This is a genomic window from Mangrovibacter sp. MFB070 (assembly GCF_000705335.1).
In the GTDB taxonomy this organism is placed as follows: Bacteria; Pseudomonadota; Gammaproteobacteria; order Enterobacterales; family Enterobacteriaceae; genus Mangrovibacter; species Mangrovibacter plantisponsor.
In genome coordinates this window covers 1-115,343 of record NZ_JJMI01000018.1, presented here as the reverse complement: position 1 = coordinate 115,343, position 115,343 = coordinate 1, and the positions used below count along the sequence as shown (strand labels likewise).

Annotated in this window: 99 protein-coding genes, 1 tRNA gene, 3 pseudogenes and 1 riboswitch; of the genes and pseudogenes, 41 read left to right on the top strand and 62 right to left on the bottom strand. The window is 51.1% G+C overall.

Annotated features, from left to right (window positions below):
* Positions 1-2: 2 nt before the first annotated feature.
* The 6 genes from DT73_RS06600 to DT73_RS06575 are packed head-to-tail and all read right to left on the bottom strand — an operon-like array spanning position 3 to position 5,641.
* Positions 3-401, bottom strand: coding sequence for a hypothetical protein (locus DT73_RS06600; RefSeq protein ID WP_036105867.1), 399 nt, complete (start codon positions 399-401; stop codon positions 3-5).
* Positions 383-1,723 (bottom strand): phosphatase PAP2/dual specificity phosphatase family protein, encoded by a 1,341-nt coding sequence (locus DT73_RS06595; RefSeq protein WP_036105861.1) that lies wholly within the window; start codon positions 1,721-1,723, stop codon positions 383-385. The genes DT73_RS06600 and DT73_RS06595 overlap by 19 nt, the downstream gene beginning before the upstream one ends.
* Complete coding sequence (locus DT73_RS06590) at positions 1,716-3,479, bottom strand: bifunctional alpha/beta hydrolase/class I SAM-dependent methyltransferase (RefSeq protein ID WP_036105858.1); 1,764 nt, start codon at positions 3,477-3,479, stop codon at positions 1,716-1,718. Before DT73_RS06590 ends, DT73_RS06595 begins: the two co-directional genes overlap by 8 nt.
* Positions 3,472-4,107 carry a lysophospholipid acyltransferase family protein gene (locus DT73_RS06585; protein ID WP_036105854.1) on the bottom strand — a complete coding sequence of 212 codons (636 nt, stop codon included), beginning with the start codon at positions 4,105-4,107 and terminating at the stop codon, positions 3,472-3,474. Before DT73_RS06585 ends, DT73_RS06590 begins: the two co-directional genes overlap by 8 nt.
* Before the next feature lie 9 nt (positions 4,108-4,116).
* Positions 4,117-5,046 (bottom strand): phosphatidate cytidylyltransferase, encoded by a 930-nt coding sequence (locus DT73_RS06580; protein ID WP_036105849.1) that lies wholly within the window; start codon positions 5,044-5,046, stop codon positions 4,117-4,119.
* On the bottom strand, positions 5,039-5,641 hold the full coding sequence (locus tag DT73_RS06575; RefSeq protein WP_036105847.1) for a CDP-alcohol phosphatidyltransferase family protein: 603 nt from the start codon (positions 5,639-5,641) through the stop codon (positions 5,039-5,041). Before DT73_RS06575 ends, DT73_RS06580 begins: the two co-directional genes overlap by 8 nt.
* 293 nt (positions 5,642-5,934) lie before the next feature.
* Between DT73_RS06575 and DT73_RS06570 the strand changes: the two genes are divergently transcribed.
* A complete protein-coding gene (locus DT73_RS06570) occupies positions 5,935-7,074 on the top strand; it encodes a GGDEF domain-containing protein (RefSeq protein ID WP_051691289.1) in 1,140 nt (379 codons plus the stop codon).
* Between the two features lie 54 nt (positions 7,075-7,128).
* Here DT73_RS06570 and DT73_RS06565 read toward each other — a convergent pair whose 3' ends face one another.
* The 9 genes from DT73_RS06565 to DT73_RS06525 all read right to left on the bottom strand — a co-directional run bounded on the left by DT73_RS06565 (position 7,129) and on the right by DT73_RS06525 (position 16,593).
* The gene (locus DT73_RS06565; RefSeq protein WP_036105842.1) at positions 7,129-8,406 is read right to left on the bottom strand and encodes an OprD family outer membrane porin; all 1,278 of its coding nucleotides are present in this window, start codon (positions 8,404-8,406) and stop codon (positions 7,129-7,131) included.
* 211 nt (positions 8,407-8,617) lie between these two features.
* Entirely contained in the window at positions 8,618-9,823 is a 1,206-nt protein-coding gene (locus tag DT73_RS06560; protein ID WP_036105840.1) for a glycosyltransferase, read from the bottom strand.
* Positions 9,824-9,826: 3 nt separating this feature from the next.
* Positions 9,827-10,393 (bottom strand): hypothetical protein, encoded by a 567-nt coding sequence (locus tag DT73_RS06555; protein WP_036105838.1) that lies wholly within the window; start codon positions 10,391-10,393, stop codon positions 9,827-9,829.
* On the bottom strand, positions 10,390-11,520 hold the full coding sequence (locus tag DT73_RS06550) for a glycosyltransferase family 2 protein (protein ID WP_036105835.1): 1,131 nt from the start codon (positions 11,518-11,520) through the stop codon (positions 10,390-10,392). The genes DT73_RS06555 and DT73_RS06550 overlap by 4 nt, the downstream gene beginning before the upstream one ends.
* The gene (locus tag DT73_RS06545) at positions 11,514-12,482 is read right to left on the bottom strand and encodes an NAD(P)-dependent oxidoreductase (RefSeq protein ID WP_036105833.1); all 969 of its coding nucleotides are present in this window, start codon (positions 12,480-12,482) and stop codon (positions 11,514-11,516) included. Before DT73_RS06545 ends, DT73_RS06550 begins: the two co-directional genes overlap by 7 nt.
* A complete protein-coding gene (locus DT73_RS06540) occupies positions 12,479-13,792 on the bottom strand; it encodes a F390 synthetase-related protein (protein ID WP_036105831.1) in 1,314 nt (437 codons plus the stop codon). The genes DT73_RS06545 and DT73_RS06540 overlap by 4 nt, the downstream gene beginning before the upstream one ends.
* A complete protein-coding gene (locus DT73_RS06535) occupies positions 13,789-14,595 on the bottom strand; it encodes an MBL fold metallo-hydrolase (protein WP_036105829.1) in 807 nt (268 codons plus the stop codon). The genes DT73_RS06540 and DT73_RS06535 overlap by 4 nt, the downstream gene beginning before the upstream one ends.
* The gene (locus DT73_RS06530) at positions 14,573-15,589 is read right to left on the bottom strand and encodes an NAD(P)-dependent oxidoreductase (RefSeq protein ID WP_036105826.1); all 1,017 of its coding nucleotides are present in this window, start codon (positions 15,587-15,589) and stop codon (positions 14,573-14,575) included. Before DT73_RS06530 ends, DT73_RS06535 begins: the two co-directional genes overlap by 23 nt.
* The gene (locus tag DT73_RS06525) at positions 15,586-16,593 is read right to left on the bottom strand and encodes a 3-oxoacyl-[acyl-carrier-protein] synthase III C-terminal domain-containing protein (RefSeq protein WP_036105924.1); all 1,008 of its coding nucleotides are present in this window, start codon (positions 16,591-16,593) and stop codon (positions 15,586-15,588) included. Before DT73_RS06525 ends, DT73_RS06530 begins: the two co-directional genes overlap by 4 nt.
* Before the next feature lie 419 nt (positions 16,594-17,012).
* On the opposite strand from DT73_RS06525, the gene DT73_RS25410 reads away from it, so the two are divergent.
* A complete protein-coding gene (locus tag DT73_RS25410) occupies positions 17,013-17,180 on the top strand; it encodes a DUF4223 family protein (protein ID WP_036105823.1) in 168 nt (55 codons plus the stop codon).
* A gap of 105 nt (positions 17,181-17,285) precedes the next feature.
* Here the strand turns inward: DT73_RS25410 and ggt are convergent, their stop codons facing one another.
* The 5 genes from ggt to DT73_RS06495 form a co-directional block, all read right to left on the bottom strand.
* Positions 17,286-19,049, bottom strand: coding sequence for a gamma-glutamyltransferase (gene ggt, locus DT73_RS06515; RefSeq protein WP_036105812.1), 1,764 nt, complete (start codon positions 19,047-19,049; stop codon positions 17,286-17,288).
* 223 nt (positions 19,050-19,272) lie between these two features.
* Positions 19,273-20,121: an ABC transporter permease subunit gene (locus DT73_RS06510; RefSeq protein WP_084172250.1), complete on the bottom strand. Its 849-nt coding sequence runs from the start codon at positions 20,119-20,121 to the stop codon at positions 19,273-19,275.
* An 11-nt stretch (positions 20,122-20,132) separates the two neighbouring features.
* A complete protein-coding gene (locus tag DT73_RS06505; RefSeq protein WP_036105807.1) occupies positions 20,133-20,966 on the bottom strand; it encodes an ABC transporter permease in 834 nt (277 codons plus the stop codon).
* 66 nt (positions 20,967-21,032) lie between these two features.
* A complete protein-coding gene (locus tag DT73_RS06500) occupies positions 21,033-22,175 on the bottom strand; it encodes an extracellular solute-binding protein (RefSeq protein WP_369792577.1) in 1,143 nt (380 codons plus the stop codon).
* Positions 22,176-22,218: 43 nt separating this feature from the next.
* Positions 22,219-23,241 (bottom strand): ABC transporter ATP-binding protein, encoded by a 1,023-nt coding sequence (locus tag DT73_RS06495; RefSeq protein WP_036105799.1) that lies wholly within the window; start codon positions 23,239-23,241, stop codon positions 22,219-22,221.
* Between the two features lie 156 nt (positions 23,242-23,397).
* Between DT73_RS06495 and DT73_RS06490 the strand changes: the two genes are divergently transcribed.
* Genes DT73_RS06490 through DT73_RS06480 form a run of 3 tightly spaced genes read left to right on the top strand, consistent with a single transcriptional unit; the run spans position 23,398 to position 25,981 of the window.
* Positions 23,398-24,162, top strand: a complete 765-nt coding sequence (locus DT73_RS06490) for an MBL fold metallo-hydrolase (protein ID WP_036105798.1) — start codon at positions 23,398-23,400, stop codon at positions 24,160-24,162.
* The gene (locus DT73_RS06485) at positions 24,156-25,223 is read left to right on the top strand and encodes a LacI family DNA-binding transcriptional regulator (protein ID WP_036105795.1); all 1,068 of its coding nucleotides are present in this window, start codon (positions 24,156-24,158) and stop codon (positions 25,221-25,223) included. Before DT73_RS06490 ends, DT73_RS06485 begins: the two co-directional genes overlap by 7 nt.
* On the top strand, positions 25,220-25,981 hold the full coding sequence (locus tag DT73_RS06480; protein ID WP_036105792.1) for an inositol monophosphatase: 762 nt from the start codon (positions 25,220-25,222) through the stop codon (positions 25,979-25,981). Before DT73_RS06485 ends, DT73_RS06480 begins: the two co-directional genes overlap by 4 nt.
* Here the strand turns inward: DT73_RS06480 and mrdA are convergent.
* Positions 25,978-27,900, bottom strand: a complete 1,923-nt coding sequence (gene mrdA, locus DT73_RS06475) for a penicillin-binding protein 2 (RefSeq protein ID WP_051691288.1) — start codon at positions 27,898-27,900, stop codon at positions 25,978-25,980. The two genes, DT73_RS06480 and mrdA, sit on opposite strands and share 4 nt — an antisense overlap.
* Before the next feature lie 365 nt (positions 27,901-28,265).
* On the bottom strand, positions 28,266-28,946 hold the full coding sequence (locus DT73_RS25095) for a hypothetical protein (RefSeq protein ID WP_051691287.1): 681 nt from the start codon (positions 28,944-28,946) through the stop codon (positions 28,266-28,268).
* A gap of 540 nt (positions 28,947-29,486) precedes the next feature.
* Here DT73_RS25095 and DT73_RS06465 point away from each other — a divergent pair.
* Together DT73_RS06465 and DT73_RS06460 are read left to right on the top strand one after the other, a co-directional pair.
* Positions 29,487-31,148 carry a methyl-accepting chemotaxis protein gene (locus DT73_RS06465; RefSeq protein WP_036105791.1) on the top strand — a complete coding sequence of 554 codons (1,662 nt, stop codon included), beginning with the start codon at positions 29,487-29,489 and terminating at the stop codon, positions 31,146-31,148.
* Between the two features lie 375 nt (positions 31,149-31,523).
* Positions 31,524-32,273 (top strand): hypothetical protein, encoded by a 750-nt coding sequence (locus DT73_RS06460; protein WP_036105788.1) that lies wholly within the window; start codon positions 31,524-31,526, stop codon positions 32,271-32,273.
* Positions 32,274-32,281: 8 nt separating this feature from the next.
* On the opposite strand, the gene DT73_RS06455 is transcribed toward DT73_RS06460, so the two are convergent.
* From DT73_RS06455 to DT73_RS06440, 4 genes and pseudogenes are all read right to left on the bottom strand, one after another.
* Positions 32,282-32,881, bottom strand: a complete 600-nt coding sequence (locus DT73_RS06455; protein ID WP_036105785.1) for an alpha/beta hydrolase — start codon at positions 32,879-32,881, stop codon at positions 32,282-32,284.
* 10 nt (positions 32,882-32,891) lie between these two features.
* Positions 32,892-33,851, bottom strand: a complete 960-nt coding sequence (locus DT73_RS06450; protein ID WP_036105782.1) for a glutathione S-transferase family protein — start codon at positions 33,849-33,851, stop codon at positions 32,892-32,894.
* Positions 33,852-33,879: 28 nt separating this feature from the next.
* Positions 33,880-34,290: a DoxX family protein gene (locus DT73_RS06445; RefSeq protein WP_036105779.1), complete on the bottom strand. Its 411-nt coding sequence runs from the start codon at positions 34,288-34,290 to the stop codon at positions 33,880-33,882.
* A gap of 108 nt (positions 34,291-34,398) precedes the next feature.
* A pseudogene (locus DT73_RS06440) lies at positions 34,399-35,297 on the bottom strand (LysR family transcriptional regulator).
* Positions 35,298-35,482: 185 nt separating this feature from the next.
* Between DT73_RS06440 and DT73_RS06435 the strand changes: the two are divergent.
* Positions 35,483-36,463 carry a sensor domain-containing diguanylate cyclase gene (locus DT73_RS06435; protein ID WP_051691286.1) on the top strand — a complete coding sequence of 327 codons (981 nt, stop codon included), beginning with the start codon at positions 35,483-35,485 and terminating at the stop codon, positions 36,461-36,463.
* Here the strand turns inward: DT73_RS06435 and DT73_RS06430 are convergent.
* The 3 genes from DT73_RS06430 to DT73_RS06420 all read right to left on the bottom strand — a co-directional run bounded on the left by DT73_RS06430 (position 36,437) and on the right by DT73_RS06420 (position 39,208).
* A complete protein-coding gene (locus DT73_RS06430) occupies positions 36,437-37,192 on the bottom strand; it encodes a substrate-binding domain-containing protein (RefSeq protein ID WP_051691285.1) in 756 nt (251 codons plus the stop codon). The genes DT73_RS06435 and DT73_RS06430 overlap by 27 nt on opposite strands.
* Before the next feature lies 1 nt (position 37,193).
* The gene (locus DT73_RS06425) at positions 37,194-38,252 is read right to left on the bottom strand and encodes an ABC transporter substrate-binding protein (protein WP_036105775.1); all 1,059 of its coding nucleotides are present in this window, start codon (positions 38,250-38,252) and stop codon (positions 37,194-37,196) included.
* 74 nt (positions 38,253-38,326) lie between these two features.
* Positions 38,327-39,208 carry a LysR family transcriptional regulator gene (locus DT73_RS06420; RefSeq protein WP_036105771.1) on the bottom strand — a complete coding sequence of 294 codons (882 nt, stop codon included), beginning with the start codon at positions 39,206-39,208 and terminating at the stop codon, positions 38,327-38,329.
* Between the two features lie 98 nt (positions 39,209-39,306).
* Here DT73_RS06420 and DT73_RS06415 point away from each other — a divergent pair, with 98 nt between their 5' ends.
* Positions 39,307-39,813, top strand: a complete 507-nt coding sequence (locus DT73_RS06415) for a phenolic acid decarboxylase (protein WP_036105768.1) — start codon at positions 39,307-39,309, stop codon at positions 39,811-39,813.
* Positions 39,814-40,035: 222 nt separating this feature from the next.
* On the top strand, positions 40,036-41,028 hold the full coding sequence (locus DT73_RS06410) for an alpha/beta hydrolase (protein ID WP_200874778.1): 993 nt from the start codon (positions 40,036-40,038) through the stop codon (positions 41,026-41,028).
* Between the two features lie 50 nt (positions 41,029-41,078).
* Here the strand turns inward: DT73_RS06410 and DT73_RS06405 are convergent, their stop codons facing one another.
* The gene (locus DT73_RS06405) at positions 41,079-41,507 is read right to left on the bottom strand and encodes a molybdopterin-binding protein (protein WP_036105765.1); all 429 of its coding nucleotides are present in this window, start codon (positions 41,505-41,507) and stop codon (positions 41,079-41,081) included.
* A gap of 295 nt (positions 41,508-41,802) precedes the next feature.
* Between DT73_RS06405 and DT73_RS06400 the strand changes: the two genes are divergently transcribed.
* A complete protein-coding gene (locus tag DT73_RS06400) occupies positions 41,803-42,045 on the top strand; it encodes a hypothetical protein (RefSeq protein WP_036105752.1) in 243 nt (80 codons plus the stop codon).
* Positions 42,046-42,111: 66 nt separating this feature from the next.
* On the opposite strand, the gene DT73_RS06395 is transcribed toward DT73_RS06400, so the two are convergent.
* Entirely contained in the window at positions 42,112-43,482 is a 1,371-nt protein-coding gene (locus tag DT73_RS06395) for a uracil-xanthine permease family protein (RefSeq protein ID WP_036105748.1), read from the bottom strand.
* Positions 43,483-43,783: 301 nt separating this feature from the next.
* On the opposite strand from DT73_RS06395, the gene DT73_RS06385 reads away from it, so the two are divergent.
* Complete coding sequence (locus DT73_RS06385) at positions 43,784-44,209, top strand: universal stress protein (protein ID WP_036105742.1); 426 nt, start codon at positions 43,784-43,786, stop codon at positions 44,207-44,209.
* Here DT73_RS06385 and DT73_RS06380 read toward each other — a convergent pair.
* The 3 genes from DT73_RS06380 to DT73_RS06370 all read right to left on the bottom strand — a co-directional run bounded on the left by DT73_RS06380 (position 44,206) and on the right by DT73_RS06370 (position 49,797).
* On the bottom strand, positions 44,206-45,291 hold the full coding sequence (locus DT73_RS06380) for a mechanosensitive ion channel family protein (protein ID WP_036105739.1): 1,086 nt from the start codon (positions 45,289-45,291) through the stop codon (positions 44,206-44,208). The genes DT73_RS06385 and DT73_RS06380 overlap by 4 nt on opposite strands.
* 160 nt (positions 45,292-45,451) lie before the next feature.
* On the bottom strand, positions 45,452-47,227 hold the full coding sequence (locus DT73_RS06375) for a sodium:solute symporter family protein (protein WP_036105736.1): 1,776 nt from the start codon (positions 47,225-47,227) through the stop codon (positions 45,452-45,454).
* A gap of 557 nt (positions 47,228-47,784) precedes the next feature.
* The gene (locus tag DT73_RS06370) at positions 47,785-49,797 is read right to left on the bottom strand and encodes a heparinase II/III family protein (RefSeq protein WP_036105733.1); all 2,013 of its coding nucleotides are present in this window, start codon (positions 49,795-49,797) and stop codon (positions 47,785-47,787) included.
* Between the two features lie 459 nt (positions 49,798-50,256).
* Here DT73_RS06370 and DT73_RS06365 point away from each other — a divergent pair, with 459 nt between their 5' ends.
* The 3 genes from DT73_RS06365 to DT73_RS06355 are packed head-to-tail and all read left to right on the top strand — an operon-like array spanning position 50,257 to position 53,101.
* Complete coding sequence (locus tag DT73_RS06365) at positions 50,257-51,246, top strand: TRAP transporter substrate-binding protein (RefSeq protein ID WP_036105729.1); 990 nt, start codon at positions 50,257-50,259, stop codon at positions 51,244-51,246.
* A gap of 50 nt (positions 51,247-51,296) precedes the next feature.
* Positions 51,297-51,800 (top strand): TRAP transporter small permease, encoded by a 504-nt coding sequence (locus tag DT73_RS06360; RefSeq protein ID WP_036105726.1) that lies wholly within the window; start codon positions 51,297-51,299, stop codon positions 51,798-51,800.
* Positions 51,800-53,101, top strand: coding sequence for a TRAP transporter large permease (locus DT73_RS06355; RefSeq protein ID WP_036105724.1), 1,302 nt, complete (start codon positions 51,800-51,802; stop codon positions 53,099-53,101). The genes DT73_RS06360 and DT73_RS06355 overlap by 1 nt, the downstream gene beginning before the upstream one ends.
* Before the next feature lie 59 nt (positions 53,102-53,160).
* Here DT73_RS06355 and DT73_RS06350 read toward each other — a convergent pair whose 3' ends face one another.
* Positions 53,161-53,664 (bottom strand): ESA_00282 family adhesion-associated protein, encoded by a 504-nt coding sequence (locus DT73_RS06350; RefSeq protein ID WP_036105721.1) that lies wholly within the window; start codon positions 53,662-53,664, stop codon positions 53,161-53,163.
* 103 nt (positions 53,665-53,767) lie between these two features.
* On the opposite strand from DT73_RS06350, the gene DT73_RS06345 reads away from it, so the two are divergent.
* Together DT73_RS06345 and DT73_RS06340 are read left to right on the top strand one after the other, a co-directional pair.
* Entirely contained in the window at positions 53,768-54,178 is a 411-nt protein-coding gene (locus DT73_RS06345) for a hypothetical protein (RefSeq protein WP_036105719.1), read from the top strand.
* A gap of 4 nt (positions 54,179-54,182) precedes the next feature.
* The gene (locus DT73_RS06340; RefSeq protein WP_036105716.1) at positions 54,183-54,575 is read left to right on the top strand and encodes a hypothetical protein; all 393 of its coding nucleotides are present in this window, start codon (positions 54,183-54,185) and stop codon (positions 54,573-54,575) included.
* Between the two features lie 292 nt (positions 54,576-54,867).
* On the opposite strand, the pseudogene exbD reads toward DT73_RS06340, so the two are convergent.
* Positions 54,868-55,287, bottom strand: a pseudogene (gene exbD / locus DT73_RS06335) (TonB system transport protein ExbD); the annotation flags it as partial.
* 6 nt (positions 55,288-55,293) lie between these two features.
* Positions 55,294-56,028 (bottom strand): tol-pal system-associated acyl-CoA thioesterase, encoded by a 735-nt coding sequence (gene exbB / locus DT73_RS06330; RefSeq protein ID WP_152552493.1) that lies wholly within the window; start codon positions 56,026-56,028, stop codon positions 55,294-55,296.
* Positions 56,029-56,274: 246 nt separating this feature from the next.
* Between exbB and metC the strand changes: the two genes are divergently transcribed.
* Entirely contained in the window at positions 56,275-57,462 is a 1,188-nt protein-coding gene (metC, locus tag DT73_RS06325) for a cystathionine beta-lyase (RefSeq protein ID WP_036105713.1), read from the top strand.
* 135 nt (positions 57,463-57,597) lie between these two features.
* Positions 57,598-58,260, top strand: coding sequence for a DedA family protein (locus DT73_RS06320; protein WP_036105712.1), 663 nt, complete (start codon positions 57,598-57,600; stop codon positions 58,258-58,260).
* 30 nt (positions 58,261-58,290) lie between these two features.
* On the opposite strand, the gene DT73_RS06315 is transcribed toward DT73_RS06320, so the two are convergent.
* Entirely contained in the window at positions 58,291-59,223 is a 933-nt protein-coding gene (locus DT73_RS06315) for an AraC family transcriptional regulator (RefSeq protein ID WP_051691284.1), read from the bottom strand.
* 184 nt (positions 59,224-59,407) lie between these two features.
* On the opposite strand from DT73_RS06315, the gene yqhD reads away from it, so the two are divergent.
* Together yqhD and dkgA are read left to right on the top strand one after the other, a co-directional pair.
* Positions 59,408-60,571, top strand: coding sequence for an alcohol dehydrogenase (gene yqhD / locus DT73_RS06310; RefSeq protein ID WP_036105711.1), 1,164 nt, complete (start codon positions 59,408-59,410; stop codon positions 60,569-60,571).
* Positions 60,572-60,645: 74 nt separating this feature from the next.
* Positions 60,646-61,473 carry a 2,5-didehydrogluconate reductase DkgA gene (gene dkgA / locus DT73_RS06305; RefSeq protein WP_036105708.1) on the top strand — a complete coding sequence of 276 codons (828 nt, stop codon included), beginning with the start codon at positions 60,646-60,648 and terminating at the stop codon, positions 61,471-61,473.
* Positions 61,474-61,680: 207 nt separating this feature from the next.
* Here the strand turns inward: dkgA and DT73_RS06300 are convergent.
* The 4 genes and pseudogenes from DT73_RS06300 to parC all read right to left on the bottom strand — a co-directional run.
* Positions 61,681-63,894, bottom strand: a pseudogene (locus DT73_RS06300) (YgiQ family radical SAM protein); the annotation flags it as partial.
* Between the two features lie 147 nt (positions 63,895-64,041).
* Complete coding sequence (gene ftsP, locus DT73_RS06295) at positions 64,042-65,451, bottom strand: cell division protein FtsP (protein WP_036105705.1); 1,410 nt, start codon at positions 65,449-65,451, stop codon at positions 64,042-64,044.
* Between the two features lie 69 nt (positions 65,452-65,520).
* Positions 65,521-66,279: a 1-acylglycerol-3-phosphate O-acyltransferase gene (locus DT73_RS06290; protein WP_036105702.1), complete on the bottom strand. Its 759-nt coding sequence runs from the start codon at positions 66,277-66,279 to the stop codon at positions 65,521-65,523.
* A 236-nt stretch (positions 66,280-66,515) separates the two neighbouring features.
* Positions 66,516-68,783, bottom strand: a complete 2,268-nt coding sequence (parC, locus tag DT73_RS06285) for a DNA topoisomerase IV subunit A (protein ID WP_036105699.1) — start codon at positions 68,781-68,783, stop codon at positions 66,516-66,518.
* Positions 68,784-68,981: 198 nt separating this feature from the next.
* Here parC and DT73_RS06280 point away from each other — a divergent pair, with 198 nt between their 5' ends.
* Both DT73_RS06280 and DT73_RS06275 read left to right on the top strand, forming a co-directional pair.
* The gene (locus tag DT73_RS06280) at positions 68,982-69,563 is read left to right on the top strand and encodes an NAD(P)H-dependent oxidoreductase (protein ID WP_036105697.1); all 582 of its coding nucleotides are present in this window, start codon (positions 68,982-68,984) and stop codon (positions 69,561-69,563) included.
* Positions 69,564-69,593: 30 nt separating this feature from the next.
* Positions 69,594-69,911, top strand: a complete 318-nt coding sequence (locus tag DT73_RS06275) for a putative quinol monooxygenase (RefSeq protein ID WP_036105695.1) — start codon at positions 69,594-69,596, stop codon at positions 69,909-69,911.
* Between the two features lie 120 nt (positions 69,912-70,031).
* On the opposite strand, the gene DT73_RS06270 is transcribed toward DT73_RS06275, so the two are convergent.
* The 7 genes from DT73_RS06270 to argH are packed head-to-tail and all read right to left on the bottom strand — an operon-like array spanning position 70,032 to position 77,117.
* Positions 70,032-71,429 (bottom strand): MmgE/PrpD family protein, encoded by a 1,398-nt coding sequence (locus DT73_RS06270; protein ID WP_036105692.1) that lies wholly within the window; start codon positions 71,427-71,429, stop codon positions 70,032-70,034.
* Positions 71,422-72,327 carry a polysaccharide deacetylase gene (locus DT73_RS06265; RefSeq protein ID WP_235234430.1) on the bottom strand — a complete coding sequence of 302 codons (906 nt, stop codon included), beginning with the start codon at positions 72,325-72,327 and terminating at the stop codon, positions 71,422-71,424. The genes DT73_RS06270 and DT73_RS06265 overlap by 8 nt, the downstream gene beginning before the upstream one ends.
* Positions 72,317-73,165: a polysaccharide deacetylase gene (locus tag DT73_RS06260; RefSeq protein WP_036105689.1), complete on the bottom strand. Its 849-nt coding sequence runs from the start codon at positions 73,163-73,165 to the stop codon at positions 72,317-72,319. Before DT73_RS06260 ends, DT73_RS06265 begins: the two co-directional genes overlap by 11 nt.
* A gap of 14 nt (positions 73,166-73,179) precedes the next feature.
* Positions 73,180-74,007, bottom strand: a complete 828-nt coding sequence (locus tag DT73_RS06255) for an ABC transporter substrate-binding protein (RefSeq protein ID WP_036105686.1) — start codon at positions 74,005-74,007, stop codon at positions 73,180-73,182.
* Positions 74,008-74,023: 16 nt separating this feature from the next.
* Complete coding sequence (locus tag DT73_RS06250) at positions 74,024-74,788, bottom strand: amino acid ABC transporter ATP-binding protein (protein WP_036105682.1); 765 nt, start codon at positions 74,786-74,788, stop codon at positions 74,024-74,026.
* A gap of 12 nt (positions 74,789-74,800) precedes the next feature.
* Positions 74,801-75,679 carry an amino acid ABC transporter permease gene (locus tag DT73_RS06245; protein ID WP_036105678.1) on the bottom strand — a complete coding sequence of 293 codons (879 nt, stop codon included), beginning with the start codon at positions 75,677-75,679 and terminating at the stop codon, positions 74,801-74,803.
* 10 nt (positions 75,680-75,689) lie between these two features.
* On the bottom strand, positions 75,690-77,117 hold the full coding sequence (argH, locus tag DT73_RS06240; protein ID WP_036105675.1) for an argininosuccinate lyase: 1,428 nt from the start codon (positions 77,115-77,117) through the stop codon (positions 75,690-75,692).
* 140 nt (positions 77,118-77,257) lie between these two features.
* Here argH and DT73_RS06235 point away from each other — a divergent pair, with 140 nt between their 5' ends.
* The gene (locus DT73_RS06235) at positions 77,258-78,256 is read left to right on the top strand and encodes a LysR family transcriptional regulator (RefSeq protein ID WP_036105672.1); all 999 of its coding nucleotides are present in this window, start codon (positions 77,258-77,260) and stop codon (positions 78,254-78,256) included.
* A gap of 106 nt (positions 78,257-78,362) precedes the next feature.
* Here DT73_RS06235 and parE read toward each other — a convergent pair whose 3' ends face one another.
* From parE to nudF, 5 genes are read right to left on the bottom strand one after another with little or no spacing between them, the layout of a single operon-like run.
* Positions 78,363-80,255, bottom strand: coding sequence for a DNA topoisomerase IV subunit B (gene parE / locus DT73_RS06230; RefSeq protein ID WP_036105669.1), 1,893 nt, complete (start codon positions 80,253-80,255; stop codon positions 78,363-78,365).
* Positions 80,256-80,294: 39 nt separating this feature from the next.
* Complete coding sequence (gene yqiA, locus DT73_RS06225) at positions 80,295-80,870, bottom strand: esterase YqiA (RefSeq protein WP_036105667.1); 576 nt, start codon at positions 80,868-80,870, stop codon at positions 80,295-80,297.
* Positions 80,870-81,697 carry a 3',5'-cyclic-AMP phosphodiesterase gene (gene cpdA, locus DT73_RS06220; RefSeq protein ID WP_036105664.1) on the bottom strand — a complete coding sequence of 276 codons (828 nt, stop codon included), beginning with the start codon at positions 81,695-81,697 and terminating at the stop codon, positions 80,870-80,872. Before cpdA ends, yqiA begins: the two co-directional genes overlap by 1 nt.
* A gap of 24 nt (positions 81,698-81,721) precedes the next feature.
* On the bottom strand, positions 81,722-82,144 hold the full coding sequence (locus DT73_RS06215) for a DUF1249 family protein (protein WP_036105661.1): 423 nt from the start codon (positions 82,142-82,144) through the stop codon (positions 81,722-81,724).
* Positions 82,145-82,146: 2 nt separating this feature from the next.
* Positions 82,147-82,779 carry an ADP-ribose diphosphatase gene (gene nudF / locus DT73_RS06210; RefSeq protein WP_036105658.1) on the bottom strand — a complete coding sequence of 211 codons (633 nt, stop codon included), beginning with the start codon at positions 82,777-82,779 and terminating at the stop codon, positions 82,147-82,149.
* Between the two features lie 211 nt (positions 82,780-82,990).
* Here nudF and tolC point away from each other — a divergent pair, with 211 nt between their 5' ends.
* The 3 genes from tolC (at position 82,991) to DT73_RS06195 (ending at position 86,449) form a co-directional block, all read left to right on the top strand.
* Complete coding sequence (gene tolC, locus DT73_RS06205; RefSeq protein ID WP_036105656.1) at positions 82,991-84,448, top strand: outer membrane channel protein TolC; 1,458 nt, start codon at positions 82,991-82,993, stop codon at positions 84,446-84,448.
* Positions 84,449-84,616: 168 nt separating this feature from the next.
* Positions 84,617-85,282, top strand: coding sequence for a DUF1190 family protein (locus DT73_RS06200; RefSeq protein WP_036105652.1), 666 nt, complete (start codon positions 84,617-84,619; stop codon positions 85,280-85,282).
* A 3-nt stretch (positions 85,283-85,285) separates the two neighbouring features.
* A complete protein-coding gene (locus DT73_RS06195; RefSeq protein WP_036105649.1) occupies positions 85,286-86,449 on the top strand; it encodes a glutathionylspermidine synthase family protein in 1,164 nt (387 codons plus the stop codon).
* An 80-nt stretch (positions 86,450-86,529) separates the two neighbouring features.
* Here DT73_RS06195 and ygiD read toward each other — a convergent pair whose 3' ends face one another.
* Positions 86,530-87,321, bottom strand: a complete 792-nt coding sequence (gene ygiD, locus DT73_RS06190; RefSeq protein WP_036105645.1) for a 4,5-DOPA dioxygenase extradiol — start codon at positions 87,319-87,321, stop codon at positions 86,530-86,532.
* A gap of 192 nt (positions 87,322-87,513) precedes the next feature.
* Between ygiD and zupT the strand changes: the two genes are divergently transcribed.
* From zupT to DT73_RS06175, 3 genes are all read left to right on the top strand, one after another.
* The gene (zupT, locus tag DT73_RS06185; protein ID WP_036105642.1) at positions 87,514-88,281 is read left to right on the top strand and encodes a zinc transporter ZupT; all 768 of its coding nucleotides are present in this window, start codon (positions 87,514-87,516) and stop codon (positions 88,279-88,281) included.
* A gap of 448 nt (positions 88,282-88,729) precedes the next feature.
* The gene (locus DT73_RS06180) at positions 88,730-90,415 is read left to right on the top strand and encodes an NAD-dependent malic enzyme (RefSeq protein ID WP_036105640.1); all 1,686 of its coding nucleotides are present in this window, start codon (positions 88,730-88,732) and stop codon (positions 90,413-90,415) included.
* A 360-nt stretch (positions 90,416-90,775) separates the two neighbouring features.
* Positions 90,776-91,717: an AEC family transporter gene (locus DT73_RS06175; protein WP_036105635.1), complete on the top strand. Its 942-nt coding sequence runs from the start codon at positions 90,776-90,778 to the stop codon at positions 91,715-91,717.
* Between the two features lie 69 nt (positions 91,718-91,786).
* Here DT73_RS06175 and ribB read toward each other — a convergent pair whose 3' ends face one another.
* Positions 91,787-92,440 (bottom strand): 3,4-dihydroxy-2-butanone-4-phosphate synthase, encoded by a 654-nt coding sequence (ribB, locus tag DT73_RS06170; protein WP_036105631.1) that lies wholly within the window; start codon positions 92,438-92,440, stop codon positions 91,787-91,789.
* A 102-nt stretch (positions 92,441-92,542) separates the two neighbouring features.
* Positions 92,543-92,692: riboswitch (FMN riboswitch) on the bottom strand.
* A 120-nt stretch (positions 92,693-92,812) separates the two neighbouring features.
* Here ribB and DT73_RS06160 point away from each other — a divergent pair.
* Positions 92,813-93,079 (top strand): accessory factor UbiK family protein, encoded by a 267-nt coding sequence (locus DT73_RS06160; RefSeq protein WP_036105626.1) that lies wholly within the window; start codon positions 92,813-92,815, stop codon positions 93,077-93,079.
* Between the two features lie 72 nt (positions 93,080-93,151).
* Here the strand turns inward: DT73_RS06160 and hldE are convergent, their stop codons facing one another.
* The 3 genes from hldE to DT73_RS06145 all read right to left on the bottom strand — a co-directional run bounded on the left by hldE (position 93,152) and on the right by DT73_RS06145 (position 98,812).
* Positions 93,152-94,576, bottom strand: coding sequence for a bifunctional D-glycero-beta-D-manno-heptose-7-phosphate kinase/D-glycero-beta-D-manno-heptose 1-phosphate adenylyltransferase HldE (hldE, locus tag DT73_RS06155; RefSeq protein WP_036105624.1), 1,425 nt, complete (start codon positions 94,574-94,576; stop codon positions 93,152-93,154).
* 68 nt (positions 94,577-94,644) lie between these two features.
* Positions 94,645-97,485: a bifunctional [glutamate--ammonia ligase]-adenylyl-L-tyrosine phosphorylase/[glutamate--ammonia-ligase] adenylyltransferase gene (gene glnE, locus DT73_RS06150; RefSeq protein ID WP_036105877.1), complete on the bottom strand. Its 2,841-nt coding sequence runs from the start codon at positions 97,483-97,485 to the stop codon at positions 94,645-94,647.
* 16 nt (positions 97,486-97,501) lie between these two features.
* Entirely contained in the window at positions 97,502-98,812 is a 1,311-nt protein-coding gene (locus DT73_RS06145; RefSeq protein WP_036105622.1) for an inorganic triphosphatase, read from the bottom strand.
* A 318-nt stretch (positions 98,813-99,130) separates the two neighbouring features.
* On the opposite strand from DT73_RS06145, the gene DT73_RS06140 reads away from it, so the two are divergent.
* Both DT73_RS06140 and DT73_RS06135 read left to right on the top strand, forming a co-directional pair.
* A complete protein-coding gene (locus DT73_RS06140) occupies positions 99,131-99,751 on the top strand; it encodes a TIGR04211 family SH3 domain-containing protein (RefSeq protein WP_036105619.1) in 621 nt (206 codons plus the stop codon).
* Between the two features lie 126 nt (positions 99,752-99,877).
* On the top strand, positions 99,878-101,119 hold the full coding sequence (locus DT73_RS06135) for a multifunctional CCA addition/repair protein (RefSeq protein ID WP_036105615.1): 1,242 nt from the start codon (positions 99,878-99,880) through the stop codon (positions 101,117-101,119).
* 12 nt (positions 101,120-101,131) lie between these two features.
* Here DT73_RS06135 and bacA read toward each other — a convergent pair whose 3' ends face one another.
* Entirely contained in the window at positions 101,132-101,953 is an 822-nt protein-coding gene (gene bacA, locus DT73_RS06130; RefSeq protein ID WP_036105613.1) for an undecaprenyl-diphosphate phosphatase, read from the bottom strand.
* A 109-nt stretch (positions 101,954-102,062) separates the two neighbouring features.
* Positions 102,063-102,428, bottom strand: a complete 366-nt coding sequence (gene folB / locus DT73_RS06125) for a bifunctional dihydroneopterin aldolase/7,8-dihydroneopterin epimerase (RefSeq protein ID WP_036105609.1) — start codon at positions 102,426-102,428, stop codon at positions 102,063-102,065.
* A 106-nt stretch (positions 102,429-102,534) separates the two neighbouring features.
* Between folB and plsY the strand changes: the two genes are divergently transcribed.
* Positions 102,535-103,155, top strand: coding sequence for a glycerol-3-phosphate 1-O-acyltransferase PlsY (gene plsY / locus DT73_RS06120; RefSeq protein ID WP_036105606.1), 621 nt, complete (start codon positions 102,535-102,537; stop codon positions 103,153-103,155).
* 48 nt (positions 103,156-103,203) lie between these two features.
* On the opposite strand, the gene tsaD is transcribed toward plsY, so the two are convergent.
* Positions 103,204-104,220 carry a tRNA (adenosine(37)-N6)-threonylcarbamoyltransferase complex transferase subunit TsaD gene (gene tsaD / locus DT73_RS06115; RefSeq protein ID WP_036105604.1) on the bottom strand — a complete coding sequence of 339 codons (1,017 nt, stop codon included), beginning with the start codon at positions 104,218-104,220 and terminating at the stop codon, positions 103,204-103,206.
* Positions 104,221-104,462: 242 nt separating this feature from the next.
* Between tsaD and rpsU the strand changes: the two genes are divergently transcribed.
* From rpsU to DT73_RS06080, 7 genes are all read left to right on the top strand, one after another.
* The gene (rpsU, locus tag DT73_RS06110) at positions 104,463-104,678 is read left to right on the top strand and encodes a 30S ribosomal protein S21 (protein ID WP_001144069.1); all 216 of its coding nucleotides are present in this window, start codon (positions 104,463-104,465) and stop codon (positions 104,676-104,678) included.
* A gap of 121 nt (positions 104,679-104,799) precedes the next feature.
* On the top strand, positions 104,800-106,551 hold the full coding sequence (dnaG, locus tag DT73_RS06105) for a DNA primase (protein WP_036105594.1): 1,752 nt from the start codon (positions 104,800-104,802) through the stop codon (positions 106,549-106,551).
* A gap of 353 nt (positions 106,552-106,904) precedes the next feature.
* Positions 106,905-108,746 carry an RNA polymerase sigma factor RpoD gene (rpoD, locus tag DT73_RS06100; RefSeq protein WP_036105593.1) on the top strand — a complete coding sequence of 614 codons (1,842 nt, stop codon included), beginning with the start codon at positions 106,905-106,907 and terminating at the stop codon, positions 108,744-108,746.
* Between the two features lie 469 nt (positions 108,747-109,215).
* Positions 109,216-110,514 carry an NCS2 family permease gene (locus DT73_RS06095; RefSeq protein WP_235234437.1) on the top strand — a complete coding sequence of 433 codons (1,299 nt, stop codon included), beginning with the start codon at positions 109,216-109,218 and terminating at the stop codon, positions 110,512-110,514.
* Positions 110,515-110,821: 307 nt separating this feature from the next.
* Positions 110,822-110,897 (top strand) — tRNA-Ile (locus DT73_RS06090).
* A 497-nt stretch (positions 110,898-111,394) separates the two neighbouring features.
* Positions 111,395-111,847: a DcrB-related protein gene (locus DT73_RS06085; protein ID WP_036105587.1), complete on the top strand. Its 453-nt coding sequence runs from the start codon at positions 111,395-111,397 to the stop codon at positions 111,845-111,847.
* A gap of 13 nt (positions 111,848-111,860) precedes the next feature.
* The coding region (locus tag DT73_RS06080) for a DUF6531 domain-containing protein (RefSeq protein WP_036105585.1) at positions 111,861-115,343 on the top strand (3,483 nt) is incomplete at its 3' end.

The following is a 115,343-nucleotide window of genomic DNA, read 5'->3' as shown; positions in this document are numbered from 1 at the left end:
AGTTATTGGTTGGTGCTAGCCCAGTAAACCACATTCACCAATGCTGCCAGCCACAATAAAATCAGTGAGACGATTGCCCGGTAAAATAGCCTTACAGCCCCCCGCCAGCGTTGAGCTATATCCCGCACTTCACCGGAACGCTCACCCCAGATACACGCCATACCAGCGTCAAATTCCAGTAAATTTTCATTGTTTTCAAGTAACTGAAACAGCCGTTCATCAAGCCACAACCGCCAACAGTAATAATGCGTGGAGATAAACAACACCAACGAAACCAGGCTTCCCCACGACGCTAAATGCAGAAACCCGACGAACAATGGCGGCAGGGTCAGTGCGGCAAAATAACGCCATGAAGACAAATGAATGCGCATAATCCGGTGAGTTAGCATGATGTCTGGCATTGGGTCTCTCTGAGTTGTGTTGCCCGGTAATGTTCCAGTAACGCGATATGTGCCGGGGTAAAAACCACTTGCGGTCGCTGGCACTTAATCAAATTAACAGCCTGCTCCACTGAAGACACATGAGCCCTGGTGAGCAACCAGGCAGCAACAACCGTTGCGCTGCGCGATAGCCCTAATGCACAGCACACCAATACATTGCCATGTGCCTGATGCAACTGTTCAAGGCAGCTCACTGCATGGCGCAGAGTGGGTTCATCTGGTGCGACCAGGTCCATCAATGGGTGAGACAGCCAGTCTTGTGGCTGACTGCGGCACATGTGAAATTCAGCAGTAAGATCCAACACAGCAGCCTGCGAAACCTTCCTGCCTTTGGCAGGAAAACCACCCAGTGCCACCCCATCACACACCACATTGCTGTGGGCGAGATGGCGGGAAAACCAGGCTCTGGAAAGTGCAGCCCCCGCTAAGTAAGGCCATAATACGAGACGCGCAGACAGCGACAGCGTACCTGCACTGCTCTTCTGGAATATCGCCGTACCCAGCCCGGCATACCCAAGCGCGACCACCAACACAGACAGTGCCGGCCAAAACAAGAAATACCCGTAGGGGATAACGGCTCCCGCCAGAGCAAACAATATGCTGGCTGCACAATATTTCACGGCCAGGCGCAACGCCTGCTTACTCGGGCGCTGCCAGTACCAACGGCCTGAAACCGGCACCAGGTAGCTAACCAGAACCCCCACTATCAGCCCACTAATAACATCAATAAAATGATGCTGCCAGGTTGTAAGAACGGATACGCCAATCAACAGAAACCACCCGGCACAGACCTGGCGCATTAAGCCGTGCAGGTGTTCCCGGAAGCGCAGCCATAAGATCCAGGCAAGGATGATATGCAGCGAAGGTGCCTGGTTATAAGGCAAGTCGAACTGCTCCAGTTGGTGAAACAACCAACCAAAAGCACCCGGAACATCCGGGCGCATAAAGGTAAATTTCAGCGGGAATAGCAGGAAACCGGTACAGGCAACCAAAGAGGCGGCTACTAAGCGCCAGGCATGCCGAGTCTGTTCTTGCCGCACAGTGCAGATAAACAGAGAAAGCCCGTACAGCAGGTCTATGCTCCAGTAAGGCACAATGGTCCAGGGCAGGAAAGGAATAGAATGCTCCCAGTTAAACACCATGCTCCCCACACCAGCACGGCTCGCGGTGAACTGATTCACCTGGCCGTAAGTCAGGAAAAAGAGCGGAGCCAGCAGCAACAGCCAGCAAACGCCACGCCGGTACAGCATAGCGCGGTTCACCGCCAGGTCAGGTTCAGCCATCGTGTTTTCTCACCGCCATGGATACCGTGAAAATGCCAAACTCATCAATCAGTTGATGGCACTTTTCAAACCCTGCCTGCGCGACCAGTGAATCCATTTCCCCCTGGCTGCGCACCCGCATCATCCATGGAATACCATTACGGTGGCTGGTTAAGGTATACGCGATAGTTTTTAGTTGTGGGTGCCAGGGCTGGCCGGTATAAATCAATATGCCGCCGGGAGGAATGGCGGCTGCCAGGCCAGCTAAAGATGTGCTGACAGCGCTGTTGTCCTGGAATAATTCATAAAGCCCGGAAACAATACCCAGGGTTGGAGAGGGAGCCAACTCCGCCAGTGAACCGTAGTCAAATGCATCGCCGGTTGTGAACTGTGCCAGTTGGCCCAAGCCACGCGCTTCAATCATGGCCCGGCCTTTTTCCACATTCAGCTCACTGTAATCGCGCAATAATATGCTGTCGATACCCGCCTGTTTTTCCAGAGCATCCAGCACATAGCGGCCATGACCGGCGGCAATATCTACCACGCGGACTGGTTGGCCATTACTGTGCAGCCTGGCAACGGCCTGTGCAATCATCTGTTGAAGATGCTCCTTGCGCACACGAATGCCCCGCCAGCCAATACTGCTGAGGTACTGGCGGTCAATCATCCGCCCCAGTATCCCCTTCCCTTCAGGTTCATTACGGTAGACATAATCCAGAGTACTGCCAGAATCAAATCCGGTTTCATAGCCAAGACTCATTCCACGAGACTGGCGGCCAAGTGTTTTCATGCCCAGGCTCAGCGCCGCATACCCGGCTCCTTCCAGTGAAAAGCGCCCAGGCGGCGCCTGCAATTCCCGGTATGCATCCGCACTGGGGCTCCAGCAATCTTCGCGGCTGTAATCAAACTGGCAGGGTTGTTGAGCATAAAGTTCACCAATGAAGCGGCGCATATGCCCGAAAGCCCGCGCGCGTTCTTTTTCCCCCAGCGTATCGTGATAAAAGCCCGGTAAGATATGCTGCTCTTTTACCGGGCTGCGCAGGCCAGCATAAAACTGCTGTTGTGGCTTTTGATGCACCACATAGTCATTGCCTGAAATCAGCAATTGGGTGGGAATGGTAATAGCAGCAGAGTCAGCAACAATACGTTCCGCCGTTTGGTAGAGATCCAGCAAAATGTTAACGGCAATTTGGCGGGTTATGAGTTTATCCTGCTCAAAGCTGGTAATACGCTCTTCATCGTGGCTGAGGAACTTCCCTTTGACATACGAGTTCACATAGAACAGGCCGCGAATACGCTGTAGCAGCCCCAGGCCAGCCCGTGCAAAAGGCACATACAATTTAACTTTAAACGCAGGTGAAGCCAGCACCATACCGCGAATTTTTGGGGCATAGTCATGCACCCAGGTTGCGACCAGAACAGCCCCTACACTCTGGGCAACCACCACAATTTGCTCAATGCTTACCTGAGCGTCTTGTGCCACAAAGCGCACGAATTCATCTACATCTCGCACTGAACGGGCAAGGCTGGGGCTGTACCCGCGTTCCCCGGGAGATTTTCCGTGCCCGCGCGCATCCCAGGCATAAAAGTGGGTATCCGGCATCATTAGCTCATCAACAATATGCTGTAAGCGGCCGGAGTGCTCATGCCCGCGATGAAACATCACTACCACTTTATGGCTGCTTGCCTCGGGTGCAGGCCAGTGGCGAAAGAACAGTTCAGTACCATCACTGGTTAAAAACTCACGCTCATTAAAGTGGCGGGTATCCTTACTCATGCTGTTTCCTTGTGGCGAGTTGTTGTAATGCGATAAAGCGGTTTAATAAATCCTGCTTAAAGCGATTTTTATCCGCGTCAGAGTGAAGTGGGTTATCTACGTAGATATCAATAAAAAAGGGGACCGGGATTTTCTGGCCTTTCCCCATGGAGCGGTCAAGCCCATGCAAATACACCGGCGTAATAAGTACATCCGGGCACTGCTGGCTTAAATGCCAAATTCCCGACTTAATGGATGAAAATTTACCCGGTTCACCGCGTGTGCCTTCCGGGAAAATAATCACAATTTTGTTGTTTGCCAGCGCATCAGCACAGGCCTGTAAAGGGTTCGCCTGGTGAGCCCCCCGGTGTACCGGAATAATGCCAATCACTTTCAGGGCGAACCAACTTATCAGCTTATTTTTGAGAAAGTAATCTGCGGCGGCAACCGGTTGAACATTAACCAGAGTTGAAAGAGGAAACAGGGTAAATAAGGTTAAAATATCCAGGTGGCTATTATGGTTGGCAACAATAATAGCCGGGCCGTTAACCGGGAGCTTTTTGCGCCCCGCGACAGACACCCCCAGCCATACCCAGACAACCGGGTAAGCGATACACAACGTAAAAATCCAGCGTAACAGGCGATTCATACGCGCCCTCTACACATAGAAATAGTAATAAAAATGGAAAAACAACGGCGCGGTATAAATCAGGGAATCAAGCCGGTCGAGAATACCTCCGTGGCCTGGTAATAATTTCCCTGAATCTTTAACACCAAAATCACGTTTAATCGCCGACATCACCACATCACCACAAAAACCACTCAGCCCAATCACCAGGCCTGCAGCAAGGGAGTAATACCCGTTCATTGGTGTTAAAACTGGCCCCAAAATAACGGCGAGCAGCATCGTGGTAAACACCCCTCCCAGCAGCCCGGCAAGCGTTTTATTTGGGCTGACCTTCGGGGTGACTTTTATTTTGCCCAGCGATTTGCCCCACAAATATTGAGCAATATCGTTCAGCTCAGTCAGAGCAACGAGGAAAACCACCAACAACGCTCCCGCTTTGGTTTCTGAACCCGGCAGCGTCAGTAAATAAGCAATATGACTTAACGCAAATACAGTAGTCATCATGCCCCAGTGCATGACACTGGCTGAATGCAGAAAACCTTTGGTATCGCCGACAACCACCATCCTGGCAGGCAGAAATAAAAAAACATAAACCGGGATAAAGATAATAAACATGCCGTACCACGACATCCCCGTCCACAGATACTGCACCGGAATTGCGGCATACATCCACAATAACGGAATGCTGTCGGAACGCCGGGTTGGGGAAAGGGTCAGGAACTCTTTCAGTGCCAGAAAACTAATAAAACCGAAGAAAGTCAGTGCCAGCCATTTTGGTGACAGCATCGCCAGAGAGAATAAAACGATAATCACCCACCAGCTGGTCACCCGCTGCTGTAGCTCCAGCCAGTTTTTCTGCGGCCGCAATAGTTTTAGCCCAAGGGTAATCAGCGTTGCCAGAATTAAAATGCCGAATATGCTCCCAAGGCAAACATAAAGAAGGTGAGTTGAATCAGACATGCGGCACCTCCATTGCACTACGGCAACGGTTGATACAGGTCCAGACCAGAAGCAGTGCGGCCAAAATAAATACGTGATTCACCCAGGGGATATACTCAGGCCAGATGGCGATAACCAGCCCAACCGCGCCAAAGAGAAATGCGCGGTCACTCTTCCCCAAAGGCCCACGATAATTACGAGTGCCCGTTAAAACCTGTGCCAGTACCCCGCAAAACTCCGTCAGCCATGACAGCAACACCACCAGCACAACGACAACTGGCGATACACCGGCAAGAAAAGCGAATGCCAGATACAGGCTGGCATCTGACACAATATCCCCCACCTCATTCAGCACTGCCCCCATTACCGATTGCTGGTTAAATTCCCGGGCTAACATGCCATCTATGGCATTTAATGCCATGCGGAAAAACAAAAACAGCGGGAGTAAGGCAAATAATGCTGTATGCGGGACACAAATCAAAATGCCCCCCACCAGCAGTGATAACACCATAGCCAGCAAAGTGACCTGATTGGCGGTAACACCACGGGAATAAAGCCGGGCAACAAGGGGTCTTAACAAATTTTGGAACTGCGGTTTTATGTCATACAGCGTCACGTTGTGGCTCCTGCCGTTTATTCTCAAAATGTATTAACTGGCTACAGAAAAAGAATGCCAATGGGATATCACAGACTGCGGTAATAACGCGGAAATACAGAGCAAATAGAAAGCGAGGCCAGGCACTGTTCTGGCTGAGTACGTTTATTGTTATAAAGGCAAGGGCCAATGATAAACATATTTGCTGTACTTACATACCGTTATTACCGAAATAGCGACCAAAAGTGGGAAGCAGGCAGCAAACCTGTATGCAGCGATTACACTTATCAGGATAAAAAGAACGGGAGCTTTTTGTGAAGATATCGCCGCCACACGATAATCGGGTATCTGAAACCGCACCTCAATGGTTGAACAGACATGATATGGTCAACCATGCGCTGGCCCGGGCTTTACCTTTCCTTGCCTGTGTCCACGCCACCTTTTCGCTGATGGTGCTGCTTCGTTTTAGATTAATGGGCTACGACGACGCAACCATTCTGACTGCGCGCGAATTAATTCCGGTTATTGATATGCTCATGTGTGTAGTGCTGGCGGGAGTGGTAATGCTGGTTGTGCTGTCGCACCGCAAAATGATCTGTTCACCCCATTTCAGAATACGCTGCCAGGTTGTCTTACTTCTGCTGAGTGCCGCCTGGTCATTCAGCGCTTTTGTTTTCACCGCCTTCTGGCATTTGCCTTTTGCTTTCCCACTCAGTGTTACGCTGCTTCTGAGCACTGTGGTTGCGCTCTATTTTCACCTGAGTTTATTGCTCTGTTTTGTGTTGCCATTATGGTTTATCTCCTTCAGTGCCAGTTTGTATATCAATCAGGGTATTAATGCGCGGATTTTGTTGATTTGGGGAGGTTGTACCCTGATTTTTATCTACAGCCGATGGCTACTGGTTCGCTGGTTTAATGAAGCCTGGCAACGCTATAACGAAAACCAGCTTCTGGTATCACGGCTGGACACAATGGCACACCAGGATGCACTCACCCAAACGGCCAACCGGCGGGCTCTGGAAGACCACCTGCAACACGCTGTTGCCCAACAAATTCCATTCAGCATCATCATTCTTGATGTCGATTACTTCAAACGTTACAACGATAATTATGGCCACCAGGCTGGCGATAAATGCCTGGCGAATGTTGCTGATGCCTTAAAAAGTGCGGTACGTACCCCAGAGGACCTGGTCGCCCGATATGGTGGCGAAGAGTTTGTCATTGTACTGCCTCATGCCAGCCAGCAAGACACTGAACGTGTTGCGCAACGTATTCAGCAATGCCTGGCAGAAAAAGCATTGCCTCACGAAAAGTCAGAAGTGAGTGGCTGGGTAACAGTGAGTATGGGGCTGGCAAATTCAGAGAACGGGAAAAATGCCAATGAGATTATTGCTACGGCTGATGCCGCACTTTACCGTGCAAAACAGTCAGGGCGTAACCGCTGGGCGTACTGAATCCGGGGGGATAATGCTGGGTGGCAGCATATTTTTGCTGCCACCCAAACAGGTTTACATAATAGAGAACGGGTACTCAACAAACACGCGGATTTCATTACCGCCAATGTTGTAATCCGCCGCATCGGAAGAGACGCGCAGTACGGAATAGCGCAGTTTCAGTTTCAGGTCTTTGGCGATGCCATTCGGCACTTTGTACTGCACCTGGTTAAAGAACTCATGTTCATGGCCGTTGCTGCTGGCAGAGGTTTTAATGTTGTCGCCACGCACATAAGCCACATCGTAGCTCAGACCGGGCACGCCCAACCCGCCAAGGTCAACGGAGTAAGCCACTTGCCAGGAGCGCTCGTCCTCGCCATTGAAATCAGACCAGTAAGAGTTAGCCAGCCAAATCGTATTGCCGCCGTCGCCGATACCGCCATTTTTACGGTAACCGCCATAGTGGTAACCCGTGCTGCCACTGCTCTGTTGCCAGGCGATTTTAAAGGTATGGATATCCCACAACACATAACTGGCTGCCAGGCTCCAAATCGTATTGCTGCGCCCGGTGTTCAGGCTGTCGGCATAAGACTGGTCAAGGCGAGAGTTATAGCCGTTGAAGTCCAGAATCAGTTTCTGGTCATTCGTCAGTGGCTGAGTGAACGTCATGCCAAGATATTGTTTATTCTGCACATCCTGCACAGATGACGCATAAAAAGCAGCATTAAACTGGTCATTAAAGGCATAGCGTGCCCCGGCAAAAGCCAGGCTGTTTAACCCACTGTCATGGCTGTCGTCACTTTTTTGCTGTTCTGCAGTGAAATAGCCTGCGCTGACATCCAGCCCTTGTAGTTCCTGCGAATCCAGCATGAAGCCAGTAAAAGATTCATACAGCAAGCGGGATTCGTCGGCGGTAACAATTGGCAATGCCGGGCGCTGAGTACCATAACTCAAAACAGTATTGGAAAAACGCATTTTGGCACGCGCGCCAAATTTGGCTAAATCAGACTTCGCTTTGCCATCCTGGTCCTGAGCAAAGAAGTCGATTCCGCCCGCACCGCTACGCCCGCGCCCACCGTCAAGGCGTACTGCATACTGAGCAATACCGTCCACACCAAAGCCAACCGGCCCTTGAGTAAACCCGGAATTATATGTCGCAATAATGGCCTGGCCCCATTCATCGCGGTCGCGAACACCAACGTCTTTATAATCACGCTTGATATAGGCATTTTTCAGCAATACATCCAGGTGGCTATCTTCCAGAAAGCCGTTACTGGTCTGTTGCCCGGAGTCGGCCGCAGCCGCATTTGCCGACAAGACCAGCAAGGCGGCGAAAGGCAGTGATTTTTTCACGTTGTGTTTACCTGTGTTGTCTGTTTGTATAATTGTTTATTTGAATGAAAAACGCACACCTTCATGTAACTACAGGTTACACAGGCATACAATTTGTCATTTTTACCAGGCAAACTAACGAAAAGTATTATCAATTGGTGCGATGGTTAGCAGACTGTGTGCTCAATGGTAAGAAAAGCAGCGGTTTTGTACAAAAAGCAGGCCAAAGTGACTATTTTTCATTTTTCACTGTGGATTGGACCAGGCGCAACAGCAGCGGCCTTGCCTGTTCCAGAGCGTGAATTCCCCCTTTCAGCCAAATGCCTTTACCGTGCCAGGCAAGGCATGCAGCATGGTCAAACTGGTCGTAATCAACCGGGTAAACCAGTGCCGGACGCTCTGCTTTCAGGCAGTGCCACATAATGCCTGCGCCGCCATGGTGAATCACGGCATCGTACTCAGAAACCCAGCGGTCATAATCAACCCAGGGCAGGCAATACAGGTTGCTTTGGTGCGCCACACTGGCAGTATCCGGGTTACCCAGGGTAAAGTGGAAAACCCAGTCCGGCAGAGTTTGCGCCAGTTTTGCCACCGCCCGGGTCACTTCAGCTTTATGCCAGTCCAGGTGTGTGCCCAGTGTCACCAGAACATGGCGCTTACCGGTCTCGAATGGTGGCTGCGGCACTATTATTGGCGGTGTGTATAACGCCGGGCCGATAAAATGAACAGCGGCAGGCCAGGTTCGGGGAAATTCAAAGCGCTCTTCACTTAAGGCAAGAATACAGTGAGCTGAATAAGCGCTTTCGGAACCATCTTCACGGTATAACCGGTGAATACCGGTTGGGCGAATGGTTTTGCGAAATAACCAGAATATACACCTTTTGAACCCACGCACTTTTTTGCGATGAAGGAATTGAATCACCCGCTCAAACTTATTGCGCGGAGGCAGCAACCCACCACAATACCCCGGCACACCATCAGCGGTTTCGAGTGCACAAGGTGATGGCAGGCTGGTCCACCAGGGAACCGAAAACTGGCGGCAAACCTCACCTACCACGGGTAATGTGAAATCACTGATAACTAAATCAGGCGTGCCTTCATCGCGCCAGTATTGCGCCAACGCATGGGAAAAGTTAACCAGTAACCCCACAACTTCCCGAAACTGGCGGTATAACCGAACCGGGTGGGTTTTCACCGCATACTGTGGGTTTGCCACGGCGCATAACACATCATCATATTCACCTTCAATTGCAACGCCAGTCAGCCCGGCAGCATGAATACGCGGCAGCGCTTTTTGGGTGCTGAGAATACGCACCTGGTAGTGTTCAGCCAGAGCCCTGCCCATAGCCAGCACCGGGTTCAGGTGCCCGGCAAACGGCGGTGCCAGTAAATCGATGCGGGATGTCCCTGGGGGAATCAAGGCCAGTAAACGTTGCATGTACTACTCCTGGCAAATCAGTGGAGCGATAAAATTACGGCATAATGGCACCAGTTCCGGGTGCGATAAATACCCCATATGCCCCGAGCGAATACAGGCATCAACATCACGCAACCACAGGCGGGAAATGAGATCCTGGCTCCCCTGAACCAGCAAATGGCGGCAGCCCGGCCGTTGGTGCGCAACAGGGCCCCAGGCAAAAACGCTCACTCGATCAAGAAATGGTGGGGGCAACGCCAGCTGGTTGAACAATGCCAGCCCACAGCTGCCAGCCAGCAATACCGTATGCTCAGCAGATTCCAGCAGCGCCTGTGCAACGGGCTGGTAACGGCGGGTAAACTCTGGTTTTCTGGCATTTAAATATTCACGGGCATTATTCAGGCTGGCACGCAGCAGTCCGGTAGGTTGCCAGCCTGCCTGGCCGCTTTCCCAGGGGAAATTGGCATAAACAGGCAATGCACCCGGTGGCGTGACCCGCTCCAAAAAGGCCTGTTGCTCCGGGCTGAGAGCCAGGTTGCCAGGCATGCTGCGCCCGGTAATAAAAGCGACCTGCAACGAAAGTATGCTCATTGTGCAACAAACCGTTCATTGCTGTAGATGCGGTAACGCCGTGAGCGCCAGGTAATGGTGCGGTTAACCAGAGCATGCAGCACATGTACCGGTTGCAATAGTTCCGAAAGCAGCGAATACAACGGGCGTGAGGGAATACCCGGTTGCACAGCCAGTTGAATATTACGTAACACCAAATGGCGAACAACCAGCGCAGCAACCAGAGTGCCCGCGTTCATCACGCTGCCAAATGCCAGCACCAGCATCGCCCAAAGCAAGAATGGGTGTAAGCCCTGAAGCAGGCCTATCGCCAGCCGGGTCACCCCATTTTTCTCACGCATCAGTAAAATAGCGAACACAAACCACCGGTGCATTTGCCGCCAGTAGTGATGTGCGTTGCTCAGGCTGGTCTGCACCTGGACTGTGGCAGTGGATTGTACCAGGGTCACTTGCTGTGCTGCCAGGTGGCTGGCCAGTGCCAGGTCATCCGTCAGTTGGTGTTGTATGGGTTGAAAGCCCCCCGCCCGCGCCAATGTTGTACGCGCCAGTACATAACACATGCCATTGATGGATAAAGGACGGGCGACCGGGAGAAGCGGTAAATAAGTCAGTGCGGAATTATCATGCACAAACTGCGCTAACAGGCGCGATGGTATATCTGCACCCGCCTGGTACCAGGGCAGCGCAGTAACCAGTGTGTTATCCCCCATTTCGCTAAGCATTCTGGCAAGCGAAGGCGCACTGAGTATGGCATCATCATCCAGCACCAATAAAACTTCAGCCTGAACCACTTCATAACCCAGTGCCAGTTTATACGCTTTGGGGTTAACGCCTTCAGGTGCTGGCGGGCAGTAGTGAATATGAATGGCAGCATGGGGATAACGCTGTTGCAGCCGCCGGGCCACATACCCAGCTTCCTGGTCGTCGTTATCAATCAGCCACAGAAATCGGGCGCCGCTAAGTTGGCCCAGGTTGGCAGCCAGCACACTTTCCAGAGCAGGGTCACCACTCAGCACCGGCTGCATAACCACCACATTGCTGAAACAAGCAGGCACATCACATGGCGTGGCATGCACTGCCAGCACTATCCGGGCGGGAAGATACTTCACCAGCAAAATAAACAGCCATAACATTGCCAGTATTAGCATGGAATATACCCTTTCGCATGGTGTAAAAAACTGTCGAAACTGTGAGTAAAAGGAATGGAAGGTTCGCCAAAATCTGCCCGCATTGCATCCACATTCAGGGTTGCACTGTAGCCAAACACCGCCACACCAAAACGGGTGACAGGCGGAATTCCTGGCAGGCGCGCAATACGCCACATGCATTCAAGAGCACGGGCAAACCACATTGCCCGGCGTAATGGGACCGTTGCATCTGGTACAGGAAGGTTTAGTTGCATCAACAAATGATGCAGTGCATCACGAGTAAGTACCGGGTGCCCGGCAGATAAGTTGTAGCAGGGGCGAAGTTTTGGAGCCATTGCCGCCCGCAGCAGGTAATCACACAGCACATCCACATGCACTAATTCCGCCTGCGCAGGTTCTCCTTCATCCTCTAACCAACACAACCGTTTGTTACGCGCTGCGGTCAACAGTGGCGGGAACAGTAGCTGATCTCCCTCACCAAATACCGCACAGGGGCGCAGTACCGTTTTCTCGCCCGGATAACCGGCAACACACATTTCCGCCTGATATTTTGTACGCCCGTATTCACTGGTGAATTCGGGGCCAACTGGCTGGCTTTCCAGTAAATTGTGCTGATGAGCAAAGCGGTAATACACCGCAGCAGTAGAGAGAAAAATCAGGCGCGGTAAACCCTGTTGCTGGCAAAACGAAACCACCTGTTGTGTGGACTGGACATTATCGCGCCAGTACTCTTTTCTGGTTCCCCATGGCGATGCCCGGCCAGCCGCATGAATCACCACATCAGGTGTAAAGTCCAGTTGGCCCAACCTGTCCAGAGGCACAGCTGCATATTGTGCTCCTGCAGGTACATTCTGCCCTGGACGACGGCCAACGCCATACAACACACAGCCGCTGTTTGTGGCGAAGCGCTGCAAAAAACGCCCGCCAATAAACCCGGAAGCACCAGTAACAAGAATATTCACCCATTCACTCCCTGTATTACGGATTGCAAAGCCCGCCACTGGCGCACAATACGCCGCCGTTTTGTTCCCGCAGTAAGCACCGGCTCACCACAAACCAGAGACCAGAGCAAATTCTGGCTTACAACCCCCTGGCGCTGAAAAAAGCAGTTAAGTGCGTCCTGGCACAGCTGCAATTCAGCTAAAGAACCCCCTGCGACCAGAGTCAGAGCGTTATGGTCGGTCTGCCGTAACTGGTAATCAGCAGTCAGCGGCAAAGACTGAGCTATCACCCGGCTGCAGGCATCAGCAAACACTGTTACCGGAAGTTCTCCCAGGCCCGGCAGCAGCAATTGATCATCATGGCGGCCTTCAATACGGGCAATGGCTCGGGTTGCGCTGCCACAAGGGCAGGCTTCCTCCCGTGCCACCAGAACGTCATCCAGCCGGTAACGCACAATCGGCTGCGTCGAACGGGTAAAATCAGTAATTACCGGAACAAAGCGGTGCGCATCCAGCCACTGTGGTTCCACATGCAAAAATTCTTCATTCAGGTGTAATGTGCCATGTGAGCAAGTGGCAGCCAGAAAACCTTCCGTTGCCTGGTAAATTTCCCCCACATCACCAAATACCCGAACCAACAGCGCCTTATCACGTGCATCCAGCACTTCAGCTACTGAAATCACTTTTTTAACCTTTAATGACAATGCACCACTCAGCACCCTTTCTGCCAGTGCGCACAAGACCTGGGCCGGTGCCACAATAATGGTTGGCGAGAAATCAGTAAGGCCAGGTAACTGCTCCTGAAACGGCATCAACAAATCAAAATATGCCAGTGTAAGCCAGCGGTTATTAACGCTCTGGTATAAATGATTGTCAGCCCGCAGGAACAGTGCCACCCGTTCGCCAGCAAACAAGCCATCTGGCAACATTTTTGCCAACACGGCTCCTGCCCAGATGCATTGTTCTTGCGGGCTGACCACAAACACGCCACGCCGGCCGGAAGTACCTGAAGATAACCCTACACTGAAACACCCTATTTTTGGTGTGAAGTCACGGTTTTGTTCGCTTTGTAAAGCACATGCCAGCAGTTCATCCCGGTTGAGCCCGGCCGTATTCATTTGGTCGAAATGGGCCATCATTTGTGCTTTATCCATTAGCGGCCACTTTTTGAAGGGCTGGTGAAGATATGGCCTGAACCATGGGCTGTGGCGCAAAGTATGGCGGCTAAAATGAGCCAGCCGCTTTGTCTGCCAGGTTTCCAGCGCTTCGCGGTGAGTAAAGCGTAGCCGCCTGGTACGCGCGTAGTGCCACAGTAATGCCACCAGATTCATAAGTCTCCCTCATGGCACAGGCGAATAGTAACCTGCCCGCATTGCGACAGAGTATGTAGACTTTGTAGTGTCTGGTAGAACTGTTGCGGGTTGCCCATGACCAGATGCGCCAGGCGCGCGGGGCCACGAAGCTCACGGTAACTGGTGGCAGACCAGGCGGCATCACTGGCTAACAACACCCAGCTATCGTCGGTCTGCACAAACGCCCCAATGTGTCCGGGAGCATGGCCTGGCAGTGGTACCAGAAAGATCTGCCCTTCACTGCCTGGCAATACGTACCCCCGGGTAAACGGACTCAGTTCACCGGGTAATTCAACCAGTGGAAATGCTTCAATAAATTGCAGGGAGGATTCAAATTCAGGCGGGATCAGTGCCGGAATAAAAGCCTGGCGTAATGCCCGAAAACCACGTAACGCACGGACCTGCTGCCACCCATCACCACTACAAATAGAGGTTACTCCCGGGAAATCACGCAGGCCGGCAACATGGTCTGCATGAAAATGCGACAAAATGATGCCGGTAAGATCCCGTGCATGCAGGCCACAAGCTTGTAGCTGGTTAACCAGTGCCTGGTGTGAAGAAAAGTGTACCGGGGTCATATGGCGGTAAATACGGAATACTCCCCGGCGGGTGGCACTGCCAAACCAGTCCGAATAACCGGTGTCCCAGAGCCAGCGCTTATCTCCCACTTCCAGCAACCAGGCGCGAGCCGGAAATTTACACACCCTCACCCCTGCGCCTTTCAGCGCCATACAACCAATGTGGGTGCAATACCCCACTTCAAATTCCGTGATTGTTGCCATGAGCCAGCCACCACTCTCCTGTACGGGCAATACCTGCATCCATTGAGAACCGGGGTTGGTAACCCAGAATACGTTGAGCTTTTTCGCTACTGAGTGTCATATCAAAGCTGACAGTACCAGCACTGTAACGGGTCAGTGCCGGTTCCTGATTTCTCCATGCGCCAACCCTTTCCATGCCACTGACGACGAGAGACACCACGGGCCAGGGCAGTGATTTTATGAGGTAATGCAAACCCAACTGCTGGTTCAGCAAGGCATACAGCATATCGGCAAGGGTTGAAGGTTGCTGGTTAGTGATATTAAAACATTCACCAGACTGGGCCAGAGAAGCGCCGGTTGCCAGCCACATGGCATGAACCACATTTTCAACATACGTGAGATCCAGCAAAGCACGGCCACCGCGTGGCAAATGTAATACGCCCCTTCGCTGGTGCAACTGGCGTAACACCCTGGGCACAATGACATTATCGTGTGGGCCAAATAGTCCCCGCGGGCGCAGAATAACAAACGTCGTTGCCGGATTTTGAGGTACTGCCTGGGCTACCACCTGCTCAGCCAGATATTTCGTCCTGGCGTAGTGGCAGGCAAAACGCCGGGCGAGGTATGTTTCTGGTAATGCATGATGGTGTTGAAAATCAAAATAAATTGCTGGTGTTGAGATATGCACAAACCGCGGAATACTCAGGTGGGTGGCAGTATTTACCAGCTTTTGCGTGACCGTAACATTGGCCTGAAAGAAGTCTTCGGCCTTGCCCCACGGGGATGATTTTGCCGCACAATGCCAGACAGCATCGCAACCGGTCATCAAGGCCTTAATCGCAGATTCATCGGCCAGCGTAAGGTCCATAGCGACAAAACGCGCCCCAGTCTGTGCAAGTTGCTGGCCGACAACCGGGTTACGGCCTGTCGCCACCACATCTATGCCTGCCGCCAGCAGAAAATCGACAGCATTGCGCCCCAGCCCACTGGTTGCGCCTGTGACCAGTACTTTCATGGCAGCAACACCATGCCTGCAAAGGTCAGACCGGCGGCGGTCCCCATCAACATCAGTGGTTTTCCGGGAATGCAACGCCCGGAAATCATCGCTTCATGCAATGCTGTGGGGATGGATGCAGACACCTGATTACCATAATCGCGGTAAATATCCACCAGCACAGTTTCCGGAACGTTCAGGCGCTTACGCATATGTTCCAGCGCCAGATGGCTTGCCTGATGGGGTACCAGCGTAGCGATATCAGCCAGCGTCATTCCACTTCTGGCAAGCAGACGGGCAAAATACCCTTCAATCAATGAAGCAGCCTGGCGAAACAGTGCCTTGCCTTGCATATGAAATAAGAAATCGGCGTCTTCCATGCCTGTGCGCGGGTTACAGCGGGTTCCCCCGGCCCGGATTTCACATAACGCACTGCCTGCCGGGTAGGTTTCAGCCAGGCTGGCGATAATACCGCTGCGCCCGTCGCCTTTCTCCACAATGGCGCAAGCCGCGCCATCGCCAAAAATCAACGAAGCTTCTTCGTGGGACCAGTCGATACCACGCGAGGCAAGGTCAGATGAAACAATAGCAATACACCGGTAAGCGCCGGTATTCAGTAAGCCTGCGGCTACATCCAGTGCAGCAATAAAGCTGACACAACTACTGTTGACATCGAACCCGGCCACACCGGCAGGCAGGCGGGCGGCTTTCATAATATGGACGGCGGTACAGGGTAGTGCCTGCACCGCAATAGCAGAAGCACATATCACCAGGTCTACTGACTCAGCGGGCAAACCAGCATGTGCCAGCGCATCATGCAGTGCCCTGGCACCCAATTCTGCCTGGCTTTCCTGTGCTCCAGCGTGATAACGCCGGGCGATGCCTGCACGCTTCTCCACATAGCCAGGCCTTTTCCCCAGGCGGTTATCCAGTTCGCGTGAGGTCACACAGGTTTCAGGTAATGCCACCCCGGTGGCAATAATTTTGAGCGCCGCTCTGGGTGCAGTAAAAGATACATTTTCCATTAAACCAACCATTATTCGCCAGCCAGTGGCTGGTGTCAGACAGTTACTGACAATAAACCTGGCAAACAGTGCCTTCGTTCGCCGTGTGATAACTGACAAAATCCACTTTGCCATGCGGTTACACTATAAATAATTCCGGCAAAGATATGCAAAGCAAGAACCAGGGGGAACTTCCCCGGCAACAGCACAAAGAACACCACAACCAGGCCGGCTATTACTATTTATATTTACAATGAATCGTTAGTCATTCTCATAAGAAGTATAAATAACTTAAAGAAAATTTCCGAAATACTCACTTCCGTCGCCAAATACCTTCACAGTCAATTGACAAAAAAACCATGCATATCTATTTTTGTCGCCGTTGAGAAAATTAATTTCAACAATGGATGAACATTTATCAACTAATATGGATTTATAAAATGAAAAAAGCAGCAAAAGTATTTGCTTTACTGGCCGTTATTTCTACCTTAACTGCATGCAGCGGCACTATTCAGAACAAAGAGAAAGACTGCAGCTATGATTACCTGCTGCACCCGGCGGTTTCCATCTCTAAAATTATTGGTGGTTGCGGCGACACTGCCAAATAATCCCCTGCTGGAAATAATTATTCCGGCCAATATAACCATATGGCCGGAATAATCAGAACAAACAGAAAAATTTTCTTATTGTAGCTGGTTAATCAGCAAGAACAATTAATAGCCCCTTGCCGAGCCTGCCGGGCGGCGTACATCATTTGCCCCATATAAATACCCTTCACGCACTTTTCCTGATACCGCACCATCGTTCCCGGAACTGGCAGTACTGACACCCGCGGCACCGGGTAACCCAACCATAATTAACTCAGCCGCCCCCCAGGGAGTTTGTTCCACCATGTTGTATCCCATACCTGCCAGGATTTTTAGCGTATCTGCCGAGACGCCACGCTGCTCATAATAGACTTCATCTGGCAACCACTGGTGATGGATACGTGGGGCGTTCACTGCTTCCTGCGGCGCCATACCAAAATCAATAATGTTCAGAGCCGTTTCCAGGGTAATGGTAATAATACGTGAACCACCAGGCGAGCCGAGCACCAGAAAAATTTTCCCGTCTTTAGTTACCAGGGTTGGGCTCATTGAAGAGAGCGGCCGTTTGCCCGGAGCAATACTGTTTGCTGTCCCCTGAACCAGCCCGTACATGTTTTTTGCTCCCACCTTAGTGGTGAAATCATCCATTTCATCATTCATAAAAAAGCCGGTGCCCGGTGCCATCACCACCGCCCCAAAACGCCCATTAATGGTATAGGTTGTGGAGACGGCATTGCCTGCACTGTCCACAATAGAATAATGGGTAGTTTCCGGTTTTTCATGAGGCGCCACCCCTGGCTTTAAGGATGACGAAGGCGTGGCTTTATCTGCCGGAATGGTTGCCCGGATTTTTGCTGCGTAATCCTTACTGAGCAGCCTGTCCAGAGGGTTTTTAACAAATGCCGGGTCGCCAAGATAGGTGTTACGATCGAGGTAAGCGTGGCGCATCGCTTCTGTCAGGGTATGAATAGCCGCTGCGGAGTTGAACCCCATAGATTTCAAATCATACCCTTCGAGGATATTCAGCGTTTCACACAGCGTAACGCCCCCTGAACTGGGCGGTGGTGCCGAAACGAAGCGGTAACCCCGGTATGTGCAGGTAACTGGTGCGGTTTCCGTCACCCGGTAATTGGCAAAATCGGCAGCCGAGATAACCCCTCCGCCTTTTTTTGCGGCAGCAGCCACAGCTTGCGGTATACGGCCTTTATAAAAAGCATCCGTACCCTGTTTTGCTATTGCTTCCAAAGTCTTCGCCAGATCGCGCTGCACCAGCCTGTCCCCAGGTTGTAATGGCGAGCCATCCGGGCGCAGGAAAATACTGGCGACGTATGGGTCCTGTTTGAACCTCTCCACCGTTGTGTCGAGGACATCCGTATCAGCCCGGGTGAGAATGTACCCGTCACGAGCCAGCTTAATGGCCGGAGCCATAACCTGCTCACGCGTCAACTTACCGTACTTCTGGCGCGCCGTTTCCATGCCCAGTACAGTACCCGGTACACCGGATGCCAGCCAGCCATAAAGGCTCGCCCCTTTGACCAGGTTACCGTTGGCATCCTGGTACATGTTGGCGCTGGCTGCAGCCGGAGCCATCTCACGAAAGTTGATGAAGGTATCTTTGCCGTCGGCGAGGTGGATTGTCATAAATCCACCACCGCCAATATTCCCGCAGCAAGGGTTTACTACGGCTTCGGCATAACCTACCGCTACCGCTGCATCAATGGCATTCCCTCCCTGCTTTAAAATTGCCAACCCGACTTTGGTCGCCAGGTCCTGAGATGTTACGACCATCCCATGTTGTGCTTCTGTTGCTGGTGCCGAAGCCGCATAAATCTGGCTACTGACCAATAACGCTGCGATGGAAAGCGCCCCTTGCCATTTTCTTATTAGCATTGTTACTCCTTGCCTGTTATGTAAAAAAAGCCTGCAACCCTGCAGGAATGGTTGTCAATTCCGTGCAAGAGGCAGGCCAGGTTAACTATAGGCAAATTCAGGCGGGGTGTTTATTTAATTATTTACAAAACAGCAAGATATATTCTCCACAGCAAACACTTTACCCACATACTCTTTATGCCTTTACATAAAGTAAAAATACTCTGCACAGCGCAGGTGCAAACTATTTCCCCAACCGGGATAGCATTTCCGGGCGCATAAATTTATGGATGACCAGCATAAACAGCACCGAAGGCAGTAACAGAATTAATGCGGTTATCGACGATACCTGGTAATTACCAGACATGCTGGCGGTATAAAGCATAATCGGCAATGTCGAAACATCCGGAGCACCAACAAAAAAAGTGCCGGTGAATTCATCCATTGATTCCAGGAACACAAAGATACTTGCGGCGATAATCCCGGGTGCCGCCTGGGGCAAAATAATGGTGAAGAAAGTGTATACCGGCCCGGCCCCCAGGTTACGGGCAGCTCTGGCCTGCAATGGGTCTGTGGCTGAAAACGCGGCAACGCTTATCCAGACGGAATACATTAACCCATGCACACTGTGCACCAGCACCACCCCCAGTACCGTGCCATTCAGCCCCCACTGGTAAAACAGGCGGGCGACATTCATGTACACAGTAAGGTTTGGGAATGCCTGCGGGATAAGAAACAACAACATGAAAACCAGGCGTAACGGCATGGTACGTTGTGCCAGAGCGTAACCTGCAGGCACAGAGACAACCAGGCAAACCAGCACACTCAGTAACGCAACCCCCAGGCTGGTAAACAATGAACCAGACACATCACTGTAAGGACTGAATACCTGAAACCAGTATTTTAGCCCCCACTGGCTGGGCAGTGCATGAGGGAAAAACCAGCTTTCCGCCACACTCCAGATGAGTAAATTAACAACCGGCCCTAACAGGACTAACACAAGAAAAATAACCAGCAGCGTTTGCCAAAACCGCCCATTATAAATCGGCAAAATACGCCGTGGTAATTTGACCGATACCGGAACAGGTAACATTGCCGATGCCATTACTGGCCCCCTTTTTCTTTCAGGCTGTAGCGTAAATAAAACCAGGACAACACTGCACAAATTCCCCAGGAAACAATGCCCAATGCACTGGCAACCGGGTAATCACCATAAGAGTTAACACGAAAAGCCATATCGACTGTCAGCATGCCGGGGGAGCCGGTGCCAATCATTAAAGGGACAGAAAGCACAGACAACATCATCACCGTGGATAACACCAGTGCCACACCCAGAGTGGGCATAACCTGCGGCAGAATAATAGTGAATAAAATACGTATTCTGGACGCGCCCAGATTCCGTGCAGCCTGAATTTGTGCCGGGTCTACCGCCGCCATTGCCCCGGCAACTAATAACGTCACAAAAGCGAATTGCTTCCAGACAAAAGTAATAATAATGCCTTTCCACCCTAAAAATGACACGGTTTCCAGCGGGGTAACCAGGCCAGTTGCCACCAGCGCATTATTCATTAACCCATTTTTTGCCAGGAACGTTCGCATCATTTGCGCCGTGACAATAAAGGGAATAAACAGCGGCAACCGGTACAATAATCCCAGCAACCGGACTGCTTTTTGCCAGGGAGATAACACCACTACCGCGGAAACTGTTACTGAAATCACTGCCAGCAACGCCAGAGAAACCAGTACAATAACCACCGAAAAGACAATATCCTGCGAATAGAGCGAAAATACTTTGCGCATTGGCTCAAGGCTGAATTCCGCCTGCTTACCGGTGAATGCGGCAACCAGAGAAGCACCCATCGGCCAGATAAACAGCAGGCTTATCATTAATGCCGCAGGTGCGACTAACAGATATAAATGAATATTTTTATTTCTCATCCCAGGCTGTCCGGCTACAGAATTAATGACCAAAATACGCCCGGGCGAATCCCCCGGGCTGAATAATTAATTTGAGACCTGGCTTTCATAACCTTCTTTGATGTCATCAAAATAAGGTGCTATCGGGAAACTTTTGCCGTATTCAGCCAGTGCCTGAGGTGTTATTTCAGCAAACAGTTTTTCCCAGGTGGCGGTATCCAGCTCTGGTTTTACATATTTCGCGTCAATCCCCGGGTACCAGTTAAATTGCTTCACGATTCCCTGAGCCTGAACAGCCGGGCTGGTTGCCAGGCTAATAAAATCTCGCGCCAGTTCAGGGTGCGCAGCTTTGGCAGGCAGAACGTAATACATTGGTTGCCCGGGCATCCCTGGCGCTAACAGCGAAAGTTTAATCGACGGAGGCAATTTGCCCTGGTCTTTCCAGCTATAAAACATATCCACCCATACCGGGCCCATCGCTATCTCACCACGGCTCAGCATGTCGAGAGTACCCGCATTACCCGGTGTAAATGTCACATTCTGATTAAAGGCTTTAAGTTTCTGGAATGCTGGCTCCCAGCTTTGTTCAATGGATTTATCATACTTCCCGGCAGACAGGCGGCTGGCATCCGTCCCACCCCAGGCATAGATCCACCCCACCACAAAACTGACGCCCGACATGCCGTTTTTGATGCCGTTATACCCGAAAGCTTTGGGATGTTTTTCCGCCCACTGCACTAATTCGCTATAACTTTGTGGTGGTTTTTTTACCAGGTCACTATTCCAGGCGATGGCTGTCTGGCTTAAAAACATTGGCATAACATAGCCATCGACATTCACGCCCAGCGCATTTTTCGCATTCTGCGCACTGACCATTTTGCCTTCAGGAATAGAATCCCGGTAACGTGCCAGTAAGCCTTTATCCACCAACTCGCCACCAGCTTTTTGGTGCACCACGGCAACATCCATATCCCACTGTTTTACGCCACTCGCCTGTTGTGCCGATAACTTCTCCATAATTTTGTTCGAACCGGCATCTCCCGGCCCTGTCCCGATAACGTTCACTTTAACGCCAGGATGCGCCGCTTCGAATTTCGGTGCTAAAAACGTTTTCACGTAATCCACCATGTTCTGGTCACCGGCTGTTGCCACATTAAGCACCGTATCTGCCCAGGCTAAGGGTGTAAGCAACCCGCAGGAAAGTGACGCCATTACTGCCAATTTTTTCATGGAAAACATAACTATCCCCAAAATATTAACGAACAATAAGCCGTTACATTGCACGTGCAAAAATGTGCAAGGCTGGCGCTGGAATATGGAGTGTTACCGGAGTTTGCTGCGCCCAACAGTTGGGGGCATCAGCAAACAGCATTTGATTATTGACCCGCACACCGTGGCGGTAGTTGTGGCCGAGAAAAGCCGACTGTTCGACAACCCCGTGCAGACGCAGCCCGGGGCTGGCGTGTTCTGTGTGTTCACTGGTAATGGCGACATCCGTGCTGCGAAAATAAATTTCGCTTTCCCAGCTTTCAGGCTGTGGTCTGATACCGTCAGGCAATTGGGCAGACAACCAGACCAGCCGGTTATCTGCTCCCATAAAGTCGGCAACGAATGCCGTTGCCGGGTGTTGATACACGTTTTCCGGGGTATCGAGTTGCTCAATGGTTCCCTGGTTCATGACCGCAATCCGGTCTGCCATCACCAGAGCTTCTTCCTGGTCGTGGGTAACAATTAACGAGGTGAAACCCAGTTTTTCCTGCAATGTTTTTATTTCATGGCGCACGCTCAGGCGCACTTTTGCGTCCAGATTTGAAAGTGGTTCATCCAGCACTAATACGTCGGGTTCAATAGCCAGGGCTCGGGCCAGAGCTACGCGCTGCCGTTGGCCGCCAGATAACGCCGCCACATTTTTATCGGCCATTCCCTCCAGATTGACCATAGCGAGTAAATCCATTATTCGGCGCTGGCTTTCTACCTTGCCAACTTTGCGCACTTTCAACCCAAAACCAATATCTTGCGCCACAGTTAAATGGGGCCACAGCGCATAACTTTGAAAAACCATGGTGATATTACGCTGTTCGGCAGGCAGTAATGTAATATTGCGCCCGGCAACAGAAACCTCACCAGACAGAGTAGGAATAAACCCACACAAGGTATTTAGCAGGGTGGTTTTCCCGCACCCTGAAGGCCCCAGTAATGCAAGCATTTCGCCTTTATTCACCGACAAATCAATGTCACGCAAAATAACCTGCTTTCCGTACCCGGAAGTTAACTGGCTGATTTGTAAATAGCTCATAGTCTTTTAACCTGATTGCGGCTGATTTTTCTGTTAATGAACACGTGTTCATTTCTCTGTAAAAAAAATGCAACCTTGAATCGACATGATGTGAGCCTACTTTGTCGTGCATTTGTGACACTTTAATTAATGCGGGAAGAAATTTAGCGAGGCAGAATGAAAATTGATGTTCTGGGTTGTGGCAGCGCATTTTCGTTAAACCACACTACATCGGCTATTCGTATTATTGATGACCAGCAGTCACAGTGGCTGATTGATTGCGGCCCCACAGTTCCTCGCGCGTTATGGAATCGGAAAGTGGATATCAATGCGATTGATGTGATTTTTTTCACGCATATTCACCCGGATCACTGTGCGGGCCTTGCGGTATTACTTAACCACTGGAAAAGTTTCGGGCGGGTAAAACCACTGCAAATTTATTGCCAGCCTGAACAACAAACCGTGCTGGTTAACCAAATCGCGCTGGCAAACTGGCCATACACCGGGCTGACCTTTCCCATTGAAATTCTTGCCAGCCAGCCCACATGGCGGTGGCGTGGCTGGCAGATTCAAACAGCCTTCGCGCAACATGAAATTCCAAGCCAGGCCATTCGTATCGAGGCCGATAACCATGCACTGTTTTACAGTGGTGATGGCAGGCCAACAGACGCAACCCAGGCACTGATGGCTGGCAGTACTCTGGCTTTTCAGGAATGTGCGTCCTGGCTCCCTCTGGCTGCTGATGCTTCTCACGGCGATTACCCTGCCTGCCTGGCATTATGTGAAAAGCTGGCATTAAACCTGATGGTGTTGTACCACTGCCAGGATGCTGACCGGCCAGCTATTGCACAGGCCTGCGCGCTTCACCCTCATTTACGGCTCAGCGACGACGGCGCCATGTTCGACCTGGCCCGCCCAAACCGGCTGCAAACGGCATGGTGAAAGTCCCCAGTCCCAATAAATCTACAGTAACAGCGCAGGATGTTGCCCGCCTGGCGGGGGTTTCCCGTGCTGTGGTTTCCAGAGCACTCAGCAACAATGGCAGCGTTTCCCCGCAATCCCGCGCCAGAGTGGAAGCCGCGGCACGCCAGTTGGGTTATCAGGTTAACTTTCTTGCTCAGGGGCTTAACCGGCAGCGTAGCCAGTTAATTGGCGTGGTGGTTGCCCGGTTGACTGATCCGTTTCGCAGTACCCTGGTCAATGCTTTGTTATCTGCAATTCAGGCCAGGGGGTACCAGGCACTGGTCACTGAAATTACTGATGAGCAAGAAACTGGCCTGTCACTGCGCCGTTTTACGCAATTTCGGGTATCGGGAGTGGTCGTGACCTCCGGGCAGCCCCCGGAATCTATTGTGCGGGAGTGTATAGAGCACCATATCCCTGTGGTGGGTATTAACCGGGCGCAGAGTGGCCCGTCCATGGATGTGGTCTGTTCAGATAACCATGCTGGCGCTATGCTGGCGGCAGCACAACTCCGTGCAACAGGGTGCCAGTCGTTTATCTGGCTTAACTACCAGGGTTCAACCTGGGCAGGCCGGGCGCGTGGTGAGGCGTTTCACCATGCACTTACCGCACAAGGCATTGCGCCAGAATGCCTGAGAGAGTTGCAGGCCCCAAAGGACGGGTATGAAGGCGGTTTTTGGGCGGCGCAACACAGTGGTTTACAACACAGTGCTTTATTACCCCAGCGGGCCACTACCGGTGTATTTTGCGCCAATGCTCTGCTGGCCTGTGGTTTCCTGGATGGCATGCGCCAGCAAGGCATAAACGCCCCGACCGATTTTCATTTGATAGGCTTTGATAACACCCCCCAGACCGCATGGGAAAGTTACCAACTCACCACGATTCACCAGCAAGTGGATGTACTGGCAGCAAAAGCGCTGGATTGCCTGCATGAACGGGCAAAGAATCCGGAGCTTGCGGCTCAGGTTATCCCGGTGGCGGTGGAACTTGTCCATCGCCGTACTTCACCTTGCGTAACAGAGCAGACAGACACGTTATGACAACTGATCAAAAACAGGCATTGTTCACCCTGATTAAACACGCCGGGCAGCATGCTCAGGCATTGCGCAACCAGGGGCTGAAAATTGATAGTAAGGGCAGGCAAGATTTTGTTTCCGAGGCCGATGTTTGGGTGGAACAACAGTTACGGAACTGGTTAACACAGCACTTTCCCGCAGACGGTTTTTTAGGTGAAGAAAGCGGGTTACAAACCGGTACCGGGCGCACCTGGGTAATAGACCCGATAGACGGCACCACGAATTATATTTTAGGCATGGATTACTGGTGCATTTCAGTGGCTTGTGTTGAAGAGGAGCAGGTTGTACTCGGCATTATTTATGCACCTGACCGCAACGAGTTTTTTGTGGCAGAAGCCGGGAAAGGCGCCACATTAAATGGGAATTCCCTGCACCTGAAGGAACCCGACCCGGAGCAGGTGGTTATTGGACTTGGGCGCTCCAGCCGTACGCCTTTAGATGGCTACCTGAAAACCTTACAACACCTGTCTGACCAGGGAGTGGAATACCGCCGGTTTGGTGCTGGTGCGCTGATGCTGGCGCATGTCGCCGCCGGGCAAGTGCACGGGTATTTTGAGGCCCACCTCAATAGCTGGGACGCCCTGGCCGGTTTGCTACTGATTCTGGAAGCTGGCGGCAAGGCTAACCCCTTTCTGGCTCGCAATGGCCTGACACAAGGTAATGTGATGTGGGCGGCGACACCGCAAGTATGGCAGCGGTTATCGCCTGTGTTGCTTGATTAACCCCCCGGTACCACAGGGCTGGTAACGGCACCAGGAGAACCGCCGGGTGGAGCGGGTGCAGGTACATCCGTCTTCCCGGCGAACAGGTAGTCCATGATGTTACGCATAATCGGTGCGGCGGTGACACCTTCATCGCCACCATTTTCCAGAATAAGTGTAACGGCGACCTGCGGGTCGTTATAAGGCGCAAATGCGGTATAAAACACATGGTCCCGCAGGCGTAGCGGGATAGCTTTTGCGTTATACACCTGGTTCTCTTTCAGGCTGAACACCTGTGATGTTCCACTCTTCGCCGCAATACCGTAAGGTGCCGTATGGAAGTATTTATATCCGGTACCATTGGGCGCATTCGCCATACCAAACATGGCCCGGCGGACCACGCCCCAGAATGGTGATGCCGGGTCGCCAACTTGTTGTTGCTCTTTAGGTGTTCGGTAGAAAGAAACCGCTTTCCCCAGCGCCATTTTCGCCATCAAGTGGGGAATAATCACATGCCCGTTGTTTAACAGGGTTACCAGCGCTTTTTCCATCTGGATGGGCGTGGCAACCCAGTACCCCTGGCCGATACCGACGGAGATAGTATCCCCGCGATACCACTGTTTTTTGTGAACTTTGAGCTTCCACTCCCGGCTGGGCAATAACCCCTGGTACTCTTCATGCAAGTCTATCCCGGTGTATTTACCGTAGCCGAACTGGCTGAGCATTTTATGGATCAAGTCGATCCCCATCATGTTCGCCACCTGGTAAAAAAACGTATCCGATGACTCTTCTATAGCCTGTGTAACCGTGATATTGCCGTGCCCCGATTTTTTCCAGTCGCGGTAACGGCGGCTGGTGCCTGGTAATGTCCAGCTGGATCCACTGAACAGATGGGTTTCAGGTGTGATGACATGGTTTATCAGTGCCGACATCGCCATGTAAGGTTTGACTGTCGATGCCGGAGGATAAAGCCCTTGTGTAACCCGGTTTATCAACGGCAAGTCCTGATTATGGAGTAACGTGGCGTAACCTTTTGCACTAATCCCTTCGACAAAAGGGTTCGGATCATAAGAAGGTGTCGAGACCATAGCTAACACTGAACCGTCGTGAGGGTTCTCCACCAGTACAGCAGCTCGCTGACCAACCAGTTGTTTTTCGATAAATTGCTGCAACGGAAGATCGAGTGTCAGCCAGATGTTCTTACCCGCCACAGGCGGTATCTGTTTGAGAACCCGAACAATACGCCCGTGGTTATCCACTTCAACTTCCTGGTAACCCGTTTTGCCATGCAGCTGCGATTCGTAGTAGCTCTCAATACCCTGCTTGCCTATATCGTGGTCAGCAGCGTAATTCTCAGCTTCACCTGCTTCACTCAGGCGTTTGAGGTCACTGTCATTAATTTTGGAAACATAGCCGATAACATGCGCCAGTGACGCGCCCCAGGGGTACTGGCGTTCCTGGTAAGTATCAATCCCCACACCTGGAAAACGGTACTGCTCAACCGAAAACCGCGCCACATCCCGATCCGACAGTTCGTCCTTCAGGATAACGGGTTTATAACGGCTACTATTGTGCAGCGTATGCCAGAAGTTATCGATATCGTCCGGGGTCAGCCCCACCACAGGCGTTAATTCAGCAATCGTGGTTTTTAAGTTTTTGATTTTGTAAGGTGTAAGCTGAATATCATAGCGGGTAACATTTTTGACCAGCGGCGTGTTGTTACGGTCATAAATTATCCCGCGGGTAGGTGCTATTGGCAGCAATTTAATGTCGTTCTGGCTGGATCGCTCGCTGTAGTAGCTATGATCCAAAATCTGCAGGCGGTATAAGTTAAAAATCAGAATACAAAAACAGACGATCACCAGTGCGAACGCAATGGAAACCCTGTAGACAAAGAGTTTTCTCTCTGCGTCAAAATCACGAATGGGTGTTTTTTGCATATCAATTTACAGTACAGAATGCTCATATGCTCAAGATAATTCGAGTTGCAGCCAGGCGGCAACGCAGTGGATACCGGGGCTTACACGGGTAAGTGACCGGAGTAAGCGAGGACAGCTAACATACCTGCAATTGAAAAATGAATATCCAGGCAGGTTCAAACCTGCTCTCTGCAAGCAAGGAAGTTGCTTTCGTGGGGAAACTAGCACACAGGGTCTGGCACGCCTACCCTGAAGCTGTATCTTCCGTTCCTGATTTTGTTTCTATTTTTTTAAATGTGTCGCCTGATTATGAGCGTGCCTGAACAACATAAAAAATAAAACAGAATAAATACATTAAGATAATGGCACTTTTTACTAAAAATACGTCAGTGAGACTTTCCTGCGGGTGTTGAACAATCGAAACATTTTCCCATCATTTTCGCTTCCGGAACGGTTTGCCCCAATTGCCATAGCTGAGGTGTATCAACACCATTGAGCACCAGCGTGCTACCACAGTCTGTTATCTTTTCGGCTACAACAGGCAGCATTGGGGACATGACGTACTGGTGAAAAAATGCAGGAGCCAGCACCGTTACAGCAAACATTCCACTACACACAACAGAAAATGGAATGATACCAGCACCTGCATCGCTCAGCCCCAGATTCACATCAGCCATTAACGCACTCAATAGCGGGTTATGCTGAGCATCGGCCAGATTCGGGAAAGACTCATTCACCATTAAAGTCACAAACGGCGCTAACGCGAGCTGGCGCAGGTGTTCTGGCGAAGATGCCAGGTACGCAGCCTGTTCAAAGTCCATATGCAGCAGGTAACACAACCCTCTGTGGTTAAACACATGGGCGGCCCGGCTAATGAAACTCAGTTGATTCTCAAACCAGTTTATATTGGCATTCTCTTTTGGAGAAAAGACCGCAGACAAATAATGCCCCGGAGGTTCACCTGACATGATCCCCCATAATTTCCCGGTTTCACCAATAATGGCGGCAGAACCGCCAGGCACAGAAACCTGCCCCAGCAGGGCAAGTGCTGCATTGTATTGTTCCATAACTGACATCCTTGTTTAACATCACTTAAATGATCGAAAAAACCAATTAATACATCATTTTTGATCGATAAAATACGTGTTAATGCCTATCAATTCATGCAATTTGATCGATATAAACAGGTAAAAATCCTATTGTTTTTTTATAGTTAATCATGTAATGGTTAATTTTTACCCATAAGGCAAATTTTCATCATACTGTACTGAGCTGTCAACGGCTGACACTCTGGTTCAGGCCGTTCGTGTACACTTCCTCCCGGCAATTATGCTATTCAAAAATAGCATTTAAAAATAAAGAAAAATACTTTCACTTTTTATTCTAAAAACTAAAAAAATAAAAATTCTAATAATAAAGTACCAGAAAAATATACCGTTCTTTCTGACCTGTTCTCAAATACCAAAACAGATAAATAGCCGATTAATTAATATATATTAAAATCATAACCTTACTCTGCCAGCTCCTTTTCGCTGGATAAAGTTTTAACGCCTTTTACCGATAAATTTATCATCCCCGGCTCATTTTTCTCACATTGGATGATGAACATGATAAAGAACCTGAAAGTCATAACAGGTATCATCGCAGTACTGGTGATATTTTCGGTACTACAATTGGTTACCAGCGGTTTTTTCTACTCCGCCGTTAATAATGATCGCCGTAACTTTCAAAACTCTGATGTACTGAACTACCAACAGTCACAACTTACTGACAGCTTTCTTACTCTTATTAAAACCCGTGTCACCATTAACCGGGTCGCCATTCGTTTTCTGAAAAACCAAAAAGACCAGGCTGCTATCGACGGCATGAAGCGGTTGCTGGACAGCGCCGGGAAATCACTGGTCCAGGCAGAAGGTTATTTTGCCAAATACAAAGATGCGCAAGATATCAGTGGGCAGGACACAGCTCTTGCCAGCCAGTTGGAGCAAAAGTACCAGGCCATGCATGACGTGATGAAGATGTCCATTCAGTATCTGGGTGAAGGTAACTACCCGGCATATGGAAATCTGGATGCTCAGCAGGCGCAGGATGACCTGGAAGGGATGTACAACCAGTGGCGTAAACAGAACGCCAGCCTGCTACAAAATGCCGGGCAGGAAAACCTGAACAGCTATAACAGTATGAAATGGACGCTGGGCGTAATTCTGTTATTGGTTGTGGTCACTATTGTCATTTTGTGGCGTGGACTCCAGGTGATCCTGTTGCACCCATTACGTAAAGTGATGGAGCATATCCGTGCCATCGCGGATGGTGACCTGACACGTAATATTGACGCAACAGGCAATAATGAAATGGGGCAACTCTCTGCCGGGGTTAAGGCCATGCAGGGGTCGCTGGTTCGCACTGTCAGTGCAGTGCGTGAAACGTCAAATTCCATTTTCACTGGTGCCAGTGAAATCTCTTCCGGTAGCCACGATTTGTCTTCCCGTACTGAAGAACAAGCCGCCTCTCTGGTGGAAACTGCGGCCAGTATGGAAGAACTTACAGCAACCGTTAAACAGAATACCGACAACGCGCGCCAGGCTGCGCAATTAGCGAAAACAGCTTCGGAGACAGCACTCAAAGGTGGCGAGGTGGTGAATACTGTGGTGCACACGATGAGCGCCATTGCCGACAGTTCGCAACAGATAGCCCATATTACCAGCGTTATTGACAGTATTGCTTTCCAGACCAATATTCTGGCGCTCAATGCTGCCGTTGAAGCGGCCAGAGCAGGAGAACAGGGCCGCGGGTTTGCTGTCGTCGCCGGAGAAGTGCGCACCCTGGCGCAGCGCAGTGCGCAGGCAGCAAAAGAGATTAAGGAGCTTATCGACAACGCAGTCTCTCGTGTGAATACAGGTTCCGGCCAGGTGCAGACTGCAGGCTCCACCATGCAGGATATTGTACAGGCAGTTACCCGGGTAACGGATATTATGGGTGAGATAGCTTCTGCATCAGACGAGCAAAGCCGTGGCATTGAGCAGGTTGGCCTGGCTGTCTCACAAATGGATGGTGTCACCCAGCAAAACGCCTCCCTGGTTGAAGAATCTGCTACCGCCGCCGCGGCACTGGAAGCGCTGGCGGGCAAACTCCACCAGGTGGTTGATGTGTTCCGGATTAACGGTATGCAGACGCCAACGACCTCTTCCCGCAGCGCCCCCCCCACTGCACGGGCAGCCACACATGCCCTGCCGCCTGCGGGCAGCGACAATAACTGGGAAACGTTCTGATTCCCGAACCCACCTCAGGGATGAGGCTGTTCCCCCACCCAACGCAGCGAATCTGCCTCGAGCTTACATGAGTAAGTGACCGGTGTGAGCGAGGCAGCCAACACACCTGTTAGTGCAAAAGACACCCCGCCAGGCGCTAAATTATTCGTGCTACAGGAAGGCGGCAACGTAGCGAATCGCCGGGAGCTTACATGAGTAAGTGACCGGTGTGAGCGAGGCAGCCAACACACCTGTAGTGCGAAGAATGACGCGCCTGAACACATTTGTTTACCCTTAGCCTTAGCCTGAAACCCGAACTTTGCACTCTGCTGACTGTGGATGGGGGGCAGAATGCCGTATTATGTGGAGGCGATAATGTAGCGTGAGCCTGGTGTTATGTCTTTTCATCCTAAATGTTTGGTCGCTTTGGTGCTTGCGGTTTCGGCTGGTGCGCAGGCCGATATTACCGAGGCGAGAATTACTGCTGATTGCGCTAAAGTTAGCCACTATGCGGCTGAGGGTAAGGCGGCGTGGGCGGCAAATAAGTTTGCTGCTGCGCGGGCTGCATTTGAAGAGCAGGTTAGCTGGAGCGAACAGTGTGACCTGCCTGATGACCAGATTGCTGCTGCTTATAATGCTGTGGCAAACACCTATATACAGCAGGCAGATTATCACCGGGCGTGGGCGTGGCTGATGCTTGCACCTGGCTACCCTGAATCTGTGCAAAACCTGGCTTTAATTAAAGACAAACTGTCTGCTGAACCTTTTTCTCGCTCGCCGGATGGGGTGTGGTGGAAATATGCCGGAAGGGGAATTTGGCAAAGTATTAAGGTAACCGGTGCCGGGAATGACAAAATCAACGTGGATTTTGAAGGCTATGCTTTTGGGCTGATGGGGTTGTATAACGGGCCCAATATGGGGCATTTCGTACGTACCGTTGCCTTTTCGGGCAACCACGCGACGGTGAAATTACGCGATGATGACGATGACGTCTCCGGCAATGACACCGACAGTGATGACAGCATCAACTGCAATATTCATCTGCAGTTCACACCAGACCAGTTAACGGTCACCACTGTCCGGCCGCAACAATGTGGTTTTGGTCATAATGTTACGGCCAACGGTACATGGATTCGGGTGCAATAACGGGCGAATTACGCCAGGTGTTTAGCCAAAAACTCCCCCGCTTTATCAACACCCTGTTGCGTTATTGTGTGGCCTGCTGTGGCATCCCATACCACCTGAACCGGAATCCCCAACGCCTGAAGTTTTTCCTGCGCCTGCTGGCTCTCCTGCCAGGGGATCACCGGGTCACGCTGACCATGTACCAGTAAAGCAGGTACTGATGGCACAGCGCTCTCCTGCTGTGTTGCCAGCCTGCCAGAAAACGCCACGACAGCAGCCAGCGGCCAGCGGCCCGATACCAGTGCGTCCAGCGCCATAATCGAACCCTGAGAAAAACCAACCAATGCCAGTTTATCCTGTGAAGGGTTCACTCCCTGTTGCTGGCAAATAGCCTGAATAGTGCGGTCGAACTCCGGGCGAGCCTCAACAATTCGTTGTGGGCGATTCGCTTCTGTAATACCGTTAAGACTGAACCACTGCCAGCCTCCACCCTGCCCAAAAGCCTGCGGGGCATTTGGTGCGCTGAAGTGGGTGTCGGGTAAGCGTTCTTGCCATAATTGCCCAAGCACAGCTAAATCCGCACCACTGCTGCCCACTCCGTGCAGAAAAATAACCAGTTTCTTCGTCATGTCCGGCTCCTTACAACCCGTAAGCGCTCATATCTGGCCCTGCCGGAACAATCCCCGGTGGATTCAGCGCCTTAATTGAATAATAACCATGTTTGATATGGGCAATGTTCACCGTATCGCGCACCCCCGGTATATCAAGCACCCGCTGCATATACGGGTTGAGGAATGCATATTCACGCACCGGTTTCAGATTGCATTTAAACAACCCGTAGTAAGCCACATCAAAACGAATTAGCGTAACAAACAGGCGAATATCTGCCTCTGTCAGTTGTGTACCACACAAGAATGGCCGCCCATCGCTCAGGCGTGATTCCAGCTGTTCCAGCATAGTGAAAACATCATTGAATGCGTCTTCATAGCTTTCTTGCGTCGTCGCAAAACCGGCACGGTAAACACCATTGTTCAGCCGTGGGTAGATAACCGCATTCAGCTTGTCTATCTCTTCACGCAATGGCTGTGGATATAAATCCCATTCATTGCGGGCCAGGTCACCAAAGCCGCTGTCCAGCATGCGCAGAATATCGGCGGACTCATTATTCACGATGGTGCCGGTAAGCTTATCCCACAAAACGGGGACAGTTGCCCGCCCGGTAAAATGCGGGTCAGCCCGGGTATAGAGCTCATGTAACCACTCAGCCCCATTCAGTTCATCAAGGTTCGCACCAGGAAAGTGCCCAAAGTGCCAGCCCTGGTCAAATAATTGCGGTTCCACCACACTGACTGAAATAACAGACTCCAGCCCTTTCAGTTTACGCGCCATCAGCACCCGGGATGCCCAGGGGCAAATATACGCAACATATAAGTGGTAGCGCCCGGCTTCAGCCTTAAATCCCCCGTCTCCGGTTACGCCTGGCGCACCGTCTGGCGTAACCCAGTGGCGGAAGCTGGAGGTTTGCCGGACAAAGCCGCCTTTCTCATCGGTTGCCTGAACCGGATGCCACTCGGTGGTCCATTTGCCATCTACCAGCATGCTTACCTCCTGATTACAGTAAAAACGTTTATTTACGGCCAAATGGTGTCGGTTTCAGTGCCATTGCGCCATCACCAGTCAGAGCCAGCACAACCAGGCCAACAATCCAGAACCCGGGGAATTCCCAGCCACCGTTAGGGTTAGTAAAGAAGAACCCGGCCGGGCCATGCACAGTAAAAATCGCGCCAAGCAATACCGGAATCAGTGCAACAGCTGCAATACGGGGCCAGATACCCAGAATCAATGCAATAGCGCCCACCAGCTCCCAGGCCATAGTGATATAAGCCAGGCCACCTGGCAGCCCCAGCGAAATAAAGAACTTCGCAGTACCGGCCGGCGTGAATACAAAAGCTTTTAAGCCAAAGTGAGCCAAAAACAGAATACCCAGCGCGATGCGCATTACTAAAGCAGCCCAGGGGGCAGTACGGTTATCAATCATGGTCTTTTCCTCATCATCAGGACAGGTTTTGTCGATAAGGCAAGACTACGTTATTTCTGATTAAATGATTATCCGGCCAAAGTGAGATTATTTATTTCCATTTCAGCACTAATCAAACCATGCCTGGTCTGCGAAGGCTCCAACCAGAAAATCAATAAACGTCCGGGATTTATGGGCAAGATGCCGCGAGGGCGGATAAATGGCATACAGACCGAGTGGCGGTGCATCCCACTGCGTGAGCAACTTCACAACCTCACCACGGTGGATGGCATCACCGGCAACAAAAGTGGGTAACCTGGCAATACCCAGCCCCGCCACCACTGCACTCAGGCAGGCTTCTGCGTTTGAAAAACGTAACCGCCCTTTTACTGGAAAGGGAATCAGCCGGCCATCTTCATGAAAATGCCAGTGATTTGGGTCGCGAAAGTTTGTGTCCACTATGCAGTCAAATTCAGAGAGTGACTTCCAGTGTTCTGGTGTGCCGGCGCCAGCAAGATAAGCAGGTGATGCGACTGTCGTGACATGTATATCGCACAGTTTACGGGCAATCAGGCTACTGTCTTCCAGGTTGCCAATGCGTAATGCCAGGTCAAACCCCTCTTCAACAATATTCACCCGCCGGTCTGAAAAGCTGACATCCAGTTCAATGTTGGGGTATTCGCGGGCAAAATTTACCATTACGGGTGTCAGTTGGCGCGTGCCAAAAGTAACGGGTGCAGAAATCCGCAACTTACCGAAGGGTCACGGGCCGTGTGGCGCACATCGGCGTCCAGTGCATCGAAGGCATCAATCAGCACCTTTACCCGCTCATAATAAGCCAGGCCTACATCCGTGGGTGCCAGAGAACGGGTGGAACGTTTAAATAACTGGATCCCCAGTTCTTTCTCCAGCCGCGAAATCAACCGGGATGCCTGGCCATGGCTGGTATTCAGGCGTTGCGCTGCCCGGGCAAAACTACCAAGCTCCAGCACCATTACAAACATACGGTCACAATCCAGACGATCCATCTCATTCTCTCATTGCAGTTTTATTACTTACCGGCTCTGAAACCGTAGCAGGATACTTAAATTATGTTACCTGGTTGGTTCGAATGGTTGATATCTTAGTAAGACGTATTTCGAGTAAATTATCTTCTGCTTGAGATTTGTCTCAAGACACAGAATTAAAACTGCGCACCTGAGATAGCTGACTTATGTCGGAAGAAACATTAAAGCAACAAATACAAAATCTCAAAAAACATAATGCCAGATTAAAGCGTATTGCCCACGATGCCAGAGATAAATTAAGTGCGGCACTGGATGGCACAGGGTTATGTTTATGGCAACTGGATATCCCCTCCGGGAAGCTGGTTATTTTTAACCGCCGTTGGGGGGCCATGCTGGGGTTCCAGCCAAAAGAGCTAAATGCACATTTCGATGTCTGGCGCGATCATCTGCACCCTGATGACCGCGATTTTGTGCTGGCTGCCTTTTATAACCATATTGAAGGCAAAACACCGTTTTATGAAGCATTACACCGCATGGAAGCCAAAAATGGGTCTGTCACCTGGGTGCTGGACAGAGGCCGGGTCACACAGTGGGATGACGAAGGGCGGCCACTGAAAGTGACGGGCACACATATTGATATGACGAAAGAAAAGCAATACGAGCAACAACTGGCCCGCCTTGCAAACCATGACCCGCTCACCGGGCTGGCAAACCGCCATGCACTGACCAACCAGTATAAGAAGCTACAGAAGCAATCAGCGTTTTCCATCGCGTTTATCGACCTGGATAATTTCAAGACCGTTAATGACACGCTGGGGCACCGCAGTGGCGATAATCTGCTGGTGCAACTCGCCCAGCGCATTAACGCGGTTTGCCCGCAAGGTTGTGTTGCCGGACGCCTGGGTGGAGATGAGTTTTTGTTGATTATCCCCTGGGGCGTAAGCCATCCTGAAACCATGCATCTTGCCAGGCAGATTCTGGATGTCGCTATGGTGCCATTTGAACTGGATAACGGCGAAGCCGTCATAGGCGCATCAGTTGGTTTGGTTGATGTTGGCAGCCGTGAATCATTTGCCGATGCGGTTTTGCGCGCCGACGAAGCCATGTACTCTATTAAGCACAATGGTAAATCAGGTATTGCTGTTGGCAGCCCTCCGCCGTCACCGGCACCCAACCGCCGCCGGTAAGTTTGCAAAAATTTCATCGCCACCCGGGCCAAACCCGGCGGCAATCAGAATTTTTTGAGCCAGAGGCGAGCCCAGGAATACAGCCAAACGTTCCGCCTGCATATCCAGCAGCGCCAGCGTATATTGCGCCTGCACCCCCATATCTTCAGGAATATCCAACACTGTCAGCCCAGTAATGCGACGCAGTCTGGCGGCATAGCTGGCATAACCGATAAACATATCAACCCGCCCCTGGTTGATCAGCCAGCCTGCCGCGGTTTCCCCCGGGGGAACAGGCAGCGTTTCACTGCCGCCAACCAAACATTGCGCACGTTGTTGGATAGCCATTCCCTGCCCGGGGTAACGCCATTCTATCTGGCGGAACAACTGCCAGGTATAGTCACCGGAAGGATCGCTTACCGGAGTGGATGTCCCCAGGCGTAATTCAGGCCGGGAGAGCACGGATAACCAGGTGTCGCCGGGTACCAGGCAGTCTGTTTTCACTGTCAGGCATAAACGGTTGGTGGCAAAGGGCATCACCTGATGCGCTCTGCCAGCCATAAACAGTGAGAGCGGGTGATCAAGGTTTGCTGATGCAAATAAGTCACAGGCTTCACCTTGTTCAATGCGCGCACGCAGAAGGCCTGCCGGGCCAAACCCGGTATCCACGTGCTCACCACTAAGCTCATAAAAAGCAGCCATTAACGGCTGCCAGACAGCCCGTAAACTCCCGGCGACAAGTGCTTTCATGTTAGTGTTCACCCTGGTAATTAGTGCCATAGAACCGCTGATACCAACGATTAACCTCTTTGCTGATATCAATATCGCTAAAGCGTTGTGGATAGAGCTTTTTCGCCATCCATAACTCACCCAGGCCCACCGCTTCAGGCATTGGGTAACCCCAGGCTTTGGCATACTCCGGCATTAAGTAGACCCGGTGGTGTTTCACTGCATCAATCACCTGCCACTGGGGTGAGTGAGTGATGTCAGACACTACCTGTGGGTAACGCGCCTGGACAAAGATAACCTGAGGATCCCAGTTAATAACCTGCTCCATGGAAACCTGTTTATAGCCTTTTACCGTACTGGCAGCGACATTCACTGCGCCAGCGCGGGACATCATCAGCCCGGTGTATTTCCCGGATCCATAAGTGGTTAAATCCGGGTTTGCCATATAGGCCCGTACTTTTTCACTCGCCGGGATATCTTTCAGCCGGGAAGCCACTTCTTTGCGGTATGCAAATGCCGCCTCATTCAGTGCACGGGCATCCGCCTGATGATTAACAATTTCGCCAATCAGAGTAATGCCTTCACGCAGCCCCTGGTCATACGCCTGTTCATCATTAGCAAGTGTTGGGTTTAACCTGGTGGCATCGCCTGGGGTTGCATCGTGGCGCAGCGAAATAGCCACCACCGGAATCCCAAGTTGCGTAATACTGTCTATCATTGCCGCAGGTGCATAATTCGTCACAAACACCACTTGCGGGTGCAGGGCCACCAGCTTTTCGGTATCCACATGCGTAAGATCACCCAGCCCCGGGGTGTTAGCCAAAAAGGGTGCCAGGCGCAAATAATTATCACCCAATTGCTGTTTCCAGTTTGCCAACACACCAACAATTTTGTTCCCGGCATGCATTTGTACCAGCAAATTCAGTGTTTGGTGTTGCAGCACCACAACCCGGTCCACCTGGTCAGGAATTGTCACCTGCCTGCCTAACTGATCCGTTACTGTGCGCGAAGCCTGTGCGGTAAATGCGAGGCAGCAAAAAAATAAGGCTGCCAGCCAGCCTGTAATAGTGGCGTGTTTCATTATGTCCCCTTAATCGTTATATAAAAAATTATATAACGAATGGATTACCGATGAACAGACAAACTGTACGGCTTTTAACACTCCAGGCCAGAAGTAGCCTGTTTGAACAAGGCGGTTAATGTCTGTACCACTTGATCCGGCGGTGTGAGATCCTTTTTCACGATCAAATGCAAAGGTGTGGCGCGTTTTACACCATGAGGTAACGGCAGTATTTTCAGGATCCCGGCAGCAAGGTGCCCGGCAATACGCTCTTGTGGCAACCAGCCATAACCTACCTGGTACAACACGGCTTCAATGGCGGCTTCAAAGGTGGAGAATGTCCAAAATTCAGTTGCTGAAATCTGGTGTGTATCCTGAGCGCCGTCGAGTTCTGCGATGCGTACCTGAGGGTAACGTGACAACGCGTCCTCCCCGGGGAAAGGGGTGATTTGGTGTAATGGGTGGTCGCGGTGGGCAACCGCAACAAAATCAATATTCATCAGCCACTCACCACGGCCAGTTATATCCTGGCGGCGGGAAAGGATCATGACGTCAGCATCCGTGTTGATATCCACATGGTTTTCCAGCACTTCGGTGAGGTTAACCTGGGTATAAGGGTGGCGTTGCTGGAACTGGCGTAATACTGAAAACAGCAGTGCCCGGGGGAAAATGCTGTCCACCACCAGGTCTAACCGGCTCCTGATACCGCCACGCATTGACTGAGCGCGCGCCTCCACATAATCAAAAGCACTCAGCAACGGCCTCACCTGAGTCAGCAATACCTGCCCGGCAGGCGTCAGCTCTGCCCGTCGCCCCACTTGGCGCAATAATTCCACCCCAAGGCGGCTTTGCAGCAACCCCAAATTATAACTGACCGAAGACTGACTACGGCTGGTTGCTTCAGCGGCTTTCGCAAAGCTGCCCAGCCGCACAACCTGGTCCAACAGGGCCCACTGTTCAAGTGTTGTTTTATGCACAATCAATCCAATTTTTAAATCAATTTAATGCAAAATTAGCGTTATTCATTCAAAAAATGAAGAGGTAAGCTGTATTCATTCCACAGAGGAGAGACAAAATGAGCACCTTTGATAAACACGATTTGCAAGGCCTGGTAGGGAAACACCTGGTTTATACCTACGATAACGGCTGGAATTACGAAATTTACGTTAAAAATGATCGCACCATGGATTACCGCATTCACAGTGGGATCGTCGGTAACCGCTGGGTGAAAGATCAACGTGTCTTTATTGCCCGCGTAGGGGAAAGCATTTATAAGATCTCCTGGACTGAACCCACCGGCACCGATGTCAGCCTGATCGTTAACCTGGCGGATCGTCTGTTCCATGGCACCATCTTCTTCCCGCGCTGGATAATCAATAACCCGGAAAAAACTATTTGTTTCCAGAATGATCATATCCCGGAAATGGAAGCTTACCGCGCGGCGGGCCCGGCTTACCCAACTGAAGTCATTGATGAATTCGCGACAATCACCTTTATCCGTGACTGTGGCGAAAACAATGAAAGCGTCATCGCCTGTGCAGCCAGCGAACTGCCGAAAGATTTCCCCAATAACCTGAAATAAGGTTAATGGCGCAGTTCATTGATTAACAAGGTATGCCACATACCTGCATAGCGAAAAAGAGGGAACAAAGTTTCCTTCTTTTTGCGTATGCATATAAAAACCGGTAGCCATGCCATCCACAACTGGCGTATTACCGGTTTCTTTGCTGAAAGAATGCCTTACAAGAAAAGGAAAGCAGCCATGCGTTTAGTAAAAAAACTGGTAATCACAGGCGGTTTTTGTATGACATTGTTATCTCAGGCAGTTCTCAGTGCCCAGCCTTCCCTGCCCGGTTATACCAGCGGTGCCGAAGTTATAAAAGTCGCACCGGAACGTGCCCAAATTGATGCACTTAACGGTGTGGTTTATTCGCAGATTAAACAAGTCCGGGCCGTTCGCCAGTTGCATATGTCATTATTAGTGCCACGCACCAGCGCCCTGAAACCCGCGATTATCTATTTTCCGGGCGGCGGTTTTATCTCTGCTGATTACGATAAATTTATTGAAATGCGCATGGCGCTGGCAGAAGCCGGTTTCGTCGTGGCTGCTGCGGAATACCGTGTAGTACCAGATACTTTCCCGGCCCCGGTTATTGATGGTAAAGCCGCAGTGCGTTATTTACGCGAACACGCCCAGGAATATGGTATCGACCCTGCACGTATTGGCGTGTTAGGTGATTCTGCCGGGGGCTGGATGGCACAAATGTTGGGTGTCACTGGTGGAGATAAGGTGTTTGATAAAGGGGAATACCTGAATCAGTCTTCCCAGGTTCAGGCGGCTGCAACCCTGTATGGTATTTCCGATTTACGCAATATTGGCGCAGGTTTTCCTGCCGATGTGCAAAAAGTACATCAGTCGCCAGCAGTCACGGAAGCGTTGTTGGTAAATGGCCCGGCGTTTCGCAATTTCGCTGGCGCTGCAATTAGTGCTGACCCGGCCAAAGCCCTGCAGGCAAGCCCCATGGGGTATTTAGCCGGGAAAAAACCACCATTTCTGATTATGCATGGTAGCGCCGATACCCTGGTATCTCCTCAGCAAAGTGAACAGCTCTACACCGCACTCAAAAAAGCCGGAGACCCGGTGCAATATGTCCTGGTGGATGGCGCTGAGCATGGCGATATTCACTGGTTCCAGCCAGTAATTATTCAGAAAGTTGTTACCTGGTTCAGCCAGACGCTGGGTAAACCCACTCCCCTGAAACCCCAGGGCAAAACACCGGGTAACGACCAGCTATAACCAGCAACCACGTGCCCACCCGCAGCCGAAGGGTGGGCATAAACAGGCGGTTAAGCTTTAACAGCCAGCACCACGCTGGAGGCTTTGACCAGAGCAATAACCCGGCTCCCGGCCACTAACCCCATCTCATCCGTGCCTTCATTAGTGATAACGGAAATCAGGGTAAAGCCAGCATCGGTCTTAACATGAACGGTGGTATTCACTGCACCTTTTTGCACGGACTCCACCACGCCAGCAAACTGATTACGAGCTGAAAAAATTAGCCCACTGTCTTCAGATGCCAGAATCACCCAGGGGGCTTTAACTAGCGCGACCGCACTTTTCCCCGTGGCCAACCCCATTGCAGTTTTACTGGCATGAGTGACAACCGCGACAAGTTTAGCGCCACTTTCAAGGGTCAGTTCAACTTCATCGTTTACCGCGCCATCGGCAACCAAAGAGACAACACCGGCTAACTGGTTACGTGCTGAAACAGCCATATCTCGCTCCTGTATGTGATAAACCGCACAAAAAATAATACCCGTACAGAATGACAGGAAATAATCACAACAGACAATAGATAAAACTGATAATCGCCATGATGAGAGAAAAATACAGCCAGCACCCAGGACAGCAAGCCCACAGGGCCGGAAAACATTTACAGTAAAACCCCATCTAAGCAGAAATTTTAGCGTTCTGTCCTGCCTTATGAGAAATCCGTCGCGCCCAAAGATAAATTGCTTTGCTACGCTTTACGGGCAGTCCCCTATAAATTTTTAAAAAAAGGAACTGACTATGCCACGTAAATTAGGCCAACATATTGTTCATGTTGATAAAGCTATTGACTTCATGGCATCTACCCAGGCTTTCCTGGAGTACCTGAATAAGCAGGGTAACCCGACACCACTGGCCCATGACATTCCGCCCGAGTATGAGGATTTTTTTGCCCAGCGCCTTGCGTGGTATCGCAAACTTTACCGCCCGGATCCGCTTAACGGTAATCAGACCGTATCAGAAAAAGAAAATGGCGCAGGTTAATACCGCGCCATTCAACAAGAATATGCCTCTGAATGCTCAGGGGACGGGAACACACAGGCAGGTTAATTAGCGCGCGGAGGTTGCCGCGCCGGCTTTTACTGTTTGTGGTTCATCATGAGGCATTAACAGGTTGAGTACCATCGCGGCAATACCACCACTGGTAACAGCATGCCCGAAAATATTGCCGATAATTTTCGGGAACTGGCCCAGTACTTCAGGTACAGCTTCAATACCCAGACCAATCCCAAACGAGATGGCAATGATCAGCATTTCCCTGCGGCCTAACGGGCTTTGCGTCATGATCCGGATCCCTGCCGCCACCACACTGCCAAACATTACCAGTGTCGCACCACCTAAAACTGGCGCCGGGATCTGTTGCAGCAACCCGCCAACGACCGGAAACAACCCTAACAGTAATAAAATCACACCGATATACATGCCCACATAACGGCTGGCGACACCAGTCATCTGAATAACCCCGTTATTCTGGGCAAAAGTTGTATTCGGGAATGACGAGAACATGGCGGCCACCATGCAACTGATACCATCGGCCATGATCCCCCCTTTCAGGCGTTTGCGGAATGATTCCCCTTCAATAGGCTGCTGCGAGATCATGCAATTTGCTGTCAGATCCCCCACGGCTTCCAGAATAGAAATAAATGAAACCAGAGCAATAGGAATAAAAATGGCCCAACTAAAGTGAAAACCAAAGCGGAATGGCTGAGGTAAAGCGAACCACTGTGCTGGCAATGGCTGAATGGCCAGGTGCCCGGTTACCGCCGCAGCGATACAGCCAACCGCAATTCCAATCACGATAGCTGACAGGCGCAAAGCCCTGCTACGGGAACGGTTTAACGCAATAATAACCAGTAACGTCAGTGCACCGAGGCCCAGATTAGCGGGTGAACCAAAATTCGCGACACCATGCCCGCCGCCCCAGTCAGTAATACTGACTTTAATCAGGCTGATACCAATCAGCGCAATAACTGTGCCGGTCACCAACGGTGTCAGAACCCGGCGCAATGAATCAAAAAAGCGGCTGACCAGCAGTGGAATAAATGCCGCGACGAAGTTAACACCAAAGATCATCGCCAGCACATCTTCGGGGCTGCCGCCCTGACTTTTAACTAAAAAGCCCCCGGAGAGAATCACCCCCAGGAAAGCAAAACTGGTGCCCTGCAGGCTAATCATACCGGCACCCACGCCCCACACACGCTTAGCCTGCAGAAAAGTGCCAATGCCTGATGCCAGCAACGACATACTGATGAGATACGGCAGGTAAGCATTCAGCCCCAGAACTGAACCAATAATCAGTGGTGGCGTGATTATCCCCACCACACTGGCCAGCACATGCTGAACCGCCGTCAGGAGTGCGGCCCAGGGGGAAATGCGCTCCTCAAGCCCATAGATCAATTCTTTTTGGTTAGTGTCTGACATGGTAAGCATCCTGATCCGTTGAGTACCAAACTAAAATGCATAAACCAGGCCAGGTATGGTCGAAGCAGGCTTTTTACCGCCAGGGTAAGCAGGCTGTGCGTTTCTCTATATTACTGACTGCACCGGGTGAAACCATAAAATCACACACGCACCACATTGTTACTTTTGTTTCACCAAAAGCATCATATAGCTTTCTTTTGCACAACATTGATGCAACAAACAGAAATGCGCCTTAGCGCACAGTGATAACCAGGAAGCGCTGGCTATAGTTAGCACCAGAAGGAGAGCACAGGAGGGCGGTATGAAACACTATCAACATATTCTGGTGCTGGTTAATGATGAACAGGATGGTCCCCTGCTGTTGCACCGGGCAAACCAAATGGTTCACCAGGATGCCCGGATAACCCTGGCACATATTCTGATTGATTACCGGGCCATGAATTATATTTCCGACAGTATGATGAACGATGCGGGTTCCAGCCAGGTAATTGAAATCAAAGCCCTGCTTAACCACCTGGCGGCCAGCAGCCCCTGGCCGGTCACCACTCGCGTGATAATCTCGTTAGATAAGGTCAGGGCTCTGGCAACATTTATCCGCAAACAGGAGGTTGACCTGGTGATTATTGGGCACCATAACCGGTTGTTTGGTGTACTGACCTCTCGCTCCATGGCCTTTATCAACCACCTGGATGTGGACTGTTTTATTTGCCACATTCCACCAGACTAAGCTGCGGCACGGTCCTGGTTATCCTGAGGGATAATCACCCGGCAAGGGACAGCAAGGCTGACATTGATTTCGTTAAGCCGCTCAATCAGGCGAATATTAATCTCCTGCTGAATATCCATGTATCTGTTGTAGTCAGCAGTATCAACAATATGCACCACTTCAAAAGTGAGGCGGTCCTGGTCAAACGACAGAAAATGCCCGCGGTCAAATTTCGTCCCGCCGACTTGTTCAATCACTTCTTTGAGCAGTGGGCCGATTTTGCGTAACTGCGCTGCGGTGGTGGAGTACGAAACACCAAAAGTAAAGACGATGCGCCGGGTATTCATGCGCTTGTAGTTGTGAATTATCTGCTGCAACAGTATCGCGTTGGCACAGACAATTTGTTCACCACTGAGGCTGCGTATCCGTGTGGTTTTCAAACCGATATGTTCAATACTGCCCGCTACATTGTTGAACACTATAAAATCGCCAATCTCAAAGGGCTTATCAAACCCAATCGCCAGCGACGCAAACACATCACTCAGGACAGTTTGTACCGCCAGAGCAATCGCAATACCACCAACCCCCAGGCTGGCAACCAGCGCAGTAATATCCACCCCCGCATTGGCGAGGATGGAGAGCAGCATGACAGACCAAACCAGCGCCCGTAATATCAGCCCCAAAATGACCAGTGTGACCGGGTTACGGGAGATACCAGGTGCAAACAGCAGCTTTTTCAGCCAGGACTGGATCCCCTGGTCAAACCAAATCGCAATCTGCAATGCCAGGACCAGAAACCAGGCATGGGAGATTGTACTGTGCAGTGTATCCGGCAAAGCAACGAACTGCAGGCTGAAGAGGAATGCAGCAAACAGGATCAGTAATTTTTTGGTTTGTTGTAACACTTCAAAAAAAATGAAGTGAAATTGCGTTTTGTGGGTGGTGTTTTGCGACCAGGCATCAACCCGGCGGTGAATAAACTTTATCAGGCGATTAACCAGAAAATAGGTCACCAGCGTTATCGCTATCACTAATGCCACATCGGCCCAAAATGGCAATGACATCAGTAACTGCAGGTAGTTCGTTCGTTGAAGTATCTCCATGCAGACTCCATAACTGAAATGTGAAGTTCGCGCATAAGTATAGTTGCCGGAGCCGGTACGCCGGGTTTCCTTGCCCTAAAAGCAGTTTTTTCCGAATGCTGCTTAAGCAAAAAAGGCCAGTCTTTAACGACTGGCCTTTGATTTAAACTAATTGATTATACTATGAAAGTTGTTTTTCCAGTTGCTCTGCAGGTTGCCCTGCTTCGCCGCTGCGTTTGAGTAAATAACCCACCAGCAATACAGCTAACGCACAACCCAGGAATAACATTCTGCCCCACAGTGGGTTTGGCAGTAATACCATCAACAACAACCCGGCGCCCATCATCAGAGTAATACGGCCCAGTTTGCTACGTTGCAGGCGGTCAAACTCGTCCTGGCCTTCAGCAGCCACAACCGGGGTATCCACGTTTTTGAAGAAGGTATCGACGTTTTCTTTCTCTTCTTGTGTCAGTGAAGACTCTTTATAGAACAGTGTTGTCAGGACAAAGAAGCCGCCGGTTAACACCAGGTGTGCTGCAACTGTCAGTGTAGTGGTCAGTTCAGAACGCTCACGAGCAGTCAGTGTGATACCAAACAAGTCAGCACACCACTGAGCAGTAAAGACATTCATTACCAGCCAGGAAACTACCATACCGAAGCAGACCGTTGACCATGCAGCCCAGCGTGGCGTTTTACGAATAAACATACCGAAGAACAGCGGAACCAGAATCGGCGATTGCAGCAGTGTTGCCACACGCATCATCAGTTCGAACAGACTCAGGCCTTTAAGCTGAGCAAACAACTGTGCAATCAGAATGACCAGGATACCATTGACTACGGTGACAATCTGGCTGGTACGCAGCAATTGTTTTTCGGACAGCACTTTGTTACGGCATACAATTGGCGACCAGAAGCTACGCACAAAGATACCTGAGTTACGGCACAGAGCTGAATCCATAGAAGACATCGTGGCAGCGAACAGACCAGCAACCAGTAAGCCAACCGTACCTGCTGGCATCAGTTTCTCTGCAAACACCAGGTACACGGCATCGGACGCTTTGTTACCAAGTTCAGCGTGAGACGCTGCGGCATCCGGTAACAGAACAGCGGTCGCCCATGGCGGGATAAACCAAATAATAGTCCCTACCACCATCAGCCCCATTGCCAACAAGGCCGCTTTGCGGGCATTGCCGGAATCTTTCGCATTCAGGAAGCGATAAGAGTCCTGCATATTGTTGATACTTTGCAGCTGTTTTACCAGGAAGAAGATGAAGGAGCCCACCAGCAACAGGCCGTAGTTCATATCCGGGCCCATCATAAAGTCGCTTGGGAATTGCTCAATCATGTTGGTTGGGCCGCCAACAGCCACCAGTGCGACAATCGCGCAGGCCACAGAAATCACTGCGACAACCAGTGTCTGGACAAAGTCACTGGCCACCACACCCCAGGCGCCACTAAGCATGGAAATGAGCAGTACAGAAATCCCGGTAACCCAAATAGTGGTTGTCATGTCATAGCCAAATACCGCGCCGACAAAAATAGCCAGGCCGTTCAGCCACACACCACCACTCAATACACTCAGCGGGATAATTGCCCAGGTGAAGAACTGTTCATTGCCTTTACCAAAGCGAGCACGAACGCCTTCGGTAGGCGTATCAACACGCATCTGGCGGAAACGCTGGCTGAACCACCACCAGGAAGCCATATAACCCAAAATATTACCGAAGAATACGAAGGTAACAGCAAAGCCATCCGTAAATGCTTTACCGGCAGCACCGGTAAACGTCCATGCTGAGAACTGAGTCATAAAGGCTGTCGCCCCGACCATCCACCACAGCATGCGGCCGCCGCCACGGAAATAGTCACTGGCCGACTGGCTGGCCATTTTTTTGAAAGCGAGGCTTATTACGACCATCAGGACGAAATAGCCTGCAATTACCAGGATATCTATACTCATTTAATTACCTCTGAGCCACTTGCATTTGCTCTGGCAAACGCAGTCTCACTGAAAACATCACCCAATCCATGAAATCTTCCACTATTATAAAACAGTGTTTTAAAAATAATGTGACGTGGTTTTTATTTGTGGAATTATTATGAAACAGGTCACACTTATTTATGATCTGAATCACATTTAATGCAGGCTGAATGGTTTCAGTTATGACTGAAAATCATTACTCAAATGAAAAACGGTACAACTCCGTAAATTTCATAAAGATACAGAATAGGAAAAGTAACGGTTAGCGGTTAAATAATTAGTATGATGGTTATTTTTAGGATTTTTCATTCATCATTTTCGGTATTTTTAGCACTGAAAATATGACGGCCGTATAAACACACATCAATGCTCATACGGAAATAAGGCAACAGTGCCAGGGCCACCAGGCACCAACAAAAAAGCTCAGCACAAACACGAGTTCGGCCTTCAGGAACAATACCCTGAGTAAGAATAAATATGGGAAGGAATAAACAGGCGGTATGCCCGAAGGCAGTAACCGCCCGGGTCGGGGTTTGTTAATTGATAATCTGCGGGATGCCTTTATTCCATGGCAGCGTAATCACCTGACGTGCCCCGCCATGGTTAATATGAAGCACCACGCTTTCTGGTTGCCATTCAACATCAGTAAGCGAAATACTGTTTCTCCCGCTTAAATCATACAGCGTGGCCAGGCGGCAACGGGCCTGGTTGCTACGCACCACCAGGTAGCTGATATCCCGAGTCGCCGGGTTCGCCGGAGCCAGGGCCGTGTATAAAGAGGTTTCTTTCTCGCTCGCAAGCCACAACGGCAACTGTTTATCTTCATGGTGGAAGTTAAGTGGCATCAAACCGTTAAGTGGGCGGCAGCTAACAGAATGAAAATACGCATCGACACCCTGATTCGGCCACTGGCAGGCTTCACCTGGCGGGCATTTCGCCAGGCTCGCGTCCACATGCAAAGTAAAATCCAGTGCCTGCTGGTGCGGGTTCTCAACTTCAACCACATCCACAGCCATACCCGCCAGCCACAGGATATTGCGGCGAAAGACAACCCCCTGCCAAATTTCGGTATCCACCGCGGGTGGGTAATGGCTGTCCAGTTGCACTAATGCGCCACTCCAGCTCACTTCGGCCTGTAACCAACTATAAGCGGGTTCTTGTTGCCAGTTGATAACCAGAGGTACAGCAGGGAGCTGATTGGTTCGCCCAATACTCAGCGTGTTATGAGTGGCACTGTTTTTATAATACTGGTAATGCGCCGGCGCGCCATACCCGGTGGTCCCCAGGTCTGGAAGCCAGTGGTGCCCCTGATTAAACAATATAATTCCCAGGCGGTCATGGTGATCGTGTTCACCGCCAAACGGGGAGTGCTTGAGCAGCAACGCCTGGTCACTGCCAGGCTGGCGCAATACTGAAAGCCCGGCCCCCGGTGCATGGGTCGTGTCAACGGGAACCAGAACCGGGGTAACATCGGGTAAGACGCTTGCCCCATATAGCAAGGCATCCAGATTATTGCGCGGCTGCTTTTGGTAGATAGTGTTAAGTACTGCACCATAGCGAGGCTTGCCATATTCCCCATAGAAGAACTCGTAAATATGGGAATGAGTCAGCACTTGCTGGCCGGTGATACAATCATTTATTGGCGGGAAAGTGCCGTCAGGCAGCAGTAAATCCAGCGGGAAATTGAGCATCTTTTGGTAGCCGGGTAATGGCAATAAACTCCAGCGGGTTCCCCGGGCCAGTTTTTCAAAAGCGCAGAAACCTTGTAGCGCATAAAAATGATAATGGACCGATCCCTCGAACCACAGCCCTTCTTCCAGTAACCCGTGCTCAAGTTGATAACGCAGCCCGTATTCACTGTTGACCGCAAATTCCAGGTAGTCTGTATCCCCAAGAATTAAACCAATAACACCCACTGTGGCACTGATTTTTACTTCATGGTTATGTAATTGCCTGGCGCGGTGCGCTATCAGAAAATCGGCGCCTTCCCGCAACAACCGCTGTTCAATATAGCGCTGCTCTTCCTGGCTGAGTGCATCGCGAATGAAATCATAGCCAAGGGCAAAATCCAGGTGGCAATTCGCTTCACACAAGGTTTGCGCATTGGCTTTTCCGGGGCCATTACAAGGAATGCCACCATGTACTTCATAGTCCGGGTAATATTTGGCGTAACCAAGCAGTATTTCACGCACTTTGCCGAGGTATTCTGCGTCGCCGGTAAGTTGCCAGAGTAGCCCTAACTGATAGCAGGCCTTTGCATTAAGGCCATTAAGACCCCGCCACCACGCACCATCCCAGGGTTCTCCACGCCATATTTTGCCATCTACCGGGCAGCAATGTGCATCCGGAGACTGCCGGTCCCAGTTAAGCCGGACTCCGTGCTCCGGGCAAAAATAGTAAAGATTCCATGTCGCGATTGCGGTTTCAGGCACCAGTACCGGCCAGGCCAAAATAGCCTCGTTATCTTCACGGATAGCCTGAATAAAATTGGGGTAAGCCTGAAAACGTGCCTTACATAACGAAAAAGCTGAATTACTGAACTGAATCATCTCTGCATCCCTGTCGGAGTTTTTTTTATTAGAACAATTCCACCTACAAAAATAAACCAGTGTTTCATTTTTACATAAGAAGTGAGAGCGCCATCAATACGCCGGTTTCCCGCATGCAACAGACCAATATGAGAAGTTGTCATACCTATTTCAATTAGCACTATTAAGTAACGAATTAAAACGCGCTGTTATATGAATGACGCAGGAAAATATTGCGGGCTGATAAGTATCACCGGTGACTATTGCACTGAACCCTGTATTAAAAACTGAGTAACCTGATGAAGTTAATTCAGGTGATCTCATTCACAGAAATGGTTATCCATAGCTTTCATCCGGAAAAATGTGAACCACACTAACAAATGCTATCCGACAAGTAAGATAAGATGTCATACATCAAAACCAATAATTACATTTTATTACACCGACGTTACGCCTTAATTATCCTTCGGAGAATGTGTTATGAAACTGACCTCTTTTTCCCGTAGCCTGCTGGGCGCAGCAATTTTGACCCTCTGTGCCGGCAATGCCAGCGCTGCAGAAAAAGTTACGCTTAAACTGGCTCATAACCTTGAGCGCAGCCATGTGGTTCACAAAGCCTTTGAGCAAATGGCGAAAGAAGTAAAAGAACTTTCCCACGGCAATATGCAGATCCGTATTTATCCCAGCAGCCAAATGGGCAGCGCCAGGGAAACCATGGAGTTACTGCAAAATGGCGCGCTGGATATGACAAAAGGTTCAGCCAGCGATCTGGAATCATTCGACAACGTATACGCTATCTACAACCTGCCTTATTTGTTTAAAAACCAGCAGCACTTTAACAATGTCGTCTACGGTGAAGTGGGCAAAGAAATAATGAACTCCACCAAGGATAAAGGCTTCTTCACCATGGCAGCCTATGTTGCCGGAACCCGCAGTTTCTACGCGAAAAAACCGATTACTAAACCTGAAGACCTTAAGGGCCTGAAAATTCGTGTTCAGGCGAGCCCAACCACACTGAAGATGATTGAGTTGATGGGCGGTTCACCTACACCTATCTCCTTTGGGGAAGTGTACACAGCAATGCAACAGGGTGTGGTGGATGGGGCAGAAAACAACGTGCCGTCCTGGGTGCAAACACGTCATATCGAGATTGCCAAAGTGTTCTCTGAAGATGAACACACCTCCATTCCTGACTTCCTGGTAATGTCGACCAAAACCTGGAACAAACTGACACCAGAACAGCAGCAGATCCTGGCTAAAGCCGCCACTGATTCTGAAGTTTATGAGCAGAAACTGTGGGATGAAGTGGACAAAGAGTCTCGTGAAAAAGCCGCTTCAATGGGTGCCACTTTTGTAAAAGTAGATAAAGCACCGTTCCGTGCAGCAGTAAAACCGCTGTATGACGATTTTGCCAAAGATCCAAAACAAGCAGCCCTGCTTGCCAAGTTTGAAGCCGCCGCGCCACAGTGACGGGCCTCTGGCGGGCTTGAAGCCCGCCTTTTTTAATCAGGAAAACAAAAATGATCTTCGACCGTATTAAATGGGTGGTTGACCGGATTATTGCGACCTTTTCTATCCTGGTAATGGTAGCCCTTGTTGTCTGCGTCGTCTGGCAGGTATTCAGCCGTTATGTGTTGGGGCAACCCAGTACCATGACGGATGAGCTGGCACGCTTTCTGATGATATGGGTAGGCTTACTGGGTGCCGCCTACACCGTGGGGGCGCAACGCCATTTATCAATTGATATTCTGGCGCTCAGTCTGAATGAGCGGAAAAAACTGGTTCTCAATATCTTAATTAACCTGTTTATTCTTCTGTTTGCTGGTGGCGTGATTATTTCCGGCGGCCTGAAGCTGATTGAAAAAACTCTTGCTACTGCGCAAGTGTCTGCAGCCATGCAAATTCCTATGGGTTATGTCTATTTTGTTCTGCCGTTAACTGGCGCCGTCATGATGTTCTATTCCTTATGGTTTATTGCGCATGATATTCACCGCTTACGTCATCCGGATGAGGTTGCCCCATAATGGAAAGTTATATTGCTCTCGCCCTGTTTGGTAGTTTCTTTATCCTGGTATTTATCGGCGTGCCTATCTCGTTTTCTATTGGGATAGCGACTGTCACATCCATGGCGCTGATGTTCCCGTGGGATATTGCCATAATTACCGTCACCCAGCGCCTGGCTAATGGGCTGGATAACTTCGCACTACTCGCCATCCCGTTCTTTATTTTTGCGGGCATCCTGATGAACAGTGGTGGGATAGCCATCAGGTTAATTAACCTGGCGCAAGTGATGGTTGGCCGGGTGCCAGGTTCTCTGGGCCATGTCAACGTGCTGGCAAACATGATGTTTGGTTCTATTTCAGGTTCGGCTGTTGCAGCTGCTGCTGCCGTTGGTGGCACACTGGATCCTATTCAGAAAAAAGAAGGGTATGCCCCCGAGTTTTCAACAGCCATTAACGTTTCTTCTTGTATCACCGGGTTATTGATTCCGCCATCGAACGTGCTGATTGTCTTTTCACTGACAGCTGGTGGTGTTTCTGTAGCTTCACTGTTTATGGCGGGTTACCTGCCGGGCATTCTGATGGGTTTCTCCATCATGCTGGTTTGTTGGTTTTTGGCTCGTAAACGCAACTATCCACTGTCACCTCGCCCGACAACTCGCCAGGCACTGAAAGCACTTCTGGATGCACTTCCCAGCCTGCTATTGGTGTTTATCGTTATGGGTGGGATTCTGGGCGGCGTGTTTACCGCCACTGAAGCTTCAGCCATTGCGGTGGTATACACCTTTATCCTGTCGGTGCTGATTTACCGCGAAGTGAAATGGCGCGATTTACCCAAGCTTATTCTGGAATCTGTCGTCACCACATCTATCGTGTTGTTGCTGATTGGCTGCTCTGTGGGCATGTCCTGGGCCATGACCAACGCAGATATCCCTTACTTAATTAGTGATGCCATGATGGGTATCTCTGATAACCCGCTCGTTATTCTGCTGATGATTAACGTGGTGTTGTTAGTAGTGGGTATTTTCATGGATATGACCCCCGCAGTGCTGATTTTCACGCCCATTTTCCTGCCAATTGCGCAGACACTGGGAATGGATCCGGTGCATTTCGGGATAATGATGGTAGCGAACCTGTGTATTGGCCTGCTGACACCACCAGTGGGGAGTGCGCTGTTTGTTGGGTGTTCTATCTCTGGCGTGAAGATCCAGAACCTGATTAAACCGTTACTGCCGTTCTATGCAGCCCTGTTTATTTCACTGATGATGATAACCTATATCCCTGAGATTTCGTTGTTCATACCGAAACTGCTGGGGTTGATGTAATGCTTAACCCGGCCAGGCGCTAATCCTTCGCCTGGCCGGGTTCCTTTCTGCCATAACCGTTATACATCCCCAAGAGAAACCATTGGGCGCTGGTAAGCCGGCCACACAATGGCAACCAGTTCCGGATAAGCACTCAGACTGAACTCATAAAAACACTGGCGCAGATTCAGCACTTCGATATCTGAGTAGCCAATCACTTCGCCGTTCATGCAGCGCTTTTTCAGGTTGTCATAGTATTTGTACACCGCCGAGTTAAGGTCACTGCAACGACGCTGGGCATCAAACAACCCTGGTGTCGAAGTGATTTTATCAATCCCCATTTGCTTGACTGTGATGCGAACAAAATCAATGTATTCGTTATTCACCCGCCAGTACCAGGGTGGTGTAATGTGGTTGATCAGACGGGCAAACTGATCCTCACCTTGATCTGGCGTTAATGAAGGTTGTGAATATAAAGGCTGTTGCTGTTCCCGTTTTGCGCTGTTTTTATTATCGCGCATTAAAACAAGCACACCACCCAGCAGTATTAATAATATAAAGACGAGATAAATAGTGAGGCTCACATTTACACTCCTTTTTTTTGATTTTAATTTTACAACATGTTATTGTCAACGTTACACTCGCCCTAAATAATTTTATCTTTTTGATATAAAAGGCTTATTAGTTATGCTGCCAGATAACCTGGTGCCCGGGCGGTATCACTATATAGTTCCGGAATCACCGCAAGACAGTTCTGATACCCCATCTGATTTCACTTTAGTTACTGAAAAACTTCAGGAACTCGAAGTGGAAATTCTTAGTAGCGTCTCGCAACCCGGGCGTATTGGCCTGCCGAAGAACGCCCTTCTGGAAGAACATGACCGCTATTTCAAAGAGCGGCTATTTAGTGTTGCTAAAATAGAGACGTTTGCCCGGGTACTAAAAGAATTAGTCGCAGAAAATGAAATTACCCAGGAAGCCCTCTCTGAGCTAATCACACAGAAAACCGTAGAAATAAATGAACAAGGTGAAAAAATTTGGCTTAATTTAATTACCAGCGAAATTAAATCACCTTTGTTTTACCGGTTTGAGGATTAGCCCTATGTCTGAACAGGCTCAATCAATTAATAAAAATTTCACTTTAAATACTGAAAATAAGCACCAATTTATCTTAAGTAGAAATTTACAGTCACTGCGGCTTTATAAAAACGAAGTGGTAGACCGTTATACCCGTAAAGTATCCAGCATTCCGGCAGCCCTGGTTGAATTGAAGTGGCAGAACCGTAAAGCGCTGTACTCGTTCCAGGTGAAAGAAGAAGTTTATGGCAGCGTGTTGTGCCAGTTACTGGCCAGCAACCCGGAGCTAAAAGAAAAGGTCATGGCGCGTATTGAGGCACATTACCAGCAATTCCGTACTCATGAAGCACAAACACTGGAAGTCTCACGCAAACTGGTTGACGGCCAGTTTAAGACGTCTTCTGCGCTCGGCAGCTAACCTCCCACATCTTAATTTTCTGGCACATTCTTTCACACATAAAAAAAGCGTGGCCAGTGCCACGCCTTGATTCCAGTAAGAAGCAAAGCAAGCCTGCCGTCTTACCTGGAACAGATAAAATTCCCACTATTGACTCACCAGCCGGGCTGGCAGCAATCCGCATTATTAACGGATTAGCCACTCACCCGTTACCCTGCTCGTAACACAAGGCTTACTTAGTGGCGGCCTCTGCCGGCTGTGATGGCTGAGCGGGTTGTGGTGACGCACTCGTCGGGCCTGCTGCTGCCCCGGCTGCTGGGTTACTTTCTTGCGCTACCAGGCCAATTTTGAGATACCCGGCCTGTTGCAGCATATCCATCACATGCATCAGGGTTTCATAATCAACCGTTTTATCCGCACGGAAAAAGATAGTGGTGTCTTTCTTCCCTTCTGTCATGGTGTTCAGGACGTCCACCATGTTCTGCTCAGTTACAGGCTCATCGCCGATAAACAGCGTTTTGTCGGCTTTGACTGACAGATACAGGGGTTTTTCCGGGCGTGGTTGCGGCTCGCTGGATGAACCAGGTAAGTTCACTTTTACGTCAACTGTCGCCAGTGGTGCCGCCACCATAAAGATAATCAGCAACACCAGCATCACATCAATAAAGGGTGTGACGTTGATATCGTGCATCTCGGCGCTGTCGCCAGCGTTCTCGTTAAAATGCATAGCCATAAGGCATCAACCTACACGCAGTTTCTGAGCGGGCTGGATATTTCGTGCTTCACGGCTCGCGGCCAAATCCAGATCCCGGCTTTGCAGTAACAAGACTTGCGCCGCCACATCACCCAGAGAGGCTTTGTAATTACCGATCATGCGCGCGAAAACGTTGTAAATCACCACAGCTGGAATAGCAGCAACCAGGCCAATTGCGGTAGCCAACAGCGCTTCTGCGATACCCGGAGCCACAACTGCCAGGTTCGTTGTTTGCGATTGCGCAATACCGATAAAGCTGTTCATGATGCCCCAGACCGTGCCGAATAAGCCGACGAACGGAGAAATAGCACCAATAGTCGCCAAAAAGCCATTACCACGCCCCAGATAACGCCCGGTTGCCGCAACGCGGCGCTCCAGACGGAAACTGGTACGCGATTTAATACCTTCGTTATCAGTACTGTCTTCTGAAAGGACCAGTTCGTCCTGTGCTTCATTAATTAACTGAGCACTCAGACTGCGGGCGTGAAAACCGGCAGCCGTTTCGCTGGCTTCATCTAAAGAGCGGGCACTTGAGAGCGCGGAATACTCACCATTCAGGCGGCGTTTCCAGGCAAGCAGTTCAGTAAATTTGCGAAAGAACAGCGCCCATGTGACCACGGAGGCGAGCAACAGGCCAATCATGACCAGCTTCACCACAATATCGGCATGATGATACATACCCCAGACGGACAAATCCGCCTGCATCAAATTTTCTGCCACAGTGAATCTCCAGGACCAACATGAAAAAAACGAATATTGGCGGTATCATATCAAAATACCGTCGAATTGATAGTCGTTCTCATTAGTATTTACATAATGACCTGGATCACACTCTTTTTCTTTGCGCCAGGACAGAAATTCACCGCTTTTTTCCGCGCTTTTTCTTATGACGCTAATTTCCCTGTGCCGGTCCCGGCAGAAGCGTGGTAACTTATTTAGACATCCAGACGTATAAAGGGACAGGCAATGTCAGAGAAACATCTTGAAACCGCGCTGATTACTGCTGGCCGTAACAAGCGCTATACCCAGGGTTCTGTTAACAGTGTTATCCAGCGCGCATCCTCGCTGGTATTTGAGTCCGTCAGTGCTAAAAAGCAGGCTACTGCAGGCCGTGCAACAGGTGAGTTATTTTACGGCCGCCGCGGCACCCTCACGCATTTTTCCTTGCAGGAAGCTATGTGTGAACTCGAAGGTGGTGCTGGTTGCGCACTGTTTCCTTGTGGCGCTGCGGCCGTCGCAAATACTATTCTGGCCTTCGTTGAACAAGGTGACCATATTCTGGTAACACGCACCGCGTATGAACCGACGCAAGATTTGTGCACCAAAATCCTCTCCCGGTTAGGCGTGACCACCTCCTGGTTTGACCCGCTAATTGGCGCTGATATTGCCAAACTGGTCAGGCCGGAAACGCGGGTTGTTTTTCTGGAATCCCCTGGTTCCATTACTATGGAAGTGCATGATGTCCCGGCTATCGTCAAAGCAGTACGAGAGAAAGCCCCCAATGCCATTATTATGATGGACAATACCTGGGCTGCGGGTGTGTTGTTTAAGGCTCTGGATTTTGGTGTCGATATCTCAATTCAGGCGGGCACAAAATATTTGATTGGCCATTCCGATGCGATGGTTGGCACCGCAGTTTCCAACGCCCGTTGCTGGGAACAACTTCGTGAAAATGCCTACCTGATGGGGCAAATGTTGGATGCCGATACCGCGTACATGACCAGCCGCGGTTTACGTACCCTGGGTGTGCGCCTGAAACAACACCAGGAAAGCAGCATTGCTATTGCCAGTTGGTTGCAACAGCATCCGGCAGTTGAGCGCGTTAACCACCCGGCTTTGCCTGGCAGTAAAGGCCATGAATTCTGGAAGCGCGATTTTACCGGCTGTAGCGGGCTGTTCTCCTTTATTTTGAAAAAACGCCTTAGCGAAGCTGAGTTTGCCCATTTTCTGGACAATTTCAGCCATTTCAGCATGGCCTACTCCTGGGGCGGGTTTGAGTCACTCATTTTAGCGAATCAACCTGAAGAAATTGCCGCTATCAGGCCGGAGAGTGAGGTAGACTTTACTGGCACCCTGGTACGCGTTCACATCGGTCTTGAGAATGTGTCAGACCTGATTGACGACCTCGCCGCCGGGCTGGAGCGTATTGGTTAACTCAGTTTGGTTTAAGTCTGAAAAAAGTTGTCATACATGAGTATGGGATGTGCCATGTTGAGCGCCGGATCAAGGTGTTAAACTGTATCCGTCAGGTACAATTACTCTAATTTATGCTGTTCCACGGGATGTTTCATGGTTGTTATCGAAAATATCATCGCTGCACTTTGGCACCATGATTTTGTGGCTCTGACTAATCCACATGTTATCGGTATCGTATATTGCATCATGTTCGCAACACTGTTCCTTGAGAACGGCTTGTTGCCTGCAGCCTTTCTTCCCGGGGACAGCCTGCTGTTACTCGCTGGCGCAATGATTGGCCGGGGTGTAATGGATTTTACTTCTACATTATTGTTGCTCACCGCCGCTGCCAGCCTTGGCTGCTGGCTGAGTTACCTGCAAGGCCGCTGGCTGGGCAATACGCGCATGGTGAAAGGCTGGTTACATCAACTGCCTGAGCAGTACCACCAGCGTGCAACCTGTTTGTTCGACCGCCATGGTCTGCTGGCGCTGTTGGTGGGGCGTTTTCTGGCATTTGTGCGCACCATTCTGCCCATCATTGCCGGGTTATCCGGGCTGTCCAACCGCCGGTTTCAGTTCTTTAACTGGCTGAGTGCTATATTGTGGGTGGGCACTGTTACCGGCCTGGGTTATGCACTGAGTATGATTCCATTTGTAAAACGCCATGAAGACCAGGTCATGACCGGGTTAATGATTTTACCGGTTGTTTTGCTGGTCGCCGGGTTACTCGGGGCCATTATTGTTGCTGTTAAAAAAAGCCGATGGGCGGCGTTGTGACAAACAATAACCGCCCGGTGAACTAGGGTTCTACTGGCGAACAGCCGTGTTCAGCAGATTGCGGGTACTCGTTTGCGTTGCCCGCATTCTCAGAATATCTTCCCCGGGCGTCAGCCCAAAGTAACGTTTAAATTCCCGGCTGAACTGAGAAGGGCTTTCGTAGCCCACTTGCATGGCCGCAGCCCCTGCTTTCATCCCGTCATGCAGCATCAATAAACGCGCTTTGTGTAACCGGTAGGTTTTCAGGTACTGCAACGGTGAAGTACTGGTGACAGATTTAAAATTGTGATGAAACGCTGATACGCTCATGTTCGCTTCTATAGCCAGCTGGTCGACCGTCAGGTTATCGCGGTACTGAGTTTCAATACGCCGCAATGCCCGGCTAATCAGGCTGAAATGGGTATGGCGGCTGACCAAAGCCAGTAATGCCCCACCTACCGGCCCGGTCAACAAATGATAAAGAATCTCCCGAATAATAGCTTTACCCAGGATGCGCGCATCCAGCGGGCTTTCCAGCACATCCAGCAAGCGCTCAACAGCACACAAAATGGGTTCAGATAAAGGTGCTGAATGAATACCACTGGATACAGGACGCGGCTGGAACCCCGGCTCTTCGCCAATATCCATAAGCAGAGCCTGTAACTGCATGATGTTGATGTTGATGCGTAACCCGGCAAGCGGTTCTTCTGGTGTTGCTGCAGTTTCACATTCAAAAGGCAATGGCACTGTCAGCAATAAATATTCGTTCACATCATAGCGAAAGACACGATCATTAAGATAACCCGTTTTGTGGCCTGAAAAGAGAAAAACAACACCTGGTTCATACATTACCGGCGTGCGGGGATACGGAGATTCCCCATAGAGCAGGCTAATTTCACCACCAAAAAAATTAGAAGTATTTTTTATATTTATCAGGTGATTAACCTTTTCTTTTAACGCCAGGCAAATTTCACTTCGGCTCATTTTCACTTACCAGGTTGAGAGAATACGGACAAAGTACAGTCTACCTGAAATGAATTCTTTCTCTATTACTTTGTAGAAATAGGCAAATCAATTGCAGAAATGAGCATTGAGCAATGGAGCGTAGAATCAGACAATAAACGCCAACGCCCCACAGGGCATAATTAATTATCTAAGGGTACACCCCATGAACAATTTCGATTTACATACCCCTACCCGCATTTTATTTGGTAAAGGTGCACTGTCTTCACTGCGCGAAAATATTCCGGCAGATGCCCACATTCTTATCACCTACGGCGGCGGCAGCGTGAAAAAAACTGGCGTGCTTGACCAGGTGCTCACTGCTCTGGATGGTTTAAATGTACAAACTTTTGGTGGCATTGAACCGAACCCGGCGTATGAAACCCTGATGAAAGCCGTAGAGGTGGTTAAGAAAGAAAATATTACTTTCTTGCTGGCTGTTGGTGGCGGTTCAGTACTGGATGGCACGAAGTTTATTGCCGCCGCAGCACAATACCAGGATGGCGTGGATCCCTGGGAAATTCTGGAAACCTGGGGCAGCAATATTAAAGGTGCCCTGCCACTGGGCTCCGTGCTGACACTGCCGGCGACCGGTTCTGAATCAAACAATGGCGCAGTAGTGTCTCGCCGCACAACAGGCGACAAACGTGCATTTATGTCTCCACATGTTCAGCCACTGTTTGCGGTTCTCGACCCGGTTTATACCTACACATTACCAGCCCGCCAGGTGGCAAACGGTGTGGTTGATGCATTTATTCATACCGTTGAGCAATACATCACTTATCCGGTTAATGCGAAAGTTCAGGACCGTTTTGCTGAAGGCCTGTTGCTGACACTGAAAGAAGAAGGCCCTGTCGCGCTGAAAGAGCCAGAAAACTACGATGTCCGGGCGAATATCATGTGGGCCGCCACCATGGCGCTTAATGGCCTGATTGGGGCTGGTGTGCCGCAAGACTGGGCAACACACATGCTGGGGCATGAGCTCACCGCGATGCACGGCCTGGATCACGGGCAAACTCTGGCCATTGTTCTGCCCGCGTTGCTGAATGAAAAACGCGAACAGAAACGAGCAAAACTGCTGCAATATGCTGAACGTGTGTGGAACATCACTGAAGGAAGCGAAGATGCCCGTATTGACGCGGCCATTGATGCCACTCGCCAGTTCTTTGAAAGTATGGGAATTCCGACACATTTATCCGATTATGGTCTGGATGGCAGCACTATTCCGGCCTTATTGTCTAAACTGGAAGAACACGGCATGACCAACCTGGGCGAGCATCAGGATATTACCCTGGAAGTAAGCCGCCGTATTTATGAGGCGGCCCGCTAACCAGCATTCACGATCCTGGTTTCGACCCTTCGCTGCCACCTGCTACGGGTGGCAGCTCAATAAAGGAGGAGAGAATGGCGAATGCAAGTGTGATAAAGCTGCACGATGGTAACCTGATGCCACAACTTGGCTTAGGCGTCTGGCAGGCCAGCAATGAAGAAGTGCTAACCGCCATAAGTAGTGCACTGGATGTGGGCTACCGGGCAATAGATACCGCAGCCGCCTACCACAACGAAGAAGGCGTTGGCCAGGCATTAAAAGATAGTCATGTCCCCCGCGAAGACTTATTTATCACCACCAAACTGTGGAATGCTGACCACCTGCGCCCTGCGCAGGCACTCCAGACAAGCCTTGAAAAACTGCAGCTTGATTATATTGATCTGTGGCTGATGCACTGGCCGGTCCCGGCGAAAGGCCACTACATTGAAGCCTGGAAAAGTATGATTGATCTTCAACAGCAAGGGCTGGTGAAGAGTATCGGTGTCTGCAATTTCAATATTGATCACCTGCAGCACATTATTGATGAAACAGGCGTGCACCCGGTGATCAACCAGATTGAACTGCACCCGTTATTTCAACAACGTGCATTGCATGCATGGAATGCCACCCACCAAATACAAACGGAATCCTGGAGCCCACTGGCCCGGGCTGGTGAAGGTATTTTTGAGCAAAAGATTATTCACCATCTGGCAGACAAATACGGAAAATCCCCCGCGCAAATTATTATCCGCTGGCATCTGGATAACGGCCTGGTCGTGATCCCGAAGTCAGTAACCCCATCGCGTATTGCTGAAAACTTCAATGTCTGGGATTTCCGCCTGGAAAAAGAAGAACTGGCAGAGATGGCAAAACTGGATTGTGGTAAGCGTATTGGCCCGGACCCGGATAAATTTGGAGCATAAGGCTGCCCTGGCATATTACCAAAGCAGTGCGATATAAGCGCCTCTCGCACAAACAAACGCCCTTCATTACGAAGGGCGTTTTTTCATTTGTTAAGCCAGCCTGTTTTAGCCTTGTTTGGCCTGAGGTTTACGACGTTTTTGCGCCGCCTGAGGAGACCGCCCCGGTGTAGCCTGAGGCCCACGACCTGCAGATGCAGCCTGAGGTGCGCGGCCAGTTGCTGCCTGAGATGCACGGCCTGCAGGCGCGGCCTGAGGTGCGCGGCCAGTTGCTGCCTGAGGAGACCGGCGCTGATGAGCCATTGGCGTATGGCGTGTCAGTGCTGTCTGGCTCTTACGGTTCTGGCGGCGCGCTTCGCGCATTTCTTCCATTGTTGGTGACGGCACCAGGCACTCGCGCCGCGGGCCTATCAGGTGTTTTTTCCCCATAGCTTCCAGTGCAGAGCGAATCAACGGCCAGTTGGCCGGATCATGGTAACGCAGCAAGGCTTTATGCAGGCGGCGTTGCTTGTCACCACGCGGCACCACAATATCCTCACTCTTGTAATTCACTTTGGATAACGGGTTTTTACCGGTGTAATACATCGTGGTGGCATTCGCCAGGGGCGACGGGTAGAAGTTTTGTACCTGATCCAGGCGGAAACGGTGTTGCTTCAGCCACAATGCAAGGTTGACCATATCTTCATCCCGCGTACCTGGGTGCGCAGAAATAAAATAAGGGATCAGGTACTGCTCTTTACCTGCCTGTTTCGAATAGCTGTCAAACAGCTCTTTGAAGCGATGATAGCTTCCCATACCCGGCTTCATCATCTTCGACAACGGGCCTTCTTCGGTATGTTCAGGCGCAATCTTCAAATACCCACCCACATGGTGAGTTGCCAGTTCTTTAATGTAGCGAGGATCTTCAACTGCCAGATCGTAACGCACACCAGAAGCTATCAGGATCTTTTTAATACCACTCAGATCACGAGCACGGCGATACAAGTCAATTGTCGGCTGGTGATCGGTATCCATGTGCGGGCAGATATCCGGGTAAACGCAGGATAAACGGCGGCAGGTTTGCTCTGCGCGCGGGGATTTACAGCGCAACATATACATATTGGCGGTTGGCCCGCCCAGGTCGGAAATCACGCCCGTAAAGCCTGGCACCGTATCGCGGATCGCCTCGATTTCATTGATGATTGAATCTTCTGAGCGGCTCTGAATAATGCGCCCTTCATGTTCGGTAATAGAACAGAAAGTACACCCGCCGAAGCAACCACGCATAATATTGACTGAGAAGCGGATCATTTCATACGCCGGAATACGGCTGTCGCCATATGACGGATGCGGTACACGTTTGTAAGGCAGTGCGAACACGCTGTCCATTTCTTCAGTGGAAAGCGGAATTGCCGGTGGGTTGATCCAGATATAGCGATCACCCTGTTTTTGCATTAATGCCCGAGCGCAACCGGGGTTAGTTTCATGGTGCAGAATACGTGAAGCATGGGCGTACAACACTTTGTCGCCTTTTACTTTTTCATAGGAGGGCAACAGAATGTAAGTCTTTTCCCACGGCTTTTGCTTGAGTTTTGGCGGCTGTACCACGATAGCTTCAGCTTTTGCCCCCGCACCCACTTCAACGGCTTTGTTATTATCCGCACAAGGCAAATCCTCGCCATAGGGATGCGGGATCGGGTCTATCTTACCGGGCGTGTCCAGGCGAGTGGAGTCCACCCCTTCCCAGCCAGGCAGTGCTTCACGAACGATGATTGCAGTATTGCGCACATCTTTAATTTCACTGATTGGCTCACCCTGCGATAAACGGTGTGCCACTTCCACCAGCGGGCGCTCGCCGTTGCCAAACATCAGCATATCTGCTTTGGCATCAACCAGTACGGAACGGCGAACGGTATCAGACCAGTAATCATAATGCGCAGTACGGCGCAGGCTGGCTTCAATACCGCCAAGGATCACCGGCACATCGCTCCAGGCTTCTTTACAACGCTGAGTGTAAACCAGGGTGGCACGGTCCGGGCGTTTACCTGCGACGTTATCCGGTGTGTATGCGTCGTCGTGGCGCAATTTCCGGTCTGCCGTGTAGCGGTTAATCATGGAGTCCATATTGCCCGCAGTCACACCGAAGAACAGGTTGGGTTTACCCAGTGCCATAAATGCGTCTTTGCTGGTCCAGTCTGGCTGGGAAATAATCCCGACACGAAACCCCTGCGCTTCCAGCATACGGCCACAAATCGCCATCCCGAAACTCGGGTGGTCAACATAGGCATCACCAGTAACCAGAATAATATCGCAGCTATCCCAGCCTAATTGGTCCATCTCCTCGCGGGACATGGGCAGAAATGGGGCGGGACCAAAGCAGGCAGCCCAATATTGGGGCCATGAAAAGAGGTCGCGCTCGGGCTGAATCAGGCTGGTACGGCTCATATTGCTTCCGAAAAAAGGTAAAAAGATATCAAAGGGTCGCGATTATACGCCCGGTTAGTGCAGGAAAAGAAGAGGGCTGAACAAATTATGTTCACTTGACTACCACCTGATACCCCTGAATGCTCAGTGATATCAGGTGGATAAGCATCAGGATGCAGGTTGAACTAATAGCTGCCCAATTGAGCCCCTGTCGGCCAGTTCCAGTGTCTGGCTGGAATACAGGAAGGGGAAATGCGGCCAGGACGGCTGGCCGAAATACACCAGCAATTCCACCTGCCCGTCAACCCAGACGGTATCTTTCCAGCCTCTGTCTTCCGGGAAGGGAGCAGCGCCATTCACATTCCGCACCTGGAACATGACACCTTCGATGTGGAAAGCCTGGGGCGTATCGGCGTGAACGGTCCAGCGCTCCCAGGTCCCTTGCAGGGTTTCAATATCAATGCGGTTCACGTCCCACAACTGACCATTAATACCCGGATCATCACCCAGAGAAATATCACGGCTGCGTGTCGAAGAACCGGCAATAATATCCTCAGGTAACAGGCGCGCAGGAAGTGGGGTGGTAACCAGGGGCAACAACCCTGTTGGGCGTAGCGTTAATACTAACGTTGAAATCAGAATGCTGGATGGTTCAAAAAAGCCACGAATGCGTTCCATTATGCCGGCAGATTCCCCGCAGGTAATGGAGACGGCATCACCATTACTCATATCCACCAGCACTTCACGGCGTTCACCGGGCGCAAGAGAGAGCTGAGAAACGGATACGGGTGCCGGTAAAAAACCCTGATCACTGGAAATAACGTGCAGCGGCCGGCTATCAGACATACGTAGCTGGTAACGCCGGGCATTCGACGCATTAAGCAAACGCAGGCGTACCCAGCCTCGCGAAACTTCGACATAAGGGCCCTGCACGCCATTGACCAGCAAGGTATCACCAATAAACCCGCCATCGGAAGGTTCGCTGTAGGTTGGCGCACCAAAGTTATCCAGCCGTTTGTCCTGCAAAATTACCGGGAAATCATCCACTCCGTAGTGGTTAGGGACAGGCAATGATTTACTGACGTCATCTTCCACCAGCCACATCCCCGCCAGTCCTTTGTAAACCTGCTCGGCGGAACGGTTTGGCGTGTTTGCGCGGTACCACAACGTTGCAGCCTGCTGGCGAATCGGCAGCACCGGCGCCCAGTCTGCGTTAGGTGTCATCATGCGCGCCGAGCCGCCCATCAGAGGCCCCGGAACCTGCAACCCGGAAATCGTCATCGCGACATTTTCCGTTAACCGGTTGCTGTAAATCATTTTGACATCATCACCATTCCATACCCGAATGGTTGGCCCCATATAACGCCCGTTGAAACCCCATACCTGAGCACGCGTCCCGGCAGCAAAAGACCAGTGAGCGCTTTGCAGCGTCAGAAACAAAGGTTGCCCGCGCCGGGACTCCAGCAATGGCGGAACAGGAAGAGGCAACTGGGTGGCAGCATTGGCTTTTAACGGCAACGCCCCCACGCCCAGTGCAATGCCAGATGCCTGAATAAACTGACGCCGGCTGAGTGACATAATTGCTCCATGTAAACTGAATAAATTTGGCGGGACACCTTTCCCGCCTAAAAATGGCCAGAAAGAGGCTTAACGTTGTTCGTTTTTCTCGGACGTAACTTTTCCCGCTTCACGCAAAGCAACTTCTTCATCCAGTGCGCGAATTTTTTCTTCCATCAACTGGCGGCAATGCGCAGACAGTTCACGGACCTGATCTTTACCAAAGCTACTGGTATCAATGGGTGGCAACATTTCAACTATCACCAGCCCATTACGCCAGCGATTAAGTTTAATTTTATTGCTGGTGTTGGAAACACAGATAGGAATGACAGGCACTCCGGCAGCCAGCGCGGCATGAAATGCCCCTGCTTTAAAAGGCAATAAGCCACGACCACGGCTTCGCGTCCCTTCCGGAAACATCCAGATGGAGATATTACGCTCGCGAATCTGCTGAACTACCTGGGCAATCGTACCATGTGCTTTTGCCCGGTTATTGCGATCTATCAGCAGATTGCCTGTCAGCCAGTACAACTGCCCAAAAAAGGGGATCCACAATAAACTTTTTTTGCCCACCGTTACGGTTGATGGCTGAACTATGTAAGACGCCGTAACCATATCGTAGTTGTTTTGGTGGTTGGCAATATAAATAGCATTACCAAAATTTTCCGCGCCGGATGGTTTGCGGATTTCCACAGTTAACCCAAACACAGTCGAAAGACGGGCAAAAAGGTGGCCAAACGTGGCGACATGGCGCGGGTTTCTGGGGCTGAAGAGGCAGTAAATCGAACCGAAAACACACACCAAAATACTGTATAATACGACAATAATAAAACGAATAATCAAAAGCATAGCAACCTCTGAAGACACAGGCGATGTTCACCAGAGCCCTGGTATAATTTCAGTTTCAGGCAGGGTTCAACGCCTTTTATCCTGTCCCCTGAATAACATTAGCAACCACTATTTGCAGACCAGCTATTCACCATAACTGGAGCAAGCATTGTCAGACGCTTCGCCATAACAAACAATGGTGAGGTGAAAAAAATCATACGAATTCAGGGGAGTGAGGCACCACTCCCCCGTTCTTTTTATGCCTCGCTCTCGTCATCAGAGCGGGCTGGCGAGTCTATCTCGATATTATCAATCCGTTGCAAGCCACGCATAACCGCTCCCCGGCGCCCACGTTCCGCATGGACTTTTTGCAGCTCTTCCGGGCGCAGTTTCAGCTTCCGTTTACCTACATGGATTGTTACCGTGCTTTGTGGTGGCAGAACACGCAACCAGGCCAGTTTATCTTTCCCGCTCGCGGCATCGGCCGCAGGGATGGAGATAATTTTGTTGCCTTTACCTTTCGAGAGTTGCGGTAAATCACGAACCGGGAACATCAGCATACGCCCGGCGGTAGTAATCGCCAGTAACATATCATCATCATGATTTACCCATAACGGCGGCAATGCACGGGCATTTTCCGGCAAGCTAATCATTGCTTTACCCGCACGGTTACGGGCAACCAGGTCATTAAAGGTACACACAAAACCGTAACCGGCATCGGAAGCCATTAACAGTTTCTGCTCATCCGGAGCCATCAGAACCTGTTCAACCACCGCACCCGGCGGCAGCGTCAGTTTACCGGTAAGCGGTTCCCCCTGCCCACGGGCAGACGGCAGGTTCACCGGGTCCAGTGCATAGCTGCGCCCGGTGGAATCAATAAATACCACAGGCTGGTTGGACTTGCCTTTGGCCTCGGCCATAAAACTGTCGCCCGCTTTATAATTTAACCCGGCGGCATCAATATCATGGCCTTTGGCACTGCGAACCCAACCCATTTGCGACAACACAATCGTAACGGGTTCTGACGGCATCATCTCATGGTCGCTCATCGCCTTCGCTTCACTACGTTCGTGTAACGGAGAACGGCGGTCATCGCCATAAGCCTGTGCATCTGCCTGTAACTCTTTTTTCAGCAGGTTATTCATTTTCCGCTCAGAAGCGAGAATGCCCTGCAGTGTATCGCGTTCTTTTTCCAGATCACTCTGCTCACCACGGATTTTCACTTCTTCCAGGCGGGCAAGGTGGCGTAATTTCAGTTCAAGAATCGCTTCCGCCTGGGTATCTGAGATACCAAAGCGCGACATCAGCGCTGGCTTCGGTTCATCTTCAGTGCGGATGATTTCAATAACTTCATCAATATTCAGGAACGCAACCAACAAACCTTCGAGGATATGCAGGCGTTTCAGCACTTTCTCAAGCCGGAAACTCAGGCGGCGGCGCACTGTATCACGACGGAAAACTAACCACTCGCTGATAATTTCATGCAGGTTTTTAACCGCCGGGCGGCCATCCAAACCAATCATGTTCAGGTTAACGCGGTAGCTTTTCTCAAGGTCGGTAGTGGCAAACAGGTGGTTCATAACCTGTTCCATATCCACGCGATTAGAGCGCGGCACAATCACCAGGCGAGTCGGGTTCTCGTGGTCGGACTCATCGCGCAGGTCGTCAACCATGGGCAGTTTTTTCGCCCGCATCTGGCTGGCGATTTGTTCCAGAACCCGCGCACCGGAAACCTGGTAAGGCAGCGCAGTAATAACCACAGCGCCATCTTCTTTATTCCAGACAGCGCGCATGCGCACAGAACCACGCCCGTTCTGGTAAATGCGACGGATATCTTCACGGGAGGTAATGATTTCCGCTTCTGTGGGGTAATCCGGCCCCTGAATTATATCCAGCAAGGCATCCAGCGTGGTTTTTGGGTTTTCAATCAGGGTTACCGCAGCCTGAGCCACTTCACGCAGGTTATGAGGCGGAATATCTGTCGCCATCCCCACAGCAATGCCTGTGGTGCCGTTTAACAGAATATTGGGTAAACGGGCTGGCAGCATTTTAGGTTCGCTGAGCGTCCCGTCAAAGTTAGGGACATAGTCAACCGTTCCCTGGCCCAGTTCACTAAGCAGTACTTCGGCATAACGCGACAAACGGGATTCGGTATAACGCATCGCTGCGAAGGACTTCGGATCATCCGGTGCCCCCCAGTTCCCCTGGCCGTCTACCAGTGGATAGCGGTAGGAGAAGGGTTGCGCCATTAGCACCATTGCTTCGTAGCAGGCGCTGTCGCCATGGGGATGGTATTTACCCAGAACATCGCCAACGGTACGTGCCGACTTTTTGAATTTAGCCGCTGCATTGAGCCCCAGTTCAGACATGGAGTACACAATACGCCGCTGAACGGGTTTCAGCCCATCGCCAATAAATGGTAATGCGCGATCCATGATGACGTACATGGAATAATTGAGATACGCACTTTCCGTAAATTCATGTAGAGCACGGCGCTCTACGCCGTCATGAGTAATCTCACTCATTAATTCTTAACCCTCAAACTGACTGGCCGAAGCAAAGTTGAATGGCACTATTGTCGCCGATAGTACCCTATCTGGCGTAGAGAGTCACAAGAAGCGCATTATTGCTCCCAGAGCAAAAGTCTTTGCCTGTCTTTCCACTACAGGTGTGACGCACATCACGATAAAATCTTCTGCATCTTAACTTATCGGAAAGAGACCATGAGTAACATACTGATTGTTAATGGTGCCAAGTCATTTGGACATTCCGCCGGCCAACTGAATAATACGCTGACCGAAGAAGCTGTAGCTCAACTACGTGAGCTGGGCCACGAAGTAACAGTGAGCGTTGCCGACAGCGATTACAATGTTGACGATGAAGTTGCCCGCTTCCTGGCAGCTGACGCCATTATCTGGCAAATGCCTGGTTGGTGGATGGGCGCGCCCTGGACCGTTAAAAAATACATAGATGACGTGTTCACCGCAGGCCATGGCAGCCTGTACGCCAGTGATGGCCGTACCCGTTCAGACGCCAGCAAAAAATATGGTTCAGGCGGCCTGCTGCAGGGTAAAAAATATATGCTGTCACTGACCTGGAACGCTCCACTGGAAGCATTTACCGACAAAGAACAGTTCTTCCACGGCGTAGGGGTGGATGGCGTCTACCTGCCGTTCCACAAAGCCAATCAGTTTATTGGCCTGGAAAGTTTACCCACGTTTATTGCCAACGATGTGATTAAGCAACCAGATGTGCCGCATTATATTGCACAATATCGCGAGCATCTGCGGGCAATTTTTGCTTAACTGTTAGCACATTTAAAAAGGAGTGAATTTATGCTGACAGTGATTGCTGAAATTCGCACACGTCCAGGCGCTCATCATCGCCAGGCCGTGCTGAATGAATTTAAAACCCTGGTACCTGTTGTTCTTCAGGAAGAAGGTTGCCATGGCTACACCCCAATGGTGGATGAGAGCACCACTCTGGATTTTCAGGCAACTGCACCTGATTCCATTGTGATGGTTGAAGTGTGGGAAAGCGCCGCACATCTCAAAGCGCACCTGGAAACGCCGCATATGAAAGCATTCGGGGAAAAAACGAAGAATGATGTGCTGGATATGCACATTCGCATTCTGAAACCCGGCATCGCCTGATTTCACTCCAGTGCCAGGCACAACATAACTGTGCTGGCGTTTCTAAAAAGAAGGAAAACCCGGTTTTCCTTCTTTTTTGTTTCTGCTGTATTCTGCTTTTTTAAGCAACTTTCATCCGTTTCACCGCGCAGCCTCGTCCCTTGTTTGTGCTTCTTCCCGGCTAAGTATATTGAGTAACGCAGCAGTATCCGGGTAACCATCCAAATGCAGGCAAATCTGCTCGAGTTCTCTGCAGAGCGCCTCCGGCAACACCCGGCTGGCAAGCTGGCGGAATTTTGCCAGCAATGCCTCATCACTCAGGGGGTTTCCCGGAGAACCTGAAGGTACCGGCACCTGAACCTGCGCCACACGGCCACTGGTAGTGTGCAAGATAACCACCGGTTCTTCATCACCTTGTTGAGACGCATCAACTTCCAGAATAATGCGCGCCATCATATCGCTCACTTGTGGCGAAAGCCGCTTTTCTTCGCTGTAACTTTCCAGCCCGGCACTGCCGTAACATAAACGCGCAGCCAACGCATAAGGCAGGCTCATTTGTGCCGCAGCCAGGCTGTCAGTTGACCGTCCACCGCACATCTCCATTAAAAATGGGTTCAGCCGGACATGTATGCGCTGCACCTGAGCTAAAGGCTGCACAGATAACAACTGGTTCAGTGCATCAACCGCTGAATGGGTTCCCCGGCATGAGGCATAAGGTTTGATTGAGCAACGCGCCAGTTTCCAGACTTGCCCGAGCGATGCCACCAGTGCCTCAGGTAGCTGGCTGTGAGGTGCAATGGTTTGCAAAAAACCGCCCCATTTTTCAGCGAAAATAGCACCCGGCCCCTGAATGCCTCTTTGTGCCAGTTGCGCGGCAAACAGCCCACTCTCGGCAGCCCGGCCAGCATGCAGTTTTTTAGTTTGTGAACCATCGTGTATAAAAGCCCACAGGCCACTACTGAAACTGCCCGCAATACCCAGGGCAGCACTGCACTGAGCAGGGGGCAACCGGAGCAGGTTGCATACTGCGGCAGTGGCACCAAATACCCCGCAAGTTGCCGTCGAGTGCCAGCCTGCTTCGTTATGAGCGTTATAACCGCCACAGGCTTCCAGCACACGGCGGCCAATGTCATAGCCAATAATAAACGCGGTCAGCAAACGCTGCCCGTCAACAACGTCCCCCACCAGCGGTAATGCCGCGAGAATGGCCGGCATTACCACGGCTCCGGAGTGGTCACAGCCACCGGTATCATCCAGTTCATACATATGTGCAGCAACACCATTCAGCCAGGCCGACTGGCGCGGGGTTACCCGCCACGCCTGCCCGACAAGAAGGGACTGTGCATGCCCACCTTCTTCCCTGGCTAATGCAGCACACTGATGCCAGATATCACTGTCTGTGCCTGCGAGCATAGCGCCCAGGGTATCTAAAAAATGGCGTTTGGCTTTTTCCACCAGGTGCGGCGGAAAATCGCTGTAGCCTGTAGAGGCAATGAACTCGCCCAGCGAGTGCGCATAATCAATCACTGGTTCAGCCATGATTTTGTTCCCACAACCGCTGGAATATTTCCGCCGGGTGGTCTGGCGTATTAGCGGGTTGAGAAGAACGCCAGTGTTCGGCCACAGACTCCGCGGTGGTTAACCAGACGGGTTGTTGTTGCAACGTATCAATCAGCGCTTCCAGTAATGAAATTCGGCCTGCCGTCCCCATAATTTCCGGGTGTAAACGGAGTAAGTAACACAAACCGAACCGGTGATAACCGTAAAAGTCCTGGGTCATGTTCGCCAGTGTTTCCTGGTAGGACGCAATACGCGACTGGCCAGGTGGTACTGCCGGGCTGAGGTTAAACGCGAAATAGGGTTCATCTTCCAGTTCATAATGCAGCGGTAACTCAACCAGAGGTGTACCCGGATGGAAATACGGCAGGTCATCGCCCCGCCAGCATGAAGACCACTGAAACCCCATGCCGCTCAGTGCCTGAGCAAACCCGGGTTTCCACTGCCCGGCAGGAGTACGAAACCCCCGTGGCGCACGGCCACATAACGCTGTCAGTTTCTCTGTAGCGCGGCGCGTACAGGCAACCTGCTCTTCCAGGCTCATAGCGGAAAAATCTTCGTGCTGGTCGCCTGCACAGGCAACTTCGTGCCCTTCTGCCAAAATCCGTTCCAGCAGCAGTGGCTGTTCTTGCGCCACAATGGCAGGCAGGCACCAGGTGGTTTTCACCTGTTTTTTCGCCAGCAGATTCAGTAAACGGTCCACACCGCGCAGCGTGCCATAGCGCCAGACAGACAATGTTTTATCCCGCCCTTCAACAGCAGGAGCCTGGGTCAAAATGCCGTAGATATCATTAAAATCAATGGTGATAACCGCAGCAGAACGGTACCCCTGCGGCCAGGGCGAAGTACTCCCGGTAAACATTGTGTTTTTATCCGGCATGTTGACACTCCTGCATATACCACTCAGCGACGGCATCACAGCGGGCAAACCACACGTCGTCACGGGATGTCATATGGGCAAAGAATTTCTCCAGCAACAAAATGCGTCCGGGCTGCCCGGAGATTTTGGGGTGGAACAAAGTTGTCAGGCATAATCCTTCATCCATGGCGCCATCAAATTCCCGTTGCCAGTTATCCAGCGTCAGTGCATAGCTGGCAGTACGGTCTCCCCCTTTGGGGAAATCCGGGTTTCGGGTATAAGCCAGTGAGGCGTAGTCATCCATTTCCCACTTACCAGGAATTTCCACCAGGGGCGGGAAACCCGCAACCTCAATGCAATAAGGGCGGTCATCGCCTCTCATACTGCTCGAATAGAGAACACCTGCCGCTTTGAGCACTTCAGGGGTACTGGCATGCCAGTCTCCCGACGGGGTACGAAACCCCCGTGCGGTGATACCTAAATAGCGTTGAAAGATTTCTGCGGATTTCGCCATCACTGCATACTGTTCATCAGGGCTCAGGGCAAAAAACGATTCGTGCCGATAACCATGAAACGCAACTTCATGCCCCTGATCCACGATGGCGCGGCATTGTTCCGGCCAGTGCTCAACAACCCAGGCCGGAACAAAAAACGTGGCAGGTAACTGAAAGTCTTGCAGTAAATCGAGCAAACGACCGAGTGCCCGAAATGGCCCATACGAGCCAAAGGTAAAGTACTCCGGCGAAGACCAGATACTGCCATTAAGCATGGCATCGCCAGTTGGCCCATCTAAATCAAACGCCAGCGCCATACAACCGCGTTTTCCCTCAGGCCAACGCAATTCACCCGGTGATTGCATCATCTGCTCCTGCTTTAGCCCTGGTTGACGGTGGCTTTGGCAACACCGTTATCTGATAAGCCCCATTTAGTGAGGATTTTTTGATAGGTGCCATTGGCAATCATGTCATTCAACGCGCCCTGAATGGCATCACGTAATGCAGTGTTGTCCTTGCCAATCGCCATCCCGGTGTACTGGAAGGCGAATGCTTTATCCAGTGGCTTAAAGGTTCCCTTTTCGAGGCCCATAATGTAAGGCAGCGTTTCGCTCCCCTGCACAGCTGCATCCAGGCGGCGCTGGCGTAACTGCGTGCGTGCATCCGCGCTACCTTCAGTACCCACAACCATAACGGCCGGTTTACCCGCAGCTTCGCAATGGGATTTGCTCCAGTTAGCAATTTCCTGCGGGAATGTAGTACGGCGGCTGGTGCCAACATGTTTGCCACACAAATCAATATCATGCTGGAGATCCTGACGGGCGGTCAGCGTGTAAAACTGTGGGCCGGTTTTGAAGTAGTCAATAAAATCGACCACTTTCTGGCGTTCTTTGGTATCTGTCATACCTGACATCACCATATCGACTCGTTTGGTTACCACAGCATTGACCATCTGCTCAAACGCGATTTCCTGCCAGTTCACTTTGATACCCAGCTCTTTGCCAATGGCAACGCCCAGGTCGTAATCCACACCGGTTAACTGATTGCTGGCCGGGTCTTTAAAATCCATTGGCGGGTAGTTCGGCATAATTGCCACGGTAATTTCGCCTTTTGCCTTAATGGATGCTGGTAATTCAGTTGCCGCCCAGGTGCTGGAGGCCTGGACAACGAGTGCAGTTGCTATCACGCTCAGAAACACGTTCTTCATGGTTTACCCCGGTTAATTAAAGGAGAATGGCATTAATGAAATTTTTCATCCGCGGGTTACGCGGGTTGAGCAGAATCTCTTCTGGTGCGCCCTGCTCAATAATCTGGCCTTCATCCATAAACACCACCTGGTTGGCAACCTCGCGGGCAAAGCCCATTTCGTGGGTCACCACCAGCATTGTTGTGCCCTCCTGCGCCAGTTGACGCATGACAGCCAACACTTCCCCCACCATTTCGGGATCCAGTGCCGAAGTGGGTTCATCGAACAGCATCAGTTTTGGTTTCATGGCCAGTGCCCGGGCAATGGCAACGCGCTGCTGTTGCCCGCCAGAGAGCGACTGCGGGTAGGCGTGTGCTTTGTTTGCCAAACCAACCCGCTCCAGCAATGCCATTGCTTCTTCAGTTGCTTCGCGTTTTGGGCGCAATAACACATTGCATGGGCCTTCAGTGATATTCTCCAGCGCAGTTTTATGGGGAAATAAGTTAAAGCGCTGGAAAACCATGCCGGTATGCAGGCGCTGGCGGGCAATTTGTTTGTCACTGAGCGGGTACAGCTTATCGCCCGCAATGCGATAGCCAGCCAATTCGTTGTCTATCCAGATCCCGCCCCTGTCCACCTTTTCAAGCTGGTTAATACAACGCAGAAAGGTACTTTTCCCTGAACCAGATGGCCCGAGAATGCACATCACCTCGCCGTAATTCACCTCCAGACTGACATCTTTCAGCGCGTGGAACTGGTCAAAATATTTGTTCACCTTCATGGCACGAACAATGTTTCTCATGAGGCTCTCCAGTTACTGGCGGCGGCGATGACCGCGGGAGAAATAACGCTCCAGTTGGCTTTGGCCAAAAGAGAGCACCGTGACAATCATCAGATACCAAATACCAGCCACAAACAGCAGCTCCATCACACGTGCGTTAGCGAAGTAGATGTTTTGCGTGTTGTAGAGCAATTCGGAGTACTGAATCATGCTCGCCAGACTGGTCGTTTTGATCATGCTGATAAATTCATTACCAATTGGCGGCAGAATAACTCGCATCGCCTGGGGCAAAATAATGCGGCGTAAAGCCTGCAGGCGCGGCATGCCAATAGATTTCGCCGCTTCATACTGGCCAATATCCACAGACAGCAAACCGGCACGAACCACTTCGGAAGTATACGCTCCCTGGTTGATACTCAGCCCCAGCAAAGCGGCCAGAAATGGTGTCATTACGTGTACGGTTTGCACACTGAACAGGCCGGGTATGGAAATCACCGGGAATACCAGTGCGAGGTTGAACCACAGCAGTAATTGCAGAATCAGTGGAGTGCCACGAAAAATCCAGGCATAGACCACTGCGATGTAATGCAACACCGGGTTGGGCGACATATACATAATTGCCGCCACCACACCAAAAACCACGCCCAGCATCATGGCCAGAATCGACATAATCAGGGTGTTCATCACCCCCTGAAGAATGGCTTTGGCAGTAAAAAACTGCCCGACATAGCGCCATTCAATATTGCCGTGGGCAAAAGCATTCACCAGCATTGCCACCAGGAGCAAAATCACAACCGAGGCAGTAATTCGCCCGTAGTAACGGCGCGGGACGACCTGGTATTTATCCAGGTCATACTGTGTGCGGCTGTTATGCGCCGGTGATGATGTTGCAAGCGGGGTTGATTGTTCCATCCTGCCTCCTTCAGGCTCGCGGCCCTGTGTAATCCCGGGTCCAGCGCAACTGGGATTCAGTCAGTGTTTGCAGGCGGGCTAACTGCTGTTCAACACAGTGCGGCGCGGTGCCACCGAAACCGTGGCGGGCAGCTAATGCCGCTACCAGAGTCAGGGCATCACGAACGTCAGGCGTCAGGCGCTCATCTACCGATTGCAGTTGGGCATCGCTCAGCGCATCCAGCCCGCACTGCTGTTGTTCGCACAGTTGTACCAGTTGCCCGGTAATTTCATGGGCATGCTTAAATGGCACCCCGCGCATTGCCAGCCAGTCCGCCACCTCCGTTGCCAGGGTGAAGCCTTCTGGCGCCTGCTGCGCCATTCTTTGTGTATCGAATTTCAGGGTGGCAACCATGCCAGACATGGCAGGCAGAACCAGTAACAGGGTCTCTACCGCATCAATGACATTGCGCTTGTCATCACTTAAATCCCGGTTGTAGGAGAGTGGCATCGCTTTCATGGTGGTCAGTAATGCCATCAGGTTTCCGACCAGGCGACCACTGCGCCCACGCGTCAGCTCGGCAATATCCGGGTTTTTCTTTTGCGGCATAATCGAGCTGCCCGTGGCATAGCTGTCATCCAGTTCAACCCAACGGAACTGGCGAGATGACCAGAGGCAGACTTCCTCGCACAAACGCGACAGGTTGACGGCTATCATGGCAGTCACAAACAAGAATTCCGCGGCAAAATCACGGCTGGCAACGGCATCAATGGAGTTCTCACAGGCTGCGATATACCCCAGTTCCTGCGCTGCAAGCTCCGGTTGGCGGGCAATAGCGGAACCAGCCATGGCCGCAGCGCCCAGAGGGCAGTATGCACTGCGCTGATCCCAGTCCTGCATACGTGAAATATCCCGGGCGAAAGACTGAGCGTGAGCCAGTAACTGGTGTCCAAAAACAATGGGCTGAGCCTGCTGAAGGTGGGTAAAACCTGGAGCAACACTGTTAAGATGCTGGGCTGCCTGCCCCATCAGAGCCTGTTGTAACTCCAGCAATGCACTGGCTACACGGCGCCCGTTATCCCGCAGGTAGAGACGCAAATCATTCACTGTCTGGTCATTACGAGACCGGCCTGCGCGTAACTTGCCGCCCAATTCCCCCAGGCGTTCAACCAGTACACGTTCAATAAATGTATGAACGTCTTCATCCGCAATAATCGGTGAAACCAGCCCGGCACGAAAATCCTGGTCCAGCTTATCAATCGCCACCAGCATGGCTGATAACTCTTCAGCACTGAGCAACCCGGCTCTTTCCAGCTCTCTGGCATGGGCCCGGCACCCGGCGAGATCGTAAGGAGCCAGTGAGAAATAGTGCTCTGGGCTGCGTGATAACGCACTCAGGCTCGCGGCTGGGGCGGATTTAAAACGCGCTCCCCAAAGGCGCTCTGCATTTTCAGACATGCTGTTTCCCTTTCAAGACGGCGATAAATGATTTCGTTTCCGGTAATAATAAAAACTTATTTTTACAATCACTGGAAAACTTAATTCATTTCATGTTCACTGTACTTTTACCGCAATATTTACGGAGTTAAATAGTAAAAATGGAAAGTAAAGTTTCTCATTATGGAAACATGGCAAGTCCGGGCAATGGAAACAGCGCGATGAATCGTAATGACGGAACAACACTTTCATTAAATAACATCGACCTTAAATTACTGCGTGTTTTTAAATGTGTGGTTGAAGCCGGGGGAATGACGGCGGCCAGCCATGAACTGAATATTGGCCTTGCCGCAATTAGCAAACAGGTTTCCGACCTTGAAATACGCCTTGGGATGACCTTATGCAGCCGCGGGCGCGAAGGCTTTGAATTGACTGAATATGGCGTAAACGTATACCAGGCAACACTGGAACTCTTTGTTTCACTTAATACTTTCCGCGAGAGGGTTCACAGCAGCCGCAATGAAGTTCTTGGAGATATCGCAATTAGCGTGGTTGATAATACTATTTCAGACACTCAATCACCTGTCACCAAAGCGGTGCAACAATTGCACCAGAATGCACCAAAAGTAAATATCCGCCTGCAGACATCACAATTAGAAGATATAGAAAGAGGTATTAGCGAGGGGCGTTTTCATTGTGGAATTGGCCCTGTATATGAAAAAAAAGAAGCCTTTGAATATTTTCTTTTATATCATGAAACCTCGAAAATTTATTGTTCATCATCTCACCCACTATTTAATAAAGAAGCGGAAAATAACGTTTCTATTGACACAATAAAACAACAAAAAATGATTAATCACATGTATGTTTCACACCGCGATACCAGTGGTCTCCTGCCGGTTCACGACACAAAAATACAGGCTGTTCAGGTAGAGTCAGTTGCTATGCTAATATTAACCGGGCACTTTATTGGTTACCTCCCGGAACATTATGCGCAAAGCTATATTGATCGGGGCTTACTGCAGGCACTCAGTAATGAAAAGCTGGTGGCAGAAACACCTTTTTACCTGATGCTGAAAAAAGGGAAAAAAATTAACCCGGTGATTAATTTATTTATGCAGGCATTAGCCATCAATGAGGCTGCGGTTGCATCATTATGAGGCAACACGCTTATACAAATGAGCCTGTGACGTGCCAACGGGCATAAAAAAACCCTGTGATTCGGGCTTTACGCCTCCACCATCAGGGTTGTTAACCGGCAATCAATCAGACTTCGATATCCACCATATCGCCTTTTTCCTGCAACCAGTTACGGCGGTCTTCAGAACGTTTTTTCGCCAATAACATATCCATCATTGACTGGGTACGCTCTTCATCGTCATCGCTAATGGTTAACTGCACCAGGCGGCGGGTATTGGGATCCAGCGTCGTTTCACGTAACTGTAGCGGGTTCATTTCACCCAGCCCTTTAAAGCGCTGAACGTTTGGTTTACCGCGTTTACGCTTAAGCTGCTCCATGACACCGTCTTTTTCTTCGTCAGTCAGGGCGTAATAAACTTCTTTACCCAGGTCGATACGATACAGCGGTGGCATTGCCACATACACATGGCCTGCTTTCACCAGCGGGCGGAAATGGCGCACAAACAGCGCACACAGCAATGTAGCAATGTGCAGCCCATCGGAGTCTGCATCCGCCAGGATACAAATCTTACCGTAGCGCAGTTGGGTTAAATCGTCGCTGTCGGGATCAATACCAATGGCGACGGAAATATCATGCACTTCCTGGGAGCCCAGCACTTCGTCTGAAGACACTTCCCAGGTGTTCAGGATCTTACCTTTCAAAGGCATGATGGCCTGGTACTCACGGTCGCGAGCCTGTTTTGCCGAACCACCTGCGGAATCCCCTTCCACCAGAAAAAGCTCGGTACGATGCAAATCCTGGGCGGTACAGTCTGCCAGCTTACCAGGCAGGGCCGGGCCACTGGTCAGTTTCTTACGCACAACTTTCTTGGCTGCTCTCAGACGGCGCTGCGCGCTGGCAATCGCCAGTTCAGCCAGTTGTTCTGCCGCCTGCACGTTCTGGTTCAGCCACAAGCTGAAAGCATCTTTTACCACACCAGAGACAAATGCCGCACACTGGCGCGATGACAGGCGTTCTTTGGTCTGCCCGGCAAACTGCGGATCCTGCATTTTGACAGACAGAACGTAAGCACAGCGTTCCCAAATATCGTCAGCAGATAATTTCACACCACGCGGCAAAATATTGCGGAATTCACAAAACTCGCGGATACCATCCAGCAGCCCCTGGCGCAGACCGTTAACATGAGTCCCGCCCAGCATAGTAGGGATCAGGTTGACATAGCTTTCAGTGAGCAGTTCACCACCTTCCGGCAACCACAGCAGTGCCCAGTCAACGGCTTCGGCTTCACCAGAAAAGTTACCCACAAATGGTTTTTCCGGAAGTGTCACCAGACCATTAACAGCTTCACACAGGTAGTCTGTCAGGCCATCCTGGTAGCACCAACGCTGTTCGGTGTTGTTCACTTCATCGCGGAAAGTGATTTCAACGCCCGGGCACAGTACTGCTTTCGCTTTCAGCAAATGCGACAGGCGAGAAACAGAGAAGCGCGGACTGTCGAAAAATTGTTCATCAGGCCAGAAATGCACGCTGGTACCGGTATTACGTTTACCGCAGGTCCCTGTCACATGCAGTTCTTCAACTTTATCGCCATTTTCAAACGCAATGCCATACACCTGGCCATCGCGTTTAACTGTGACTTCAACCCGTTTGGATAACGCGTTGACAACCGAGATACCCACCCCGTGTAACCCACCAGAGAACTGGTAGTTTTTATTGGAGAATTTCCCCCCGGCGTGTAAACGGCACAGGATAAGCTCAACCGCCGGAACACCTTCTTCCGGGTGAATATCGACAGGCATACCACGCCCGTCATCAATGACTTCCAGCGACTGATCCGCATGGAGAATTACGTCAACTTTTTTGGCATGGCCTGCCAGCGCTTCATCCACGCTGTTATCAATAACCTCCTGACCAAGGTGGTTAGGGCGCGTGGTGTCCGTGTACATTCCCGGGCGACGGCGAACCGGCTCAAGCCCGGTAAGTACCTCAATGGCATCAGCGTTATAGGATTGCGTCATGGTTTTTCGCTGCTCAACTAAGGAAGAAGATACCTGGTACTAACTCAGCCCCAGGAAATCAATAATCTGTGTGAAATGATGCTCAAAGCCGGTGAATGCATGATTACCGCCTTCTTCAATATGCTGGCGGCAAGGGGCGTAATAAGCCACTGCCTGGCGGTAATCCAGCACTTCATCACCCGTTTGCTGCAACAACCAAAGTAAATCGGGTGCTTCCAGCGGGTCAACCTGCATGACTTTGAGATCATAAATATGGCGAGACTCTAGCACATATTGCTGGCCGGTGTATGGGTTCTCATTGTTTCCCAGAAAATCTGCCAGTAATTCAAAAGGGCGTACAGCCGGATTCACAACCACGGCAGGCAACATAAAACATTGCGACAACCAGGTGGCGTAGTACCCACCTAATGATGAACCCACAATGCCCATGTGTTCCCCTCCTCTGGCCATCACAATAGATTCAAGCATTTCTGCGGCATCGGCCGGGTAAGGAGGTAACTGAGGGATAACCATGGTGATGTCAGGATGATGTTCAGCCAGCCAGTTTTTCATACTGGTGGCTTTAGCAGAACGTGGTGAGCTGTTGAAACCATGGAGATAAAGAAGAGTGGCCATTAATAACCTTCAGAATCAGTATCGGGGCTGAAAGCACTGCCCGACAAACGACAAACTTCAGTTGTCAACGAACCATCAGGGTGCAGTGTTATCCAGCGCCATCCCGGAGCAATCGTGTCCAGCGTAAAATTGGCGCAATGTGGCTTGAACTGCACGCAAGTAGACGGTGTGGCCATCATCCGGCGCCCATTCCAGTCTACATCCATTTCCTGGTGGATATGCCCGCACAGCAAGTGTTTCACTCCGGCATAACGTTGCAACACATCATCAAGTGCCTGAGCATTGCGCAGGCTGTGTTGATCAAGCCAGCTGCACCCGGCAGGCAGAGGGTGGTGATGCAACAGCAACAAAGTTTGCCGGTCAGGGTTTTCAGCCAGTTTTTTTTCCAGCCACTCAAGCTGGTATTCGCTCAGTTCACCATGGGGCACACCGAAAACCTGGCTATCAAGCAGCACAATCTGCCAGCTTTTCCCTGCCAGTACCTGCTTTGAAGACGAAATACCCGATTCTTTCAGCGAGCTGAACATTGCGGGTTGAAAATCATGATTACCAGGCAGCCAGACACAAGGCGCCGCCAACGAAGAAACCCCTTCAGCGAAGTGCTGATAGGCTTCGTTGCTCTGGTCCTGTGCTAAATCCCCGGTGGCAACTATCAGGTCACACGGGCGGGCCTCTTTGTGGATAGCCGCCAGCACTGCCCGGTAGCTTGACCAGGTGTTAACGCCCAACAGCGTTTCATCTTTCCCGGCAAATAAATGGGTGTCAGTAATTTGTAGTATCCTGATACTGGCTTCATCAGCAGCAGGTATTGTCAACAGGCTTTCCAAATGGTGTCCTTAGGTTTCACGACGCTAACAAACCGGAATCGCCATCGCTCCATGCGCTAAACAGTAACGTAGCCAATCGGCAAGGAACTGGTTAATTTGATGTTTTTCGTCGCGTTGATGCAACTTTTTATTAGGATAATCATAACGTGCTTTAAAACGGAAGATCTGCTGACTTGAACACACTTCAGCAACCATGGCGTCATGATAGAGCCTGACGGACATGGAAGGAAGACTCCAGTATGTTACAGAGGGTAGCGTTTGTTCAATCTCAACCAGCGTAGTGTAGCGAGTTGATTCAAGAATCGTTAACCGATACTGAGCACTATTGACCTGGTAGCTGATTTTTTCACCGATTGCGTCAACAGGTGGCAGCAACCGGCGCAACTGGGCGAAGTTGGTTTCGCACAAACGCATCATCTCAGGGAAATCAGGTGTATAGCGCTTCATTGTCATGCGTTCCACTCTTGTCGTAATTGTTGATAATGCAACTGCAGCCATTGCAAGGCGATGACAGATGCGGCGTTGTCGATTTTCCCTTCCTCGACTAATTGGTAAGCAGTTTCCCGGCTGACGACATGAACGCGGATATCTTCATTTTCTTCCGCCAGGCCGTGGATCCCGGTAGCTGTCGTTGCATCCACTTCTCCGACCAGAATAGACAAACGTTCACTGGTTCCGCCAGGGCTTGCCAGGTAACTTAATACTGGCCGGGTACGTTTCACATGCAACCCGGCCTCTTCTTCTGCTTCACGGCGCACTACATCTTCCGGCGACTCGCCCGGTTCAATCATGCCGGCAACCATTTCCAGCAGCCATGGGGTTTCACTGGTATCAAAAGCAGCAATTCGAATTTGCTCGATAATCACCACTTCATCACGCACAGGATCGTAGGGCAACAGTACTGCAGCATGCCCACGCTCGAAAATTTCCCGCCGAACTTCTTCGCTCATTCCACCATTGAACATACGGTGACGAAAACGCCAGACATCGAGCGAAAAAAAACCACGCCAAACTGTTTCCCGTGCAATAATTTCTACATCGTTTTTTGTAAACGTTGTGATGTTTTTGTTTTCTATAGCCATCAGTAAACCTGCTTGAATAGTGATTGATTTCTTGATTTCAATCCATCAGGAATGTTGTTTCAACCACTCTGTGGTAGATTGATGAATTTTCAGGGCAGATGGCACTTAACGCCAAGACGTTGTCAAAGCTGAACCTGCTAAAATTGGCGATCCTTTTTGGCATCAGTCAGCGCTATTACACACAATTTCTGCTTCACAACAAGGAATGCAAATGAAGAAACTGCTCCCCACACTTATTGGTCTGAGCTTTGTCGCGTTCAGTACCATGAGCCAGGCAGAAAACCTGTTGCAGGTTTATCAGCAGGCACGTATCAGTAACCCTGACCTGCGTAAATCCGCAGCTGATCGCGACGCGGCATTTGAGAAAATCAATGAATCACGCAGCCCATTATTACCTCAACTGGGTCTGGGAGCCGACTATACCTATAACAACGGCTACCGTGACAACGATGGCATTAACTCCAATGCCACCAGTGCGTCCTTACAGCTTACGCAAGTTATTTTCGATATGTCAAAATGGCGTGCGCTGACCATTCAGGAAAAAACGGCAGGAATACAGGATGTCTCCTACCAGTCTGACGAACAGACTCTGATCCTTAATACCGCAACAGCTTATTTTAACGTATTGAGCGCTATCGATTCGTTGTCATACGTTGAAGCGGAAAAACAATCTATTTACCGTCAGCTTGACCAAACTACCCAGCGTTTTAATGTCGGCCTGGTGGCGATTACTGACGTACAAAACGCCCGTGCTCAATACGACAGCGTTCTGGCTAATGAAGTCACCGCCCGTAACAATTTGGATAATGCACTGGAATCTTTGCGCCAGATTACCGGCAATTTCTACCCTGAACTGGCATCCGTCAATGTTGCGGACATGAAAGTCAACAAACCTCAGGCTGTTCAGAACCTGCTCAAAGAAGCGGAAAACCGTAACCTGTCTTTGTTGCAGGCTCGTTTGAACCAGGATCTGGCTCGTGAGCAAATTCGCTACTACCAGACCGGCCATATGCCGACACTGAATCTGACCGCGTCCAGTAGTGTTTCCAACACCAAATACGATGGTCACAACGCTGTTGGTTCAAGCTATGCAGACAGAGACATCGGCCAGAACTCTGTTGGCCTGAGCTTCTCTTTACCGCTCTACAGCGGTGGGTCTGTCACTTCACAGGTGAAACAGGCACAATATAACTTTGTGGGTGCCAGCGAGTCGCTGGAAAGCGCTCACCGCAGTGTTGTGCAAACCACCCGTTCAGCCTGGAACAACATCAATGCATCCATTAGCAGCATCAATGCCTACAAACAGGCAGTTGTTTCTGCGCAAAGCTCACTGGATGCAATGGAAGCCGGTTACTCTGTCGGCACCCGTACTATTGTTGATGTTCTGGATGCAACATCCACGCTGTATAGCGCCAAGCAGGAGCTTTCCAGCGCGCGTTATAACTACTTGATTAATACTCTGACACTGAAATCTGCTCTGGGTACGTTGAACCAGCAGGACTTAGTCACACTGAACAGTGAACTGAGCAAACCGGTTTCGACTTCACCTGAAAGCATTGCGCCGGATAATGTGCAACAGGACGCAAGTGCAGATGGTTACAGTGACACTGCTGTACAGAAAACAGCCAGCAGAACCACCAGCAGCAGCAAAAAAATGCTGAGCCACTAACTGGCCGTTTTGTTTTCCCCGAGAGAGCCTTTTGGCTCTCTTTTTTTTGCTAAACGTAAGGCTTCGTAAAGAAGCCTCCACAGTTCTGCACATTGCTTCAAATATAATCAGTGTTCCTCTATTCTTGGCACTCCAAGTAATACCTACCACTGGGCCAGGAAAAGAATGATGAAAAGGACCAAAACAATACAACTCTCCGCCTTTCGCAAAAGCTGGAATGCGCGGCATTTAACGCCTGTAGCTCTGGCTGTCACGGCGGCATTCTTACTCGCAGGCTGTGAAAAAAGCGATGAGACCGTAAAACTTTACCAAAATGCAGATGATTGCAGCGCTGCCAACCCGGGTGAAAGCCAGCAGTGTACAACAGCCTATAACAACGCTCTGAAAGAAGCTGAACGTACTGCACCTAAATACGCCACCCGCGAAGACTGTATTGCCGAGTTTGGTGAAGGGCAATGCCAGCCTGCGCCATCTCAGGCCAGTGTGGCAGGTGATAACCAGGCACAGGCCCAGTCAGGAGGGAGTTTCTGGATGCCGTTAATGGCCGGCTACATGATGGGCCGAATGATGGGCGGCTCTTACGCTCAACAGCCACTATTCAGTTCAAAAAACCCTTCCAGCCCGGCTTATGGCCGCTACACAGATGCCAGCGGTAAAAACTATGGTGCCGCAACACCTGGGCGCACGATGACAGTTCCCAAAACAGCGATGGCACCAAAACCAGCAACCACCAGCACAATTACTCGTGGTGGTTTTGGTGAAAGCGTAGCCAAACAAACTTCTATGCAACGCTCCAGTACCAGTGGCACAACGCGTCGTACAATGGGTGGTTAATTCATGAAACGTCTGCCTATTACCGAACGCCCAGGCTGGCAGGATAAAGCCCGTGAATTTGGCTTCAACTTTCACACCATGTATGGCGAACCCTACTGGTGTGAAGACGCGTATTACCAGTTCTCTCTGGCGGAAATTGAAAAGCTGGAAGATGTTACTGCTGAATTACACCAGTTGTGCCTGAAAGCCGTAGAACGCGTGGTTGCCAGTGATGCTTTGATGGATAAATTTTGCATCCCGCGCCATACCCGGGATTTCGTACGCCAAAGCTGGGCAACCCGCCAGCCATCGCTCTACTCCAGGCTGGACCTTGCCTGGGGTGGCACCGGGGAACCTAAGCTACTGGAAAACAATGCCGACACCCCAACCTCACTATATGAAGCTGCGTTTTTCCAGTGGATCTGGCTGGAAGATCAAATCAACGCCGGTAACCTGCCAGCGGGAAGTGATCAGTTCAACAGCCTGCAAGAACAGCTAATCGAGCGTTTTCGTGTATTGCACGAGCAGCACGGCTTCAATTTACTGCACATGGCCTGCTGCCAGGACAGTATTGAAGACCGTGGCACGGTGCAGTATCTCCAGGACTGCGCGGCCGAAGCCGGGCTCCCGACCGAATTCCTGTTTATGGACCAAATTGGGCTGGGCGAGAAAGGCCAGTTTACTGATATGCAGGATCAGGTCATCAGCAACTTGTTCAAGCTCTACCCGTGGGAGTTCATGCTGCGGGAGATGTTTTCGACAAAACTGGAAGATGCTGGTGTGCGCTGGCTGGAACCGGCCTGGAAGAGTATTTTATCTAACAAAGCGTTACTGCCATTGCTGTGGGAAATGTTTCCAGGCCACCCAAACCTTTTACCCGCCTGGTTTGCCGCAGATGATCATCCCGCCATGGAGAGCTACGTGGTGAAACCCATTTTCTCCCGTGAAGGTGCCAATATTCAGATTATCGAACACGGGAAAGAAATAGCCCGGGCAGATGGGCCATATGGTGAAGAAGGTATGATTGTCCAGCAATACCACCCGTTACCCAGGTTTGGCGACAGCTATACGCTAATTGGATCCTGGCTTATTAATGATCAACCCGCCGGGATCGGTATTCGGGAAGACAGAGCGCTGATCACGCAAGATCTTTCGCGCTTTTACCCACACAGCTTCACACCTGAATAAATACTGCACGCGCCTGGTAACCAGGCGCGGTCTTACTCAGTATTCATCTGGCTCTGACACAGCACTGTATGGCAACGCGGTTATGCGCCAACCTGCACAGAAAGCATACTCAGAGAGCCCATTTCAATCCCTTCGGTGACGATACTCACCGGCTCTTCGCCATCCCATGCCCCCAGAATATACAACAGTGGCAGGTAGTGGTCTGGTGTTGGGCAAGAAAGCTGAGCGCCTGAGTGGTCCATATAGTTAACCAACGGGTGGTTTTGCGCTTCACCTTTCCAGGTCAAATTATCGCGAACATACTGGTCAAAGGCGGTTGCCCAGGGATAAGCCTCACTCCCCCCCTGCCAGCGAACAGTACGCAGGTTGTGTACAACGTTGCCGCTACCAATCAGCAGGATACCTTCATCACGCAGTGCTGCCAGCTTACGGCCCATTTCATAATGCCAGGCCGGTGGTTGGGTGGCATCAATACTCAACTGCACCATAGGGATATCGGCATCAGGGTACATTTTGATAACCACTCCCCATGAACCGTGGTCAAAACCCCATGCACTGTCATCTTTAATTACGGCGGCAGGAGCCAGTATATCCACTAAGTGCTGAGCTAAATCCGGTGCGCCAGGCGCCGGGTATTGTGTATCGAACAGTTCCTGCGGAAACCCGCCAAAATCATGAATAGTTTTTGGATTAGGCATTGCTGTAACGCCAGTACCCCGTGTGTACCAGTGAGCAGAAACCACTACCATCGCTTTCGGGCGAGGCAGTGTTTTACCCAGTTGCTGCCAGGAACGAGTAAACACGTTATCTTCAAGCACATTCATTGGGCTGCCATGACCAACAAACAGCGCAGGCATACGTGAGGTGTTCATCATTATATCCTTAATTACCGTGTCAGATTACTTACTGCCAGATTACGGCTTTTAGCCTGCAAATAAACGCAGATAACCATGATGATGATCATCAGAAATTTTGAATGTATTGTTATGTAAAACGCAGTCCCGGCCCTCGACACTCTGTGTAACCAAATGTATAAATGATAATTATTATCAAAGGAGAGTGCTATGTCCGTACCGCTGGTTCTGACTCTGTTAGCGGGTAGTTCGACATTTATTGGCGCATTTTTAGGGATAATAGGCCAAAAACCTTCTAACCGCCTGCTGGCATTCGCACTGGGATTTGCCGCAGGTATTATGCTGTTAATCTCCCTGATGGAAATGCTGCCTGCAGCTCTGGATACACCTAATATGTCGCCATTGTTGGGTTACGGTATGTTTATCGCCGGGCTGACTGGCTACTTTGCTCTTGATCGCGCGCTGCCCCATGCCCACCCGCAGGACCTGATGGATGGCAGTATCAACACCAGGAAATTGCGGCGCACAGCCTTGTTACTCACTTTAGGGATTAGTCTGCACAACTTTCCTGAAGGAATAGCGACATTCGTAACCGCCAGCAGCAATATTGAATTGGGGCTGGGTATTGCACTCGCTGTCGCGCTGCATAATATTCCAGAAGGGCTGGCGGTTTCCGCTCCGGTATATGCCGCAACAGGTTCGAAGCGCAAAGCATTACTGTGGGCAGGCTTATCCGGTATGGCAGAAATTCTGGGGGGGATCCTTGCCTGGTTGCTGCTCGGTAGTATGGTCTCACCTGTGGTGATGGCCGCAGTAATGGCAGCGGTTGCCGGTATTATGGTGGCGTTGTCCGTAGATGAACTGATGCCACTGGCAAAAGAGATTGACCCGCAAAATAACCCCAGTTATGGCGTATTGTGCGGCATGGCTGTAATGGGATTAAGCCTGAGCGCATTACAAAGTTTAGGGCTGGGTTAACTCCCGGCGTGTTCATTGTGCGCGATTAGCCTGGTAGTAGCTGGTAATGATACCAGGCAATCGCACAAAAAAACCGAATGGAAGCGGGAAACTAAATACATATTTAACTCGGTTTTTCCACAATCATTTATTGAAATATTTAACTTCGTCACATAAAATAAAATATCTGGTATTATATAACGCACCAATACCGTTATATGGGTTACCAGTTCCCCATAGATAGATAGTTACCCACCATCCATCCTCTGGATAATAATCAAACAAAAAACACTAAAAAAACCAATTAAAGTTTAATGCAATTAAAGTAATTAAAAATCTGTAAAAATGAGGACTACAATCGGGGCTAAATTAAACCGTTACACCCCTACATCATACGCCAGACGTATATTTACATGGTGATATTTTCTCTTATGCGCCGTGGCAGTATGGTCGTCCCTGGAGCATTCAGATGTTAAAAAAAAATTCTGTATATACCCCATATACTGGGGCTATGTTGCTGGAAAACCCTTTATTAAATAAAGGCCTGGCATTTTCTCATGAAGAGCGTATTGCATTAAATTTAATTGGCCTGTTGCCGGAACAAGTCGAAACCATCACTGAACAAACTGACCGTGCATGGTCCCAGTTTAATCACTTTAAACGCGACCTCTCCCGCCATATTTATTTGCGAAATATCCAGGATACTAACGAAACATTATTCTATAACCTGCTGCGTGCACACCTTGAAGAGATGATGCCCATCATCTATACCCCTACAGTGGGTGAGGCCTGTGAACACTTCTCTGATATCTACCGCCGCGCCCGCGGGTTATTTATTTCCTGGCCAGATCGCCACCGTATTGATGACATGCTGCAAAACTTTTCCCGTCATGACATAAAAGTCATTGTTGTCACCGATGGCGAACGTATTCTCGGCCTGGGTGACCAGGGGATCGGCGGCATGGGGATCCCTATCGGTAAATTATCGCTGTACACCGCCTGTGGTGGCATTGACCCGGCATCCACATTGCCGATTATGCTCGATGTGGGCACAAACAACGCCCAGCGCCTGGACGATCCGCTGTATATGGGCTGGCGCCACCCGCGAATCACGGATGGTGAATACCGTGAATTTATGGATATGTTTATCAATGCCGTGAAAGAGCGCTGGCCAAACGTTCTGCTGCAATTTGAAGACTTTGCTCAGAATAATGCCACACAATTACTGAACCGTTACCGTGACGAGTTGTGCTGCTTCAACGACGATATTCAGGGCACCGCCGCAGTGGCATTAGGTACACTGATTGCCGGTTCACAGGCTAAAGGTTCAACACTGCGTGACCAGCGTATTGCCTTCCTGGGTGCGGGTTCCGCTGGTTGCGGTATTGCGGAAACGATCATTGCACGTATGGTGGCAGATGGCGCCAGTGAAGAAGAAGCACGTTCACGAGTCTTCATGGTAGACCGTTTTGGCCTGTTGACCGACGACATGCCCAACCTGCGGGATTTCCAACACCGCCTGGTTACCAACCGGGAAAAAGTGCAGGGCTGGGGTAATGAAGCCGGAACAATTTCCCTGATGGATGTAGTCAGCCACGCTAAACCCACTGTGTTAATTGGCGTCTCCGGGCAACCCGGGTTATTCAGTGAAGAAATCGTCAAAGAGATGTATCGCCACTGCCCGCATCCCATTATTATGCCGTTGTCTAACCCAACATCACGCGCGGAAGCCAAACCACAGGACTTAATTGCCTGGACTGAAGGTGCAGCACTGGTTGCTACCGGGAGCCCGTTCCCACCGGTATGCTACCAGGATAATATTTACGATATCGCCCAGTGTAACAATGCCTATATTTTCCCGGGCCTGGGGCTGGGCATTCTGGCGGCGAAAGCTCGCCGTGTCACAGATGGTATGTTGCTGGCGGCAAGCCAGACACTGGCAGACCACTCACCGCTGGTACAGACCGAGCGCGGTAAGTTACTGCCTCCGATTGAAGAAATCGAACAGGTTTCCCGGGCAATAGCGCTGTCTGTGGCTAAAGCCGCACAGCAGGATGGTGTTGCGCCACAAATGGATGACAATGCTATTCTTGCCGCTATTGATAAAACATTCTGGAAAGCAGAATACCAGCCTTATAAACACGCGGCATTTTAATTTATTTTTCTTGCCTGTGCATAATGCGCCATTTATTGGCGCATTTTTTATTTCTCACATCTATTCCCACCATCAGCCATTGATAAATAGTCTTCCACCACAAAAACACGCACTGGTTACTTTATTAAATTTAATCAGGCTTTAGTAATTAATGTTAGCCCTTTGCTGTGACTAATGTCACTCACAAGAAAACCCAGTAACTATATATTCAGTTCACCATAACGATTATTCAATCATTACAAAAACAGCGTAATACAACCTTGGCATTCAGTGAGTTACCAGAAAAATCTCAACGAGAGAAAACATCACTGAAGATGATATACAGGTTGTTTTCGCCCAATACTATTACAAGGTAATATCATGCCAACATTACTCTTATCCTCATTATTTCCACTTGTGTTTATTATGGTTCTTGGCTGGCTAAGTGGTAAGCTGGGTTATACCCGTCGTGAAGATGCATCGGTATTGGCGACGGTAGTTATCCGTTTTGCTCTGCCTCTACATTTATTTATGGGGGCACTAAAAACAGACCCGGAGAAAATTCAAAACCTGCCATTCATGGCCGTACTGGTATTTGGTCTGATGGGGTCGTGGTTGCTGGCATTACTTATTTCGCGGTTTGTCTTTCGCCATGATATTAAAACCAGTGCCATTCAGTCACTGGTATGTGCCTTCCCGGATATGGCTTACTTTGGCGCACCGGTACTGGCGGTATTGATTGGCCCGGAAGGTTTTCTGGGGGTTCTGATAGGTAACCTGATAACCAGCGTACTGATGATCCCACTGACCATTATGCTGATTCGCATGGGGGAAAAAGGTAGCGAATCTGAAGCCGTTAGCCTGGGCAGTATGATAGCCGCGAATTTATTTAAAGCAGTTCGCAACCCTATTGTCTGGATCCCGATTCTGGGGGTATTGCTTAGCCTGAGTGGTCTGAAAATCCCGGCACTACTGGAGTCACCAATTGAGATGATGGGGAAAACTGCCGGAGGGATTTCACTGTTTGCTCTGGGGTTACTGTTCTATGGCGAACGCCCTGCTTTCAATATACATACACTCACCAACATCAGTATTAAGAACCTGATCCAGCCTGCATTAATGGTTGCCGCAGGGTTGGCGGTTGGCCTGAGCCACACGTTTATGCAGCAAGTGGTGATTATTGGCGCCACACCTTCCGCGATAGCTGCCGGGATGTTTGCCATACGCAGTGATACTTATGTGGAATCAGCTTCATCGTCCATTTTACTGGGGACAGCTCTGGGCATTGTGACCGAGGGCATCATGATTTACCTGGTTTCATAACCGTATCAGACCCCGAAAAGCACTGTGGCAGCCAAATGGCTGCCACAGTAAATAAAAGGTCATTGCCAGTTAGCTGGCTTTACGCTCATTAGCCTGGCGGTAAGCCACGATATCTTCGATGGTGACAACCGCTAAGTTATGTTTACCAGCGAATTCGATGCAACCCGGCGCACGAGCCATAGTGCCATCGTCGTTGGTCAGTTCACACAGCACACCCATTGGTTTGAACCCGGCCAGCGTAACTAAATCTACCGTCGCTTCAGTGTGGCCACCGCGGGTAAGCACACCACCAGCCTGAGCACGCAACGGGAAAACATGCCCCGGGCGGTTCAAATCACTGGGTTTTGCGCCATCGGCAATTGCGGCACGCACTGTGGTCAGCCTGTCGGCCGCAGAAACACCGGTAGTCACACCGTGAGCAGCTTCAATAGTAACGGTAAACCCGGTACCGAACGCACTGGTGTTATTTTCTACCATCATAGGCAGGTCAAGTTGCTTACGGCGCTCGTCCGTAATGCACAAACACACAATACCGCTACCATGACGAATGGTAAGTGCCATTTGTTCAACCGTCATGTTTTCAGCGGCAAAAATCATGTCACCTTCGTTTTCACGATTTTCGTCATCAAGGACCATTACACCACGGCCCTCACGTAATGCAGTAAGCGCTTGTTCAACGCGTTCAATAGGCGTGCCAAAAGAAGAAAGCAGCGTCTGATTCATGGTAAGAAACCTCATTAAACTTATGGATTACCAGAACCAGGGCAGTCTTAGGAGTGCCAAAAGGCAAATAAATAACGCGAGCGGGCTTTCACCCGACTGGATCGCTATCCTCTCCCATCCGGACTCTAACCGTCGGCCCCGGAATTACACCGAGTCTGCTGACCTCCGCCATGACAGCGGAGCGCTCGCGGGCTTTCAGCAAAGAGCTGATTTACCGCCGGTGGGGAATTTCGCCCCGCCCTGAGAATAAACGCACTTACTATAACGCCAATCCACTAACCCGGCAACGGGCTTAGAAATATTTCTGGTTTATCCCCCCGGACTCAGCGATTACAATAGAAGAATCACCTCACTTTATCGCCGGAAAAGACAATGATTGACCCAAAAAAAATTGAGCAGATAGCCCGTCAGATTCACGAATCAATGCCCAAAGGCATGCGTGATTTTGGTGAAGATGTTGAGAAAAAAATCCGCCAGACCCTGCAGGCACAGCTGACGCGCCTGGACATGGTGAGCCGTGAGGAGTTTGATGTGCAGACCCAGGTTTTACTGCGGACGCGCGAAAAGCTGGCTGTGCTGGAACAGCGCCTCGCCGCACTTGAAAGTGCCCAGAAACAAGAGAGTGACGAGCAGGCATAACCCTGAAAAACCAACGGCTGGTAACATTAACTGACTGCCAACCGTTGGTGGCTCACAGGGCTCTGTTCAGAATCACTGATTCTGAATTTTACGAATAATATTGGTGGTTGAGCAGCCATCTTCAAAGTTGAGCACCAGCACGTCACCGCCATTTGCCCAAACTTCTTTACTCCCGGCAATATCTTCCGGTTTGTAATCGCCGCCTTTTACCAGTAAATCAGGCAGGATGTCAGCTATCAGGCGCTGCGGGGTGTCTTCTTCAAACCCAACGACCCAGTCTACCGCTTCCAGTGCCGCCAGTACAATCATACGTTGTTCCAGCGCATTAACCGGCCGGGTTTCTCCTTTCAGGCGGCGCGTCGAGGCATCGCTATTGACGGCCACAATCAGCCTGTCGCCCAGCTTACGGGCATTTGCCAGATAAGAAACATGGCCGGCATGCAGTATGTCGAACACACCATTCGTCATGACCACTTTTTCGCCCCGCTTACGGGCATCACTCACAGCCTGTTTCAGCGCCGCTTCGCTCATCACGCCAAACCCGGTTTCTGCCCGGCCACGCACCGCGTTTTCCAGTTCAATTGGCGAAACGGTAGATGTACCCAGTTTACCAACAACGACCCCGGCTGCAGCATTAGCGAAGTAACAGGCTTCTTCCAGTGAGTTTCCGGCTGCCAGCGTTGCGGCCAGCACGCCAATTACGGTATCCCCGGCACCTGTGACGTCGTAAACTTCCTGCGCCTGAGTGGGCATATGCAGAGGGGCCTTACCCGGCTGCAATAAGCTCATGCCCTGTTCCGAGCGAGTTACCAGCAAAGCACTCAAATCATAATCAGCAATGAGTTTCAAACCGCACTCAACAATCTGTTCTTCTGTAGCGCATTTACCCACCACAGCTTCAAATTCAGATAAATTTGGCGTCAGCAAGGTTGCCCCACGGTAACGTTCAAAGTCGGTACCTTTCGGGTCGATTAACACGGGGACACCAGCCTGGCGCGCCAGAGCTATCATCTGCTGTACAGAAGCCAGTGCCCCTTTGGCGTAGTCAGACAGCACAATCGCGCCCATTTCAGGCAAAGCCTGCTGGATACGTTCATGCAACGGTGCCGGGTCAACGCCTTCGAAACCTTCTTCAAAATCCAGGCGAATCAACTGCTGATTACGTGACAATACACGTAATTTGGTGATTGTCGGGTGGGTAGGCACGGAAACGAAATCACATTTAACATGCACATCCGCCAAAGACTGGCTCAGCGCCCGTGCAGCGTCATCAATCCCCGTCAGGCCAACCAGGCGTGAGCTGGAACCCAGAGAAGCAATGTTCATCGCAACGTTGGCTGCACCACCGGGGCGTTCTTCGATGGTGTCCACTTTTACCACCGGAACAGGCGCTTCAGGGGAAATTCGGCTGGTAGGGCCATACCAGTAGCGGTCCAGCATGACATCACCTACCACCAGGACGCCAGCACGGTTGTATTCGGGCAGCGTTACTTTCATTCCTTATTCTCCAGCAGAGATAGCAAATTTGCGCGCGATAATACCACAACTGATATTAATCGCACTGTTCAGGCCTGTTCCAGCCAGGTATTCCAACTGGCTGTAACTTGTTGGCGTTGTGCTGCAAAAGCATCCGGCTCCACATGCCCGGGCTGTGCCTGTAAGGCCAAATGGTGCAGGGCATCGCGTAACGTCACATAAGCGGATGTGAGCGCGTGCGCTTCATCTTCAGGCATAATGCCATGCTGAGCTAACAACGCCAGAATGCGCACATTATCAGACCAGCGGGTCAGGCCAGGGACTTTTGCTGCATCGCGCAATACCAGGTACTGCGTGATAAATTCGATGTCAGTAATGCCGCCCTGGTCAGCTTTGATGTCAAACCGGCCACGGTGTTTGTTGCCAAGATGCGTGCGCATTTTCTCACGCATCTCACGCACTTCAGTACGCAACTGGTCTTCATTACGCTCAGTACACAAAATCTTTTGGCGAATGGCGTTAAACCGGGTGTGGATTTGGCTATCGCCATATACCACTCTGGCACGCACCAGCGCCTGGTGCTCCCATGTCCAGGCTTCATTACGTTGGTAGTCTTCAAAAGCGCTGTCAGTGGTGACCAGCATCCCGGCTTCACCTGCCGGGCGCAGGCGCGCATCCACTTCATACAAAATACCGGAAGAAGTCCGCGTACTGAACAAATGCATAATGCGCTGGGCCAGGCGCAGATAAAACTGGCGGCCATCAATTTCCTTTTCACCATCCGTAACCGCATCGGCCGGGCAGTCGTGCAGGAACACCAGATCCAGGTCTGAACTGTAACCCAGTTCCCATCCGCCCAACTTGCCGTAACCGACTACGGCAAACCCGTACCCTTCGCGGCCAGCTAAATGCCCCGGTCTGCCAAAACGTGCCACCATTTGTGCCCACGCGCGCTGCACAACCGCATCAATGATTGCTTCGGCAAGCCAGGTTAAGTGATCACTCACTTTCATCACAGGCAAAGTCCCGGCGATATCGGCCGCGGCGATGCGTAACAGCTGCGTTTGTTTAAACTGGCGCAGTGCTTCCAGTTGCTGTTCTTCGTCGTCTTCAGGAACACGCAACAAATACTGGCGCAGCTCATCCCGGTAGGCATCTGGTGCTGTAGGTTGGTAAAGCGTGGAAGGGTCGAGCAGCTCATCAAGCAACAAAGGGTATTGTGCCAGTTGTTCCGCAACCATTGGCGAAGCGGCACATAAGCGCACCAGGTGCTGCAATGCGCCCGGGAACTCGCTGAGCAGTTCCAGGTAGGTGGTTCGGGTAAGGATGCCCGTGAGCAGAGGCACCATGCGCGAAAACGGGACTGGCGCATCATCACGGCTACAAACAGCCTGCAACAAATGCGGCATTAACTGATCAAGCACCTGCCGACCTCGCGGGCCAATGGTCCGCCGGTTGGTATCGTTACGAAAGTCAGTAATCAGGCGCAGAACTTGCTGGCGATCAGTATCCGCAAGGTGAGCCAACACTTCCGGGGTATCCTGGACATCCAGCGTGTCGTGCCATAATTCGCTCCAGCCATCATCCACCGCATGCTGCGCTTCCGCGCTCTCTTCATCGCCAATCAGCGCATTGAAAATCGTGCGTACCGCCAGCATATGGTGCTGCAATGTTGCTTCAAGCGCGGCCCAGTCGGGGGCGTTCATCGCCCAGGCAAGGCGTGCGCGATTCAGTTCATCGCCCGGCAATGTTTGGGTTTGTTCATCATGAATACTTTGCAGTAAATTTTCCAGCCGGCGCAGCCACAAGTACGCCTCACGCAACGCAACGACATCGCTGGCAGGCAGCAAATTCAGTTCGTTGATAACATCCAACGTTTGCAGTAATGAGCGTGACTGCAAAGCGGGTTCACGCCCGCCACGAATAAGCTGAAACACCTGAACAATAAACTCGGCTTCGCGAATCCCTCCGGCACCAAGCTTAATATTATCTTTCAGCCCTCTCCGCCGTACTTCCCGGGCAATCATACTTTTCATCGTACGCAGTGACTGAATCACGCTGAAATCAATGTAGCGGCGAAAAACAAACGGCCTCAGCATTGCGTGTAGCTCTTTGCTCCAGGTGCTGTCCTGCGGGCCAAGCATTTTCGCCTTCACCATGGCATAACGTTCCCAGTCGCGCCCCTGTTCCTGGTAATAATCTTCAAGGGCCGCAAAGCTCATTACCAGTGGCCCGCTCTCGCCAAAAGGACGCAGGCGCATATCAACCCGGTAGACAAAGCCATCCTGTGTCGGCTGGTCCAGCACCTTTATCAAACGCTGCCCCATGCGCGTAAAAAACTGCGCATTATCCAGCTCCCTGCGCCCACCTTGTGTTACGCCGCTTTCCGGCCAGGCAAAAATAAGGTCGATATCCGAAGAAAAGTTAAGCTCCCCGCCGCCCAGTTTCCCCATACCCAGGATAAACAATGACTGAGGAACACCTTCTTTATTGGAAGGCGTTCCCCATTCCCGGCAGCATGCCTGGTACACCCAGTCGCGGGCAGCAACAATTAACGCTTCAGCCAGTGCACTTAATTGCACCAGTGTTTGTTCTGTGCTGCTGCTCTCTGTCACCTGCCCCCACGCAATGCGGACCATTTCCCGGCGGCGGAAAATACGCAATGCGCGCATCAGTTCTGCTTCGCTCTCAATACTGCCCAACAAGCTCTCCAGCGCTGAAGCATAGTTTTGCCATTCGTCAGGGCCAGGCTCGGCAGCCTGCAACTCTTCCAGCCATTGCGGCCAGGCCTGCACGCTGTCGCACACAAAGTCACTGAACGCCAGAACACTTTGTGCCTGCTGAGACAGCGCCTGGGATGCAAAGGACTCTGGCAGGCACGCCAGACGCGCCTGCCAGTGTTGCTGTAAAACAGGAGAGAGAGGAATCATCACCATTTTCCCTTAATTAGTGTTTTCCTGATTGACCACTGTGCAACCAGAAGGGGGCCTGAGCCAGTGCCTCATGGCGGAAGTGGTCTGCTTCATGGCGGCTCCCCAGGCTGATAGCCAGGCAAAGCTCCTGCCAGTTTTCCAGCCAGTGGCTGGCCTGAGTTTGATCATAAAAACCAGACAACAGGCGTAAAATATGGACTTCACGGCTCAGACGCGGTAGCTGGTCCCGCAGGCTGTCGCCTGTTACATGGGTAAATGCACGCTTCAGTTCCGCACTGTGGCGCGACAAATTAATATCGGCAAAACGCTTAAACCCTTCGTTAAGGCTACGCAGCGCTTTATCGTCCAAAAATGGACGCCAGCCCCGGGTCACCAGCCATTGGGTTAACGCCAGTTTAGTTTGCGTAAAGCGTGTTTCCCACACCACGCTTTCTGCTGAGACATCCAGCGCCAGGTCACTTTCAGCATTGGTCAACATATCACGTAAGTGAGTGCTTGCTTTCCTGGGAATAATGCCACCAAACAGCACCAGCGCTGCACGAATCAGCCCAATACTTTCAATAATTTCGTTCTTCGCTTTCTGGTCGCCACGCACCCACAACTCTTCATGGTAGAGCCAATGGTTTAGCGCGATATCCAGCGCGCACTCCAAACCGGCTTCCACACTGGATTTCAACGGGAGCTGCATAATGGGTAACGCCTGATGAGTACGCTCAGGATTGCCCTTCGCCAGGTGGTAACCCCGGGCAGCCTTACTGAGCAGCCCCTGGCGAACGCCCGGGTGGGAGGACAAAACCCCGGCAAGGCTCAGGACATCTTCCGTATTGCCTTTAATCAGTTCCAGTTCAAGTTCATGAATGACTTCGCTGAACTCACCCGCTTTCACTTCGCCCTGGTCAAAAGCTATTTCTACTTCGCTTTCACCGTGAGTAACCACCCACTTTTCCCGCAAAAAATCGGTACTGAACAGCGGGTGCAGCGCTTTTTCCAGCTCTGCTACATCACAACCTTGTGGCCAAATCTCTGCCGGAAACTTTTCCAGTGCTAAAACAGGCGCATCCAGAGCAACGTTATATTCAGGGCGCTGATGCAACCCACCGACAACATGCCCGGCCGTTTTAATCGTCATTTCATACCGGCCATCCACACCACGGATACGCAAGCCGGCATCATGGCGCCGCAAGTAGTTATCCTGCGTTTCATAATAGATATTGCTTAGTTTCCGTGGCTCACTGTGCTGGCCGGGAAGCGTATTAAGAAAAGTGCATAACGCATCACGGCTTTGCGGTTGAACAATGAACTTTAATTCGATTTCTTGTGCCATAGTCTCTGCTTACTGTCGTTCCCCAGGTTGGGAAGTGAACTAAAAAAACATTTAACTGTCAGTATACTCTAAATAATTCGGGTTTCAGGGCTGCAAAATAACCCTACGGCCAGAAACACAGCCAACACAGCAACTGTTGGTGAAACCCGAAGAATGGAAGTGACACCCAATGACGCTAAGGGTAGCTGGCTTCGGCGCGACCTGACTTTTTGGTGGTGAAAATCACATCAGGAAGATTCCCATTCAGGTTTAGTTTTTGCGTCGTCAGACTGTTGCCATTACTATCTTTCTACCATTTATGACAATAATGACTTACTAATGCAGAAATTACGCCTGATTTGTCTCTCTTTATTTGCTTTAAGCGTTTCCGCTACAGCTGTCGCGGATGAAACACGTTATGTTTCCGATGATCTCACCACCTGGCTGCGTAGCGGGCCGGGTGACAACTACCGTCTGGTCGGCACCCTTTCTGCGGGCGAAGCTGTTACTCTGCTGCAAACCAATGAAAACACAAATTATGGCCAGGTTCGTGACAAAGACGGGCGAACAGCCTGGATACCGCTGAAAGAACTGAATACTGACCCCAGCATGCGTACTCGCGTGCCTGCACTTGAATCTCAGGTAAAAACCCTGACGGATAAGCTCAACAACATTGATGCCACCTGGAACCAGCGCACGGCAGATATGCAGAAAAAAGTGGCCGCAAGTGATGGCATCATCAATGGCCTGAAAAGCGAAAACCAGAAGCTGAAGAATGAGCTGGTTGTTGCCCAGAAAAAGGTCAACATGGCTAATCTGCAACTGGATGACAAGCAGCGTACCATCATCATGCAATGGTTTATGTATGGCGGCGGCGTTGCAGGTATTGGTTTGTTACTGGGCCTGATCCTGCCCCATATTATTCCTGGTCGCCGCCGTAAAGACCGGTGGATGAACTAACCCCGGTTGTGAAAATGCCCATGTTCTGCCACCCCGGTAAACTGGGCGTTCTCTTCTTGTTCTTGCTCCATTATGGTTACACTTAACGTATGATATTGGGCAAAGTGACCATAAATGAGGTAGCGGGTGAAGATTTTTCTGGTGGGTGGTGCAGTACGGGATACGTTGTTAGGCCTGCCGGTAAAAGACCGGGACTGGGTTGTTGTGGGCGCCACGCCAGCAGAAATGCTGGGTCAAGGCTTCCAACAGGTGGGCCGTGACTTTCCTGTATTTTTGCACCCAGATACCCACGAAGAATATGCGCTTGCCCGCACAGAGAGAAAAAGTGGCCACGGCTACACTGGTTTTATCTGCCATGCTGAACCAGACGTCACACTTGAGCAGGATCTGCTGCGCCGTGACCTGACTATCAACGCCATTGCCCAAAGCGAAGAAGGGGCGTTTATTGACCCCTGGAACGGGCAAAAAGATATTGCTCAGCGTGTGTTACGCCACATCTCCCCCGCTTTTTGTGAAGACCCGTTACGCGTGTTACGGGTGGCGCGCTTCGCTGCCCGTTATGCCCATTTGGGCTTTCGTATCGCGCCGGAAACCCTGGCGCTTATGCAACAGATGGCTCAGGCTGGTGAGCTGTCTCACCTGACACCTGAGCGGGTCTGGAAAGAAACGGAATCAGCACTGTTAACACGCAACCCACAGGTCTTTTTCCAGGTACTGCGCGACTGCGGCGCACTGAGCGTGCTGTTCCCGGAAGTGGACGCCCTGTTCGGCGTTCCGGCCCCTGCGAAATGGCACCCCGAAATCGATACCGGCATTCACACATTAATGACGCTGACCATTGCGGCCCAGCTCAGCCCGGCACTGGATGTACGCTTTGCCACACTGTGCCACGACTTAGGCAAAGGCCTGACTCCACCTGAACTGTGGCCGCGTCATCATGGGCATGGCCCTGCCGGGGTGAAACTGGTGGCCCGGTTATGTGAGCGCTATAAAGTGCCGGTTGCCATCCGTGACCTGGCCAAACTGGTTGCGGAGTTCCACGACCTGATTCACACCATACAAATACTGCAGCCAAAAACGCTGGTGAAGTTGTTTGATAACCTGGATGCCTGGCGTAAGCCGGAACGTGTTGAGCAACTGGCCTTAACCAGTGAAGCCGATGCCCGTGGGCGAACCGGTTTTGAATCCAGCGATTATCCGCAGGGCCGGTTGTTACGTGCCGCCTGGCAGGTTGCCCGTTCAGTAGACAGTAAAGCGGTGGTGGCGGCGGGTTTTCAGGGCGCAAGCATTAGGGAAGAGCTGACACGCCGCCGTATACAGGCGGTTGCAGACTGGAAGCAGGAGCACTGCCCTCAACCCGAAAGTTAAGGGCAGCAGGGATTAATGCACAAAGACCAGGTAAACGGCTGCTGCAACGATAAACCGGTAAATGGCGAATGGAATAAACGAAATTCGTTTAATTAATTCCAAAAAGGTTTTAATGGCGATTAACGCAACGACAAACGCCATCACAAACCCGACCGCGAACATCGGCGCATCAGCCATACTCAGAAAGCCAATGCTTTTATAGAGATCCAGCGCAGTTGCGCCAATCATCATTGGCACGGCCAGCAGAAACGAAAACTCAGAGGCGGCATAGCGGCTTACGCCCATTAACATCCCACCTGAAATCGTTGAGCCCGAACGGGAAAAACCCGGCCATAACGCAAGGCACTGGAAGCAGCCAATCACAAATGCCTGGCGGATTGTCATGTCATCCACCCCTTCAGCACGCGGTTTTTTCGGCTTCAGGCACTCGGCGGCAATCAGTAAGAAGCCACCCACAATGAGCGCGTACATTACTGTCACCGGGTTAAACAGTGTCTTGATAAAATCATGAAAAACCAGCCCGAGAACAACCGCAGGCACCATGCCAGCAATAATGTGCAACAGAGTGAGTTTCCCGGTGCCCGAGCCTTCATGTGGTACAGAGCCAAAATGAATACCAATCAGACCAAACAACCGCCGCCAGAACATCACGACCACAGCGAGAATAGACCCCAACTGAATAACAACTTCGAAGGTATCGGCTTTTTCACCTTCAAACCCCAGTAAATGGCCGACAATTATCAGATGGCCTGTGCTGGATACCGGGAGGAACTCAGTCAAACCCTCGACCACCCCTAAAATGCCCGCAACACCAAGCGAATGCAGATCGCTCATGACAACGTTACCCCTAAAAAAAGATATAAAAAAACGGCAGATACTCGCACTGCCGCAAATGATTATCTGTAAGACCAGCTTAACCGGAAATAATTTAGTTTAGATTAAGTTATTCGCTTTTCAGACTTTGCTTACGTTCAATTATTACGCCAACATTAGTTGCTTCAGCCACGGCTCCCGGCTTGCTGACTTTCAGGCGCAGCCAGGGGATGGGAAACCGCGCCAACAGCAAACTGGCAACTTCTTCTGCCACGCGCTCTACCAGTGCAAAACGCCCGCCAGAGACATGGGCTAATATTGCTTCGCTCACATCGGCATAGCTCAGGCAATCATTCACATCATCGCTTTGCGCTGCTTTTTGGTTGTCCCAGCCCATTTCGATATCGAACACCAGTTTTTGCTTAATGGTCTGTTCCCAGTCGTAAACACCGATTGTGGTGATTACCGAAAGTTGCTCTATAAATACAATATCCATCACGTCCCGCCGCTTTTTAGCCCAGCCGGATACCACTTCCGGCGAAATATGCGTATTATCCACTGATGCAGAGAATAAAACGACATTTTCAAAACGGAACAGCGTTATGAGTGCAATCGCGCCCGGAATAGTGCTCCTCGCGTACCTTTGTGGCTCGATATCCAGCGCCATTCTTGTCTGTCGGCTTATCGGCCTTCCCGACCCGCGTGTCCAGGGCTCCGGCAACCCCGGGGCAACCAATGTATTGCGTATCGGTGGGAAAGGCGCCGCCGCGGCCGTGCTGGTTTTTGACGTTCTGAAAGGCATGCTGCCTGTCTGGGGTGCATGGGCATTAGGCGTCAGCCCGATGTGGCTTGGTTTTATCGCCATTGCCGCCTGTATTGGGCATATCTGGCCTGTTTTTTTCGGGTTTCGTGGTGGTAAAGGCGTTGCAACAGCTTTTGGTGCCATCGCGCCTATTGGCTGGGATCTGACGGGTGTTATGGCAGGAACCTGGCTACTTTCCGTGCTGCTGAGCGGTTATTCTTCGCTGGGCGCTATTATCAGTGCCCTGATTGCACCTTTCTATGTTTGGTGGTTCAAACCCCAGTTCACCTTCCCCGTCGCCATGCTTTCATGCCTGATTCTGCTGCGCCATCACGATAATATTCAGCGGTTATGGCGCGGTCAGGAAACCAAAATTTGGGAAAAACTGCGGCGTAAAAAGAAGAGTGAAAGCAAAGAATAGTGCCGTGGCTCAGCACGGCACAGAATAAACACGGGCAAGCAAAAGCAGTTATTGCGCTGCCGGTAGTTCAGCCAGCGGCCAGCGCGGGCGTACACGAACGCCTAAATCAGACACCCCACCCGCTTTAAAGCGCACCATGCCCGCATAGGCAATCATCGCGCCATTATCGGTACAAAATTCCGGGCGGGCGTAAAAAACTTCACCGCCACGTTTTTCCATTACCTGCGCCAGTTTCGCGCGCAATGCCCGGTTAGCACTGACCCCACCCGCCATCACCAGGCGGCGGAACCCGGTTTGCTCCAGTGCACGCTTGCATTTGATTGCCAGCGTATCAACCACAGCATCTTCAAAAGCTCTGGCAATGTCGGCACGAGTCTGGTCGTCGTCGCTGTTGCTCCGAATGGTATTCGCCGCAAAAGTTTTCAGGCCGGAGAAGCTGAAATCCAGCCCGGGCCGGTCTGTCATTGGACGCGGAAAAACAAACCGCCCTTCCTGCCCTTGCTGCGCCATACGCGAAAGTAATGGCCCGCCCGGGTAATCCAGGCCAAGCAGTTTCGCGGTTTTATCAAACGCTTCACCGGCGGCATCATCAATGGATTCACCTAATAATGCATATTCGCCAATACCCGTCACACTAATCAGTTGGGTATGACCACCGGACACCAGTAATGCAACAAAAGGGAAATCAGGTGGGTTATCTTCCAGCATCGGGGCTAACAAGTGCCCTTCCATATGATGAACAGGCACAGCAGGAACATTCCAGGCAAATGCCAGCGAACGGCCAACGGTTGCACCAACTAATAATGCACCGACCAGACCAGGCCCTGCCGTATACGCAACGGCGTCAATATCCTTCGCAGATAACCCGGAAGATGCCAGCGCAGCCTGAATAAGAGGCACAGTTTTACGGACATGATCCCGTGATGCCAGTTCAGGCACCACGCCACCGTAGTCGGCATGTAATTTAACCTGGCTGTATAACTCGTTGGCTAACAACCCTTTTTCATCATCATAGATGGCTATTCCTGTTTCATCACAGGATGTTTCGATACCCAGTACACGCATACTTCACCCTCTTTTGTCAGCGCGAAGTGTATGCCCAGATGCGCGGCTTGTAAAACTTTGCTCATCCTGGCGCATCGTAGTGTATAATGCCGGACTTTTGGAAAGGCCTGACAGAAAAGCCCTCTTCAGCTTGCAGCAGGTGCTTTACAAAGCAGCAATAGTTGAAGTAAAATTCCGCACCATTTTGAAATATGCTGGCGTTGATGCCAGTGGCAAACCGATTTAGTAAAGGTGAGAGGCACATGCCGGTAATTAAAGTACGTGAAAACGAGCCGTTCGACGTAGCACTGCGTCGCTTCAAACGTTCCTGTGAAAAAGCGGGTGTTCTGGCGGAAGTTCGTCGTCGTGAATTCTATGAAAAACCGACTACTGAACGTAAACGCGCTAAAGCTTCTGCGGTAAAACGTCACGCGAAGAAACTGGCTCGCGAAAACGCACGCCGTACTCGTCTGTACTAATTGTTGGTTGCGGGCTATCCGCAATACAACAGTCACACAGACTGAGTTTTAGTTGTAAAGGCCGTGCTTCCGAAAGGAATGCGCGGCTTATTCTCGTTTAAGAGCTGAAAAACCGGGGCCTATGGCTGGACGTATCCCACGCGTTTTTATCAATGACTTGCTGGCTCGCACCGACATCATCGATTTGATCGATGCGCGTGTGAAGCTGAAAAAGCAAGGCAAGAATTACCACGCGTGTTGCCCATTCCATAATGAAAAAACCCCTTCTTTCACGGTGAATGGCGAGAAGCAGTTTTATCACTGTTTTGGGTGTGGCGCTCATGGTAATGCCATCGACTTTTTAATGAATTACGACAAGCTTGAGTTTGTCGAAACCGTTGAAGAGCTCGCTGCCATGCACAATCTGGAAGTTCCCTACGAAGCCGGTAACGGCCCGGGGCAGATTGAACGCCATCAGCGGCAAAACCTGTACCAGCTGCTCGATGGGCTGAATGCATTTTACCAACAATCTCTGACTCAACCTGTTGCTGAAAACGCGCGCCAGTATCTGGAAAAACGCGGTCTCAGCCAGGAAGTTATTGCACATTTCGCCATCGGTTATGCACCGGCTGGTTGGGATAATGTGCTTAAACGTTTTGGTCAGCATGCCGAAAATAAACAGGCGCTGATTGATGCCGGGATGCTGGTAACCAACGATAACGGGCGCAGTTATGACCGTTTCCGGGAACGCGTTATGTTCCCTATCCGGGATAAACGCGGCAGAGTCATTGGCTTTGGCGGTCGCGTGTTGGGTGACGGGCTTCCCAAATACCTCAACTCACCGGAAACCGATATTTTCCATAAAGGCCGCCAGCTATATGGCCTTTATGAAGCACAGCAAAGCCAGCCTTCTCCTGCACGGTTATTAGTGGTTGAAGGTTATATGGACGTAGTGGCGCTGGCGCAGTATGGCATTAACTATGCTGTTGCCTCGCTGGGTACGTCGACAACAGCAGATCATATTCAACTGCTGTTCCGGGCAACGAACACCGTGGTTTGTTGTTATGACGGCGACCGGGCAGGTCGTGACGCGGCGTGGCGAGCTCTGGAAACAGCGCTGCCTTTCATGACTGACGGTCGTCAGCTACGCTTTATGTTTCTGCCCGATGGCGAAGACCCGGACACACTGGTTCGCAAAGAAGGCAAAGCCGCCTTTGAAACCCGGATTGAGCAGGCTCAGCCGCTCTCTGCGTTTCTGTTTAACAGTTTGCTGCCACAGGTAGACCTGAGTTCACCCGATGGGCGGGCACAGTTAAGTACACTGGCTTTGCCATTAATCAGCCAGGTACCCGGCGAAACGTTACGCATTTTTTTGCGCCAGGAGTTGGGTAACAAACTCGGTATTCTGGACGAAACACAACTGGAACGGTTGATGCCGCGCCAGGCGGAAACACCAGTAAATCCGCAGCCAGCCGGGCTAAAACGGACAACCATGCGTATACTGATAGGGTTGTTGATACAAAACCCGCAGCTTGCACCGCTGGTTCCTTCGTTGGCAGGGCTTGAGCAGGCAAAATTGCCAGGATTAGGGTTGTTCTCTGAGTTGGTTGCAGCCTGTCTGGCGCAACCTGGGTTGAACACCGGGCAGTTACTTGAGCTTTATCGTGGAAGAAAAGAAGCCCCGACCCTTGAAAAACTGGCAACCTGGGACGATATAGCAGATAAGGACATTGCAGAACAAACCTTCACCGATGCGCTCAGCCACATGTTTGATACAGTGCTGGAGCTCAGGCTCACCGAGCTTATTGCACGGTCAAGGACTGAAGGCTTAAACGCTGCGGAGCGTGAAGAAGTTCGCGTGATTACCGAAGCGTTAAAACGCGCAAAGAAATAGGCGCGTGGCACTACAGAATTAACATGCTTTGTGTTGTGAGGGAAGTGAAAACACACCTGCGGCGCGAAGTATGACGAGAAAGAATTTAAGCGGCTTAACTGCCGAATATACCTCGGGAAGACCCCGAATGCCGCAAAGACGGGCAGCGGCCAGAAAATAAACCAGCCCGCCGTACCTGAGATTTTTCAGGGTGCAGCATGACAGTGATGGCGTGGCCCGGGCGGAAAGAAACCGCCGGGTAAACACAGACCAGGTCATACAACGCCGCAGTTTGAAAGAAACGGGTATACGTTATTGTTGGCAGTTTCGCCGACCAACACCAACTCTCATGACTTAAGTGTGGATACCGTCTTATGGAGCAAAACCCGCAGTCACAGCTCAAGCTTCTTGTCACTCGTGGTAAGGAGCAAGGCTACCTGACCTATGCCGAGGTCAATGACCATCTGCCGGAGGATATCGTCGACTCCGACCAGATCGAAGACATCATCCAAATGATCAACGACATGGGCATCCAGGTGATGGAACATGCGCCGGATGCCGATGATCTGTTGCTGGCTGAAAACACGAATGACACAGACGAAGATGCAGCTGAAGCAGCCGCACAAGTGCTTTCAAGTGTTGAATCTGAAATTGGCCGCACCACCGATCCCGTACGTATGTACATGCGTGAAATGGGTACCGTTGAACTGCTGACCCGCGAAGGCGAAATCGACATCGCCAAACGCATTGAAGATGGGATCAACCAGGTACAGTGCTCTGTTGCTGAATACCCGGAAGCTATCACCTACCTGTTAGAACAGTATGATCGTGTTGAAGCAGAAGAAGCTCGTCTGTCCGACTTGATCACGGGCTTTGTTGACCCGAACGCAGAAGAAGATCTTGCCCCGACCGCCACTCACGTTGGTTCTGAATTGTCCCAGGAAGATATGGACGATGACGACGACGAAGATGAAGACGAAGACGACGACAGCGACGACGATAACAGTATCGACCCGGAACTGGCGCGCGAGAAATTTGCTGAACTGCGTGATCAATACATTGTTACTCGTGACACCATCAAACTGAAAGGCCGTAGCCACGCGACTGCACAGGAAGAAATCCTGAAACTGTCTGAAGTATTCAAACAGTTCCGCCTGGTGCCAAAACAGTTTGATTACCTGGTAAACAACATGCGTACCATGATGGACCGTGTTCGTACCCAGGAACGTCTGATCATGAAACTGTGTGTTGAACAGTGCAAAATGCCGAAGAAAAACTTCATCACACTGTTTACCGGCAACGAAACCAGCGAAACCTGGTTCAACGCGGCTATCGCGATGAACAAACCCTGGTCTGAAAAACTGAACGAAGTGACAGAAGACGTTCAGCGTTGCCTGCAAAAACTGCGTCAGATTGAAGAAGAAACCGGCCTGACCATTGAGCAGGTTAAAGACATCAACCGTCGTATGTCGATTGGTGAAGCGAAAGCTCGCCGCGCCAAAAAAGAAATGGTTGAAGCAAACTTGCGTCTGGTTATTTCTATCGCCAAGAAATACACCAACCGTGGTCTGCAGTTCCTCGACCTGATTCAGGAAGGTAACATCGGCCTGATGAAAGCAGTAGATAAGTTCGAATACCGCCGTGGTTACAAGTTCTCAACTTATGCCACCTGGTGGATTCGTCAGGCTATCACGCGTTCTATCGCTGACCAGGCGCGTACCATCCGTATTCCGGTACATATGATTGAGACCATCAACAAACTCAACCGTATTTCACGCCAGATGCTGCAAGAAATGGGCCGTGAACCAACGCCGGAAGAACTGGCTGAGCGCATGCTGATGCCAGAAGATAAAATCCGTAAGGTGCTGAAAATCGCCAAAGAGCCTATCTCCATGGAAACACCAATTGGTGATGATGAAGATTCGCATCTGGGTGATTTCATCGAGGATACCACCCTCGAACTGCCGCTGGATTCCGCAACAACGGAAAGCCTGCGTGCCGCAACCCACGATGTTCTCGCCGGCCTGACAGCCCGTGAAGCAAAAGTCCTGCGTATGCGCTTTGGTATTGATATGAATACTGACCATACTCTGGAAGAAGTGGGCAAACAGTTTGACGTAACCCGTGAACGTATTCGTCAGATTGAAGCGAAAGCACTGCGTAAACTGCGCCATCCGAGCCGTTCGGAAGTATTGCGCAGCTTCCTGGACGATTAATATTTTAATCCTCCAACGTGAAAAGGCCCTTTATGGGCCTTTTTTATTTTGTAGGGTAATCGCCCGCAGCACGGAAAACATACACGAAAACCTGCCTCATTCCTTCAACACCTCGTCTTTTATACCGTTCGCTAAACAAACCCGCATAACCAAGGCCTGACATACACTTTTCGTGTGGGAAAACGATTGCGCACACATAGTGCAATGCACCATAATCACGCCTCATTCTGGTTCGGAATAGTCTTAGCCAGTGATGCAACGAAGAAGGTAAACGATTGCGTCCAGGCATGGCATAGCAATTGCTATGTGAATTCAGGGAAAGGAGTTGGTATACAAGGCGCTGGCGAAAAATCGTCAAATTGATAGCCGAGCATGCAGCTGTCAGCCTTTTCCCGAAACAATAACGCGCATGCAACCCATTATTGGCAAGAGAACGCACGTCAGTGACGTCTCCCCATCACGAGAGATGATGATGTTAGAAAAACTATTCAAGCTAAAAGCGCACAATACAACGGTTCGCACCGAAGTTATCGCGGGTATCACTACCTTCCTGGCAATGGCCTATATTCTGTTTGTTAACCCCAGCATCCTTGGTGCCACCGGCATGGATAAAGGTGCGGTGTTTGTTGCCACCTGTCTGGCTGCGGCAATTGGCTGTGTGCTGATGGGCCTTATCGCCAACTACCCAATTGCTCTGGCACCGGGTATGGGGCTGAACGCCTTCTTTACTTATACCGTGGTGTTGCACATGGGCTACACCTGGCAAATCGCGCTGGGTGCGGTATTTCTTTCAGCCTGTATCTTCTTTGCGCTGTCGATATTCAAAATCCGTGAGTGGATTATCAACAGTATTCCGTTAGCTTTACGTTCCGGGATAGCCGCAGGTATTGGGTTATTCCTGGCGTTGATCGCACTGGAAGGTGCCGGGATTGTGGTTGATAACCCGGCGACACTGGTTGGCCTGGGCGACCTGACCAAACCGGGTCCGTTGTTGGCTCTGTTGGGCTTTATCATCATTGTGGTACTGGAAGCCCGCCGCGTAACAGGTGCCGTACTGATTGGTATTCTGATTGTTACCTTCCTGTCTATGGGTATTGGCCTGACACCGTTCGGTGGTGTGTTCTCTGCTCCGCCGTCAATCGCTCCAACCTTCCTGCAACTGGATATTTCCGGTGCATTTAATGTGGGCCTGGTAAGCGTTATTTTTGCCTTCCTGTTTGTCGATGTATTTGATAACACCGGCACACTGCTGGGTGTAACCAAACGCGCAGGTCTTGCCGATGAAGACGGTAACCTGCCGAAGATGGGCCGCGCACTGATTGCCGACAGCGCCGCTGCACTGTTTGGTTCACTGTTGGGTACATCCACCACTACCAGTTATGTGGAATCTGCTGCAGGTGTGAGCGCCGGTGGCCGCACTGGCCTGACAGCAATTGTGGTTGCAGTTCTGTTCCTGCTGAGCCTGTTCTTCTCACCACTGGCTGGCAGCGTACCGGTTTATGCTACTGCACCGGCACTGCTGTTCGTTGCTGTGTTGATGACCTCTGGCCTGGCAGAAATTGACTGGAAAGATGTCACCACTGCTGCGCCGGTTACCGTAACCGCGCTGACCATGCCGCTGACTTATTCCATCGCTAACGGTATCGCTTTCGGGTTTATCACCTGGACTGTGGTGAAACTGCTGAGCGGCCGTACTAAAGAAGTGAATGCTGCACTGATTATCATGTCCATCCTGTTTGTTATCAAACTGGGCTGGCTGAGTGCCTGATTAATGTTCTGATTAGCGTTTATGGGCTACTACCTTTGGGTAGTGGCCCTTAAACCGCCATGCTGCTATATGCCATAGTAAGTGACCTTAACGGCCCGACTTCACCTTCTCCCCTATAATGGCCCTGAAGCCCATACAGATACTCTCAGCGCGTTTAATAATCCAGTGCACCCGCAACCAGGCTACTGACAAGCGGGCATTCCCAATTCTTGTTGATTTTCTAACGGGTTAACACTGCTTATAAAATCAGCATACGCATTATAATGGCTGGATTGAGCCAGTCAGTTCCATTATAATCGTCCGCCACGGCCCCTTAGCTCAGTGGTTAGAGCAGGCGACTCATAATCGCTTGGTCCCCCGTTCAAGCCGGGGAGGGGCCACCAGATTTTAGCTGTTAATACAGACACTTAAGCCACCCAATGCGGTGGCTTTTTTGTTTATGCGTTTCAGAGTGTCGCAAAAGTGTCGCAGCATTTTCACTGCCAATCACTTCTTTTCAGCTCATACGCTTTTTGCAACATCCAGTTGCTTCACACTCTCAAAGCATTGTCTGTACACGCAAACCAACCCCATAACGTTACCCGGGTTAACCCAAAGCCCCTTACTCCCCGGCAATACCGGCAATAAATAACAGTGCTTTACACTCGCACAAACAAAAACCAAATTCAGACAAAACCTATATCCATCTGTAAAAGCGAAAGGTGAAATACCCTTTTCCCGATATAAGTGAACCGGTTACCGCTACCACCCACTGGCGCAAACCTGGCTGGTTTACTACAGCCAAAGCAGTTCTCCTGTTGTTATGCAACGCGCCAGGGGAAATGTTATTCATCTTATTAGATACAGTGTTTAACCCTGTGAAGCAAAAGGACCCTGCGAGATGCCCGACTTTTCACGTTGTCGCTTTACCGAAGGCAGTGTGGCGTTACCTGAAGGCTACCGCGACCGCACCGTGAATGTGCTGCTGGCGGGGGATGATGCCTCCCCTTCTTTGAATATCTCCCGCGATGCCCTGCAGGAAAATGAATTACTGGCCGATTATGTGACACGCCAGCTGGATACACTTTCCACCGGGCTGAAAGGCTGGGTACTGAAAAGCCGGGAACCCGTGGCACTCGGCCAGGATGCACTGCCAGGAGAATGTGTGCTGGCAAGTTACCTGCGCGATGGCCGCCGTATCTGGCAACGCCAGGCTGTATTTGCATTACAGGGTGGACACGTTCTGGTATTCACCCTCGCCATGACCCGCAAATTATCACCAGAGGATGAGGCCCTGCTCACGCAGGTGCTGGAAAGCTACCAGCCCGCCGCCGACGTAACCACACAGCCATAAAAGGGATTTTTTCATGAGTGAAGCTGCACGCCTCGGAGACCCCATCGGGCATTCACATGCCCTGGCCGGTATGATTGCCGGCACCCTGGTGGGTGGGCTGATTGCTGCCGCAGGCGGTATCGCTGCCGGGGCACTGTTTACCGCAGGCCTGGCTGCATCCTGCCTTGGTGTGGGTGTGTTGCTGATAGGTGCCAGCTTTCTGGTCGGTTACCTCACTGGAAAACTGGCAACGGCTGCCCGGGATGGCCTTGCCGATGCCGGAGCCGGGAGTCTGTCGCCCTCCGGGGCCATACAGACCGGATCCCCCAACGTATTTATCAATGGTAAACCAGCAGCCATTGCCACCATCAGCCAGGTGTCGTGCAGCAACGATGGCCCGTCCATGCAAATGGCTCAGGGCTCTGACAACGTATTTATCAACAAGCAACCCGCTTCACGTAAAGGCGATAAAACCAACTGTGACGCCCAGGTCATGGAAGGTTCGGCTGATGTCACTATTGGTGGCGGTACCGCGACCACACTCCCCATCGACCCTGAAGTGCCGAACTGGCTGTACAAAGCTTCAGACCTGACATTACTGTTCGCCGGGTTACTTGGTGGCGCGGGTGGTGCTGCCAGTAAACTGGGTGCTCTTGGCAAGTTATTCAGTAAACTCAAAGGCATCAACTGGTTCATGAAAACAGCCTGCCGCCTGGGTAAAGTCGCTATTGTCGCTGAGGCCGGTGGTATCATCGCCCGCCCGGTGGACATTATCTCCGGGCAGAAATTTCTCGCAGGTGATGATGAGCTGGATTTTGTCCTGCCTTCCCGCTTCCCGGTTGAATGGCAACGCTACTGGCGCAGTGGTAACCCCGGCGACAGCGTGCTCGGGCGCGGCTGGAGCCTGTTCTGGGAAAGCTGCCTGATACCGTACCAGGATGGGCTGGTATGGCGGGCACCGTCTGGCGACTACATCTCCTTTCCGGCCGTTCCCCGCGGGCACAAAACCTACTGTGAAGCGGAAAAATGCTGGCTGATGCATAACCCGGACGGCACCTGGCAGGTTTTCGATGTCAGCGAACAGGCCTGGCATTATCAGGCCCCGGCTGGAGAGCAACCCGGCCGCCTGGTCATGATGACAGACGCCACCGGTAACATGACTTCTCTGGTTTACACGGACGAGGGCCAGCTTTCCGGGCTGGACGACAGTGCAGGCCAGCACCTGAGTTGCCGCTACATCACCACCGCCAACGGCCTGCTCCGCCTGGCCTGCGTGTTGTTACACACACCCGGTGGCGATGTCCCGCTGGTCAGTTACACCTATGACGACGAAGGCCAGCTGAGCACAGTTACCAACCGTGCCGGTGAAATCATCCGGCAGTTTACCTGGCATAACGGGTTGATGGCAGGCCACCAGGACCGCCACGGGCTACTGAGTGAATACCAGTGGCAGGAAATTGAAGGCTTACCCCGGGTCACTGCCTGGCGGCACAGCGCCGGTGAATCCCTCACGATGTTTTATGACTTTGCCGGTGGTGTACGCCGGGTGGTACGTGATGACGGGAAGCAGGCCCTGTGGCAACTGGATGATGACGATAACGTCGCCCGGTTCACCGATTTCGACGGGCGCAGCCTGGCTTTTCTCTACGAACGGGGTGAACTGTGTGGCGTGATCCTGCCGGGGGGCGGGCAGCGCCGCTGCGAATGGGACATCTATGGCCGGTTACTCCGTGAAACGGACCCGCTGGACCGCACAACAACCTGGCAGTACTCACGCAACACCGACCGGCTGGTCTCCGTCACCTGGCCGGATGGCAGCCAGGAGTTCGAACAACACGACCAGCAGGGCCGCCTGACACAACAGACTGACACACTGGGCAACATTACCCGCTACCACTACCCGGATGTGGAAGAAAGCCTGCCATCATCTGTTATTAACGCACTGGGTGGCGAGGTAAAACTGGAATGGAACGCGCAGGGCCAGCTGCTGCGCCATACCGACTGTTCCGGCAGTATCACCGCGTATGCCTGGGATGTGTTTGGTGAACTGACCCACAGCACAGATGCCGAAGGCAACCTCACACAATACCAGCGGGACAGCGCGGGCCGCCTGCAACGGCTCATCCACCCCATTGGCAGTGAAGAGCACTTCACCTGGAATGCGCGCGGGCAGTTAACCTGCCATCAGGACCCGCTGGGTAGCGAAACCCACTGGCAATATAACCAATTGGGGCAGCGAACCGCCGTTACCGACCGAATCAACCGAACCCGCCGCTGGCACTATAACGCCCGCGGCTGGCTCACCCGCCTGGAAAACGGCAATGGCGGGGAATACCAGTTTAATTACGATGCGGCAGGCAGGCTTACCGGGGAGCGCCGCCCGGATAATACCGACCATTTCTACCGCTACAATGCCGGTGGCCTGTTATCTGAACACCTGGAGACCGGCCCGCAGAACAGCAGCGCGCAGCCTTCACAGCGGGTGCATCAGTTCCGCTACGACGAAGCCGGGCAACTTTGCCAGCGCAGCAACGACAGTGCCGTCTGGCAGTACCGGTACAGCGCAACCGGCCGCCTGAACGAGGTTTCACGCACCCCCACAGCCGCAGGTGCTGAGCAGGGTATTGAGCCAGACCGTGTGCAACTGCACTACGACAGCGCCGGTAACCTGCTGTCTGAACAGGGCGTGAATGGCAAACTGGATTATGAATGGGATGCGCTGGCGAATTTGCTGTCCCTGGCCCTGCCACAGGGTGACCAGTTACAGTGGCTGTATTATGGCTCAGGGCATACCAGTGCCATCAAATTTAACCAGCAACTGGTCAGTGAGTTTACCCGCGACAGGTTACACCGGGAAACCGGGCGCACTCAGGGCTCACTGTTTCAGCAACGGCAGTACGATGAATTTGGCCGCCGCCGCTGGCAAAGCAGTTTCCGCAACGGAACGATCAGCAAACCGGAAGAAGGCCTGCTGTGGCGGGTGTTCCGCTATACCGGCCGTGGCGAGCTGGAAGGGGTGAGTGATGCACTGCGTGGCGAGACACACTACGGCTATGATGCCGAAGGCCGCCTGCAGCAGCACACGGAACCCCGGCAGAGCCTGCGCAGCCGCCACCTGCATTACGACCTGGCCGATAACCTGCTGGGTGAAGACCCGCTCAGTTCCGCTGGTGCCCGGCAACAGCCCGCAGCCATTGTGAGTAACCGCCTCACCACCTGGCAGCAGTTATTTTACCGCTATGATGCCTGGGGTAACCTGGTCAGCCGCCGTCATGGCCAGCATGAGCAGCATTATGCGTATGATGCCGACAACCGCCTGATAAGCGCCCGTGGCCGTGGCCCGGAAGGTGAATTCACCGCACACTATCATTACGATGCGCTGGGCAGGCGGATACGCAAAACTGTCGATTACCGCAACCGGGGAACGGAAACCACCCGTTTCCTGTGGCAGGGCTACCGCCTGCTGCAGGAGCAACGGGATAACGCCACCCGCCGTACCTGGAGTTATGACCCGGCC

Excerpts from the sequence above, each read along its gene's own strand:
- DT73_RS06555 (WP_036105838.1), bottom strand. The coding sequence starts at position 10,393 with ATGAGCATACTTTCGTTGCAGGTCGCTTTTATTACCGGGCGCAGCATG.
- DT73_RS06380 (WP_036105739.1), bottom strand. The coding sequence starts at position 45,291 with ATGGAGATACTTCAACGAACGAACTACCTGCAGTTACTGATGTCATTG.
- DT73_RS06445 (WP_036105779.1), bottom strand. The coding sequence starts at position 34,290 with ATGATTGATAACCGTACTGCCCCCTGGGCTGCTTTAGTAATGCGCATC.
- DT73_RS06175 (WP_036105635.1), top strand. The coding sequence starts at position 90,776 with ATGCCAACATTACTCTTATCCTCATTATTTCCACTTGTGTTTATTATG.
- DT73_RS06200 (WP_036105652.1), top strand. The coding sequence starts at position 84,617 with ATGAAAAGGACCAAAACAATACAACTCTCCGCCTTTCGCAAAAGCTGG.
- DT73_RS06455 (WP_036105785.1), bottom strand. The coding sequence starts at position 32,881 with ATGACGAAGAAACTGGTTATTTTTCTGCACGGAGTGGGCAGCAGTGGT.
- tolC (WP_036105656.1), top strand. The coding sequence starts at position 82,991 with ATGAAGAAACTGCTCCCCACACTTATTGGTCTGAGCTTTGTCGCGTTC.
- DT73_RS06095 (WP_235234437.1), top strand. The coding sequence starts at position 109,216 with ATGATGTTAGAAAAACTATTCAAGCTAAAAGCGCACAATACAACGGTT.
- rpsU (WP_001144069.1), top strand. The coding sequence starts at position 104,463 with ATGCCGGTAATTAAAGTACGTGAAAACGAGCCGTTCGACGTAGCACTG.
- DT73_RS25095 (WP_051691287.1), bottom strand. The coding sequence starts at position 28,946 with ATGGAACAATACAATGCAGCACTTGCCCTGCTGGGGCAGGTTTCTGTG.
- DT73_RS06340 (WP_036105716.1), top strand. The coding sequence starts at position 54,183 with ATGTCTGAACAGGCTCAATCAATTAATAAAAATTTCACTTTAAATACT.
- DT73_RS06500 (WP_369792577.1), bottom strand. The coding sequence starts at position 22,175 with ATGAAAAAATTGGCAGTAATGGCGTCACTTTCCTGCGGGTTGCTTACA.
- DT73_RS06435 (WP_051691286.1), top strand. The coding sequence starts at position 35,483 with ATGTCGGAAGAAACATTAAAGCAACAAATACAAAATCTCAAAAAACAT.
- DT73_RS06600 (WP_036105867.1), bottom strand. The coding sequence starts at position 401 with ATGCCAGACATCATGCTAACTCACCGGATTATGCGCATTCATTTGTCT.
- argH (WP_036105675.1), bottom strand. The coding sequence starts at position 77,117 with ATGTCTGAAAATGCAGAGCGCCTTTGGGGAGCGCGTTTTAAATCCGCC.
- DT73_RS06465 (WP_036105791.1), top strand. The coding sequence starts at position 29,487 with ATGATAAAGAACCTGAAAGTCATAACAGGTATCATCGCAGTACTGGTG.
- tsaD (WP_036105604.1), bottom strand. The coding sequence starts at position 104,220 with ATGCGTGTACTGGGTATCGAAACATCCTGTGATGAAACAGGAATAGCC.
- DT73_RS06315 (WP_051691284.1), bottom strand. The coding sequence starts at position 59,223 with ATGAGCCGAAGTGAAATTTGCCTGGCGTTAAAAGAAAAGGTTAATCAC.
- DT73_RS06425 (WP_036105775.1), bottom strand. The coding sequence starts at position 38,252 with ATGAAACACGCCACTATTACAGGCTGGCTGGCAGCCTTATTTTTTTGC.
- DT73_RS06530 (WP_036105826.1), bottom strand. The coding sequence starts at position 15,589 with ATGAAAGTACTGGTCACAGGCGCAACCAGTGGGCTGGGGCGCAATGCT.
- DT73_RS06245 (WP_036105678.1), bottom strand. The coding sequence starts at position 75,679 with ATGGAACAATCAACCCCGCTTGCAACATCATCACCGGCGCATAACAGC.
- DT73_RS06280 (WP_036105697.1), top strand. The coding sequence starts at position 68,982 with ATGAGTAACATACTGATTGTTAATGGTGCCAAGTCATTTGGACATTCC.
- yqiA (WP_036105667.1), bottom strand. The coding sequence starts at position 80,870 with ATGGCCACTCTTCTTTATCTCCATGGTTTCAACAGCTCACCACGTTCT.
- DT73_RS06180 (WP_036105640.1), top strand. The coding sequence starts at position 88,730 with ATGTTAAAAAAAAATTCTGTATATACCCCATATACTGGGGCTATGTTG.
- DT73_RS06550 (WP_036105835.1), bottom strand. The coding sequence starts at position 11,520 with ATGCTAATACTGGCAATGTTATGGCTGTTTATTTTGCTGGTGAAGTAT.
- DT73_RS06375 (WP_036105736.1), bottom strand. The coding sequence starts at position 47,227 with ATGAGTATAGATATCCTGGTAATTGCAGGCTATTTCGTCCTGATGGTC.
- DT73_RS06360 (WP_036105726.1), top strand. The coding sequence starts at position 51,297 with ATGATCTTCGACCGTATTAAATGGGTGGTTGACCGGATTATTGCGACC.
- DT73_RS06405 (WP_036105765.1), bottom strand. The coding sequence starts at position 41,507 with ATGGCTGTTTCAGCACGTAACCAGTTAGCCGGTGTTGTCTCTTTGGTT.
- DT73_RS06540 (WP_036105831.1), bottom strand. The coding sequence starts at position 13,792 with ATGAATCTGGTGGCATTACTGTGGCACTACGCGCGTACCAGGCGGCTA.
- DT73_RS25410 (WP_036105823.1), top strand. The coding sequence starts at position 17,013 with ATGAAAAAAGCAGCAAAAGTATTTGCTTTACTGGCCGTTATTTCTACC.
- DT73_RS06270 (WP_036105692.1), bottom strand. The coding sequence starts at position 71,429 with ATGGCTGAACCAGTGATTGATTATGCGCACTCGCTGGGCGAGTTCATT.
- DT73_RS06385 (WP_036105742.1), top strand. The coding sequence starts at position 43,784 with ATGAAACACTATCAACATATTCTGGTGCTGGTTAATGATGAACAGGAT.
- DT73_RS06510 (WP_084172250.1), bottom strand. The coding sequence starts at position 20,121 with ATGTTACCTGTTCCGGTATCGGTCAAATTACCACGGCGTATTTTGCCG.
- DT73_RS06595 (WP_036105861.1), bottom strand. The coding sequence starts at position 1,723 with ATGGCTGAACCTGACCTGGCGGTGAACCGCGCTATGCTGTACCGGCGT.
- DT73_RS06395 (WP_036105748.1), bottom strand. The coding sequence starts at position 43,482 with ATGTCAGACACTAACCAAAAAGAATTGATCTATGGGCTTGAGGAGCGC.
- DT73_RS06255 (WP_036105686.1), bottom strand. The coding sequence starts at position 74,007 with ATGAAGAACGTGTTTCTGAGCGTGATAGCAACTGCACTCGTTGTCCAG.
- DT73_RS06480 (WP_036105792.1), top strand. The coding sequence starts at position 25,220 with ATGACAACTGATCAAAAACAGGCATTGTTCACCCTGATTAAACACGCC.
- DT73_RS06430 (WP_051691285.1), bottom strand. The coding sequence starts at position 37,192 with ATGAAAGCACTTGTCGCCGGGAGTTTACGGGCTGTCTGGCAGCCGTTA.
- DT73_RS06320 (WP_036105712.1), top strand. The coding sequence starts at position 57,598 with ATGGTTGTTATCGAAAATATCATCGCTGCACTTTGGCACCATGATTTT.
- DT73_RS06525 (WP_036105924.1), bottom strand. The coding sequence starts at position 16,593 with ATGGAAAATGTATCTTTTACTGCACCCAGAGCGGCGCTCAAAATTATT.
- DT73_RS06590 (WP_036105858.1), bottom strand. The coding sequence starts at position 3,479 with ATGAGTAAGGATACCCGCCACTTTAATGAGCGTGAGTTTTTAACCAGT.
- ftsP (WP_036105705.1), bottom strand. The coding sequence starts at position 65,451 with ATGTCACTCAGCCGGCGTCAGTTTATTCAGGCATCTGGCATTGCACTG.
- DT73_RS06265 (WP_235234430.1), bottom strand. The coding sequence starts at position 72,327 with ATGCCGGATAAAAACACAATGTTTACCGGGAGTACTTCGCCCTGGCCG.
- glnE (WP_036105877.1), bottom strand. The coding sequence starts at position 97,485 with ATGATTCCTCTCTCTCCTGTTTTACAGCAACACTGGCAGGCGCGTCTG.
- DT73_RS06160 (WP_036105626.1), top strand. The coding sequence starts at position 92,813 with ATGATTGACCCAAAAAAAATTGAGCAGATAGCCCGTCAGATTCACGAA.
- DT73_RS06415 (WP_036105768.1), top strand. The coding sequence starts at position 39,307 with ATGAGCACCTTTGATAAACACGATTTGCAAGGCCTGGTAGGGAAACAC.
- DT73_RS06410 (WP_200874778.1), top strand. The coding sequence starts at position 40,036 with ATGACATTGTTATCTCAGGCAGTTCTCAGTGCCCAGCCTTCCCTGCCC.
- parE (WP_036105669.1), bottom strand. The coding sequence starts at position 80,255 with ATGACGCAATCCTATAACGCTGATGCCATTGAGGTACTTACCGGGCTT.
- rpoD (WP_036105593.1), top strand. The coding sequence starts at position 106,905 with ATGGAGCAAAACCCGCAGTCACAGCTCAAGCTTCTTGTCACTCGTGGT.
- DT73_RS06450 (WP_036105782.1), bottom strand. The coding sequence starts at position 33,851 with ATGCTGGTAGATGGCAAATGGACCACCGAGTGGCATCCGGTTCAGGCA.
- DT73_RS06580 (WP_036105849.1), bottom strand. The coding sequence starts at position 5,046 with ATGTCTGATTCAACTCACCTTCTTTATGTTTGCCTTGGGAGCATATTC.
- DT73_RS06535 (WP_036105829.1), bottom strand. The coding sequence starts at position 14,595 with ATGGCAACAATCACGGAATTTGAAGTGGGGTATTGCACCCACATTGGT.
- DT73_RS06235 (WP_036105672.1), top strand. The coding sequence starts at position 77,258 with ATGGAAAGTAAAGTTTCTCATTATGGAAACATGGCAAGTCCGGGCAAT.
- DT73_RS06140 (WP_036105619.1), top strand. The coding sequence starts at position 99,131 with ATGCAGAAATTACGCCTGATTTGTCTCTCTTTATTTGCTTTAAGCGTT.
- DT73_RS06215 (WP_036105661.1), bottom strand. The coding sequence starts at position 82,144 with ATGAAGCGCTATACACCTGATTTCCCTGAGATGATGCGTTTGTGCGAA.
- DT73_RS06195 (WP_036105649.1), top strand. The coding sequence starts at position 85,286 with ATGAAACGTCTGCCTATTACCGAACGCCCAGGCTGGCAGGATAAAGCC.
- DT73_RS06290 (WP_036105702.1), bottom strand. The coding sequence starts at position 66,279 with ATGCTTTTGATTATTCGTTTTATTATTGTCGTATTATACAGTATTTTG.
- DT73_RS06145 (WP_036105622.1), bottom strand. The coding sequence starts at position 98,812 with ATGGCACAAGAAATCGAATTAAAGTTCATTGTTCAACCGCAAAGCCGT.
- DT73_RS06560 (WP_036105840.1), bottom strand. The coding sequence starts at position 9,823 with ATGCAACGTTTACTGGCCTTGATTCCCCCAGGGACATCCCGCATCGAT.
- ggt (WP_036105812.1), bottom strand. The coding sequence starts at position 19,049 with ATGCTAATAAGAAAATGGCAAGGGGCGCTTTCCATCGCAGCGTTATTG.
- ribB (WP_036105631.1), bottom strand. The coding sequence starts at position 92,440 with ATGAATCAGACGCTGCTTTCTTCTTTTGGCACGCCTATTGAACGCGTT.
- plsY (WP_036105606.1), top strand. The coding sequence starts at position 102,535 with ATGAGTGCAATCGCGCCCGGAATAGTGCTCCTCGCGTACCTTTGTGGC.
- DT73_RS06345 (WP_036105719.1), top strand. The coding sequence starts at position 53,768 with ATGCTGCCAGATAACCTGGTGCCCGGGCGGTATCACTATATAGTTCCG.
- DT73_RS06250 (WP_036105682.1), bottom strand. The coding sequence starts at position 74,788 with ATGAGAAACATTGTTCGTGCCATGAAGGTGAACAAATATTTTGACCAG.
- DT73_RS06260 (WP_036105689.1), bottom strand. The coding sequence starts at position 73,165 with ATGCAATCACCGGGTGAATTGCGTTGGCCTGAGGGAAAACGCGGTTGT.
- metC (WP_036105713.1), top strand. The coding sequence starts at position 56,275 with ATGTCAGAGAAACATCTTGAAACCGCGCTGATTACTGCTGGCCGTAAC.
- yqhD (WP_036105711.1), top strand. The coding sequence starts at position 59,408 with ATGAACAATTTCGATTTACATACCCCTACCCGCATTTTATTTGGTAAA.
- DT73_RS06460 (WP_036105788.1), top strand. The coding sequence starts at position 31,524 with ATGTCTTTTCATCCTAAATGTTTGGTCGCTTTGGTGCTTGCGGTTTCG.
- dnaG (WP_036105594.1), top strand. The coding sequence starts at position 104,800 with ATGGCTGGACGTATCCCACGCGTTTTTATCAATGACTTGCTGGCTCGC.
- DT73_RS06485 (WP_036105795.1), top strand. The coding sequence starts at position 24,156 with ATGGTGAAAGTCCCCAGTCCCAATAAATCTACAGTAACAGCGCAGGAT.
- hldE (WP_036105624.1), bottom strand. The coding sequence starts at position 94,576 with ATGAAAGTAACGCTGCCCGAATACAACCGTGCTGGCGTCCTGGTGGTA.
- DT73_RS06085 (WP_036105587.1), top strand. The coding sequence starts at position 111,395 with ATGCCCGACTTTTCACGTTGTCGCTTTACCGAAGGCAGTGTGGCGTTA.
- DT73_RS06490 (WP_036105798.1), top strand. The coding sequence starts at position 23,398 with ATGAAAATTGATGTTCTGGGTTGTGGCAGCGCATTTTCGTTAAACCAC.
- DT73_RS06355 (WP_036105724.1), top strand. The coding sequence starts at position 51,800 with ATGGAAAGTTATATTGCTCTCGCCCTGTTTGGTAGTTTCTTTATCCTG.
- DT73_RS06585 (WP_036105854.1), bottom strand. The coding sequence starts at position 4,107 with ATGAATCGCCTGTTACGCTGGATTTTTACGTTGTGTATCGCTTACCCG.
- nudF (WP_036105658.1), bottom strand. The coding sequence starts at position 82,779 with ATGGCTATAGAAAACAAAAACATCACAACGTTTACAAAAAACGATGTA.
- bacA (WP_036105613.1), bottom strand. The coding sequence starts at position 101,953 with ATGAGCGATCTGCATTCGCTTGGTGTTGCGGGCATTTTAGGGGTGGTC.
- DT73_RS06495 (WP_036105799.1), bottom strand. The coding sequence starts at position 23,241 with ATGAGCTATTTACAAATCAGCCAGTTAACTTCCGGGTACGGAAAGCAG.
- mrdA (WP_051691288.1), bottom strand. The coding sequence starts at position 27,900 with ATGCAAAAAACACCCATTCGTGATTTTGACGCAGAGAGAAAACTCTTT.
- parC (WP_036105699.1), bottom strand. The coding sequence starts at position 68,783 with ATGAGTGAGATTACTCATGACGGCGTAGAGCGCCGTGCTCTACATGAA.
- zupT (WP_036105642.1), top strand. The coding sequence starts at position 87,514 with ATGTCCGTACCGCTGGTTCTGACTCTGTTAGCGGGTAGTTCGACATTT.
- dkgA (WP_036105708.1), top strand. The coding sequence starts at position 60,646 with ATGGCGAATGCAAGTGTGATAAAGCTGCACGATGGTAACCTGATGCCA.
- ygiD (WP_036105645.1), bottom strand. The coding sequence starts at position 87,321 with ATGAACACCTCACGTATGCCTGCGCTGTTTGTTGGTCATGGCAGCCCA.
- DT73_RS06275 (WP_036105695.1), top strand. The coding sequence starts at position 69,594 with ATGCTGACAGTGATTGCTGAAATTCGCACACGTCCAGGCGCTCATCAT.
- DT73_RS06400 (WP_036105752.1), top strand. The coding sequence starts at position 41,803 with ATGCCACGTAAATTAGGCCAACATATTGTTCATGTTGATAAAGCTATT.
- DT73_RS06365 (WP_036105729.1), top strand. The coding sequence starts at position 50,257 with ATGAAACTGACCTCTTTTTCCCGTAGCCTGCTGGGCGCAGCAATTTTG.
- DT73_RS06505 (WP_036105807.1), bottom strand. The coding sequence starts at position 20,966 with ATGAGAAATAAAAATATTCATTTATATCTGTTAGTCGCACCTGCGGCA.
- folB (WP_036105609.1), bottom strand. The coding sequence starts at position 102,428 with ATGGATATTGTATTTATAGAGCAACTTTCGGTAATCACCACAATCGGT.
- DT73_RS06370 (WP_036105733.1), bottom strand. The coding sequence starts at position 49,797 with ATGATTCAGTTCAGTAATTCAGCTTTTTCGTTATGTAAGGCACGTTTT.